This window comes from Pseudomonas sp. microsymbiont 2 (genome assembly GCF_054788395.1).
This window is the reverse complement of sequence record NZ_CM139112.1, coordinates 1,910,734-2,025,394: the sequence shown is the minus strand read 5'-3', so window position 1 is coordinate 2,025,394 and position 114,661 is coordinate 1,910,734. Positions and strand designations below refer to the sequence as shown.

Here is a 114,661-nt window from a genome sequence, read left to right as displayed (position 1 = left end):
ACGCCAGCAGCAGCCCGCATATCGGTCATTTGCCGGAACTAACGGCGTACCAGGGCCTGGCGCAACGCCTCGAGGGTGAGATCGGAGCGGCCCTCGGCGGCGTGCAGTTCATGCTCCCAGGCGACCTTGCAGCCAGCCAGGTCGCTGTGCTCGCGCACCTGCAGCAACCACTGCAACCGATCATGCCAGTCACCCAGGTCGCCCTGGGCCTGCTTGAGCAAGCGCTGCAGCTTCCTGCCGGCATGGTCGAGCTGCGGGTATGCCTCGTCACCATAGCGCACACGCTTGATCAGCAGGCGCAGACGGTGACGGTCATGGGCTGGATCCTCGAGGGCCTTGCCCAGCGTACGCCACTGTTTTTGCAGGCGTCGGTCGATGCGCTTGGCCAGGCCCTGCACCAGCCCTTCGCGATCGGCCGCCCGCAGAAACAGCGGGAAGGCGTCGAGAATCGCCAGCACCCGACCAAGCTGCGGGCTGGCCGCGACACTGGCGAAGGTCCGCGCCCTGCCCTCTCGGCGGCGCTCCCCCGCTTGCAGGTGACCCCGTTTGATCAACTGTGCCGCAAGGACTTCACGGTCGCGCAACGGCGTGGTGAGCGTGCCCAACGAGCCCGCCGCGCCCTCCAGCTGCTCGACGCCCGGCAAACCGCGCAGCGGGCGCAGCAGGCTGCGCAAACGCCGCAGGCTGATGCGCAGGTCATGCAGCGCTTCGCTGTCGGTATCGGCAGCCAGGCGTTCACGACACGCCAGCAACCGCACCTGCAGTGCGAGCACCTGGCGGACCACATGATCGAGCATGGCGGACATGGGTTTCTCCCTGATCAACGCCCGGCGCGGGATTCACGAATATAGAAGCGCGCCTTCTCGGCCTTGCGGGTGCACCCTTCGAAGCCCTCGAACTGCTGCTGGGTCTTGGCACCGGTCAGTAGCGACAATGCCTTGGAATAGCTCACGGTGCCGGCAAAACCTTCGGCCTTGGCCAGGTCCAGTTCCTTCCAGGCGGCATCGAGCTGGGTCGCGCAACTGTCGCGATAGGCCGTCTTGCCCGCACAGCCGGCCAGCGCCAGGGCAATCAGAGGAAGGGTGATCCAGGCTTTCATGGGTAATACCTCGAGGGGTCGATAACTAGGGTGGCCGTTCGACGGCAAAGCAGACGAAAAGTGCCCTGCTCAGCGTAGTCCAGCGCGGACTACATTGAAGCACAGGCGGCAATGGGTGCATTGTTGGACCATGGTTGCACACTTGCAGGGGGAACGGTCATGAGCAAACGCGTGGCATTGGTGCTGGGCTCCGGCGGCGCCCGGGGATACGCGCATATCGGCGTGATCGAGGAAATCGAGCGCCGCGGCTACGAGATCGCCTGCATCGCCGGCTGCTCCATGGGCGCGGTAATCGGCGGCATCTATGCCGCCGGCAAGCTCGACGAGTACCGTCGCTGGATCGAGAGCCTGGACTATCTCGATGTGCTGCGCCTGGTCGATGTCAGCTTTCGCCTGGGCGCCATCCGTGGCGACAAGGTATTCGGGCAGATCCGCAAGATCGTCGGCGAAATCAATATCGAGCAGTTGCGCATCCCCTATACGGCGGTGGCGACCGACCTGACCAACCAGCAGGAAATCTGGTTCCAGGAGGGCTGCCTGCATCAGGCCATGCGCGCCTCGGCGGCGATCCCCAGCCTGTTCACACCGGTGGTGCAGGGCAATCGCATGCTGGTCGACGGCGGCATCCTCAACCCGCTGCCGATCGTTCCGGTGGTGTCCAGCCACTGCGACCTGATCATCGCGGTCAACCTCAACGCCACCAATCAGAAGCAATACCAGCTGCCGGTGATCGAGCGCCCGGCGGCCTTCAAGATGCGCTTCGATGCGCTGATCAGCTCGCTTGGCTCGCGCCTGCCGTTTCGCCGTAAACCGGCTGAGCAGTTGATCCGCCTGGAACAGGAAATCACCGCCGAAGGGCTGGCCAATCCCAACCCCTGGCTCACTGACGGTGCCGCCCCCGAGGGCCAGCAACCGGCCGCCGCGCCGCAGAGCGAGGGAGCACCGAAGTCGGCCACCGGCTCATTCATTGTCGACAACGTCGGCCCTGCGTCGTTGCTCGACCTGATCAACCAGAGCTTCGAGGTGATGCAGACGTCGCTGGCCCAGTACAAGATCGCCGGGTACCCACCGGACGTGCTGATCAACGTGCCCAAGCGCGTGTGCCGATTCTTCGAGTTCTACAAGGCGCCGGAGCTGATCGCCCTGGGGCGGGAGATTGCCCGGGATACGTTGGACAATCATGAAGGGGTTCGGCGCTAGGCCGCGGCTATGCGCGGTCCCTGTAGGAGCGGCCTTGTGTCGCGAAAGGGCTGCGGAGCAGCCCCGGCGATTGCTGCGTCAATGCTGAAACCCTGGGGGCGCTTCGCGCCCCTTTCGCGACACAAGGCCGCTCCTACAGAGAGAGGGAGGCGGCAGCAGAGCGTTCAGATCATCAGAAACGAAACAGGCCGCGTAAGCGGCCTGTTTCGTGATCAGCGCACTACTCAGTAGCGCGTGATGTCGGCACTACCTTCGAGCAGCTTGCGGTACGCCGCAAAGTCCTGCGAGCCAGCACGCGAGGCGAGGTAGCGGCGAATCTGCGCCTTCTCTTCGTCGGTGGCGGCGGCGCCTTCGTTGACGCCCTTGAGCTGCAGCACGACCAGGCTGCCGTCGCCCAGGACCACGCTGCCGTAGACCGGCTTGTCCTTGGACGCAGGCTTGCCCAGGCGGAACACTGCCTGCAGTTCAGCCGGGTCGATGCCGTCCTGGCCACGGGTGGCCGCTTCCTGGACTTTCCAGTGCTGGCTGTCAGCCTTGATTGCCCCTGCACGCAGGTCGGCGATCAACTTGTCGGCCTTGGCCTTGAGTTCGGCAGTCGCCTTCTCCTTGGCCAGGTGCTCGCCAATGTTCTTGGCGACCGCCTCCAGAGGCAACTGCTCCGGCTTGCGATGCTCCTTGACGCGCAAGACCACCACGGTCTCAGGATCGAGCTCGATACCGTTGCTGTTAGCGCCCTCTTCCAGCACCTCTTCGCTGAACGCGGCCTGGATCACGCCACGGTTGGCGGTGATGCCTTCGCCACCCTCGCGGCCGAACGCCGCCGAAGTGTGCACTTTCAGGCCCAGATCCTGTGCCGGCTGCGCCAGGTCGGAAGCCTCGAACGAGGCGTCTTCGAGCTGCTTGGTGGCTTCGACGAAGCGCTGCTCCACCTGCTGGGTCTTCAGCTCGTGGGTCAGCTTGTCTTTCAGGCTGGCGAAGCTAGGTACATCGGGTGCCTCGACGCCCAGCAGCTTGATCAGGTGGTAGCCGTACTCGGTGCGAACCGGGGCGGAAACCTGCTCCTTGCTCAGCTTGTACAGCGCGTCCTCGAAGGCCGGGTCGTACACGCCAGGGCCGGCAAAGCCGAGGTCACCACCCGTGCTGGCAGAGCCAGGATCCTGGGAGAACTCCTTGGCCAGGGCGGCGAAATCCTCACCCTTTTGCAGGCGTTGCTGGATCTCTTCGATGCGGGCCTTGGCCTGAGCGTCGCTGGTCTTGTCGTTGACCTCGATGAGGATGTGGGCAGCATGACGCTGCTCGCCAAGGTTGGCGATTTCCTTCTCGTACAGTGCCTTGAGCGCGTCGTCATCGACCTTGACCTGGTCGAAGAACGCCGACTTCTTCAGCTCGATGTAGTCGATGACCACCTGATCAGGGGTCATGAACTCCTTGGCATGCTGGTCGTAGTGAGCCTTGACTTCCTCATCGCTCACCTTCACCGCGGCCGGATCGGCCTTGAAGGTCAGCGAGGCGAAGTCGCGGGTCTGCTTCTCCAGGCGGGCGAAGGCGTCGACCTGCTTGTCGGTGACGAAGCTGCTGCCGGCAAGGCCGGTGCGCAGCTGGCCGATGAGCATTTCCTGGGCGAGCATTTCGCGGAACTGCATGCGGCCATAGCCCATCTGGCGGATGACCGAGTCGAAGCGCTCGGCGCTGAACTTGCCATCGACCTGGAACTCAGGCGTCTGCAGGATCAGCTGATCCAGCGCGGCCTCGGAAAAAGCGAACTTGGCGTCTTCGGCGCCCTGCAACAACAGCTTGCGGTCGATCAGCCCCTTGAGCGCGGCTTCGCGCAGCATCTTTTCGTCCAGCAGCGCAGGGTCGAAATCCTTGCCCAGCTGTTGCATCAGCTGGCGGCGCTGCATGTCCACGGCCTGACTCAGCTCGTTCTGGCTGATGGTCTGACCGTTCACCTTGGCGGCGTCCTGGCTATGGCTGGCGGCCTGGAAAATAGCCTCGAAGCCGGTCAACGCCATCAACACGACGATAAGGCCGATGATGGTCTTGGCAATCCAACCTTGTGAATTGTCCCTGATATTCTGCAGCATGCGTCCCCCAGAAACGGCTGTACCACTGCATCGACAACCGCGGAGCGTGGGTAGAATCCTGATAGAAGAAAGGCGCATCCAGTGGATGCGCCTTTTCGAAGCGAGCGTGCCAGCGGGAACGTTTGCGACCCGCCGTCACGCGGTCGGCCCAGGCTTGCCCGGACCGGCTGAAAGACGACTTAGTTGACGGCGTCTTTCAGGCCCTTGCCAGCCTTGAAGCCTGGAACCTTGGCGGCAGCGATCTTGATCGCCTTGCCGGTTTGCGGGTTGCGACCGGTGCGCTCGGCGCGCTCCTTGACCGAGAAGGTACCGAAGCCAACCAGTACCACATCGTCACCTTGCTTCAGGGCGCCGGTGACGGATTCGATGACTGCGTCCAGCGCACGGCCGGCTACAGCTTTCGGGATGTCAGCAGATGCGGCGATAGCGTCAATCAGTTCCGACTTGTTCACTCTAAGTCCCCTTATATCTCTATTGAGTTTGTTTCTAAGTATGTAATGAAAAGCTTATGAAACGAGCGCTGGGTGGCCTGTTGACACTGGCGTGCCGCTTTATAGCAAGGGCCGGAAAAAACTGTCAACCAACGCCCCCCAGCGAAATACGTATTAATGCGTGCTGATTCTTTCCTTGGCATCACCGTCGCGCTTTTCATCTTTCGCGACGATCTCCGGAGCCACATCTGGCAAGGGCTCCGGGGCGTATTGCAGCGCAATTTGGAGGACTTCGTCAATCCATTTGACCGGTTTGATCTGAAGATCCTGCTTGATGTTTTCTGGAATCTCCTTGAGATCGCGAACATTCTCTTCGGGAATGATCACCGTCTTGATCCCGCCGCGGTGTGCCGCCAACAGTTTTTCCTTGAGCCCGCCAATGGCCAGTACTTGGCCGCGCAGCGTGATCTCGCCGGTCATCGCCACATCGGCGCGCACCGGGATCTGGGTCAGCGCCGACACCAGCGCGGTGCACATGCCGATGCCCGCGCTAGGGCCATCCTTCGGCGTCGCGCCTTCGGGCATATGGATGTGAACGTCGCGCTTCTCGTGGAAGTCTGCGGCGATCCCCAGACTCTGGGCGCGGCTACGCACGACCGTCTGCGCGGCGGTGATCGACTCGACCATGACGTCACCCAGCGAGCCGGTCTTGATCAACTGGCCCTTGCCAGGGATGACCACGGCTTCGATGGTGAGCAACTCGCCACCCACCTGGGTCCAGGCCAGGCCGGTAACCTGGCCGATCTGATCCTGCTGCTCGGCGAGGCCGTAGCGGAACTTGCGCACGCCAAGCAACTGCTCGAGCTGCTCGCCGCTGACCTTGACCTTCACCTGCTTGGCCCCGGTATGTTCCTTGACCACCTTTCGGCAAACCTTGGCGATCTGGCGCTCCAGACCACGCACACCGGCTTCGCGGGTGTAGTAGCGAATGATGTCGCGGATGGCCGACACCTCGACCTCCAGCTCGTCTTTCTTCAAGCCGTTGGCCTTGACCTGCTTGGGCACCAGGTACTTGACCGCGATGTTGATCTTCTCGTCCTCGGTGTAGCCCGGCAGGCGGATGACTTCCATGCGGTCGAGCAGCGCCGGCGGGATGTTCATCGAGTTCGAGGTGCACAGGAACATCACGTCCGAGAGGTCGTAGTCGACTTCCAGGTAGTGGTCGTTGAAGTTGTGGTTCTGCTCCGGATCGAGCACTTCCAACAGCGCCGAGGCCGGGTCGCCACGCATGTCGCTGCCCATCTTGTCGATCTCGTCGAGCAGGAACAGTGGATTGCGTACGCCAACCTTGGTCATTTTCTGAATCAGACGACCCGGCATCGAGCCGATGTAGGTGCGACGATGGCCACGAATCTCGGCCTCGTCGCGCACGCCACCCAAGGCCATGCGCACGAACTTGCGGTTGGTGGCGGCGGCGATCGACTCGGCCAGCGAGGTCTTGCCCACGCCGGGCGGACCAACCAGGCACAGCACCGGGCCACGGATCTTCTTCACCCGTTTCTGCACGGCGAGGTACTCGAGGATGCGCTCCTTGACCTCTTCCAGGCCGTAGTGATCCGCGTCGAGGATCTCCTCGGCCTTGGCCAGATCCAGGCGCACCTTGCTCTGGGCTTTCCATGGCACCTGCACCAGCCAATCGAGGTACGAGCGTACCACGGTGGCCTCCGCCGACATCGGCGACATCTGCTTGAGCTTGTTCAGCTCGGCCTGGGCCTTGGCCAGGGCATCCTTGGGCAGGCCCGCGGCATCGATACGCTTTTTCAGCTCTTCGACTTCGTTGTGGCCTTCGTCGCCATCACCGAGTTCCTTTTGAATGGCCTTCATCTGCTCATTCAGGTAGTACTCGCGCTGGCTGCGCTCCATCTGTTTCTTCACGCGGCCGCGAATGCGCTTCTCTACCTGCAGCAGGTCGATTTCCGCATCCAGCAGCGCCAGAACGTGCTCGACGCGGGTCTGCAGGTCGATGATCTCGAGGATCTCCTGCTTCTGCTCGATCTTCAGCGCCATGTGCGCGGCCATGGTATCGACCAGGCGGCCAGGCTCTTCGATGCTGTTGAGCGAAGACAGCACTTCGGCCGGCACTTTCTTGCCCAGTTGCACGTACTGCTCGAATTGCGACAGCAGCGTGCGCACGAACACTTCGGACTCGCGCTCGGCGGTCTCGGTTTCGTCGATCAGGCTGACTTCGGCGCGGACATGGCCATCGACTTCGTTGAAGCGCTCGACGGCGCCGCGTTGCTCACCCTCGACCAGCACCTTGACGGTGCCATCGGGCAGCTTGAGCAATTGCAGCACGGTGGCGACAGTGCCCACGCGATACAGGGCGTCTTCGCCCGGATCGTCGTCGGCAGGATTCTTCTGGGCCAGCAGGAGGATCTGCTTCTCGCCCGTCATCGCAGCCTCGAGGGCCTCGATGGACTTCTCACGCCCCACGAACAGTGGGATGACCATATGCGGATAGACGACAACGTCACGCAATGGCAAAAGAGGCAAGTCGAGGGTGGTCTTCATGATTTCGCCTCTACAGCGGCCTTGTGGCCGGAAACCGTTGGAAATGGTGCTTGGGGCTAATGTGGGGGCAGCCCTGCAAAATTACAAGCGCCGGGGCCATGAAATGCAGAAAGGGGCCCTAGGGCCCCTTTCCTTTTGCTGCATCCCACCTGATCAGGCGTCGGGAGCGGCCTTGGCTTGCGGCTCGCTGTTCTCGTAGATCAGCAATGGCTGCGAAGTCCCCTCGATGACGCTCTCGTCGATCACCACCTTGCTGACTTCCTTCTGCGAAGGAATCTCGTACATGGTCTCGAGCAGCACGCCTTCGAGGATCGAACGCAGGCCACGGGCGCCGGTCTTGCGCTCCAGGGCTTTGCGCGCGACGGCCTTGAGCGCATCGCTGCGGAACTCGAGATCGACGTCTTCCATCTCGAACAGCTTGGCGTATTGCTTGGTCAAGGCGTTCTTCGGCTCGGTGAGGATCTGCATCAGCGCAGCCTCGTCCAGCTCGTCCAGCGTCGCCAATACTGGCAGACGACCCACGAACTCCGGGATCAGACCGAACTTGACCAGATCGTCCGGCTCGACCTCACGCAGCGACTCGCCGACTTTCTTGCCTTCTTCCTTGCTGCGCACCTCGGCACTGAAGCCGATGCCACCCTTGGTGGAGCGGTTCTGGATGACCTTTTCCAGCCCCGAGAAGGCGCCACCGCAGATGAACAGGATATTGCGGGTATCGACCTGCAGGAATTCCTGTTGCGGGTGCTTGCGCCCGCCTTGCGGCGGCACGGAGGCAACGGTGCCTTCGATCAGTTTCAGCAACGCCTGCTGCACACCCTCGCCCGATACATCACGGGTGATGGACGGGTTGTCCGACTTGCGCGAGATCTTGTCGATCTCGTCGATGTAGACGATGCCCATCTGGGCTTTTTCCACGTCGTAGTCGCACTTCTGCAGCAGTTTCTGAATGATGTTCTCGACGTCCTCACCGACATAACCGGCTTCGGTCAGGGTGGTGGCGTCGGCAATGGTGAACGGTACGTTCAACAGGCGCGCGAGCGTCTCGGCGAGCAGCGTCTTGCCCGAGCCGGTCGGCCCGATCAGCAGGATGTTGCTTTTGCCCAGTTCGACTTCGTCGCCTTTCTTGTCACGCTGGTTCAGGCGCTTGTAGTGGTTGTACACCGCTACTGCCAGGACCTTTTTCGCGCGTTCCTGACCAATGACGTACTGGTCCAGGATTCCGCTGATTTCTTTCGGCGAGGGTAGCTTGTGCGCGTTGCTCTCGGCCTGGGCTTCCTGCACCTCCTCACGGATGATGTCATTGCACAGGTCGACGCACTCGTCGCAGATAAATACCGAGGGGCCGGCAATCAATTTGCGCACTTCGTGCTGGCTTTTGCCGCAGAAGGAGCAATAGAGCAATTTGCCGTTGTCCTCGCCATTACGGGTGTCAGTCATTCGATCGATCCAATCCGGTAGGCTTGAAACACAAGATGAAGGCAATCGCTGGCTTTTTCAAGTCCGCGGGCGGGCACAATCCGTGCCCGCCCGCTCTGGCGCATTGCTTCAGGATGCCAGTTGCCGCTTGTCGTAGACCGAGTCGATCAGGCCGTACTCGGCCGCGCGCGCGGCGCTCATGAAGTTGTCGCGCTCGGTGTCGCGCTTGATGGTCTCCAGCGACTGGCCGGTGTGGTGGGCCAGCAGCTCGTTCAGGCGCGCCTTGATGTTGAGGATTTCCTGGGCGTGGATCTCGATGTCGGTCGCCTGCCCCTGGAAACCACCCAGCGGCTGGTGAATCATCACCCGCGAGTTGGGCAGGCAGTGGCGCTTGCCAGCGGCACCGGCCGCGAGCAGGAAGGCGCCCATGCTGCAGGCCTGGCCGATGCAGATGGTCGAGACGTCCGGCTTGATGAACTGCATGGTGTCGTAGATCGACATGCCGGCAGTTACCGAGCCGCCCGGGGAGTTGATATAAAGATGGATATCCTTGTCCGGGTTTTCCGCCTCAAGGAACAGCAGCTGCGCCACCACCAGGTTGGCCATGTAGTCTTCTACGGGGCCGACCAGGAAGATCACGCGCTCCTTCAGGAGACGCGAGTAGATGTCGTAGGCACGTTCGCCACGGGCGGACTGCTCGATAACCATCGGGACCAGGCCGCCTGCGGCCTGGATGTCAGAGCTTTGCTGAATATAAGAATTGCGGGACATGTCCTGCACTCGCTCCCAAATAGTCATGGCTTGAATACGCACAAGCCAGCGCGAAGGCTGGCTTGTGGGGGTTTCCTACGAGAGTAGCCTGTTACTCAGCGGCGGCAGGAGCCTGTGCTGGTTTGACGGCTTCTTCGTACGAGACCGACTTGTCGGTCACAGTCGCTTTCTGCAGGACAGTATCTACAACTTGCTCTTCCAGCACAACCGAACGGACTTCGTTCAGTTGCTGGTCGTTCTTGTAGTACCAGGCGATGACCTGCTCAGGCTCCTGGTAGGCCGAGGCCATCTCTTCGATGACTTCACGAACCTTGGCGTCGTCCGGCTTCAGCTCGAACTGCTTGACCACTTCAGCGACGATCAGACCCAGGACCACGCGGCGCTTGGCCTGCTCTTCGAACAGTTCGGCCGGCAGCTGGTCGGGCTTGATGTTGCCACCGAACTGCTGGACGGCCTGCACGCGCAGACGGTTGACTTCGTTTTCCAGCAGGGCTTTCGGCACTTCGATCGGGTTGGCGGCCAGCAGACCGTCCATGACCTGGTTCTTGACCTTGGTCTTGATGGCCTGGCGCAGTTCGCGCTCCATGTTCTTGCGAACTTCGGCGCGGAAGCCTTCCAGGGTCGATTCCTTGATGCCGAACTGGGCGAAGAAGGCTTCGTTCAGCTCAGGCAGCACAGGCGCCGAGACGCTGTTGACGGTGATGGTGAACTCGGCGGCCTTGCCGGCCAGGTCCAGGTTCTGGTAGTCCTCGGGGAAGGTCACGTTGACCACGCGCTCTTCACCGGCCTTGGCGCCGACCAGGCCTTCTTCGAAGCCCGGGATCATGCGGCCGGAACCCAGCACCAGCTGAGTGCCCTTGGCCGAGCCGCCGGCGAAGGCTTCACCGTCGATCTTGCCGACGAAGTCGATGTTGACCTGGTCGTCGTTGGCTGCAGCGCGCTCGACGGCCTCGAAACGGGTGTTCTGCTTGCGCAGGACTTCCAGCATGTTGTCCAGGTCGGCATCGGCCACTTCGGCGCTCAGGCGCTCGACGGCGATCGAGTCGAAACCGGCAACGGTGAACTCAGGGAAGACTTCGAAGATGGCGACGAACTCGAGATCCTTGCCCTTCTCGAACGACTTGGGCTCGACGGCGGGGGCGCCAGCCGGGTTCAGCTTCTGCTCGACCACGGCTTCATAGAAGGAAGCCTGGACCAGGTCACCGAAGGCCTCTTGACGAGCGGCATCTTCGTAACGCTGGCGGATCACGCTCATCGGCACCTTGCCCGGACGGAAGCCGGCAACCTTGGCGCGCTTGGCAGTCTGCTGCAGACGCTTGTTGACTTCGTTCTCGACGCGCTCGGCCGGAACGGCGATGGTCATGCGGCGCTCGAGAGCGGAAGTGTTTTCAACAGAAACTTGCATGGATATTCCTCGTTGCACAGACGTTAGCCGGCGATAGCCCGACTCCAGAATCAAGGGCAAGCATTCTAGTGACTCGTGCAGCAGAAGTCACCCCACCCGGATTGTCGGCCCGCTATGCCGGTCGATTTCCTTGGAAGGCCCGCCCGCATTGGCGTCGAGCCTGTTTCATTCATGGCCGCGCGACACCTTGTGGCGCGCGCGGCTGTAAAACCTTGTCAAACAAACAGCGGCCAGTTGAGATATGGCTTTTTGTCGGTGATTTCAAGGGAGCCTGCGTGAGGGCCTACAAGTGCTCGTCTCATCACAGCACAACCGGAAAACCCCGACCTACTCCAGATCAATCCCATTGAACTGACAATACTCTTCCCACGCCAACCCCAGCGCCTCGGCCACCTCGCGGTGGGTCTCCAGGCGCATGGCCTGCAACTGCTCAGGCGACTCGGCGATCAGCTGCAGCGCATACTCCCAAGGTTCGACGCCCTGTTCCTGCGCAGCGTCCTCGAATGCCCACTCGATCTGCTGGGCCTGCTCGCGGGCGTCCAGCTCGTGGATTTCCTCGAGCAGTTGCGGATTGGCCTCGGCGAAACGTTGCAGCGCCAGGGCCTGGCGCGCCTCTTTTGCGATCATCTGCGCTATTCCTCTGCCGACCGTTCGGCCTACCATTCAACCGACTGAAATCTATCAGCTTTTGCAGCAAGGCCACCATAGGCCGCCAATACCAGAAACGACAAAGGCGCCCGGTCATACGACCAAGGCGCCTTCGGAAATATGGGGTGGACGATGGGAATCGAACCCACGACAACTGGAATCACAATCCAGCGCTCTACCAACTGAGCTACGCCCACCATATAGCAGTGTTGCGGTACAGCCTTACAGAAACATGGTGCGGACGAAGAGACTCGAACTCTTACAGCTTGCGCCGCTGGAACCTAAATCCAGTGTGTCTACCAATTTCACCACGTCCGCATGAAACTCAAAAACAAAGGCGCCGGATCATCAAATCGAGGCGCCTCTGCAGAATCTGGGGTGGACGATGGGAATCGAACCCACGACAACTGGAATCACAATCCAGCGCTCTACCAACTGAGCTACGCCCACCATATTGCGGTGTTGCTTGCCACTTGCCCAGGCCTTATGGCGCACCCGGCAGGACTCGAACCTGCGACCATCCGCTTAGAAGGCGGATGCTCTATCCAGCTGAGCTACGGGCGCTTAAGCTTTCAGTCCAACCGAACAAACGAACCGCTTATTCTGCCCGACTTTGCCAACCCGTGCCAGGCAGTGCCCGACAAGTGCGGCGAATCTTATAGTCGGCCCTGCGGGTCGTCAACACCTTTCTCTAAAAAATTTAAATTATTGAAGGGGTTAGGGGATTTGCCCGACCACGCGCCTTTGCCCTTGCGCCGTGTCGTGCGAGAATACGCGCTTCTTATATGTTCCCTTCTCGATGGTTAATCACGCGTCTATGACTGCACACCTTATCGATGGCAAGGCGATCGCCGCCAACCTGCGCCAGCAGATCGCCCAACGTGTCGCGGAGCGCCGCCAGCAGGGCCTGCGCACTCCAGGCCTGGCGGTGATCCTGGTCGGCACCGACCCCGCCTCCCAAGTCTATGTCTCGCACAAGCGCAAGGACTGCGAAGAGGTCGGCTTCATCTCCCAGGCTTTCGACCTGCCCAGCGATACCACGCAGCAAGCCCTGACCGACCTGATCGATCGCCTCAACGATGACCCGGCCGTCGACGGCATCCTGCTGCAGCTGCCGCTGCCCGAGCACCTGGATGCCTCGCTGCTGCTCGAGCGCATTCGCCCGGACAAGGACGTCGATGGTTTCCACCCGTACAACATCGGCCGCCTCGCGCAACGCATCCCGCTGCTGCGCCCATGCACGCCCAAAGGCATCATGACCTTGCTGGAAAGCACCGGTCAGGATCTGTACGGCATGAATGCCGTCATCGTCGGCGCCTCCAATATCGTTGGCCGGCCCATGGCCATGGAACTGCTGCTGGCCGGCTGCACCGTCACCGTCTGCCACCGCTTCACCAAGGACCTGGCCGGACACGTCGGGCGCGCCGACCTGGTGGTGGTGGCCGCCGGCAAGCCGGGCCTGGTCAAAGGTGAATGGATCAAGGAAGGCGCCATCGTCATCGACGTCGGCATCAACCGCCAGGAAGACGGCAAGCTGGTCGGCGACGTGGTCTACGAGACCGCCCTGCCCCGCGCCGGCTGGATCACCCCGGTGCCGGGCGGCGTGGGCCCGATGACGCGCGCCTGCTTGCTGGAGAACACCCTGTATGCGGCTGAAGAGCTGCACAAGTAAGTTGCTCCGGCAATAGACGCAACGGCGCCCTTCGAGGCGCCGTTTTCATTTGCGCTCCCACGAGGATGGCGACCTTTTCTGCGACACCAGCCGATTCCGCTGCCAAGCAAGCCACTTCAGCTGGACCGGCTGCCCACCGCTCACGCTTCAGCCAGGATTGCCCCGCGATCCCTCCGACAATGGTCACACAGCCCACCCGTGGATGCGTGCCCAATGCAAACAACAAATACCGTCCTCATGATTCGTCCGGCGCGGTTCGCCTTCAACCCGGACACCGCCGCCAACAACCGTTTCCAGCAAGCGCCGCTGGACCCTGAAGCCGCCAGCGAAAAGGCCCTGGAAGAGTTCGACGGCTACGTCGATGCCCTGCGCCAGCAAGGCGTGGACGTGCTGGTGGTGCAGGACACGCCCGAACCCCATACCCCCGACTCGATCTTCCCCAACAACTGGTGGAGCAGCCACGCCGACGGCAGCCTGGTGCTGTACCCGATGGAAGGCGAGAACCGCCGCCTGGAACGCAGCAAGGGCGTACTCGGCGTGCTGCAGGAACGCTTTGCCATCCGCCGCACCATCGACCTGAGTCCGCTGGAACAGCAGAATCTGTTTCTCGAAGGCACCGGCAGCATGGTCCTGGACCGCGAGCACCGCATCAGCTACGCCTGCCACTCCGGGCGCACCCACGAACGCGCCCTGCGCCAGTTCGCCGAGCGCCTGGACTACCGCCTGTGCCTGTTCCACGCCGTGGACCGCCGCCAGGCGCCGATATACCACAGCAACGTGATGATGAACGTCGGCCGCCAGCTCGCCGTGGCCTGCCTCGACGCCCTGCCCCACCTGGATGAACGCCGCGCCCTGGAGCAATCGCTGCGCGACACCGACAAACAGGTGCTGGCGCTGAACTTCGACCAGCTGGAGAACTTCGCCGGCAACATGCTCGAAGTCCACGACCGTGACGGCCGCTCCCTGCTGGTCATGTCGCGCAGCGCCTGGAATGCGCTCGACGCCGACCAGCGCCGCCAGGTCGAGCGGCACAGTCATCCGCTGGTGGTGAACATCGACCATATCGAACGCATCGGCGGCGGCAGCGCGCGCTGCATGCTCGCCGAAATCCACCTGCCCTCGCGCCACTGACTCGACAAGGAGAATCATCATGACCCGCTACATCGACGTGCACGACCTCGCCCACCTGGTCAACCGCAAGGGCCTGCCGACCTGCCTGGCCGAGATGGCCGAATACATTCGCCAGGACTACCTGCGCTGGCACGACTTCGAGAAGTGCGCCCGCCTGGCCAACCATTCGCCAGACGGCGTGATCGAACTGATGCCGGTGTCCGACGCCAACCTGTATGCCTTCAAGTACGTCAACGGCCACCCGAAGAATACCCATGACGGCTTGCTCACGGTGATGGCCTTCGGCGCCCTGGGCGACGTGGATACCGGCGCGCCGGTGCTGCTCAGCGAAATGACCCTGACCACCGCGATCCGCACCGCCGCCACCTCGGCCCTGGCCGCCCGCTACCTGGCGCGCCCCGACAGCCGGAGCATGGCGCTGATCGGCAACGGCTCGCAGAGCGAATTCCAGGCCATCGCCTTCCACACCTTGCTCGGCATCGGCGAGATCCGCCTGTTCGACATCGACCGTGCGGCGAGCCAGAAGCTGGCGGCCAACCTCGCCGGCTATCCGCAACTGAAGCTGATCCTCGCTGGCAGTGTGGCCGAGGCGGTGCGCGGTGCCGATATCGTCACCACGGTCACCGCCGACAAGGCCTACGCCACCATCCTCACCCCGGAGATGATCGAACCCGGCATGCACCTCAACGCGGTCGGTGGTGATTGCCCGGGCAAGACCGAGCTGCACCGCGACATCGTCGAGCGTGCCCGGGTGGTCGTCGAGTACGAGCCACAGAGCCGTATCGAAGGCGAGATCCAGCAGATGCCGGCGGACTCGCCGACCACCGAATTCTGGCAGGTGGTCGAGGGAAACGCCGCCGGACGCGAGAGCGCCGCGCAGGTGACGCTGTTCGACTCGGTCGGTTTCGCCCTGGAGGACTACTCGGCCCTGCGCTATGTGCTGGATGTGGCCAGGGCGCTGGACATCGGGCGCGATATCGCGCTGGTGCCGACGCTTGAGAATCCGAAGGACCTGTTCGCCCTGCTGCAGCCGAACGTGGCGGCACGTAAGGTCAACGCCGCCTGACCGGCCTGGCACGCCCCCCCTGTAGGAGCGGCCTTGCCGAGGCGTCGGACCGGTCGGAAAGGGCTGCGCAGCAGCCCCAGGGGTTCAGCTATGCAGCCGATATTGCCGGGGCCGCTCTGCGGCCCTTTCGCGACACAAGGCCGCTCCTACAGGGGACCGCGTACACCGCGACCGACAAGCATGGCGGTCGCTCGACCAATGACCGAAACCGCTGTCGCACTTGCATAAATCTTTGTCGAAACAGCCGATTCGGCTGCGCAGGGAATCCTAACAGCCGAATTCGACACGCCACACGCTGGCAAACGACACAAAAAACCTGTCTATCTCGCGCATCCTGAGCCCGACCCATGAGTCAGCGACGGACCTGCACGCGCTAACCGTCCTACTACCAATAACAACACCCAGGGACCCAAGACCATGCCCTCCATGCGAAAACGCCTCGGCGTGCTGCTGTTCTCGTTGTGCGCTACCACCGTTACCCAGGCCAAGGAGTGGACCGAGATCCGCTTCGGCGTCTTCCCCGAATACCCACCGTTCGAATCCGTCGCCGCCGATGGCAGCCTGCAAGGCTTCGACATCGACCTGGGCAATGCCATCTGCGCCAAGCTGCAGGTCAAGTGCACCTGGGTGCACAACGAATTCGACGGCATGATTCCCGCCCTGCGCGCCCGCAAGTTCGACGCCATCATGTCGTCGATGGCCGTCACCCCGGCGCGGCTGAAGCAGATCGACTTCACCGACCGCCTGTTCCTCAGCCCTACCTCGGTGATCGTGCGCAAGTCGGCCGACTTCGGCGACACCGCCGAGTCGCTCAAGGGCAAGCAGGTCGGCGTGCTCCAGGGATCGCTGCAGGAGGTGTACGCCCGCGCCGTACTGGCGCCGCTGGGCGCCCAGGTCAAGGCGTACCAGGGCCAGGACCAGAACTACGCCGACCTGATGAATGGCCGCCTCGACGCCACCGTCACCGACAAGCTCGAAGCCCAGCTGAACTTCCTCTCCAAGCCCGAGGGCGCCGACTTCAGGAGCGGTCCGGCGATCAAGGACCCGACCCTGCCGCTGGATATCGCCATGGGTCTGCGCAAGACCGACCCGGAGCTCAAGGCCCTGCTCGACAAGGGCATCGCCATGATCCACGCCGATGGCACCTATGCCGAGATCCAGAAAAAGTACGTCGGCGACCTGGACATCTATAACGAGTGAGCCCCCACCGGCCTCTTCGCGGGTAAACCCGCTCCCACAGGTAACCCACCAGCCTTCGGCCTGCACATATCCTGTGGGAGCGGGTTCACCCGCGAAGCGCCCACCGCGAGATTCCCGTCATGCACGACTTCCTCACAAGCGGCCTGCAAGGCTTCGGCCCGCTGCTGGCCCAGGGCACCTGGATGACCGTCAAGCTGGCCCTGCTGTCGCTGGCGCTGAGCCTCGCGCTCGGCCTGATCGGCGCCAGCGCCAAACTGTCGCGATCCCGACTGCTGCGCCTCCCGGCCACCCTCTACACCACGCTGATCCGCAGCGTCCCGGACCTGGTGCTGATCCTGCTGATCTTCTACAGCATGCAGATATGGCTCAACGACCTGACCGAGGCGCTGGGCTGGGACTACGTCGAGATCGACCCGTTCGGCGCCGGGGTCATCACCCTGGGCTTCATCTACGGCGCGTACTTCACCGAGAACTTCCGCGGCGCCATCCTCAGCGTGCCCGCCGGCCAGCTGGAGGCCGCCACCGCCTACGGCCTGAGCCGGGCACAGCGGTTTCGGCTGGTGCTGTTCCCGCAACTGATGCGCTTCGCCCTGCCGGGGCTGGGCAACAACTGGCTGGTGCTGCTCAAGTCCACCGCGCTGGTGTCGATCATCGGCCTGGCCGACCTGGTCAAGGCCGCGCAGAACGCCGGCAAGACCACCAACGACGTGTTGTTCTTCCTGTGCCTGGCGGGCCTGGTGTACCTGCTCATCACCACCCTGTCCAACCGTCTGCTCAAGCACCTGGAGCGGCGCTACAACATCGGTATCAAGGAGCTGGCGCGATGATCGAACTCCTTCAGGAATATGGCCTGGCCTACCTGTACCACGACGGCGCCGGACTCTCGGGCCTGGCCATGACCCTCTGGCTGTTCCTGGCGAGCATGGTGCTGGGCTTCGCCTTGTCGCTGCCGCTGGCCCTGGCACGTACCTCGCGCCACGCCTGGCTGCGCCTGCCGGTGCAGCTGTACACCTTCGTGTTCCGCGGCACGCCGCTCTATATCCAGCTGCTGATCTGCTACACCGGGCTCTACAGCCTGCAAATGGTGCGCGACCATGCCCTGCTCGATCAGTTTTTCCGCAACGCGCTCAACTGCACCCTGCTGGCGTTCGTGCTCAACACCTGCGCCTACACCGTGGAGATCTTCGCCGGGGCCATCCGCAACCTGCCCGCCGGCGAGCTGGAGGCGGCCCAGGCCTACGGCCTGCGCGGCTGGAGGCTCAACCTGTTCCTGGTGTTGCCAGCGGCCCTGCGCCGTTCGCTGCCGGCCTACAGCAACGAGCTGATCCTGATGCTGCACGCCACCTCGCTGGCCTTCACCGCCACCGTCGCCGACATCCTCAAGGTGGCCCGCGACGCCAACGCCGCGACCTTCCTGACCTTCCAGGCCTTCGGCGTGGCCGCCCTGCTGTACATGCTGCTGTCCTTCGCCCTGGTCGGCCTGTTCCGTGTGGCCGAACGTCGCTGGATGCGCTTCCTTGACCCTGTACGAGGCTGACCAAATGACCGCTACCGCACTGCCACTCAACACCTTCGAACAGGCCCCCGCGGCACACGCCCATGCCAGCGCCATCAAGCTCAGCGTCGAGGGGCTGCACAAGCACTACGGCGAGCACCAGGTGCTCAAGGGCGTCTCGCTGCAGGCGCGCAAGGGCGACGTGATCAGCCTGATCGGCGCCAGCGGCTCGGGCAAGAGCACCTTCCTGCGCTGCATCAACTTCCTCGAGCAGCCCAACGCCGGCAGCATCACCCTCGACGGCCAGACCCTGGAGATCCACCCCGGCACCCGCACCCCGCCGCCGGCCCAGTTGCAGAACCTGCGCACGCGCCTGGCCATGGTGTTCCAGCACTTCAACCTGTGGAGCCACCTGACGGTACTGGAGAACATCTGCCTGGCGCCGCGCAAGGTGCTGGGCATCAGCGCCGGCGAAGCCGAGGCGCGGGCACGCCAGTACCTGGACAAGGTCGGCCTGCCGGCCCGCGCCGCCGACCAGTACCCGGCGTTTCTTTCCGGCGGCCAGCAACAGCGCGTGGCCATCGCCCGGGCGCTGGCCATGGAGCCGGAAATCATCCTGTTCGACGAGCCCACCTCGGCGCTGGACCCCGAGCTGGTCGGCGAAGTGCTCAAGGTGATACAGACGCTCGCCGAGGAAGGACGTACCATGCTCATGGTCACCCATGAAATGGGGTTCGCCCGCCAGGTGTCGAGCCAGGTGCTGTTCCTGCACCAGGGCCTGGTCGAGGAAAGCGGCAGCGCCGAGATCCTCGACCGGCCACAGAGCGAGCGCCTGCGGCAGTTCCTCTCCAATCGTCTGAAGTGAAGTCACGCCGCATATGGATACCAAGGCCATCACCCGCGCCGCCGCACCGCTGGATCGCATCGACGAAGCGATCATCGACGTGCTGCGCCACCATGGAAGGATCACCTACGAGAAGCTCTCCACCCTCGTGCACCTGACCCCCAGGCCCTGCCTGGAACGGGTGCGCAAGCTGGAGCGGCGCGGGGTGATCCGAGGGTACGGGGCAATCATCGACCTGCAGCAGGTCTCCCCCGGATTGTCGTTGCTGGTGCTGGTGGCCTTGTCCAACCAGAGCGGACGCTCGGCGCAGAAGGCGTTCGAGGCCACGGTGCGCGCCTGCCCGCAGGTCTACGAGTGTCAGCTGATCAGTGGCCACTTCGACTACAGCCTGCGCATGCGCTGTCGTGACATGGAGCATTACCGGGTCCTGACCGAGACCTGGATGAACAACGACGAGCTGCACATCGACAAGCTGGTGGCGCATCCGGAACTGGCCGCGGTGAAGAGCACGCCCCCACAGGCCTGACCCATTCCAGCGGGCGCCGGGTGGCAATTATGCAACTCGGCAGCACGCCACGCGGACATTAGCCTCGCTGCTCCTTTTCACAGAGCAGCCATCATGACCATCGTCTCGCCCCCTCCGCACCTGGCCTTCGTGCATAAACGGCTGCCCATCTGGCTGGCCAAAGCGACACCTGGCCAGCGCAACAGACTCAAGAAACTCATCCTGCGCAGCCATGCCGCCTCCCGCCGCGTCGCCGACGCGCTGGCACCGGTCCAGGATATCGAAGCCTACTGCCGCCCCTTGCTCGAACAGGCGCTGAAGCGCTGGTACCCGGATACGGCACTGCCGCGCGTCGACCAAGGGCGGGTGCGCCAGCAGCAGCGGGACATGTCCTGGCTCGAGGCGGCCATGCAGAACTTCGCCGCCAACGCCACACCCAGGCTTTTCGAGCGCCCTGGCAGTGCCCAGCCCTGCAGCCTGGACGTTCACACCTTCGTCAGCGGTGTGCGCAACCTCGACCTTGGCCGGCTCTACCGCTATCACCTGGGCGATCACATCGACACGGACCGCTTCCGCGAGCTGCTGCGCGAGCAGGACCGCGCCGCGTTCGCCGCCACACTGGCCACCGCAGCCTTGCAGGGCCATGTCGACAGCCATGGACTGGCCATGGGCGAAACCGTGGCCTCGGGCTTGGCACCCTCGGCCAGGCGCACGCTGCGCTGTCACTTCCTGAGCCTGTTCAATCTGCCGCTCAATGGCCCGCTGCTGATTCACCTGGATGAAGCGCACGGCTCAGGCAACTGCTTGCTGTACCTGCCGGGTCACCCCACCCAGCCACTGCGCCAGTACGCCAGCGAACAGGCCGCCGGCAGTGCCCTGACCCAACTGCTGTGGACGCAAGACGGGCGAACGTTCTTCACGCGGTTCGTCAACCTCGCGGACCAGCCGACCTTCGCCGCCCGACTGCGCGCGACCCTCTATCCGCGCTACCCCTACGCCACCTTGCACCCCGTACCACCGACCCTGGAAAAGGGCCAGTCCTTCAACTGGATCAAGCGCGTGTTTCCCGCTCCGACCGACATCTGGCAGGAAACCCTCGACAAGAACGCCCGCCTGCCCCTGGTCGCCACTCGCTGGAAGCAGGATGTTTTCGCCGAACGCGCCCGTACCCACGTCGAGCGCAAGCTGCAAGACGCTGCGACCCTGGCGGTGCCCGTGTCGCAGCGCGACGCCGCCGCGCAATTGGCACGCCTCGAGCACTGGCTCGGCATTGGTCTGAACCTGCTCAACGTCGCCGGCCTGTTCGTGCCCGGCCTGGGCGAGATGATGATGGTGATCGGCGGCGGGCAGCTGGTCGATGAGTTTCTCGACGGCGTGCACAGTGCCAACGAAGGCGATGGCGCCGCCGCGATCGGCGCGCTGTTCGATGTGTTCGGCAACCTGGCGCTGATGGCCGCCCTCGGGACGGCTTCGCACTTCAGCGAGACACCCGGCACCCTGGAGCAATGGCACCAGGTCGGCGAGCCGGGCAACGAGCGCTGGTGGCACGGCGAGCTTGCAGCGTTTTCACGCCCGCGCCCCTGGCCAAGCACACACAAGATCGATGCCCAGGGCCTGTTCCAGTGGCACGGGCAGAGCTGGCTCGAGCGCGACGGCCTGGCCCTGCCCTTGGAGCATGCCGCCGAGGGCACGCAACGCCTGGCGCCAGCCCGGGGCGTACGTCACCAACCCCGGCTGGTGGGCAATGGCCAAGGCACCTGGTTGCTCGAACACGATCGACCATTGGCCTGGGAGCAGACCCAACTGCTCGAGCACCTGGGCGCGGCCGCCAGCGGGCTGGACCTGCCATCGCTCGAACGCGCCCTGCGCTGCAGCGGTTACGATGCCAACGTGCTGCGCAAGGTATTGCAAGACCATCGACCACTGCCTGCGCTGCTGCTCGACTGTCTCGAACTGTCTGGCGCCACCCCGCGCACCACGCTATCCGAGCCCACTGAGGCAGCCGCCCTGGCGCGGGCATTTCCCTCGCTCAGCCCTGCGGCGCGCCTGGAAATCCTGACGCAGGCCAGGCCACCCGACATCCTGCAGTTACGGCGAACGGGTCGGTTGCCATTGCGCATGGCCGAAACGGCTCGCCTGTACATTCGCGAAAGCCGGATCAGCAAGGCCCTGGCGCGCTTCCATTCGGCGGGCGCGGGTGCGAACGACCGTGATGCGCTGGCGCTCGGCGCACTGCGGCGGCTGCCTGGCTGGTCCGGCAACGTGCGTATCGCGCTGAGGGAGGGGCGCCTCGCTGGCCACCTGCTCGGCGAAGCCGGCAACAGCGGCATGCCCGGCAAGACCCTGGTGCGCGTCGCCGACACCTACCAACCCTTCGATGAACACGGTAACTCGCTGGCCAACGCAAGCGATCTGTTCGATGCCATTTTGCAAGCACTGCCCGACAGCGAACGCAGGGCCATGAGCCTGAACATCGGCGAGGCGCCGGCACTGCGCGAGAAGCTCTTCGAGAAGGCCGCCGGCAATCGTCGCCAGGCAGCCAGAGACTTGGGCATGGCGCCGGTGCGCCCGATGTACCGACTGCCCTCCCGCCTGCCTGGCGACAGCCGCATCGGTTACCGCCTCAGCGGCAACGCCCAAGGCTGGCTTAGCGAGGACCAGATGTTCGACCAGCTGTATCCGGCCACGCCAACCGACGATCGGCAAATGCTGCGCCTGCGCCTGCGCTTCCAGGCAGGTCAGCAGCCCGGTGCCTTCCGTCGCCTGTTGACCCGTTTGTGGGAAGAGTACCTGCGCCTCGACTTTGCCCTGCAACGCTGGGTGCATGACCCGCAAGGCATCGCCGTCGGCGGCCTCGAGCTGCGCAGCGCCAACCGCGAGGCGCTGGCCCAGCGGATTCGCGCGGCCTGGCGCCGCGAGCCCGGCGAAGACCCGGCCGCCAGCATCGACCATGTGCCTCTGTTGCTCGAGGCGCACCAAGCCGACTCGCTGCCCAGGCTACCGGTCAACATGCCCTACGTGCGGCGAGTGACCATCAATGGCCTGACCGACCCGCACGCCAGCAACCTGAATGAAGTGCTCGGCGCGTTTCCAGGCGTGCGCCACCTGGACATCGCCGGCAACGCACTGAACCGTCTGCCGCCAGTGCTGGGCCAGTTGAGCGAGCTGCAGTCGCTGGACCTGGCGGAAAACAACATCGACTTGCTCGACGAGGCCAGCCTCGCGGTGTTCGACCAGCTTCCTCACCTGTTAAACCTGAACCTGACCGAGGCGCTACAGACACTACCGGTGGAGGCCCTCGATCGCCTGGCACGCTTGCCGGCGCTGCAATGGCTCCAGGCCGACCTGAACGAGCTGTCACTGACCGCAGAGCACTTCCTGGCCCTGCAACGCTGGCCTTCCCTGCGCGGCCTGAGTCTGGGCCGCAATGCGATCGTGCTGGATGAGTCGAGCCGGGCGGCCCTGGCCGGCCTGAACCGACTGGAACTGCTGATCCTGTACGAAAACCCGTTGACCTTGGCGCCGGACCTCTCTGGCTGGAACGCCCTGCAAAACCTCGATCTGCAAGACTGCGGCATCAGCCAGTGGCCCGACGGGCTGCTGGACCTGATGAATAGACAACCGCTCACCCTGCGCCAGATCGACCTGAGCGACAATGCGCTGACACAAGTACCCGAACTGCGCGATCTGGCCTACACCCAGGCGATACGCGAGCATCAGGCGCAATTCGCCTACTCGTTCGACAACAACCCACTCGACGACATTGCCCGAGCTCGCCTGAGCGAAGCCGGCCTCCAGGTGCACGACTCGGCGCGCTCATCCGGTGACTGGGCCATCGGCGATTCGCCGGAGCTGTTGGCGCAATTGGCCGGCACCGCGCAAGACCCGCAATGGCGCGCCTTGCACGATCTATTCTTGCGCCTCTCGGGCAGCGCCGACTACCAGCGAAACCCCGAGGCCATGCTGCAGCGCATGCGCCACGTGCTGCGCGTGCTGGTAGTCGGAGAGCAGGAAGAGGCCGCGTCCGGCTGGGGACGAGCGCAGCTCAAGCAACAGATCGACGACCTGCTGGAAGATGCCGGGCAACAATGCGTCGACCAGGCCAGCCTGCTGTTCCAGCAAGTCGAGACCGATGTGCAGGTCTGGCAGGCGGTAAACCACGCCAGCCCCGACATGGCCGACCAGCAGGTCGCGGCCAGCGTCGTGGGTTGCCTTTTCCGCCAACGCCTGCTCGATGCGCAAATCGGTGAACTGTACAACGCCCGTGTCAGCCGGCGCCGCGCGCTGGCCGCCGCGCGCGACGAAACCGAGCGCCAGGCGGCGCCGCCGACCGATGGCGATGACGACATCAGCGATGGAGCGCTGACAGAACCCGACTATCTGCTCGACGAGCTGGAAATGGCCCTGTACGCGCGCCTGCGCCTGCGCACGCAACTGAATCTGCCGCCGCAACCCCAGGAGATCCGTTTCGGCTACCTGGCGCGGCTGAGCGACGCCACGCTGCATCGCCTGGGTGCGCGAGTGAACGCCGGCGCCACCGCGACCAACCTGGCCGATTGGGCCGCCGGCCAATCATTCTGGCAAGCCTGGGTGCGACGGCTGACCCCTCAGCCTTTCGCCGCGCTCGCCCGCGCATGGGAGGGCGCATCGGAGTACTACGATGCGCTGTCCACCATCGGCGGCACGCTGGGGGACTATACCGGCCCACCGGTGCCTGAAGCGTTCATCCAGGCCCTGGAGAGCGAAACCCGCGATGTGCCCGGCCTGACCTGGCGTCGCAACGGCAAGCTCCAGCGTTTCGATCTCCAGGCCCCGCGCTTCGCCGCCTTGCAACCCAGCCTGCATGATCGCGTCGGCGGTATCCTGCTGCACGCCAGGCAGGCCGCCGAAACGCATCTGTCGCGCACGCAGACCGACCAGCTGATCAACGCGCACCTCCCCCCCGCTAACACTACACGTTAAACGGGATCATCCCATTTGCCATTCGGGTGGCTGGGCATAGCCCGCCACCCAACCCGCCACCTCATCCGCCGGCATCGGCCGCGCGATGCCATACCCCTGGGCCAGCTCACAACCCAGCCCCATCAGCACCCGCCCATGCTCGATGGTCTCCACGCCTTCAGCCACCACTTCCCGCCCGAACGCCCGCGCAAGGCCGATCACCGCGCCGGTCAACGCCAGATCGTCATGGTCATGGAGGATGTCGCGCACGAAGGATTTGTCGACCTTGATGGTCTGCGCCGGCAGGCGCTTGAGGTAGCTCAACGAGGAGTAGCCGGTCCCGAAGTCGTCCAACGAGAAGCGCACACCGAGTGCGCGGCAGGCATCCAGGCACTGCCCGACACGTGCCAGGTTGTCGATGGCGACCGACTCGACGATCTCCAGGTCCAGCCGGGCCGGCTCGACCCCGGGGTATTGCCCGAGCAACCGCGCCAGTCGCTCGGCGAAGTCGCCCCGTTGCAGCTGGCGCGCGGCGATGTTCACGCTCAGCGACCAGTCCCGCCCCGACAGCTGCCATTGCCACAGCTGGTCCAAGGCCTGGTCGATGACCCATTCGCCAAGCTCGACGATCAGGTCGGTCTGCTCGACCAGTGGCAGGAACTCTCCGGGCGGTACCGGCCCTTTCGACGGGTGCATCCAGCGCAGCAGCGCCTCGAAACCGATCACCTGGCCACTGCGCATGTTCACCTTGGGCTGGTAGTGCAGGCACAGCTCGTCATGGCGTAGCGCCTGGCGCACCCGGGCCACGGTCTGGTGCGTGGCCTTGAGCTCGAGCTCCTGGGACACGTCGAACAAGTGATAGCGGTTGCGCCCGCGCTGCTTGGCCACGTACATCGCCTGGTCGGCGTGGCGCACCAGGGTATCGGCATCCTCGTCGTCCTGCGGGAACAGGGTCACGCCAATGCTGGCGCTGAGCGCCAAGGCATGCTCGCGGATCAGATAAGGGGCCGCAAGGCCCCGCAGGATGCGCATCAGCGCCGCGTGCAACTGCTGCGGGCCCTCGATATGGCGCAGGATCAGCACGAACTCGTCGCCCGACAACCGCGCCACCGTGTCGCCACCACGCAGGATGCCCTGCAGGCGCTGGGCGACCTCCACCAGCAGCAGGTCGCCGGTGGCATGGCCATAGCCGTCGTTGACCGCCTTGAAACCATCCAGGTCGAGCATGCACACCGCCAGCGGGATGCGCTCGCGCCGGGAGAACGCCAAGGCCTGGTTGAGCAGGTCGCTGAGGTAGGCGCGGTTGGGCAGGCCGGTCAGCACGTCGTGCCCCACGCGCCACTGCAAGGTATGCAGCAACTGGCGCTTCTCGGTGACGTCGAAGCGGATCGACACGTACTTGCGCACCTTGCCGGTGTGCGGGTCGATCAGCGGCACCATGGTGCTGTCCACCCAGTACAGCGAGCCGTCCTTGGCACGGTTGCAGATCTCGCCCTTCCACACCTGGCCCGCGGCCAGGGCGTGCCACATCTCGAGGAAGAAGGCCGGCTCGTGCAGTCCGGAATTGAGAATACGGTGGTTGGCCCCGAGCAGTTCCTCGCGGCTGTAGCCGGAGATGCTGCAGAACTGCTGGTTGACGTAGGTGATACGACCGCGCAGATCGGTTTCGGAAAAGATCGCGGCCGCATCCACGGCCGCGCGGTAGTTGTCGTCCATAGCCCTCGCAACCTAGCGGTCGAAACGCTCCACCAGGGCGCGCAAGCCGGCGCACACCTGCTCAAGTTCAGCGCCACGCACGGCGGCGGCATTGGCGCGGCGAGCGCTCTGCTGGACCGTGCCGGCCACGCCGTTGATCTGCCGCGAGACATCCTCGGCCACGCAGGATTGCTCCTGCGAGGCCGCCGCCATCTGCTGGCTCATGTCGCTGATGCGTTGCACCGCGTGGCGAATGCCCAGCAGGGCTTCCTGGGTCAAGGCGACCTGATTCACCCCCTCCCGCGCGCCCTCGAGCCCCCGGCTGGCGATGCTTACCGCCTGTTCGGCGCCGCCGCGCAAGCCATCGATGATCGACTGGATGTGCAGGGTGGACTGGCGAGTCTTGTCGGCCAGGGCGCGTACCTCGTCGGCGACCACGGCGAAGCCGCGACCCTGCTCGCCGGCGCGGGCCGCCTCGATGGCGGCATTGAGCGCCAGCAGGTTGGTCTGCTCGGCGATGGCGCGGATCATGCCGGCCGCCTCGGCGATGGCACCGGTCTGACCGGCCAGGTCGTTGACCGCCTGGTTGATCTGCCCGACCGTGCCGGCCAGGTTGTGGATCGCCGCCCCCGTGGCGTCGGCCACCTGGCTGCCCTGCCCAGCCAGCAGGTGGGCGGTGTGCGCCTGTTCGGCGGTCAGCTGCACGTGGCCGGAGACCTCGCCGATGGAGGCGGCCATCTCGGTCATGGCGGTGGCGGTCAGATCGGTCTCGGCACGCTGTTCGAGCAGCGCCGACTCGGTGCCGCGCGACAGCCGCCCGGCATCCTGGGCGGCATCGGCCATCTGCGTGGCGAGGTCGCTGAGGCGGGTGAGCGCGGTCTTCAGGCGTGCCTCTTCGCTGATCAGGATCAGCTCCAGCTGCCCGGCGGCACCCGGCAGGTCACTGTAGGTGAGTGCCGCGACCGGGTCGCTGAAGGTGTTGTCGGCCACCTGGACGATCCGCCGCAGGTAACGCCCCATGCGGCTTTGCGCCCACAGGCCGACGCCGCCGAACAGCACCAGGGTCAAGGCCTGCGCCGGCAGGCCCGGCCACAGCCCGTTGACCCCAGCGGCCAGGCCGCCGGCCAGCAACGGCAGGGTCATGGCCCGGGCCAGCAAGGCCAGGCGCCGAGAGGCGGTCAGTGCCGAGCGGCCTTCGCGCAACCGTGCATACAACGCCTCGGCGCGGGCCACCTGCTCGCGGGTCGGGCGTACGCGCACCGACTCGTAGCCGATCACCTGGCCGTTCTCGAGCATGGGCGTGACGTAGGCATTGACCCAGTAGAAATTGCCGTTGCGGCAACGGTTCTTGACGATGCCCATCCAGCTGCGACCGGTCTTGAGGTACTGCCACATCAGCTCGAACACCGCTTCAGGCATGTCCGGATGACGCACCAGGTTATGCGGGCTGCCGACCAGCTCTTGCTGGCTGTAGCCGCTGATGGCGGCGAACTCGGCGTTGCAGTAGGTGATGAGGCTGGCCGTGTCGGTCGCCGAAATGAGCCGCTGGTGCTCGGGGAAGCTTTGCTCGACCGGATTGACCGGCAGGTTCAGACGCACGATGAGACTCCATTCCTACCCGGGCCGACGAGCGGCCTGGCAAGGGCCAGGGGCGTCGGAACCGTTCGTCCAGGATCAGCTCCAATGCCCGACAACGCTTGCACGCGGGCCGGCGAATGGCCGGATCGCCCTGGACGATGACTTGAATGGCTGATCAATCAAAGCGCCGGATTCTACGAACTCCATCACATTTTGCAAATAAATGTGATGGATCATGGCGTTGCGCCATGTCGAAAGATATCGTTAAGTGCTTGATTCTAAATGGGAATTGAGCGATGACGAGAACAGGTCTAGGCCCAGCCCTGCGCCGCTACCGCAAACTGGCCGGCCTCACCCAGGCGCAACTGGGCGAGCGAACCGGCTTCGACCCCAAGACCATCAGCCGCTTCGAAACCGGCACTTATACCCCCAGTGTCGAGACCCTGGTCACGTTCGCCAGAACACTGGGGGTCAAGCCCAAGGTCTTCTTCGCCGAGCCCGACGATGAAGAAGAACAGCGCGCCTACCTTTTCGGTGTCATCCACAACGCCCCGCCCAAGGACTTGGTCAAGCTGATCGCTGCCGTCGATCAGGTGCTCGCCAAGCCCTGAAATCCCCCGCGCACCACGCTAGAGCAGCTTCGCTGCGATTGCACCACAACTGGTCAGACCGGTCAGGCCAAAAAGCCTTGCAATGTGGGAAATTTCGGAGTTCCATGGTCCGGCAGTGAACAAACCGGTAAGACCACAATAATTAAGTCCTGCACTCTTTCGCTCCGTGTGGCTGGGGGGCAAGGACACCGACCCGAGATCCCTCCCATGCTCAAATGGTGTTCGCGTTCGATCTTCCTCCAGGTTGTGCTCGGCCTTGCCCTCGGCATCGTCTGCGGCTTGAGCTTCCCCGACCTGTCCCTGCAACTCAAACCCCTGGGTGACGGCTTCATCAAGCTGATCAAGATGCTCATCGGCCTGATCGTGTTCTGCGTGGTGGTCAGCGGCATCTCCGGCGCGGGCGACCTGAAGAAGGTCGGACGCATCGGCCTGAAGTCGGTGATCTACTTCGAAGTGCTGACCACCCTGGCCCTGGTGATCGGCCTGGTGTTCGCCTTCTCCACCGGCATCGGCAGCGGCGCCAACATCCACCTCGACCAGCTGTCCAGCGCCGACGCCGGCGCCCTGGCCGAACGTGGCCAGCACATTCATGGCACCACGACCTTCCTGATGGACCTGATTCCCACCTCGGTGGTCGGCGCCTTCGCCGACAACAACATTCTCCAGGTCCTGCTGTTCTCGGTGCTGTTCGGCAGCGCGCTGAACCTGGTCGGCGAATCGGCCTCGGGCATCTCGCGCCTGATCAACGAACTGAGCCACGTGATCTTCCGCATCATGGGCATGATCGTGCGCCTGGCGCCGATCGGCGTGTTCGGCGCCATCGCCTTCACCACCAGCAAGTACGGCCTGAGCTCGCTGCAGCACCTGGGCGGGCTGGTCGCCCTGTTCTACCTGACCTGTGCCGGCTTCGTGCTGATCGTGCTGGGCACGGTGATGCGCCTGTCCGGCCTGCGCCTGCTGCCCCTGATCAAGTACCTGCGCGAAGAGCTGTCCATCGTTCTGGGCACCGCGTCCTCCGACGCCGTGCTGCCGCAGGTGATGCGCAAGCTCGAGCACCTCGGCATCGGCAGCTCCACCGTCGGCCTGGTGATCCCCACCGGCTATTCGTTCAACCTCGATGGCTTCTCCATCTACCTGACCCTGGCCATCGTGTTCATCGCCAACGCCACCGGCACGCCATTGGCCATGACCGACCTGCTGACCATTCTCCTGGTGTCGCTGGTGACCTCCAAGGGTGCCCACGGCATCCCAGGCTCGGCGCTGGTGATCCTGGCCGCTACACTCACCGCGGTCCCGGCCATCCCGGTGGTGGGCCTGGTGCTGGTGCTGGCGGTGGACTGGTTCATGGGCATCGGCCGAGCGCTGACCAACCTGATCGGCAACTGCGTCGCCACCGTGGCCATCGCCCACTGGGAAAAGGACATCGACCTGGAGCGCGCGCACAACGTGCTGGCCAACAAACCCGGCTTCACCCCGATACCCCGCAAGCAGGGCCAACCCCATCAACAGGAATTCTAAGCCTCAGGCGGCCGGCGCCCAGCGCCGGCCGGTCAACGGCACGGATGCAGCGTCAACCAAGGAGCGAACCGTGATCAGCTCTTCTACCGTAGTCGATTCAGTGGTGGAAAAACTCCGCCAGGCCCTGGCCCGTGGCCAGTGGCGCAGCGGCGACATGCTGCCCGGCCAGCGCGAGCTGGCCGAGCAGCTTGGCATCAGCCGGCCCAGTTTGCGCGAAGCGGTGACCGTGCTGGAAACCCTTGGCCTGGTGCGCTCGATGCCCGGCAAGGGCGTGCTGGTGCTCGACAGCGACGCCGGCCAAGCCCAGGAACAGACGCAGGAAGCCATCGCCCAGGCCAGCCTGGCCGATGTGCTCGAGCTGCGCTACACCCTCGAACCCTTCATCGCCGGCCTGGTGGCGCAATCGGCCGGCAGCCAGGACATCGGCCAGTTGCGCCTGACCCTGATGGACATGCGCGAGGCCCTGGAGGCCGGCGATAGCGAGGCGGGCTTCGATGCCTACATCGCCTTCCACGAAGCGCTGTTCGCGCTGACCACCAACCCGATCTTCCAGAGCGTGGTGCAGCAGACCGGCAACGCCCTCAAGCAGAGCGCCGAGATGCTGCGCAACTCCCCCGAGCACCTGGCCGCGCGACTGAGCGAAAACGAAGCAGTGGTCCGCGCCATTCGCGAACGCAACAGCGCCCATGCCAGCCTGCAGATGCGCCGACACATCCTCGCCGAAGGCCAGCGCATGGGCATCGCCCTGAACATTCCCGACCAGGTCCCTGAATAAAGAAGGAGAGCGACCATGACCGCCTGCGCCCCAGCCGCCCCCCGCCTGCCTGCCCTGCTCGGCGCTGGCGAAACCCGCCTGTCGGCGGAGCAGATCTACCCCCGGCTGTTCGATGCCATCCTCGAGCAGCGCCTGCCACCCGGCAGCGCCCTGCCCGAACAGGCGCTGGGCAACGTCTTCGGCGTGAGCCGCACGGTGATCCGTCGGGTGCTCGGGCGCCTGTCCGACCAGCAGGTGGTGGTGCAACGCCCCAGCCACACCGCGCACCTGGCCGCCCCCGACCCACGACAGGCGCGCCAGGTGCTCAGCGCCCGGCGCCTGGCCGAGACCACGCTGATCAGCCTGGCCACCCAACGCGCGCGCCCGGCGCAGATCCGCCAATTGCGCCAGCTGGTCGAGCGCGAGCGCCAGCATCATGAGCGTGGCGAACGCTGCACGGCGATCCGCCTGGGCGGCGAGTTCCACATGAAACTGGCGCAGATGGCGGCCAATGCGCCTTTGGCACGCTTTCTCGACGGCCTGGTGCCGATGACCTCGCTGATCATCGCCCGCTACGAGTCGCCCTGCTGCGAACACTGCGCCTGGCAGGAACACGCGGCGATCATCGATGCGGTGGAGCGCGGCGACGGCAGCGAGGCCTTGGCGCTGATGCACGAGCATCTGGACCGCCTCGAAGCCAAGCTCGACCTCGATCGGCCCTGCTGAGTCAATCGAACGTCAGCGCATCGACGCCTGGCAGAATCCGCACTTCATCACCCAGCGACCACTCCGCCGCCCGCGCCGCCAGGGCGGCGGGCACGCCAGGCGAACCGCCCGGCCCCGGCGGCACGTCGTAGGTGGCGTGGGCATCGTGGGGCAGCAGTACCTCGAAGCCTCGTTGCAGGGCGGCGCGGGCGGTGGCGGCCAGGCACATCTCCGAGAGCAGGCCGCACAGGGCCAGGCGCCGCACGCCCAAAACCTGCAGTAACGCTTGCAGCCCAGTCTCGACGAAACCGTCGTCCTCGGTCTTGAACAACACGTGCTCGCCAGGCGCCGCCGGGAAGTACAGCGGCCAGCCCGCCGAGTGTGGAGCGTCGGGGCTGCCGGGCGCGCCGTCGTTCTGCAGGAAGATCACCGGCACCCCGGCCTGCCGGGCCCGTGCCAGCAAACGGGCGATGCTCACTTGCAGCGCAAGGTGCCCCGGCACGGCCTCGGCGCCCTCCATGAATGCACATTGCACATCCACCAACAGCAAGGCGTCGGCCTGAGGGACGGGGTCGAGGGTCATCGCGTGCTCCAGCGTGCGCAGTGAACGGAACGCCGAGCATAGCGCAGGTATCGGGCGTGTCTTACCATGCCCGACGATTCATCACACAGCCTTGGAGGCAAACATGAAGCACAGTATCGCGCCGGTGGGCGCGGAGCACTTCGACCGGCTCGCCGATCTTTGGGAAGCCTCGGTGCGGGCGACCCACGACTTTCTTCCCGAGGGCTACATCGAGCGTCTGCGCCCCCTGGTGCGCGAGCAGTACCTGGGTTTCGTCCAGCTGCGCGCCTGGCGTGACAGCGATGGCCGGATCCAAGGGTTTGCCGGGGTGCATGACGGCAAGCTGGAAATGCTGTTCGTCGACCCGGCCTGCCGTGGCCAGGGTATCGGCAAGGCGCTGCTGGCCCAGGTGGTCGAGGAACTGGGCGTGGGCGAGGTCGACGTCAACGAGCAGAACCCGCAGGCGGTGGGGTTCTACCTGAAGCACGGGTTCGTCCAGGTCGGGCGGTCCGAGGTGGATGGACAGGGAGATCCGTATCCATTGCTGCACCTGAAGCGGGAGCACTGAACAATGTCATTCAAACCTGCAAAGGGGGCCGCTGCGCGGCCCATCGCAGGCAAGCCCGCTCCCACAGCGACTTCGAGCACGGTCGCTGTGGAAGCGGGCTTGCCTGCGAAAAGGCAGTGAAGACGAACCTATACTCCAATAGACATTCCGGCCTCTTTCAAGGGGGCACTTCGCGTGAAATCCCTTTTTGTGATTTTCCCGCTCTGCCTGCTGCTGGCCCTCGCCGGCTGCGCCGGCAAACGCCCCCCGCCCCCAGCGCAAAACCTCCCGCCCGCCGTCTGGCAACGCATCGACCAGGAGATTCTCGACGCCTCCGTGGCCGCCGCAGGTTCGGCCAACGACTATGCCCGCCGCTCCATGCGCGTGTGGAAGGAGCAGGTGCAGCAGCGCACCGAGAACAATTTCATCCCCTGGTTCACCGGCTACTGGACCCAGCAATGGCTCACGCTCAAGGTGGCCTGGTACAAGATGAACAGCGGCAACGGCAGCGAGACCCCGGAAAAGCGCCTGGGCCTGTACCTGCAAGAGCAGTACCACGAACGGGTCATCGAGCCGGTGGCCGAGCAGATCGACCCCGAGGGCATCCGCGACCGTGCCAGCGAGCTGTACCTGCAACTGCTCGCCCAGCAACTGCCGGCGATCATCCAGCGCTACAACGCCCCGCCCGAGCAGTTCAGCCAGCGCCTGAACCGCATCCCGGTCATCGCCCTGGGACCACCGGATGCACGCAACGCCTCGCTCTACCTGCTGCTGCGGGCCAAGTCGCTCGATCAGCAGCCGGCCTGGCAGTCGCTGCGCGAGCACCTGCACCAGCAAGCCAAGGCCCCCGGCCAGACCGAGGCAGGGCTATCGTCGGTGGCCACCCAGGCCAGCGAGAAGCTCGGTGCCAGCCTGGCACCGCGCGGCGCGGCCAGCGCCATCGCCGCGGCGGTGGGCAAGGCAGCCGGGGCGATGATCTCGGTGGCGGTGACCGGCTACGGCATGATCACCCACGACCGTGAACAGCCGCAGATGGTCGAGCAGCTGCGGGTGATCCTCAATGTCGCGCTGAACCAGGAATGGCAGGAACTGATGGAGAACCGCCAGAGCGGGGCCATGTCCGGGGTGTACTACCTGTCGGGGCAGGTGGAGGACAGTTTGCTGGGCTATCGGGCGCCGTGATCTGCAGGCAACGCGCTCCTACAAAAGAACTCAGGCTGGCGCCAGCGCCGAGGCCGGCAAGCCGAAAATCCGGTCGAACGCCCAGTTGTAAATGAACGTGTAGCACGGCACCAGGAGGATGAACGCCAGGTCCACCACGAACGCCTCCAGCAGGGTCATGTCCAGCCACCAGGCAATCAGCGGGATCAGGTACACCACCAGGGTCAGCTGGAAACCGATGGCGTGCGCCACCCGCCGTCCGACACTGCGCCCGCGCCTGGCCTGGCGGCTCTCCCACCACTCGAACAGGCTGTTGTAGATGAAGTTCCAGGCCATGGCGATGGTGGTGATCATCACCGCCAGGGGGCCAGTATGCGAAGCCTGGGTGTCGGACAGATAGGCCAGGCCCAGCGTCGACATGCACAGGCCGATCAGTTCATAGAAGGTCACGTAGACCAGTTTGCGTTTGAGTCCTTGCACCGGCTTTACCTTGTTGCGGGTTTCACGAAGGCGGCAAGAATGCATCAACGCTATTGACAGAAAAAGTCGGCAGCTTTCAGATTTACTGAAAGGAGACTGCCATGAACTTTTCCAGCGACACCATCCTGCTGTTCCTCGCCGTGCTTGACCGTGGCTCGTTCTCTGCGGCCGCCCGGGCGCTGGGACGAGTGCCTTCGGCGGTCAGCATGGCCATCGGCAACCTCGAAGCCGAGCTGGGCTATGCGCTATTCGAACGGGGGGCGCGCGAGGCGCGACCTACCGCCCAGGCCCAAGCCCTGGAGCCCCATGCGCGACTGATCGCCGAGCAACTGGGATTGCTGGAAGTGCATGCGCTGGAGCTGTCGAGCGGCCTGGAAAGCAGCCTGGCCATCGCCGTGGTCCCCGATATCGACCAGCGTCCGTTGCTCGAGGCTATCGCCCGCCTGGGCGAGCGCTACCCCCTGCTCGATATCGAATTGCTCGCCGCCCCGCAGGAGGACGCCCTGCAGCTGCTCGACAGCGGCCGAGTCGGCCTGTGCCTGGCCTTCGCCGGCCTGCAGGTGGATCCACGCCGCAGCTTCCAGCAGATCGCCATGGAGTCGCTGGTGGCCACGCTGTCGCCGCATCACCCGGCCTTGCGCGCGGGGCGCATCCGTCATCTCGAAGACCTGGTCAACCTGCGCCAGATCCTGGTGCGCAGCCGCGACCTGCCGCTGTCCGATCCGCGCTCGCTGATCGGCACCTCGCACTGGCGCACCGACAGCCTCGACCTGGCCGTGCAAATGGTCGAGGCCGGCCTGGGCTGGGGCGACCTGCCGCTGTCGCGGGTCGCGCCCTTGATCGCCAGCGGTCGCCTGGTACGCCTCGAGTTCCTGAACACTCGCAACGAACTGCAACTGCCGGTGAACGCCTTCTGGCTCAAGCAACAGCCCCTCGGGCAGGCAGCAAGATCACTGGTAAGCCTGCTTGCACCCAAATAGCTGGCAACAAATTCAGGGCAAATCTGCCAGGCGCTGCGACATTTAGTCTTTCAACATTTTTCAGATCTGGCCGATAGCGTTGCAACAGGCTCCGCCCTTCGTGCCACAAGCACGCGGCGCCCTTCCTTCACTGGCTCAAGGTCTCGAAACATGAACCTGAAATTCCGCCACAAGATCCTGCTCAGTGCCTGCGCCGTCGTGGTCCTGGCCTTTGCGCTGTTCACCCTCTACAACGACTACCTGCAGCGCAACACCATCCGCCAGAGCATCGAGGCGTCGGTGCGCCAGGCCGGCGCGCAGACCGCCAGCAGCGTGCAGAACTGGATGAGCGGGCGCATCCTGGTGCTGGAAAACCTGGCCCAGGACATCGCCCAGCAAGGCGCCGGCGACAACGTGCCGGGCCTGGTCGACCAGCCGTCGTACACCAGCAACTTCCAGTTCACCTACTTCGGCCAGAACACCGGCCTGTTCACCCAGCGCCCCGACGCCAAGATGCCCGACGGCTACGACCCACGCCAGCGCCCCTGGTACACCCAGGCCGTGACCGCCAACCAGACCATGCTCACCCCGCCCTACATGGCCGCGGTCGGCGGCCTGGTGGTGACCATCGCCATGCCGGTCAAGGCCAAGGGCAGCGGCGAGCTGCTCGGCGTGGTCGGCGGCGACCTGAGCCTGAACACCCTGGTGGACATCATCAACGCCGTGGACTTCGGCGGCATCGGCCACGCCTTCCTGGTCGATCGCAGCGGCATGGTCATCGTCAGCCCGGACAAGGACCGGGTGATGAAGAACCTCAAGGACATCTACCCAGGCTCGCCGCTGCGGGTCGAACCCGGCATCCAGGAAGTCAGCCTCGACGGCAAGGACCGCATCATCTCCTTCGCCCCGGTGGAAGGCCTGCCGTCGGCGCAGTGGTACATCGGCCTGTCCATCGACAAGGACAAAGCCTACGCACCACTCAGCCAGTTCCGTACCTCGGCGATCATCGCCATGCTCATCGCCGTGGCCGTCATCGCCGGCCTGCTGGGCCTGCTGATCCCGGTACTGATGCGCCCGTTGACCACCATGGGCCGCGCCATGCAAGACATCGCCGAAGGCGAAGGCGACCTGACCCGCCGCCTGACCGTGGAGCAGAAGGACGAATTCGGCGAGCTGGCCACCTCGTTCAACCGCTTCGTCGAGCGTATCCACGCCTCGATCAGCGAAGTGTCCTCGGCCACCCGCCTGGTGCATGACCTGTCGGAGAAAGTGGTGGTTGCCTCCAACGCCTCGCTCACCGGCTCCGAAGAGCAGAGCATGCGCACCAACAGCGTCGCCGCGGCGATCAACGAGCTGGGCGCCGCCACCCAGGAAATCGCGCGCAACGCCGCCGACGCCTCGCAGCACGCCAGCGGCGCCAGCGAGCAGGCCAACGGTGGCCGCCAGGTGGTGGAAGAAGCCATCAGCGCCATGACCGCGTTGTCCGAGCGCATCAGCGAATCCTGCGAGCAGATCGAGACCCTCAACGCCAGCACCGACGAGATCGGCAAGATCCTCGACGTGATCAAGGGCATCTCCCAGCAGACCAACCTGCTGGCGCTCAACGCCGCCATCGAAGCCGCCCGTGCCGGTGAAGCCGGCCGTGGCTTCGCCGTGGTCGCCGACGAAGTACGCAACCTGGCCCACCGTACCCAAGAGTCGGCCGAAGAGATCCACCGCATGATCACCAGCCTGCAGGTGGGCTCGCGCGAGGCGGTGCACACCATGAACACCAGCCAGGTGTCGAGCGAGGAGACCGTGCAGGTGGCCAACCAGGCCGGCGAGCGCCTGGCCAGCGTCACCCAGCGCATCGGCGAGATCGACGGCATGAACCAGTCGGTGGCCACCGCCACCGAGGAGCAGACCGCCGTGGTCGAGAGCCTGAACCTGGACATCACCCAGATCAACGCGCTGAATCAGCAAGGGGTGGAGAACCTCAACGACACCCTGCGCCACTGCGACGCCCTGAGCCAGCAGGCCGGGCGCCTGAAGCAACTGGTGGGCAGCTTCCGCATCTGACCTGCCCCCGCTCCCACAGGCTTTTGTGGGAGCGGGCTTGCCCCGCGATAGCGGCCCTCAGGCCGCAACCACCTTGCCTCCCCGCCCGCGCCTCAACCACCCCACCAGCACCGCCGCCATCAGCACCAGCCCCAGGTAGCCGAACAACGGATACACCAGCCCCACCAGGCTGATGAACCCCACCAGGCTGCAAATGAACCCCACCCCGCCGGCCACCACCGCGCCCCAGCGGAACCTGGCCGTGCCCGCCGGCAGCAACCGCGACAGGAACGAGAACAGCGTGCCCACCGCCGTGTTGACGATCATCCCGAAGATGATCAGGCACATCACCAGCCCCAGCAGCGGCGACACCTCGCTGGCGATCGACAGCATCGGCATCGGCAAGGCCGCGACAGTGTCCAGGCGCGCGAGCAGGCCCGCGCTCATCACCAGCATCAGCCCACCCAGGGCCGCGCCACCGAGCAAGCCGCCGACCACCGCGACCCTTCCATTGCGCGCCGAGCCGCCGAGGATCGCCAGGATCGGCGCACCGGCCACGATGTTGTAGGACACATACAAGAACGCCCCGAGCAACCAGTGGTGAGTACCGGCCTCCTGCTGGCTGGCCACCTGGTCGAGCGCCGCGAAACTCAGGCTGCGGGTACACACCGCATACAGGGCGATGGCCGAGGCCACCAGGATCAGCAGCGGGGTGATCGCGCCGATGGCCACCATCACCTTCTGCACATCCAGGCAAACGATCGCCACCACCAGCACGGTGACCAGCACGCTACCGGTCAACGCCGGGATACCGAACTGCTGTTCGAGCAGCGCGCCGCCACCGGCGAGCATGACCACCATCACGCCGAACATGAAGAAGGTGATGAGCCAATCGACCAGCACGCCCAGGTGCCGACCGCAAATGGCCTGGATCACCTCTTTGTGCGAAGTGGCCTTGAGGCGATTTCCCAGCCCCGCCAGGGCCATGCCGAGAAAGGTGAACAGCGCGGCGCTGACCAGCGCGCCGACCAGCCCCCACACGCCGAAATCGACGAAGAACAACAGCAGTTCCCGCCCGGACGCGAAGCCCGCCCCCACGATCACGCCGACGAAAGCGCCGGCGATCTTCAGTTGCTCTTGCATGTGCACCTCTGGTTTTTATTGTTGTGTCGGGTCGTTGCAAGTCGTCGTGGGAGCGGGCTTGCCCCGCGATAACGCCATCGCGGGGCAAGCCCGCTCCCACGACACCGATCTCAGTCGTCCTGACCGAGGTAGGCTTGCACCTCGATCTCTACATCCACGCCCAGCGCCAGGGCCGAAGCCACCGTCGAGCGCACCGGCAGCGCCGCGCCGAAGAACTCCTTGTACACCTCGTTGAAACCGGCGAAATGATCCATGGCCGACAGCCACACGGTGCACTTCACCACCTGGTCGAAGCGCGCGCCGCACGCCTCCAGGCTCTCGGCGATGCGCTCGCAGGCCGCCCGGGTCTGTGCCTGGATATCGCCGCGTACCACCTCACCAGCCGGGCTCATCGGCACCTGGCCGGAAAGGAACAGGAAGCCACCAGCCTTCACCGCACGGGAAAACGGGAATGGCAGGCTGCTGGGGAAACGCTGGATGTCATTGCTCATGGGAAAGCTCCACATTGGATTGATTGAAACGTGCCGGGGACAGCCGTGCCGGCTCGACCCCTTGGTGGATAAGGCTGGAACACAACGGCTGGCCCAGCAACAGGTCGGCCGCCAGGCGCGAGGCCCCAGCGGCGGACTGGATTCCGTAGCCACCCTGGGCGGCCAGCCAGAAGAACGCGGGTGAAACCGGATCGAAGCCGATCACCAGGTCGCCATCGGCGACGAACGAGCGCAGCCCCGCCCAGCTGTGGCTGGGGCGGCGGATCTCGAGGGTGGTCATGGCCTCGATGTTGTAGATCCCCAGGGCCAGGTCCAGTTCGTCCGGCGCGGCGTCCTGGGGCTCGACCGGGTCGGCATTGGCCGGCGAGCCGAGCAACTGCCCGGCGTCGGGCTTGAAGTAGAAGCTCTCGTCGACGCCGATCACCGCCGGCCAGCCGGCGAAGTCGTGTTGCGCAGGGCCGGGGAAAGTGAACGCGCTACGTCGGCAGGGTTGCAGACCGACCGTGTCGACCCCGCACTGCGCGGCCACCCGGTCGGCCCAGGCGCCGGCGGCATTGACCAGCTGCCGCGCGCGCAGGCGGCTGCCGTCGGCCAACTCGATATGCCACAGGTCATCCAGATAGTGCGCCTTCACCAGCTCGGCATTGCAGCGCAGCTCGCCACCGGCCTGGCGAAAGCCGCGCAGGAAGCCTTGGTGCAGGGCATGCACGTCCAGGTCCATCGCCCCGGTCTCGTGCACGGCACCGGCCAGCAGCTCGCCACGCAGGCTCGGCACCAGCGCGAGCGCCGCCGCGCTGTCAAGCAGGCTGACGGCAGTGCCGTTGGCCAGGTTCTGGGCGTAGGTGGTTTCCAGCAGGTGACGCTGTTCATGGCTGGCGACATACAGGCAGCCACGGGGTTCGAGCAATGGGTGTTCGGCAAAGCCCGCTGGCGGTTGTTCGTAGAACGCCCGGCTGGCACGGGTCAGGGCCTGGATCTGCGGCGTGCCGTAGGCCTCCATGAACATCGCCGCCGAACGCCCGGTCGAGTGGTAGCCCGGCTGCGCCTCGCGCTCGAGCATCAGCACCTGGCGCTGGCCGGCCAGGCGATAGCCCAGGGAGGCGCCGGCGATGCCGGCACCGATGATCAGAATGTCGTGAACCTGTCCCATGCACGCTCCTGCGCCGATAATTATCATTTGTGAGAATTCTAATATATGAGAATTTCGGATTGCGCAAGCCGACAAGGTAAGATGCCCGACCAAAGACCCGCCTGAGAGCCCCGATGTCCGACGCGCCTACCGCCCGCCCCTCACTCGACCGCAGCGAAGTCGGCGCGCGCCTGCGCCAGGTGCGCAAGGCCCGGCACATGACGCTCAAGCAATTGTCGGCACTCAGCGGCGTGCCGGTGTCCACCCTGTCGAAGATGGAGCTGGCGCAGGTCTCGGTGAGCTACGAGAAACTGGCCGCCGCCGCCCGCGCCCTGAACCTGGACATCGCCCAGCTGTTTCGCGCCAGCGGTGCGGCCAGCACACCGCAACCGGCCACCGTGGTGGTCGATTCACTGACCGAGGTGGCGGGCTATTCCACCGGCACCTACGACTACTACCCGATCGCCGGCGCCTTCCCCGAACGGCGCATGACCCCGGCCTATGCCCGCATCATTGCCCGCGAACGCGGCCAGTTCGACGACTTCATCCGCCACCCCGGCCAGGAGTTCGCCATGGTCATCAGCGGGCGCGTGCGCATCGAATTCGAGACAGGCGAGTCGGTCAGCATCGGACCGCAGGAGACGGCCTATTTCGACAGCCAGGTGGGGCATATCTACCTGTCGGAAAGCGAGGATGGCGGCGATGCGCAGGTGATGGTGGTGATGACCGATCGCTGAAAGGCCTGGGGTTACCCATCCCCTGCAGGAGATCACACAGCCTTCCGGGCTGCGCTGTCGCGCAGGGAACAAGGTTCCAGCGTGGGAGCGGGCTTGCCCCGCGATCACCGGCGAAGCCGGTGCCAAACGCCGCATCGCGGGGCAAGCCCGCTCCCACGCTGCCCCAGTCAAATCAAAGAATTATGTTTTGTTCCATGAGAGCGGCCTTGTGTCGCGAAAGGGCTGCGTAGCGGCCCCAGGATTTCAGCGTTGACGCGAAGTTTGCCGGGGCCGCTTCGCGCCCCTTTCCGACCGGTCCGACGCCTCGGCAAGGCCGCTCCTGCACAAAGCCCGCGGACACAGCGGAGCGGTTATAACCTAATAACGAACAAGTCTATTTGGCTATAAAAAAATCTATATGCTGGCATCCATCCGATCACGGGCAAGCTGGGCGTCGAGTAGCGTATGGATGTAGGTTCTTTCGGTTTCACCATTGCGGGACTGGTTGTGGGCTTCATCGTCGGCATGACCGGCGTCGGCGGCGGTTCGCTGATGACCCCGATCCTGCTGTGGTTCGGCATCAACCCGGCCACCGCCGTGGGCACCGACCTGCTCTACGCCGCCATCACCAAGGCCAGCGGCGTCTGGGTGCATGGCCGCAACAAGAACATCGACTGGAAGATCACCGGCTGGCTGAGCCTGGGCAGCGTCCCGGCGGCCGCGCTGACCCTGTGGTTTCTCAGCACCTTGCACGCCGACACCTCGGCGCTCAACGCCATCATCAAGCAGGGCCTGGCGGTGGTGCTGATCCTCACCGCCCTGGCGATCCTGTTCAAGTCGCGCCTGCAGGCCTTCGCCAGCAAGCACGCCGGCGATCACTACCACCTCAGCGACCGCAGCCTGAATCTTCTCACCGTCATCACCGGCGTGGTGCTGGGCGTGATGGTCACCCTGACCTCCATCGGCGCCGGCGCCCTGGGCACCGTGGCGCTGTTCCTGCTCTACCCGTTCCTGGTCACCCGTCGCCTGGTCGGCACCGAGATCGCCCACGCCGTGCCGCTGACCCTGGTGGCCGGCCTGGGCCACGCCGGCATGGGCAACATGGACTGGTCGCTGCTGGGCTACCTGCTGCTCGGCTCGCTGCCGGGGATCTACCTGGGCAGCCACCTCACCGGGCGCGTGTCCGACCGCGTGCTGCGCCCCTGCCTGGCGACCATGCTGTTGCTGATCGGGTACAAACTGGCGTTCTAAGCAGCCCTTGTGGGAGCGGGCTTGCCCGCGAAGAAGCCCGCGCGATGCATGGCACCGGCTCTACCGGTGCTCACGGGCGAGCTGCCTCGACAAGGAAAAACTGGCACTATCGACCCTCGAACCGCCAGAACCCCGCCCATGCCCGAAAACACCAGCCCGCTCCTGCTCGCCCTGCGCGAAGGCACCCGCCCCCGCCACCAGCAACTGGAAGCACGCCTGCCGTTCTTCAGCCCTGGGTTCGACCTGACGGCCTACGGCCACCTGCTCGCGGCCTACCATGGCTTTTACGCCCCACTGGACCGCGCCCTGGCCGACCACCAGCCAGCCGAACGCAACAAGGCCCCGGCCCTGGCACGGGACCTGCGCGCCCTTGCCGTGCCGATCGACACCCTGCCCCAATGCCAAGTGCTGCCGACCATCGAAGATCCAGCCAGCGCGCTCGGCGTGATGTACGTGCTGGAAGGCTCCACCCTCGGCGGCCAGGTGCTCAAGCGCGCCATGGCCGAGCGCCTCGGTATCGATGGCGACACGGGCGCTGCCTTTCTCGATGTCTACGGCCCGCTCACCGGCGCGCATTGGCGCGGCTTTCTCGCTCGACTGGCCGCTGCTCCGCCCTCCGAGCATGCCCAGACCCGCGCGGTGCAGGCCGCAGTCGCAACCTTCGCCTGTTTCGAGCAATGGCTCGATGAGCGACGCGTGCTGCGCCCCTAGCGGCAGCTAGTCATGGCCGCGACCTGCAACCGCTAGAAACAGCCTTGCGCTTTTGAAACTCGACAGTTCATAGCAAAATCTCTACGTCATAGACGTAAGGATGCGCTATGCTGACGATCATTGAATCTCCACTCTTCACCAAACTGTGGCCGGACTATTGGACCGAGGACGAACACGGTGAATTCATGCAGTACCTTGCAAACGATCCAGGGAGCGGGTCCGTGATTCCTGGCTCAGGTGGATGTCGCAAAGTGCGCTGGAGCGTGGAAGGCCAAGGCAAGCGAGGGGCTGTCCGGGTGATCTATATCGCCCAATCGACCCACGGAGCCCTGATGGCACTGCTGATCTACGGCAAGACCGCCAACGAGAACATACCCACGCACATACTGCGCAAGATCGCCAAGGAAATGACCTCATGCCCATGAATGAAAAAGAACTGCTGCAGCGCGACGCCGGCCGTAACATCGGCGAAGAATTGCTGCAGTCCCTTCGCGATGTCAAAGCCGGACGGCATGGCGCGGTACGCCAGGTCGAACTGACCGAAGCGGCGGCGGCCCGCAGTAAAACCGGGCTTTCCCAGTCGAGGTTCGCCCAACTGCTGGGCGTCTCGGTTCGCACGCTGCAGGAGTGGGAGCAAGGCCGTCGCACACCGTCGGGCGCGGCAAGGTCGCTGCTCCATATCGCCGCCGCGCGCCCCGATGTATTTCGTGAAGTTCTGCAAGACCGCCCCGTGTGACCAGGGCATTGGATAGCCTGAAAGCGAGCCCCGACATGAATGTCATTGCCTGTGAACTGTAACACCTCGACGCCGCCGCACACCTCTTCAACCAGTACCGCCTGTTCTACCACGAGGCGGATGACCTGCCCGCCGCCCGCGCCTTCCTGCAGGCCAACCTCGAAACCGGCAACTCGCGCATCTACCTGCTGCTGGACGACAACGACCAGGCCATCGCGTTCGCCCAGTTGTACCCGGCGACCTGCTCGCTGGCGATGAAGCGTTTCTACTGGCTGTACGACCTGTTCGTCGCGCCGCATGCGCGCAGAGGCGGACATGCCCGCTACCTGATGCAGCGGCTGAGCGAGATCTTCCGCGCCGAGGGCGCGCAGCGGTTGAGCCTGGATACCGCCAGGACCAACCTGGCGGCCCAGGCGCTTTACGAATCGCTGGGCTATGAAGCGGAGCGCGACTTCGTGACCTATCACAAGATGCTCGATCACTGATCGACCGCCACAGGATCGGGCCGCACCGGCGGCCCTTGTGGCATGTTCCCTAGCCCCGCTCTATCCCCTCCAGCACCGCCGAAGCCAGCGCCAGCCCCTTTTCCAACGAGTTCTCCGTGGCCACCAGCAGGCTGCGCAGCGGTTCGCTGGCTTTCTCCAGGGCCGTGGCATTGGTTTCATAGGCCGCCTGCAGCGCCGCCACGGCGCATACCAGCGCGTCCTCGCCATCGATGCCAGCGTGGACCGAGAACATGGGGGGATGGGCGTCGTGGCAGGTGCCGAAATGGGCGTGGGCCGTGGAGGGGCGGGAGGTTCGGGCGGTGGGCGTCTCGAGGGTCATGGGCGAACCTCCCGAGCGAAGGCGTGGGGTGGATCGGGCACTATTTTCAGCATGGTTCAGCACTCCTACATTGCGATGGGAGCTGCCGATATCCGCTTGCACTCGGAACGATGGAGGCAGCTGTACGCAGGTGTGCAAGACCGTGGATGTAGGAACCCGGCAGGCCCGAAGGCCTCCCACGTACAGCCGCCATTGAGCGACTCGAGCCACATCCTCGGGCTTGCACACCCGGTCGTTGAATTGGCAACGACCGGGCGAGACTAAGGAGTGCGACAGGCAAGGACAACCTTTTGCAGGCCGCGAAATCATGTTTGGGAAATGGCCTACGTGGTATAGGGAAAGTCTTAAGATCTTTCCCGCAAATCAGCGCCGACTAAAGGCAAGCCGTGCGGCAAAGAGGACGAAGACCAGCCCAGTGGCGCGATCCATCCACCTGATCACCTTTTCACGGCGCAGCAGGCCCGCCATTGGACGCGTCGCGTTGATCAGTATCACTGACCAGAGCAGGCCCAGCACCACGTGAATGCTCACCAGACCGAAGGTCCAGGCCACCAGCGGCTGGCCTGGCGGTATGAATTGCGGCAAGAACGAGACATAGAAGATCCCGACCTTGGGATTCAACAGGTTGCCCAGCATCCCCTTGAGAAACCAATTGGCTTGCGGTTGCGCGTCTTCGCCTGCCGCCGCCACGGAGTGCCGCGGACGCAGCAGCATGTTCACGCCCAGCCAAGTGAGGTAGGCGGCCCCCGAATACTTGAGAATGTCGTAGGCCAACTCGGACACGGCAATCAATGCACCCAAGCCAAAAGCAACAGCCGCGCCCCATAGCAGGCAACCGGCATTGATACCCAACGCTGCGCGGAACCCCTGGCGACGGCCTTCCATTGTCGCGGTGCGCAGGATCAAGGCCGTGTCGAGGCCCGGTGTCAGGGTCAGCAGCGTAGCCGCGAGGGTAAAGGCAATCAGGTTGTCGGCAATGGACATGGGAATGGGCGCCTTAATGAACTTGGGCGCAGGTTAGCATGGGCAGAACGGGATACGAATGAGGGAAAATCGATCTGTCACCTTTTCGGTTTGACAGCTAAATCCCTTCACCTCAGGAGCCGGATTTAGAGTAGGAAAATTAAATCCGTCCCCTTTTCACTTTTCATCCGACATCCGAAGCATGTTAAGTAAGTGCCATTCAAATCCGCCCCCCTTTTCTGGCTCTTTTTCTGGCTGTTCCGTTTCCGATTTTTTGCCGTCACTTTTTGCCATATATCTATCGCCCCACTTCATGATCAAGAATTTCTATATGCATGGATTCAGCATGGATCTCCAACGACATCCAACCTGGGCCTGGCGAGCAATTAATCACACCTTCGAGAAAATACTTCTCGCCCTGCTTTCCAGACATGGAGCCATCTCCAAATTCCTCTGGGAATCGGTTGCCTGAGAACGCTTTCTTGTCCAAAGTGTACTCGCAAACAAGCCTTCTCACGAACGTCACCCCCGAAAATACAAACCAACAGCCTCCAACATACTCATGCATCGCGTGCAAGCTTTCAGCCTTACTCCCATACTTTACATACTCCCCTTTGTCAGTACGCGCACTTAAATAACCTTCGACAATTTCCCACTGCACATACTCCACCTCTCTTGCGGGATCATATATGTAGTGAACTGGGAAAATATCCTCTACCCCTTTACCCCCCTTGCATTCAATGATTTCCCCTCCAGCATCTCCCAAAACAAATCTCGACTCTTTTAAAGCCAAGCCCTTCTCAACAAAAACCTTTATAACTCCTTGGCCAACATCCCACTCACCAAACGTACAATCAAACGTAACCAGGCAATCAAAGTCAACTGAGATTTTCATTTTGTTTTCTCCAAGGTCACTGTTCTCATGTTCGAAACATCAATAGGACTTCCGTCAGTCCGCAAGAAGTTCACCCCTGAAAATCTAGAGTCCAAAGGTCCATTGTGCAAAACCCGGAGCCCTAGGCATTGTACGAAAAGTACTATCATCCATCGTTGTGGAAGCGACGGTGCGCCGATGCGACTTGCCCCGCGATCTGCCGCAACGCGGCAGCAAAGCCTGAGTTCGCGGCGTCTTTGACAGTATTTGATATCGGGTGCAGGTACAAAAAGGGGACAGATTTATTTCTCCTACTCTAATCTCGGTCGACCCTGCTTCCTTCGCTCGATGCGTTTCCCTGTAATTAGTTCGACCTCATCCACAAACCGATTGTTACCCGTCAGGAAAAATAAATCCGTCCCCTTTTCGGTCCGTCCCCTTTTCGGTCCCTTTCACTCCTCATCCCAAAAATCCCCTGGAGGCGCATACTCGCCACCCCGTATAACAGCACACCAACCATAGCTTCTATAAAACATCTCAAGATCGATGATCTTGTAACTGCTCTCGCTAATTTTTTCCAGAAGGCGAAAAGGGGACAGATTTATTTCCCCTACTCTAATTTCGGTCTACCCTGTGTCCTTCGCTCGATGCGTTTTCCTGTAATTAGTTCGATCTCATCCACAAACCGATTGTTACCCGTCAGTTGCCCCCGCTGGAGGGCTTCTCGAATCACGCTTAGTTCTCCGGTCGATACCGCCTGGCTAATAAACTCGGCATAGCACTGGCGTCTGAGCGCCTCTGGAAAAAGGGGACGGATTTATTTCCCCTACTCTAATTTCGGTCTACCCTGCGTCCTTCGCTCGATGCGTTTTCCTGTAATTAGTTCGATCTCATCCACAAACCGATTGTTACCCGTCAGTTGCCCCCGCTGGAGCGAATCACGCTTAGTTCTCCGGTCGATGCCGCCTGGCTAATAAACTCGGCATAGCACTGGCGTCGGAGCGCCTCCGTCTCCCCCAATGCCTCAAAGCAGGGATTGTTGTCCAGCCAGCTCTGCCCTTGCACGACCCCCACCCGGACGGCGTAGCTCGACCAAGGATAGTCCCCCGCGTTAGCTACAAGCCTTGCTCGGACAGGGTTTAACTCTATATAGCGGCAACACGCCAAAAGATCGACAAAAAAGGGACAAATTTATTTCCCCTACTCTAATCTCAGCCTACCTACATGACGGCTAGTCCCCTTCGCCGCCAGAAACCGAAATTAGAGCAGCGAAAATAAATCTGTCTCTTTTTTCTTACTTTTTCTTTTCTTTTTTCCTTTTTTGATTAACCTTCCAACGAGTACGCCTTAAGAAAATCACCATAGACCTCTTGAAGATCATAAAAGCTGGCGTCAGGTTCATTTCCTAATACTCGATAGCGAGCCACCAACTTATCGAACAGGCCACTCGGCACGGGATGCGCTTCCGCATCACGACTTGCACAATAAAAATAGAAAACGGCCTTCTCCAACATTTTAGCAGTTAAAATCCCACTATTCTCTTGCAAAAATGAAAACGCAAATCTCCACTCATCCTCGGACAACAGCAGACAATCCAAACATGCAGGCTTCAGAAAATCAGCAAACTGCACCTCCCCCTCCAGTATCAACTTACAATATTCAACCCCTTTTTTTCTGTCCATAGAAATCAGTGCACTTAAATAATCAAACGCATCGTCCTCCGGATCTTCAATCGAGAGCTCATCAACGTAGCCATACACTAGATAATCATCCAGACCACGAACCAATTCATCAAGAGATCGCTTTTTCCCACCCGTCACTTGAACGACCCTACCTGTACGGTGGACAACCGCTTCGTACCATCTTGCAGAACTGTCCAAGTTGCATAGACTCTTACATCGAAAAAGGGGACCATCGAAAAAGGGGACGGATTTATTTCCCCTAATCTAATTTCGGTCTACCCTGCTTCCTTCGCTCGATGCGTTTCCCTGTAATTATTTCGATCTCATCCACAAACCGATTGTTACCCGTCAGTTGCCCCCGCTGGAGGGCTTCTCGAATCACGCTTAGTTCTCCGGTCGATACCGCCTGGCTAATAAACTCGGCATAGCACTGGCGTCGGAGCGCCTCCGTCTCCCCCAATGCCTCAAAGCAGGGATTGTTGTCCAGCCAGCTCTGCCCTTGCACGATCCCCACCCGGACGGCGTAGCTCGACCAAGGATAGTCCCCCGCGTTAGCTACAAGCCTTGCTCGGACAGGGTTTAACTCTATATAGCGGCAACACGCCAAAAGATAGGTGTCGGACTGCACAATACTGGATTTATAACGACTCTCCCAAAGGGTACCAGAACGCCCCTCCAATCGGTTGCGGTAGCGCGTCATCCGAGCCGCCAACGTCTTCATCAATTGGCTAAGCCCCGCACAAGAATCGCCAGGGGCCAGCAACAGGTGTACATGATTGGTCATCAAGCAGTACGCATACACCTTAACATCAAAGGCATCTTTCAAATCTCTAAGATCGGTCAAATAGCGTTGAAAATCTGTGTCTTCCGCAAATACAACCTGTCGGTTGTGGCCACGCTGCACGATGTGGTGCGGATAGTGTGGCAGCAGCACTCGACCCATCCTGGGCATGAAGGCATCCTCCCGAGTCATATCAACAGTTGATGATGCTGGAGACTGACACAACTACTCGCGTCTATTCGATCCCGCAAAAGCCGAAATTAGAGTAGGAAAAATAGATCTGTCACCTTTTCCGGTCACCTTTTCCGTCCCTTTTCCGTCAGTCACCTTTTCCGTCACCTTTTCCTGCTGTCACCTTTTCCTGCTCACCTTTTCCTGCCTTTTCCTGATATTTTTACCGCAGAGACCAATCATGTATTGATATAAACCTGACAACTTGCTCTGGCGCATCTTCCAAAGAAGCTCTGTAGTCCGTAACAAAGCTAATTCCGGTCAATATGCTTTCACCTTTCTTCAGAAGAAAGTCATCATCGGCGTCATTAAATAAAACCTCAAACTCTTTTTCTAAATCTCGAAGATTACCCCCCACACCAACGCCATTAAAACTTCCGCAATAGCCTTCACCCACGGCAACCCTATAAAGTCGCCTACTACTTTCGAAGTACAGTGAGACCGCCTCATTCATAAATCGATACGACAATAAGAACTCATTGCCAAAACCGATCTTTCTCTCAACTCCGATCCAAGCATGGTTTCTAAGGAGAATATCACGGACAGGTACTTCCGGACCGTACCAGTCAACCACCCCTACCTTTTCACTAATATCGGAAAACGATTCACCTAAAGAGAATCCTGCTGCCGATGTACCTGGGACGAGGTCAGAGCTCAAATCAGGGAATAAGCTTTTCATAGATCACTTCCAATCCTTCCACTCACCGCCCTCATACTTCAGACGATTTCCTTGGATATCATAGTATTGTTGGTAACGCGTAATAGTGCCCGGACTAAAATCAGGCGAAGGATCAATTACCCGTATCTCTATATTTTTCGTACCAATCTTCTCAGTAGTAACAATTTTATAATAGGGACTATCGCCATGGGTCCCACCGCCCGGATGAAACTCTACCTCTTTTATTTTCGGGTGTCCTTCAACGTTAAAGACCTGTGCTTTACCTGAAGTACCAGCCAATGGTGCTTTCGGCGTAAGACTCGCACCATCAAGCATCAGCGACTGCTTGATGTCATCAATCGATTTACCCCACATGCTCGACGGCGATTCAGCAATATTTCGAGGAATCCCTGCTTGAGCGGCGAGATCGTCTCTCAGCCCAACACGCGCAATTGCAGAAGTAGCCGGCACTTCAGCTGCACCTGCCGCTTTTGCCCCACCTACAGCTTTACCAAACGCAACAGCCGCACCAAATTTTAAAATCTCCTCCCGAGTAGCGCCATTGTCAACAAGATTGACAATTCCAGGAACGTCCACTGGTGCCAGCGTCGAACCAAGCAATCCATCCTGATGCGCCAGGGTGCTGATTTTTTCCTCGCTTAGCCCTTGCCGCCTCCACTCGGCGATCATCTCACTCGCCCTGATCGCACCAAGGTATGGATTGGCGATTCCACCTAGCGGAGTCCAGTCGGCACCCGACAGCGAATAGATATTGAGGTAATCACCACCCTCGCCATTGCGCTGCCCTTGCTTCACCCCTTCCAGCATGGCGATGGCGTAGTCCGCCACCAGGATGTTGTAGTCCTCCCGGCTCAGCCTGCCGCTCTGGTACAGATCTGCAAGCTTCTCCCCGGCCTCCTTTTCCTGCTGCCGGTATTCATTGCGTATTCCACGCTGACATTCACCATTACCAGCACAAGCCTGGTACCGCTCCTGCAGCTCATCGATGCTTCCAATACCAGCAGTCTTGAGCTTCTCGTAAAGCGCCCGACTTGTCGCATCCAACCGCTCGATACCGTACTTGTTCGCCAACAAGTTGTTCTCAACGGCATTGCGACCTGCCCCCGCCCCCGCGACAGCACCCGTGCTGTTGCCCTCCACCAGCCCACCTGAAAGCCCAGCCGCCAACGTCGACAGTGCCGAGATCGTCTGCTTCTGCTCTTCACTCAGGGCATTGCCATCGGTCGTTCCATACAACTGCTGGGCAATCAACCGTGCAGCCAGCTCGCCACCAGCCGCCCCGGCCGCACCCGCCGCCGCCGAATTGCCTTGCGCCTGGGCCACCACGGCCCCGAGCACGGCGTGGGCCATGACATTCAGCGCCGCGTTGTCTCCAGTGGACTTCTTGATCAACTGCGCCAGGTACGGCGCCGAGGCGCCAGCCAGTGCCGAACCGATATCCCCGCCGGCCAGCCCCTGCAGAGCCGCCGTCACCGCCTGGGTAACGCGCTGGTAATCACCGCTGGTACCGTACTTGCCCATGATCTTCTGGTAAGCATCGGTAGCCGCCAGCTGCTTCTGATAATCCTCGACGACTTTCTGGTCAGCCCCTTTCTCAGGCTCGTGAACCCCCTGCTTCTCAAGCTCGACCTTTGCATCTTCCTTGGCCTTGCGCAGCCCCTCGGTCCGCACGATGTCCGACACCTGCGTCCCGATCTCACCGATCAACTGCACCTGCCTCAGGCGCCGTTGCTCTTTCTCCTTGTCGAAGATCGGGCTGATGCTGTCGTTGGCATGCTCGACGTCATGGCTCAGGGTCGCGACGTCCTGCTTCTGCTGGCCCGGATCACGAATCTCCAGGGTGCCCTCGGAAATCGCCGATGAGGTGGTGCCACTGGCGCTGCCGCTGTGGTTGTAGGCAATCAGCGTGCCGCTGGGCATGTTGCTGGTGAAGCCCGTCGAGCCGCTGTTGCCACCGCTGACGCTGGCGCTGGCCATCTGGCTCTTGAACTCGGCCTTGTTCTCGATATCGCTCCAGCCCAGGGTGCCGGTGCTCAGGCGGTTCTTGTCGGCCTCGGCGGTGCTGGCGATGACGCTGCCGTCGAGCTGGGTGTGCTTGCCCACATCGATCTGGTAGCCACCCTTGCCGGCGAACAGCCCGGTCTGCTCCTGCACGCTCTGGTACTTGGAGTCGAGCTTGTTCTGGCTGACGCTGAGGCTGCCGCTCGCGCCCGCGCCAATGATGGCGACGCTCACCCCGCCGCTGACATTGGTCTGCTTGGACTTGTAGTTGTCGGTGTCCTGCAGGCTCTGCAGCGTCAGGTCGCGCCCAACGTCGGCGACGACCTTGTCGGCGTTGACCTGTGCGCCCTTGAGCGTGGTATCCCGCCCGCTGAGCAAGCTGGCCTGGTTCCCGGCATCGAGGGTGGTTTCCGTCCAGGTGGTGCCGTTGCCCTTCTCGTTGCCCGTGCCTTTGTTGGCATTGGCAAAGATGCTCAGGCCGCCGCCGTTCGAGCCGAAACCGATACTGGCGCCGATGGCGCCGCCACTGCTGTTGTTCTTGCCATCCAGCTTCTGCGTGTTGGCCGCCGCTTCCAGCACGATGTCGCGCTCGGCTTGCAGCGACAGGTCGTTGCCAGCCTTGAGCTTGCTACCCTGCACACGGATATCGCCGCCGTTGGCGTCACTGCCGTTGCCCTTGGCGACGATGGTCAGGTCGTTGCCGCTGGTCAGGCTGCTGCCCTGGCTGACGGTCTGCTCCTGGGTCTGGCGCGAGCTGGACTTCTGCCCGCCGAGCGAAATGGCGATGCCGACGAACTCGCCGGCGTTCTGCGCGTTCATGCCGCCATTTTCCTGGGCGGCCTGCCAGGCCTGGACACCGGTCAGGCCGGCCTTGATGCCTTGCAGGGCCGAGAGCCGGCTGTCTTCTTCCTTGGTGGCCTGCTTGGTCGTCTGGTAGGCGGTGTCGACAGCACTGCCTACCGTGCCGGACAAGGCCAGGGTCAGGCCGCTGCTCTTGCTCTTGGCGGTCTGCTCGCTGGTGTTGTGGCTTTCGGCCGCGACGATCTCGACGTTCTGCCCGACCAGGGTGATGTCCTTGCCGGCGATAACCTCGGAGCCTTTGACACCCAGGTTCTTGCCCGCCTCGATGGAGACGTCGCCGAGCACGCTGCCGATCGTGCTGGCCTTGGCGTTCTCGCTCTTGCTGGTGGAGCTGTTTTCCAGGCTGGTCGAACCCAGGGTGAAGCCGATCCCGCCGCTGCTGAGCAGGCCGGACTTTTTCTTCGAGCTCGAGTGGCTCTGCTCGAAGGTTTCCGTGGCGCTGTCGATCTGGATGTTGCCCCCGGCCAGCAGGCTCGTGTCATGGGTGGACACGATGTTGCTGCCCGACACGCCGATATCCTGCCCGGCGCGGACCACCACCGTATCGCCGCTGACCGACGATCCCTCCTGGGTGACGGAGCGCGAGCTGTCGATACGGGTCTTCTGGCTGCTCGACAGCCCGGAGCTGCTGGTCTTGGTCTTGCGGTAGTAGCTGTAGTCGCTGTTCTGCTCGGCGACCAGGTTCACATCGCCGCCGGCATAGAGATAAGCCTCATTGCCCGCCGTCACCCGGCTGGCGCTCAGGGTCAGGTCATCGCCGGCCTTCAACGCCACGTTGCCGCCCGCCGCCACGCTGCTGGACACCTGCTGGACGTGATCTTCCTGGCTGGTGACCTTCTTGGTCTTGCTCGCCGAATGCTGTTCATTGGCGGCGGACATCAGGTCCAGGTCCCGGGTCGCGGTCATCGCCACGTCACGCTTGGCCTCGATCGCGCTGGCCACCGCGCTGATGTCGCGCCCGGCGCTGACGGTCAGGTCGCGTCCGGCCTGCAGGCTGGCGCCGTGCTGGGTGACGCTGTAGTCGTTGTAGCGCACGCCGCGATCATTGCTGACCACCTGCTCCACCGAGGTCAGCTTGACGTCGCGCCCGGCCTTGAGGCTGGTGTCGGCGCCGCTCTCGAGCACGCCGCCGCTGTTGGCCAGATCACGCCCGGCGTTGATCGCCAGGTTGTTGGCCGCCTCCACCCGTGCGGCGTTGTCGACGAAGTCGCGTTGCTGGGCGTAGCTGCCGTTGCTGCTCTGGTGCGAGGTGACGGTGCGTTCGTTGATCACATCGCGGCCGGCGCCGAGGCTCACGTCGCGCCCGGCGATGATGCCACCGGCCTTGTTCACCAGGTCGTTGCCTGCCAACAGGTCGAGGCGCTCGCCGGCTTGCACCAGGCCGCTGTTGACCAGGTTGTTGCCGGCCTGGGCCGACAGGTTGCGGGTGGCGCGCAGGGTGCCGACGTTGTCGAGGTTCTGCCCGGCGATCAGGTTGACGTCGCTGCCGGCGATCAACGCGCCGTTGGGCGCCAGGCGGTTGTTGGAGTGGGCCAGGTAGAGCACCGGCACCAGCACCTGCTCGCCGTTCACCTCGGCGTTTTCCAGCCAGACGATGTCGTGGGTCAGGGCCGCCACCTGCTCGGATGTCAGGCTCACGCCCACCGCCAAGTTGAGCTGTTGCTTGCTCTTGATGGCGTTGTCCATCAGGTACTTGAACAGCTTCTCGTCGGTGTCCTGGCCGTCGATCAAGCGCTGGCCGGTGCGGGCGACCACGGCCTGCTGCACCAGCTTCTGCTCGTAGAAACCATCGCCCAGGCGCTTGGCGCTCTGGTCGGGGTCATAGCCGAGGTTGGCCAGCAGGTAGTCCGAGCTCATGAACTGCTTGAGGTCGGTGAGCACCGGATTGGTTTCGACCAGGTACTTGTGCGGGTTGCTGCGCACGCTGCTGTCGGGCAGGCCTTGCACGCGCTCGATCGTGATCGGCATTGAGCCTTGGGCGTTGAGCGCCGAGGCCTGGTTGATGCCGTCGTTCACCGCCGTGCGGCCGGGCAGCAGCGGGCCGTTGCCGGTGCCCGGCAGGGACGTGTCGATCGCGCTGGCGTTGCTGGCGTTGCCCGCCTGGGTACGCTCGACGGTGCTCAGCGCGGTGCCGCGGGCACCAGCCTGGGCGGCGTCGACGCTGTCGATGGCGCGGACCGCGACTTGCGGCAGCGGCTGCTGGCGCTGGGCGACGCTCAGGCTGGCGCCGCCCATGGTCCAGCTTTGCGGACCGTTGTTGGCGGGCGCGCTGCCCCCCTCGGTGCTCAGGCGGAACAGGCCGTGCTGCCCAGCGGGCAGGCTGAAGCCAGGCAGCGCCAGCGGGTTGACCTGCTGCTGGGCCAGCTCCGGCGGCAGCTGCTGGTTCAGCGTGACACGGGTGGAGAAGGCCGTGCCGGGCGCGCTGGTGTCGGTGCGCGCGCCACTGCCGATGTAGGCATAGCCCGGTCGCACCACGCTGTTGGTGATGCCATTGCCGGCGGTGACGCTCACCGCGCCGCCGGCCTGCATCACGCCGGCGTAGCTCTGGTCGCCAGCCGCCAGTTGCCTGGTACTGCCCAGCTGTACCCATTCGCGCTCGGTCATGCCGATGAAGCCGGCCAGCGCGGCTTGCAGGCCGCCCAGGTCGTTGGGGTTGTAGCCAGGGCTATCGATCCAGTACTTGTTGGTGACGTTGTTGGCGGCGTTGTACCAGCCGCCCGCGTTGCGGGTGCGCGCCGACATGAAGATACGGGTGGTCTCGGTCTCGCCGGTCTCCAAGCCGCTGTTGGTCAGGTTGTTGACCGTGGCCACCAGGCTGCCGGCCGCGGCGATGGTGCTGCTGCTGTTGAGCAGGTCGCCACCGTTGAGCGTGAGGTTACCGCCTGTGGTGATGCTCGACGCGGCGCTGGCTTGCGTGACCTCGAACTTGTCACGCTGGACGATCTCCCAGACGTGGTTGCGCTTGCCGCCACAGTCGCCGGCGTTGTAGCCCTCGATACAGGCGACTTCGCCGATACGGGCGGTGTACACGCCCTTGTTGTCGGTCTTGAGGATCGCCCGCACGTTCTGGATGGTGCTGGCGGCCAGGCTCATCGAACCGTCGCTCTGCAGCGAAGCGGAGCGGTTGACGATGCTGCTGGCCAGGCTGCCTTGGCCGTCACGGTCGATGGTCAGCTTGCCAAGGCTGTACACGTCGGCATAGCTGTTGGTCAGGCTGTCGACGCGCAGGCCCATGTCGGCGCCGCTGAACAGCAGGCCACGGTCGTTGACCAGGGCGCCGGTGGTCAGGGTCAGGTTCTGCGCGGCGCCCAGGGTGCCCTGGTTGTTGACGCTGCCGGCGCCGACGCTGAGCCCGGCCGCGGAGGTCAGGCGGCCGGCGTTGTTCAGCAGGCCGGCCACCGACACGCTGCTGGCGGCGCCACCGGCGATGCTGCCGGTGCCGCTGAGGTTGAGTTGCCCGGCGTTCAGGCCGAGGGTGCCGCGACTGCTCAGGCGGCCGTTGCCGTTGTAGCTGCCACCCAGGTCGAGGCTGAGGCTGCCGTCACTGGCGATCAGGCCGTCGTTGCTCCAATTGCCGCCGCTGCCGACCAGTGCTTCGCCGGCCAGCAACTGGCCGCTGGCGGTCTGGCTGAAGTCGCCGACATTGACCGTCAGGCGCCCGGCCTGGATGACGTTGCTGTTGTGCCAGCTGCCGGCGTTGAGGGTCAGGCCGCCGCGGGTGACGATGCTGCCACCGGCGCCGGTGACGTTGGCGGTGGAGATGTCGAAGGTGCCACGGCCAACATGCAGCAGGCTGCCGCCGCCATTGAGGAAGCTGCCGACGCCCAGGCCGAGGTCGGTGTTGGCGGTTTCCAGGGTGCCGTTGCGGTTGTCGAACTGGCCGGCGATCTGCAGGCGGGTGGCGCCGCTGCTGCCGAGTGCGCGAATCTGGCCGGTCTGGTTGTCGAGGCTGGCTGCCGTGATCGCCAGGGTGCTGTCGCTCTCGATGATACCCAGGCGGTTGTTCAGCGCGCCGCTCAGGCCGAGGTCGATGCGCTGGCCGGCGATCTGGCCGTCGTTGTCGCCGCTGTTGTCGAAGTTGCCGCCACGGACCTGCACCAGCCCCTTGGCGTACAGGCCGCCGTTGCGGTTGTCGAAGTCGGCGGTGGTGACCAGGGCGTCGCCGGCCTGGGCAGCGATGCGCCCACCGTAGTTGTCGATGCCGCCCAGGGCCTTGAGCACCAGGGACTGGCCCTGGGTGATGCCGCCCTGGCGGTTGTTGTCGAGGTCGTAGCCGTTCTTCAGCACGCCGCGCAGGTCGGCGTCGAGCGCGCCCTTGAGGCTCGACAGCACGCCGCCGCGGTTGTCCAGGTTGCCAGCGGTGACGACGAGGTTGCCGCCGTCGGCGATGATGCGGCCACTCTGGTTGTCGATATCGCCGCTCACCAGCTTCAGCGCGCCCTGCCCCTGCAAGGTGCCCTTGGCGTTGCTCACGGTGGCGGCAGCGACGTCGAGGTCGCCGTTCTGGCTGTAGATCAGGCCATCGGCGTTGTTCTGCAGGGTGCCGTCGATGGCCAGGGTCAGACCTTGCTTGGCCGCCACGGTGCCACGGTTGCTGTTGTCCAGGCTGCCGGCCAGCAGGGTCAGCAGGCCCTGGCTGGCGATCTGGCCACCTTGGTTGCTGACCTGGGTGGCGTGGTCGAGACGCAACGGGCCGGCACTGGCCAGCTTGCCATTGGTGTTGCTCAGCGCGCCGAGCAGGTTCAGCGTCACCGCGCCATTGCCGACCAGGCTGCCGCTGCTGTTGTCCAGGGTGGTGGCATCGAGGTCGATGGCCTGCTGGGCGTTAATGCTGCCCGCGGCATTGCCCAGGGTCATGGCCTCGAGGGTCAGGGCCGCGCCGCTGTCGATCAGACCACCCTGGGCGTTGTTCAACAGGCCGGTGACGGTCAGGTGCTGGCCGGCAGCGCTGGACAGAATGCCACCGGCACTGTTGTCCAGGTTGGCCGCCGTCACGTTCAGTACCTTGCGGCTGACCAGGGCGCCGCCTGCATTGTTCTGCAGGTCGCCACTGACCCGCGCCTGCAGCGCGCCGTCGCGGCTGGACAAGGTGCCTTGGTTGCGGTTGTCCAGGCTGCCCAGTTCCACATCCAGGCCCTGCCAGCCCGACACCAGGCCGCCCTGGTTGATCAGCCGCTGGGCTTTGACGCCCAGCTGGTCATTGCCGATCAGTTTGCCGGCGCTGTTGTCCAGGGTACGGGCCGTCAGGTCCAGGCGCTGGCCGCTGGCGATCTCACCGCCGCGGTTGCTCAGATCACGCAGGTGGCGGATGGTCAGTGGGCCGGCGGTGCTGATCAGGCCGGCGTCGTTGTTCAGGTCGCCGCTGGCGCTGCCCAGGTCCAGGGCGATGGCGCCACCCAGCAGCGAACCACCCTGGTTGACGATGGCGCGGCTGGCGAGGGTCAGGGTGCCGTTGGCATTGATCAGGCCTTGCTGGCTGTTGTTCAGATTGTCGGCCAGTTGCAGGTCGAGATCGCCACGGCTGGTCAGGGTGCCGCCGCTGTTGTCCAGGCTGGCGGCGTGGCTGTCGAGGCGCGCGGCGGCGACCAGGCCCTTGATGTTGTTCAGCGCCTGGTCGATGCGCAGGGTCAGGGCCTGGTTGCTCAGCAGCTTGCCGTTGCTGTTGTCCAGGCTGCGCGCGGCCAGGGTGAAGGCCTGGGCCGAGGAAATCTCACCGCCCTGGTTGTTCACCTCGCCGAGTTGCTTGAGCATCAGCAGCGGTGCGTTGATCAAACCCTTGCGGTTGTCCAGCTGCCCATGGTTGAGGTCCAGGGTGAGCGTGCCGTTGCTGAATAGCTGGCCACCTTGCTGGTCGAGGCCGGTGACACTGGCGTCGAGCGCGCCTGCGCTGGCGATGCGGCCACCGTCGCGATTGGTCAGCTGGCCGCTGCTCAGGGTCAGGTTGGCGCCACTGCCCAGGCGTCCCTTCTGGCTATTGTCCAGGCTGGCGGCGGTCACCTCGGCCACGCCCTTGGCACTGATCACGCCTTCACTGCTGTTGTCGATATGGCCGCCGCGCAGCTTGAGCGCGCCATCGGTGACCAGTTCGCCACCCTGGTTGCGTACTGCGCCGCCGTGCTCAAGGATCAGCGCTCCGGCGCTGGAGACGCTGCCGGCACGGTTGTCCAGCTCGCCACTGGCCAGGCTCAGGGTGCCTTCGGCGCTGATCTGGCCCTGATGGTTGTCCAGTTTGCCCTGCAAGTCGACCACCAGGGCCTGACGGGTTTGCAGCAGGCCGCTGGTGTTGTCCAGGCTGCCACCGCTCAGGGTCAGGCCGGTCTTGCCCGACAGCAGGCCCTTACTGTGGTTGATCACCTCGGCGACGGTCAGTCGCAGGTTGCCGTCCGCCAGCACCTTGCCTGCACCGCTGTTGTCCAGGCGCTGGCCTTCGACGGTCACGTTGGCCTGGCTCGACAGCTCGCCGCCGCTGTTGCTCACAGCGCCGACGTTCAGTTGCAGGCCGTGGGTCGCGCTCACCAGGCCGCCCTGACGGTTGTCGAGGCTGGCGCCGGTCAGGCTCAGGGTGTCAGCGCCGACCAGCTGGCCGGCGCGGTTGTCCAGCTTGCCGACCTTGGCCACCACGGCAGTCTTGCCGGACACCAGCCCGCGCTGGTTGTCCAGTTCACCGGCCTGCAAGTCCAGGCGTTGGTCGGCGATCAGTGCGCCGTCCTGGTTGAGCAGTTCGCTATCGACGACGATCTGCTGCGTGCCCCGGCTGCTGAGCATGCCCTGGCTGTTGTCCAGGCTGCGGCTGCGCAAGTCGAGGCCGTTGGCCGAAACCAGGCCTTTGAGGTTGTCAAGCGCTTGCTCGACGCGCAGGGTCAGGCCCTGCTGGCCGATCAGCTTGCCGTTGCGGTTGTCCAGATTGCGCGCAGCCAGGGTGAAGGCCTGGGCGCTGGAGATCTCGCCCTGCTGGTTGTCGACATCGGCCAGTTGCTTGAGCACCAGCAGCGGCGCCGTGATCAAGCCCTTGTGGTTGGTGAGCTGGCCGTGGTTCAGGTCGAGGGTCAGCGCGCTTTTGCTGAACAGCTCGCCCCCTTGCTGGTCGAGCCCGCCGATGCTGGCGACCAGTGCCCGCTCGCTGGCGATCCGGCTGCCCTGGCCGTTGTTGACCTGGCCTGCGCTGAGGTCTAGGCGGTCGCCGCTGACCAGCCGCGCGCCCTGGCCGTTATTGAAACTACCGGTGTCGACCTTGGCCGCGCCCTTGCTGCTGAGCACGCCACCCTGGTCGTTGTCCAGGCGCTGGCTGGCGATGACCAGCCCGGCGTCGGTGGTGACTGAGCCGCCGCGATTGAGCAGTGCGCCGGCGCTGGTCAGGCTCAGGGTGCCGGCACTGGATAGCTTGCCGGTGCTGTTGTCCAGGCTGCCGACCTTGGCGGTCAGCCGCCCTTCGGCGCTGATCAGCCCTTGCAGGTTGTCCAGGGCGTTTTGCAGATCGATGTCCAGCGCATGGCCTGCGACCAGGCGCCCCTGGCCGTTGTCCAGGTGCTTGCCGACCAGGTTCAGCGTGCCCTTGCCGGACAGCTCGCCCTGGTTGCGGTTGAGCACCTCGGCGACCTGCAGGTCGAGGTCGCTGCCGGCGATCAGCTTGCCGCTGTCGCTGTTGTCGAGCTGGGTACCTTTGACGTTCAGCCCCGCGCCACTGGAGAGTTCCCCGCCACGGTTGTCGACATCGTCCACTTGCACGGTGAGCTGGTGCTTGGCGCCGACCAGGCCGCCCTTGCGGTTATCCAGGCTGGCGCCTTGCAGGGTCAGGTCACCCTCGGCGACGAGCTCGCCTTTCTGGTTGACCATCTGGGTCACCTGGGCCACCAGCGCCCGCTGGCTGGAGATGCGCCCGCCGCTGTTGTCCAGGCGAGTGCCGTCCAGGCGCACGGGGCCCACGGCGTTGAGCAGGCCGCCACGGTTGTCCAGTGCGCTGCCATTGAAGCTCAGCGCCGCGAGGCTGTTCAGCAGGCCCCTGTCACGGTTGTCCAGCTGGTCGACGGTGAGCAGCGCCTGCTGGTCCGCGCGCAGTTTGCCGGCGCGGTTGTCCAGTTTGTCGGCGAGCAGGTCGATGGCGCCCTTGGCCGTGATCGCGCCTTGCTGGTTGTCCAGCAGGCCATGGATGCGGGCGTCCAGGCCGGCATCGGTCACCAGGTTGCCACCCTCGCGGTTGTCGAGGCTGGCGGCCTCCAGGTCCACCTTGCCGGCGGAACCGAGGGTGCCGGCGCGGTTGTCCAGGGCGGCGCCGAGGGCGATGTTCAGCGCGCCGTCGCCGGTAACCTGGCCCTTGCGGTTGTCCAGGCCGGCGCCCTTGAGGGTGGTGCCACCGACGCTGGAAATCTCGCCGTTCTGGTTGTCGGTCGCGCCAGCCAGGGTCAGAGAGAGGTCGGCGCGGCTGGTGACGGTGCCGTCATGGTTGTCCAGGCTCGCGGCGCTCACACTGACGCCATTGGCGGAAACCAGGCCGCCGGCGTTGTTCAGCGCCTGATCCAGGTGGACGCTCAGGCCCTGATTGCCGAGCAGCTTGCCGAGGCTGTTGTCCAGGCTGCGCGCCACCAGGGCGAAGGCCTGGGCGCTGGAGATCTCGCCCTGGTGGTTATCCACGCTGTCGAGGTTGTTCAGGGTCAGGCGCGGAGCGTTGATCAGGCCGCCCTGGTTGTTCAGGTGGCCCTTGTTGAGGTCCAGGCTCAGCTCGCTGACGCTGGTCAGCCGGCCGCCATCGCGCTGATCCAACCCGGTGACACTGGCGGTCAGCGCCTGGTTGCTGGCGATGCGCCCCGCCGCGCTGTTGTTCACCTGCCCGGCCTTGAGGTCGAGGGTCCGCAGGCTGGTGATCTGGCCACCACGGTTGTCCACCGCGCCGCTGGCGGTCAGGGCCAGGTGCTGGTCGGCGGTGAGGGTGCCGGCCACGTTGTCCAGACGGGTGACCTGCGCGGTCACCTTGCCCTGGCTGGAAAGTTCGCCGCCGCTGTTGTCCAGCTGGGCGACGCGGGCATCGACCGCCGTGTCTCCCTTGATCAGGCCTCCCTGACCATTGCGCGCCTGGCCAGCCTGCAGCTCGATCTGGCCGGCGCTGAGCACGCGGCCCTTGGCGCGGTTGTCCAGGGTGTCGGCATTGGCCGTCAGCTGGCGCTGCGCGCTCAGGGTGCCGCCCTGGTTGTCCAGGGTCTGGCTGGCGGTGACACTGAGATCGCGGCTGGCCACCACGCTCTGGCCACGGTTGTCGACCTGCCGCGCGCTCAGGCGCACATCGCCATTGCCGTTGCGGCTGTTGTCGGCGTTGACCCCGGCTTCGACGATGCCGTGGTTGGTCAGGCGGCCACCGCTGTCGAGGCTGATGCGCTCGGCGGCGACAAGGTTCTTGCGGTTGTCCAGGTCGCCCTGGGTCTTCACCTCCAGCCGCGTGCCGGCGTATACCGCGCCCTGGGCATCGAGCTGGCCGGCATTGATCACCACCGCGCCCTTGGCGGCGGTGGCGTCGGCCATGCGCAGCTGGCCGTTGGCGTCGAGCTGGATATCGCCGCCGCTGGCGATCATCTGGCCGTCGAGCTTGACCCCGACCCCAGCCTCGGTGCCCACCAAGGTGATGGCGCCCGCGTACATGCCGCCCAGCGCCGAGGAATCGATGGCCAGCTGCGGCGCATCCGCCGGGTTGGCGGCTCGCGCGCTGGCCTTGAGGGTCTGGGCATCGACATCATTGGCGCCGGTGACCATCGTCAGATGGCGGGCCTGGATCTGCGCGTTGATCTTGGCGCTGCGGGTGATGATCTCGAACTGGTCGATGTTGCTGGCGTTGAGCCCCGCGCCTTCGATGGCGACACTGCCCTGCTCCACCTGGTAACGCTGCAGCTGGCCGTTCTCGACCACCGGTTTGCCGGTGGTCAGGGTCGCCCGTGGCGTGTTGATGAAGCCGCAACCATTGCAGGTAACGCCATACGGGTTGGCGACGATGACATGCGCCGAGCGCCCCGCGACCTCGGTATAGCCCTTGAGCTGGCTGGGGTTGGCGCCGTTGACCTCGTTGAGGATGACATTGGCCGAGCGCCCGCCCAGGTTGCTGTTGCCCAGGATGATCCCGCCCAGCTGGGTGGACTGGGTGCGGTCGGTGGCGTTGTTGAGGATCAGGCCCTGCTGGCCGACGTTGTAGTCGCTGAACTTGTTATGCGACAGCCCCGCGTCGCTGGGCGTGGCGATGTTGACGATAGGCACGCCGTTGCCGGCCTGGCCGAGGCCGGTGTTGCTGCCGTTGACGACGATGCCGTCGGCCATCGCCACCAGCGGCTGCCAGAACATCATGTTGGCCAGCATGAACGCCAGTCCGCGCTTGGACAGGCCCCAGAAGGACTCACGGGATTGCAGGGCAGCCGAAGGCTGGCGAGCCAGGAAGGCGAACTGACGAACATCCATGTCGGGCATCTCGGGTTGAAAGCGGTATTAAAGGAAAAAGTCCAGGCGGAAGTAGACCGGCGTCTCGCGCTCGGTCAGCGCGTCGGGGCGCTCCAGGGAATGGGCGAAGGTCACGCTGGCGGACAGGTTGCGCCCACGGGCGAACAGCTCGGCCGAGTGACTGGACACCCGCCCGTGCTGCTCGCCGCTGTAGCGGTCGTGGCGAATGGCGCCGACGTCATAGCCCAGGCCCAGGCCGTACTCGGCGAGCACCGGCCGCAGCCAGTCCCAGGCCACCTGGCGGCTCCAGCGCAGGTCGTTGCGCCAGTAGTAGCCGCTGTCGCCGTTCAGGCTCTGGTCCTTGTAGCCACGGATCGAGGACTGGCTGCCCAGGCTCATGCGCTGGGGACTGAACAGCCGGTCTTCGCTGCGCTGGCCGGTGACCAGGCTGCTGAACACCAGCGACTCGCCCAGCACCTTGAACGGCTGCAGATAGCTGACGGTGGCGGTGTACTTGCGGTAGCGGGCGTTGGGCAGGCGGTTGCCGAAGGCATCGCGCTCCTGCTCGCGCTGGGCATCGAAGGCACCGATGCCGTCCTGCAGGCCGAGGTCGACGTTGACGAAGGCGCCGCCGATACGCCGGCCATGGTTGATGCCGAACTGGGCTTCGCTGAGGCGGTTGCTGCTGTTGCTCAGCTTGCTGTCTTCGATGTAGTTGTTGGTGCGCAGGTAGCTCATGCCGGCGTTGAGCGAGGTCTTGCTGACCGAGTCGCGGTGGACCACGCGCTCGAGCCGTAACTGATGATTCTGGCTATCGCCGTTCTGCTTGAAGCTGTAGTCCGCCGCCTCGGCCAGGGAGCGGTATTCGCTCTGGCTGTAGCTGTAGCTGAGGTTCCACCAGCCAAACGGCAGGTTGTAGTAGAGCGCGGCATTGCGCGAGGTCTTCTGGTGGTCGCTGATGGCGTCATGGCCGCCGCGCAGCACCAGTTGGTCGGCCAGGCCCAGCGGGCTGTCCCATTCCAGCGAGCTGCCCCACTGCTGCTCGCCGGTGCTTTTCTGGCCGTCGTTGCTGCGCGACAAACCCACTCGCCAGGGCTTTTGCGGGGCGTTGGCGACCACCACCTCGCTGCCGCCCACGGCCTTGCCCGGGGTCAGCTGCATGCGCGCCTGGTTGGAGGGCAGCCGGTTGAGCTGGTCGACCATCTGCTCGATCTCGCGCAGGTCGAGCAGGTCGCCCGCACGCCCAGGGAACGCCATGTCCAGTTCGCGGGCGCTGAGCTTGCTGCCTTCGCCGGCCTTGAGGCCTTCGAGACGGCCCTCGACCACCAGCACCTGCAGGTGGCCGCTGGACAGGTCCTGTTGCGGCAGGTAGGCGCGGCTGGTGACCAGGCCCTTCTGGATGTAGCGATCGGTAATGGTCTTGAGCAGCTCATTGAGCTGGGCGACCCCCAGGCACTGCCCGATATAGGGGGCGAGCAGGCTTTGACGTTCAGCAGCCGACAGCGCGTCGGCGCCCTTGAGCTCGATGTCCTTGATCGGGAAGCAACGGCTATCGGTCGGGGCCTCGGGGGCCGCGGGGGTGGCGCGCTCGCCGGGCAGGTCCTTGAGCTCCTGCAGGCGCCGCTGCTGCTCTTCGAGCAGGCGATTCTGACGATCGCGGATCAGGTCCTGATCGCCGGGATTGTTGAAGGGCGCGGCGATCGCCGAGTCCAGCGCAACAGCCAGGCAAAGGCCTGTCAGCACGGCACGCAAGCGGGTGCCGAGAGAGGAGAGATACATGTTCGATCCTTCGAAATCGCAGGGCAGCGGGGAGCGCGCGCGATGCTAAGTAGCCACTATCCTTGCAGTCAATCAAACACCGACCAACGAACATGAAACTTTGTATCCACTTGCATGCAAGCGCCAAGTTTGCGTTTCGCAGGTGGTGGGTTGCAGAGGGAAATACTGCATCAGGTAATGAGGGCGCCGCCGTTCGACCCGCTTTGTCTAAAGTGAAGCCGAGCGACGATCCGAGGCGACCATGACCCGTGCCCTCCCCACCATCCCCCGCAGTGTCTGGGCCTTGGGCTTCGTCTCGCTGCTCATGGACATCTCCTCGGAGATGATCCACGCCCTGCTGCCCCTGTACATGGTCGGCGTGCTCGGCACCTCGGTCCTGGCCGTGGGCCTGATCGAGGGCATCGCCGAGGCGACGGCGGCAATCACCAAGGCGTTCTCCGGCGCGCTCAGCGACCGCCTGGGCAAGCGCAAGCTGCTGACCGTGATAGGTTATGGCCTGGCTGCGTTGACCAAGCCGGTATTTCCCCTGGCCCCGGGGTTGGAGTGGCTGACCACGGCGCGCTTCGTCGACCGTCTCGGCAAGGGTATTCGCGGCGCGCCACGGGATGCGCTGATCGCCGACATCACCCCGGCCGAACTGCGCGGCGCCGCCTTTGGCCTGCGCCAGGCGCTGGACACGGTCGGCGCCTTTCTCGGGCCGTTGCTGGCGATCCTGTTGATGTGGCTGACGGCCAGCCATTTCCAGACGGTGTTCTGGGTGGCGGTGGTTCCGGCATTCATGGCGCTCTACGTGCTGGTCGCCTGCGTTCGCGAGCCCGAAAAACCTGCTGCGCTCAGCGCAGTGGCTGCACCTTTGGCATTTCGCGAGCTGGCCCGGCTGGGCAACCGCTACTGGCGCCTGCTCATGCTCGCCACGCTGTTCACCCTGGCGCGGTTCAGCGAAGCCTTCTTGTTACTGCGCGGCCAGGCACTGGGCCTTCCTGCCATGTGGGCGCCCGCGGTGCTGGTGCTGATGTCGCTGACCTATGCCCTGTCGGCCTACCCCGCCGGGGCGCTGTCCGACCGGATCGGTCGGCGCGGCGTGCTGACGGCCGGCCTGGCCTTGCTGGTGCTGGCCGACCTGACGCTCGCCTGGCTGCCCGGTAACGTCGGGCTGGCACTTGGCGTGGGACTGTGGGGGCTGCACCTGGGTTTTACCCAGGGTGTATTCAGCGCATTGATCGCCGACTGCACGCCCTCCGATCGGCGGGGGACGGCGTTCGGGCTGTTCAACCTGGTGACCGGGGTGGCGCTGCTGGCGGCCAGTGTGCTGGCCGGTGGCCTGTGGGACTGGGTGGGGTACCAGGCGACGTTTCTGGTGGGGGCCGCTTTCGCGTTCGTCACGCTGGCAGGGCTGTGGCTGACCCGGCGCTCATGATTCAGCTCGCCCCTGTGGGAGCGGGTTCACCCGCGAATGCGGCGGTGCATTCATTGATGCATTCGCGAGTAAACCCGCTCCCACAGCGTCGAAGACGACGTCAGGCCGGTGTCTCTACCGCCGGCTGCTGCTCCAACAGCGACCATCCGCCCTGCCCGTCCACTTCCAGGCGATGGGAGTGGAACCCCGCCAGGGTGCTGCGATGCCCGACACTGACCAGCAAGGTCGTCGGCAGCCCCGTGCGCAGCAGCGAATACAGCGCATGCTCCAGCCCTTCGTCCATGGCCGAGGTGGACTCGTCGAGGAACACCACCTGCGGCCGATTGAACAGCACCCGGGCGAAGGCCAGACGCTGCTGTTCGCCCAGTGACAGGATCCGCGACCAGTCGCGCGGCTCGTCCAGGCGCTCGGCCAGATGCGCCAGGTTGACCTGACGCAAGGCCTGCTGCATGCGTGCGGCATCGGCTGGCTCGCCCTGCGCCGGATAGGCGATGGCGGTGCGCAGGTCGCCCAGTGGCAGGTACGGGCGTTGCGAGAGGAACAGCGCCTGCGTGCCCAATGGCCGCCGGACTTCACCCTCGGCATACGGCCACAGGCCCGCCAGGGCACGCAACAAGGTGGTCTTGCCGCTGCCCGAAGGCCCTCTGATCAACAGCGCCTGGCCGCTGTGCAGGTTCAGTTCCAGATCCTTGATCAGCGCATGGCCGTCGGGACGCAATACCTGCAATCCCTCGATCGCCAGTGCATGGGCCTGTTCCACGCTGGCCACCCGGGGCAGCGTGCTGGCCTGCTGATTGGCATCGAGAAAGCCAGTCAGACGATCGAGGGTGGCGCGGTACTGGGCGAAGGTGTCATAGGACTCGCGAAAGAACGACAGCGAATCCTGCACCTGGCCGAACGCCTGGGCCGTCTGCATCACATCACCGAGCTTGATCGCGCCACTGAAGAAGCGCGGCGCCTGGAGAATGAACGGAAACACCACCGCTACCTGGCTGACCCCGAGGTTGAAGCCACTGAACTTCAGGTTCCGGAACACCAGCGCCCAGGCGTTGCCGATCAGCGCGAAGAAGCGCCCGAGCAAGGTACCGCGCTCCACCTGCGCGCCCTGGTAGAACGCGATGTTCTCGGCGTTCTCGCGCAGACGCATCAGGGCGTAGCGGAAGTTGGCGGTGAGTTTTTCGTTGAGAAAGTTCAGGCGGATCAACGGTTGCCCGAGGCGGAAGGCGATCCAGGTGGCGACCAGCACGTAGATGTAGACAGCGAACACCATCGCCCGTGGGACTTCGATACCCGCCACCTCCAGCGGCGCCGACAGCCCCCAGAGTATGCCGGTGAACGCCACCAGCGACACCACCGCGCTCACGGCGCCCAGTGCCAGGGACACGGAGCCGGTGACGAAGGCGTTCACGTCCAGCTCGATACGCTGGTCGGGGTTGTCCACCGGCTCGGCGAGGAACTGCCCGCGGTAGTAGGCATCGCCGCGCATCCAGTCGGCAGTCAGGCGCTCGGTGAGCCAGACCCGCCAGTGGATGTTGAAGGCCTGGGTCACGTAGAAGGCGAACAGCGAGCGCAGCACATGAATGCTCGCCAGCACCGCGAACACCCCGAGCAGGTACCAGAACGCCGTCTGGTCCAGGCCCTGCAGGGCGCTGTAGAAGCCGTTGTACCAGAACGAGAACAGCACGTTCAGGCGCACCGCGAACAGCGTCAGCACCAGCAGCAGAGCGAAGACCAACACCGGGCGCCAACTGCGCCGCCAATTGAAGTAGGGCCCGGCCAGCTGCCAGAACTGCGCCCCCCAGCGGGTACAGCGCACCGCCAGCACGGCAATGGCGGTGAAGCAGACGAGGGTGATCAGCGAGGCGATTGCCAGCCAGCTCAGGCTCTCTTGCAGGGCCTGGTGCCAGTTCATGTCCATGGTGGGATTCCGTGACAGTGTTTTCGCGAGCGTAGCATCGGCTTGTGAATAGCCTCACGACTATGACGGACATTTCATCTTCGGTTTGTGCCGCCCTGTTCGCGGGTAAACCCGCTCCCACAGGCTGCGGTATCGATCAACCTGCAGGAGCGGGCTTGCCCGCGAAAGGGCCGGCACGGGCGATCTAGGTCAACGCCTCCCGTACCTTCGAATCCAGCCCCTCTCCCCCATGGGCCTCGACCCACTCCCCCAGTTGCCGGCGCATGGCCGGCGTCCAGAAGTTCTGCAGATGCAGGCGCACCCCCTGCACCGCCTTTTCCCGATCCGGCTCACTGTCGAAGTAGTGGGCGATCTGGTTGGCCATCTTGACCAGGTTGTCGTTGCTCATCGATGCACCTGCGCCTTTTCCGCCTGACGACGCTCGCTGAGCAGCCGCTGTTGTTCATCACTGAAGCGCTGGTAGCGCCGCTGCCACTCCGACGGCTGGAACACCTTCACCACCTCCACCGCGGTGACCTTGTATTCCGGGCAGTTGGTGGCCCAGTCGGAGTTGTCGGTGGTGATCACGTTGGCTCCCGACTCGGGGAAGTGGAAGGTGGTGTACACCACCCCCGGCGCCACCCGGCCACTGACCTTGGCGCGCAGCACGCTCTGCCCGGAGCGACTGCCGATGCCGACCCAGTCGCCGTCGACGATGCCCCGTCCTTCGGCATCGCTGGGGTGGATCTCCAGGCGGTCCTCGTCATGCCAGGCGACGTTGCCGGTGCGCCGGGTCTGGGCGCCGACGTTGTACTGGCTGAGGGTGCGCCCGGTGGTCAGCAGCAGCGGATAGCGGCTGTTGACCTTCTCGTCGGTGGGCACGTAGCCGGTGAGCATGAAGCGCCCCTTGCCGCGCACGAACTGGTCGATGTGCATGGTCGGCGTGCCATCGGGCGCGCTGTCGTTGCACGGCCACTGCAGGCTGCCATGGCGGTCGAGCTCGGCATAGCTGACCCGACGGAAGCTCGGGGTCAGGCGGGCGATCTCATCCATGATCTGCGAGGGATGCTGATAGTCCATGGGGTAGCCCAATGCCTTGGCCAGCGCCACGGTGGCCTCCCAGTCGGCCTTGCCGGCCAGCGGCTCCATGACCTTGCGTACCCGCGAGATGCGCCGCTCGGCGTTGGTGAAGGTGCCGTCCTTCTCCAGGAACGAGCTGCCCGGCAGGAACACATGGGCGAACTTGGCCGTCTCGTTGAGGAAGATGTCCTGCACCACCACGCATTCCATCGCCAGCAAGGCGGCGGTGACGTGCTGGGTGTTGGGGTCGCTCTGGGCGATGTCCTCGCCCTGGCAGTACAGCGCCTTGAAACTGCCGTCCAGCGCGGCTTCGAACATGTTGGGGATGCGCAAGCCCGGGTCGGGTTGCAGGGTCACGCCCCAGGCCTGTTCGAACTCGGCGCGCACGCTTTCGTTGGAGATATGCCGGTAGCCGGGCAACTCGTGGGGGAAAGAGCCCATGTCGCAGGAGCCCTGCACGTTGTTCTGCCCGCGCAGCGGGTTCACCCCCACGCCTTCACGACCGATGTTGCCGGTGGCCATGGCCAGGTTGGCGATACCCATCACCGCCGTGCTGCCCTGGCTGTGCTCGGTGACGCCCAGGCCGTAGTAGATCGCCGCGTTGCCGCCGGTGGCGTACAGCCGGGCGGCGGCGCGGATCTGTTCGGCAGGCACACCGCACACCGGGCCTAGCACCTCGGGCGCGTTGTCGGGCTGGGCGACGAAATCGCGCCAGCGGGCGAAATCCTCGGGCTCGCAGCGGGCGTCGACGAAGTGCTGGTCGAGCAGGCCCTCGGTGACGATCACATGGGCCAGGGCGTTGAGCATCGCCACGTTGGTCCCTGGACGCAGTTGCAGGTGCAGCTCGGCGCGGGCATGGGGCGAATCGACCAGGTCGATGCGCCGTGGGTCGATGACGATCAGCCGGGCGCCCTGGCGCAGGCGGCGCTTGAGCTGCGAACCGAACACCGGGTGCGCATCGGTGGGGTTGGCGCCGATCACCAGGACCACGTCGGCCTGCATCACCGAGTCGAAGCTCTGGGTGCCGGCTGACTCGCCCAAGGTCTGCTTGAGGCCATAGCCGGTCGGTGAGTGACAGACCCGCGCACAGGTGTCGACGTTGTTGTTGCCAAACGCTGTGCGCACCAGCTTCTGTACCAGGTACGCCTCTTCGTTGGTGCAGCGGCTGGAGGTGATGCCACCGATCGAATCACGCCCGTACTTGAGCTGGATACGCCGGAACTCGCTGGCGGCATGGGTGACAGCCTCGTCCCAGCTGACCTCTTGCCATGGGTCGTCGAGGCGCTTGCGGATCATCGGCCTGGTGATGCGGTCCGGGTGCGTCGCATAACCCCACGCGAACCGGCCCTTGACGCAGGCATGGCCATGGTTGGCGCCGCCCTGCTTGTCCGGGACCATGCGCACCAGCTGATCGCCCTTCATTTCGGCACGGAACGAACAGCCCACGCCACAGTAGGCGCAGGTCGTGATCACCGCCCGTTCGGGCTGACCGAGCTGGACCAGGCTCTTCTCGCTCAAGGTGGCGGTGGGACAGGCCTGCACGCAGGCGCCGCAAGACACGCATTCGGAGCTGAGGAAGTCGTCGCCCCCGGCCGCCGCCACCCGCGAATCGAAACCGCGCCCAGTGATGGTCAGGGCGAAGGTACCTTGAATCTCTTCGCACGCCCGGACGCAGCGGCTGCAGACGATGCACTTGCTCGGTTCGTAGTCGAAGTACGGGTTGGAGACGTCCTTGGTTTCGCCCAGGTGGTTGGCACCCTCGTAGCCATAGCGCACCTCACGCAGGCCGACCTGGCCGGCGACGGTCTGCAGCTCGCAGTTGCCATTGGCCGAGCAGGTCAGGCAGTCCAGTGGGTGGTCGGAGATGTAAAGCTCCATCACGTTGCGCCGCAGGTCGGCCAGGCGCGGCGTCTGCGTGCGCACCACCATGCCCTCGCTGACCGGCGTGGTGCATGAAGCCGGGTAGCCGCGCATGCCATCGATCTCGACCATGCACATGCGGCAGGAGCCGAAGGCTTCGAGACTGTCAGTGGCGCACAGTTTGGGAATGCTGGTGCCGAGCAAGGCGGCGGCGCGCATCACCGAGGTGCCAGCCGGCACGCTGATCGAGCGGCCATCGATGAGCAGGCTCACCTGCACATCGCCGACTCGCTCAGGCGTGCCCAGGTCGATATCGCTACGGGGGTCGAAATAGTTGATCATTGCGCGGCCTCCAGGCCGAAATCGGCGGGGAAGTGCTTGAGGGCGCTGACCACGGGGTACGGGGTCATCCCGCCCATGGCGCACAACGAGCCGTACTGCATGGTGTCGCACAAATCGCGCAGCAGGCCGGCCTGGCTTTCGCGGTAGGCCGGGTCGGTGCTGGCGATCAGCCGGTCGACCACCTCCACGCCACGGGTCGAACCGATTCGGCACGGGGTGCACTTGCCGCAGGACTCCTCGGCACAGAACTGCAGGGCGAAGCGGGCCATGCCGGCCATGTTCAGGGTGTCGTCAGCCAATACCACGCCGCCGTGGCCAAGCATCGCGCCCAGGGCGGCGAAGGCCTCGTAGTCCAGCGGTGTATCGAATTGCTCGGGCGGTACCCAGGCCCCCAGAGGGCCACCAACCTGCGCCGCCTTGATCGGCCGGCCGCTGGCGGTGCCGCCCCCGTAGCCTTCCACCAGCTCGCGCAGGGTCAGGCCGAAGGCCCGCTCCACCAGCCCGCCATGGCGGACATTGCCGGCCAGCTGGAACGGCAAGGTGCCCAGCGAGCGGCCCATGCCGAAGTCGCGGTAGAACGCCGCGCCCTTGGCCAGGATGATCGGCACCGACGCCAGGGTGAGCACGTTGTGCACCAGGGTCGGCTGGCCGAACAGGCCTTCGAGCGCGGGCAACGGCGGCTTGGCGCGGACGATTCCACGCTTGCCCTCGAGCGATTCGAGCAACGCGGTTTCCTCGCCGCAGATATAGGCCCCGGCGCCCACCCGCACCTGCAGATCGAAAGCCACGCCGCTGCCGGCGACATCCAGGTAACCCGCCTCGCGGGCCAGCAGGATGGCTTCGTTCAAGGTACGAACGGCGTCCGGGTACTCCGAGCGCACATAGATGTAGCCCTTGCTGGCCCCCACCGCGAGGCCGGCGATGATCATGCCTTCGATCAGCAGGAACGGGTCGCCCTCCATCAGCATGCGATCGGCGAAAGTGCCGGAGTCGCCTTCGTCGGCATTGCACACCACGTATTTCTGCCCGGCCTGTGCCTGGCGTACGGTGCGCCACTTGATGCCCGCCGGGAAGGCCGCGCCGCCACGACCGCGCAGGCCGGAATCGAGCACGGCGGCGACCACCTCGTCGCCATCGAGCAATGTGGCTTGGCGCAGGCCCTCGAAGCCGCCGTGGGCGTGGTAGTCATCCAGCGACAGTGGCCGGGTGAGGCCCGCGCGGGCGAACAGCAGGCGCTGCTGGGTCTTCAGGTAGGGAATCTGCTCTACCGGCCCCAGCGCCAGGGGGTGGGCACCCGGCTCGGCCACCAGGGCATCGAGCAAGCCGGGCACGTCCTCGGGCATCACCGGCCCAAAGCCCAGGCGGCCCTGCGCGGTTTCCAGCTCCAGCAACGGCTCCAGCCAGTACAGGCCGCGGGCACTGGTGCGCTTGATGCGCAGCGGCAAGCGCCGCTGCTCGGCTTCCCGGGCCAACGCCTCGGCCACCTGATCGGCGCCGACCGCGCGGGCCAGCGAATCGCAGGAAATGCACAGGTTCAGCATGCCTTGGCCTCCGTGCGGCAGCCGGCCACCAGCGCTCGCAGGCGTTCGGGGGTGATCCGGGCGTACAGTTGGCCATCGAGTTCGAGTGCCGGCGAGCAGGCGCAGGCGCCCAGGCAATAGACCGGGCGCACATCGAGCGCACCGTCTTCGGTGCTACCGTGATCGCTCAACCCCAGCTCTTCGCGCAGCTGCGCAGCCAACGCCTCGGCGCCACGGCTCTGGCAGGATTCAGCGCGACACAGGCGCAGGCTGTGGCGGGCCGGTGGCGTGGTACGAAAATCGTGGTAGAAGCTGATCACCCCACGCACCTCGGCCAGGCTGAGGTTCAGGGCATGGGCAATTTCGGCGACGGCCATCTCGGGAATGTAGCCGGCGCCGGCCTGGATGGCGTGAAGGATCGGCAACAGGGCACCGGGAGTGTCCTGCTCACGGGCAAGGACGCGCTGGATCAACGGCAGGTGGTTCAAGTCATCAGGCATACAGCGGACCTCGGCATCCCGGGGCGGCCCGAATCGCGGGCGGCTGTCCGGCGGTGTTCAGCTGCGGTGCCCCGGCCCGGTCACGGTGGCGGCAGGCCAGGCACCCTCCTTGTCCGTGGCCATGCGTCTAGCTGCGCTCGGTCCACGGGCATCCTCAGAGCATGGCAGCTATTGCGCGAGAGGGTTGCGCACGGACGACCCGGCGCGTCCTGAAACCGACCATCGCCGACCGGGACAATGAGCGCCTAGACCGCCAACGCGCGCTGCTCGACAAGCGCCCCCGGCATCATCCGCGCCAGGTCTTCGGCCAAACGCCCACCCGCCTCCTGCAAAGCCGCTGGCGGCATCGCCGGCAGGCTCTCGAGCACGAACCACATTTGCCGCGCCTGGGCATCCAGCCGCGTACGCGCACCCTGGCGCCAGTTCCAGCGCCGGCAGGTGACGCCCACCTCATCACGCCACACCACCTCCCCGGCCAGCGGTGCCTCATGGATCAACGCGCCATCCTTGAAGGTATCGAACTGCTCGCTACCTTCGGCGACCACCAACCGCGGCGCACCCACGTAGGCCTCCAGGTTCTCGCCTCCGACCGGGATCGCGTACGCCAGGCTGATGGCGTTGTACAGGTCCACCACCGGGTCGATGGCCGGCAACAGGCCATCGCGCAACACCCGCTTGCGCAAGGCTTGCGCGGAGCAAGGCGTGCGCTGGGGCTTGGCGCCAAAGCCGCTGAATACGTCGGCCCAGGCCTGCAGATGGGCTGGCGCCCAGGCCGGCTGCCCGGCCAGCACCGCCTGGCAAGCACTGGCCAGGGCCTGACTGGCGACTTCAGGATGACGGATCGGCGCGGCCTGCACCGTGATGCTCAGTGCCCGAAAACCAGGGGCTAGAGCTTTGATCGCAGGGTCGATGGAAGGCATTGCAAGTAGCATCGGACATCTCGCACAAGCGGAAAAGGCCCCCATGCTGACTGCCGCGCCCGTTGAGGAAAAGTGATATCTCCTTACGCTACATAAGCTCAACTGATGCCGATCCACCGAAGCATGCGCCGCTCAATCCTCTATCCCGCCACCCGCGCCAACCGCTGCAACGCGTCGATCACCTGCGGGTCGCGTGCCTCGAGCACATCCGCCTGGATCCGAGCGATCACCGCCTTGAGCAGCTCGGTCTGGCTCATGTGGGTTTGCCGCAGCAATGCCAGGAAGTCCTCGGCCATGTGCGGGTTGACCTTCATCGACAGTCGCCGGGTCGCCGCCGATGCCGGCAGGCCCCGCTGGCTCCGCTGCGTCTCGAGGGCCCGCATGAAGGATTCGTGGGCCGGCTGCAGTCCCTCGCCTTGGCGGGCCTGCACCAGCCATTGGAAGTAATGGGCAAGGAACAGCTTGCGCAGGTGCGCCCCCGCCTCGCTGCTGACCGCATGCATCGCGGCGTCCAGCACGTCGAGATAGACCGCCGGCAGCCGGGCTTCGATGGACTTGAGCTGCTGCTTGCGCGCCTCGCGGATCGCCGGCGTGGATTGCGGCGGAATGGCCACCACGGTGTCGCAGCCGTCGCACACCCCCACCAGGATGTCTCGCGCCACGCCCTGGCCGTCGCTGAACGGCACGTCGCGCCGGGTGTAGTGCATGGCGACCAGCGCCTGGCAGTGTTCGCACAGGGCCTGGTCGGTATCGCCTTCGAACAGGATCTTCATGGTCAAGGTACTCACTGGTGAACGCTGAGGAACCACGTCCGTGGCTCGATGAAATAGAACTTGATGTACCAGCCGTGGCGCTTGAGCACGTGGACCTCGATGGCCGGCACGGCATGATGCGGGCTGCTGCTGTAATGACTGCCGTTGCAGACGCGGACGATGTCGATGACCTCGTCCGCGCTCACCGCCCCGAGGGCCAGCAGGTTCTTGACTTCGATATCACCCCGCGACACGTGCAGGTAGCTCCCGGATTCGAGCGCGGCGATGACCGCGCGGCTGACTGCCTTGAAGCCCTTTGGCATGATTCCTCCCTGGAATTACGAAAATCATCGTACATATCTCCAGCCAAATCTACCCTCGCATTCGACTCAGCCGACCAGCGGCGTCGTCCTCGCTTGGAAGAACGGATAACCGCTGGAAATGAACTATGGCTGGGTGGTTGAAGACACGTCGGGTGGGTGTGTAACCGGTGCTTTCGAGGCTTTGCCGGGTGTGACGGGAACCGGCGACCCGTCACGCCAGCGCGATACAGGGTTGCCAATACATATGAAAATACATATATTCGAATATACATATATTTAGGATGCCGTCATGCTCACGCCTCCCGAGCTCTTCAAGAGCCTGTCCGACGAGACCCGCGCCCGCTCCACGCTGCTGATCGCGAGCCTGGGCGAGCTGTGTGTCTGTGAACTGATGTGCGCCCTGGACGACAGCCAGCCGAAGATCAGCCGCCACCTGGCGCAATTGCGCAGCAGTGGCCTGCTACTCGATCGGCGCCAGGGCCAGTGGGTGTATTACCGCCTCAATCCGCAGTTGCCCGCCTGGGTGCACGAGATGCTGCAGCTGACCTTGCAAGCCAACACCGAGTGGCTACAGGACAATGTCACCCGCCTGCAGCGCATGAATGACCGTCCCGTGCGCGCAGCCGCCTGCTGCTGACCGTCCAACGAGCGAGCCCCCCGATGCTAGTCTCCGCCGCTGTCTTCTTCTTCACGCTGATCCTGGTCATCTGGCAGCCCAGGGGCCTGGGCGTCGGCTGGAGCGCTTCGCTAGGTGCGATCATCGCCCTGGCGGTGGGCGCGGTTTCCCTGGGCGATATCCCCACCGTATGGGCCATCGTGTGGAACGCCACCGCCACCTTCATCGCCGTCATCATCATCAGCCTGCTGCTGGACGAGGCCGGCTTCTTCGAATGGTGCGCCCTGCACGTGGCGCGCTGGGCCAAGGGTAGCGGCTACCGCCTGTTCGCCTTCACCGTGCTGCTGGGCGCCGCCGTCTCGGCACTGTTCGCCAACGATGGCGCGGCGCTGATCCTCACTCCTATCGTCATGTCGATGCTGATCGCCTTGCGCTTCTCGCCCGCGACGACGCTGGCATTCGTCATGGCCGCAGGCTTCATCGCCGACACCGCCAGCTTGCCGTTGGTGGTTTCCAACCTGGTGAACATCGTTTCGGCCGACTACTTCAAGCTGGGGTTCGCCGAGTACGCCGTGGTGATGGTGCCGGTCAACCTGGCCAGCGTCGCCGCGACCCTGCTGGTGCTGTTCCTGTTCTTTCGCCGCGACCTGCCACGGCGCTACGACCTCGCGGCGCTGAAGGCGCCGAAAGCGGCGATCCACGACCACGCGACCTTCGTCGTTGGCTGGTGGACCTTGCTGGTTCTGCTGGTCGGCCTGTTCCTGCTGGAGCCGCTGGGCGTGCCGATCAGCGTGGTGGCGGCGGTGTGTGCGGCCATGCTCTTCGCAGTCGCGGCACGCGGCCACCGGATCTCCACCCGCCGCGTGCTGCGCGAGGCGCCCTGGCAGATCGTGATCTTTTCCCTGGGCATGTACCTGGTGGTGTACGGCCTGAAGAACGCCGGGCTCACCGATTTGCTCAGCCAATTGCTCGACCGGCTGGCCGACCACGGCCTGTGGAGCGCCACGCTTGGCACCGGGCTGCTCTCGGCGCTGCTGTCGTCGGTGATGAACAACCTGCCCAGCGTGCTGGTGGGCGCGCTGTCGATCCAGGCTAGCGGCGCCGAGGGGTTGATTCGCGAAGCGATGATCTATGCCAACGTCATCGGCTGCGACCTCGGCCCGAAGATAACCCCGATCGGCAGCCTGGCCACCCTGCTCTGGCTGCACGTCCTGGAACGCAAGGGCGTACGAATCACCTGGGGGTACTACTTCAAGGTCGGCATCGTCCTGACCCTGCCCGTGCTGCTGATCACCCTTTCGGCGCTGGCGCTACGCCTGAGCCTGTGAAACCGCCCCGACGCGAGGAGCCTTCCATGCGAGTCCTGTTCATGTGCACGGCCAACAGTTGCCGCAGCATTCTCAGCGAAGCCCTGTTCAACCACATGGCGCCCCCAGGGTTCGAGGGCGTCAGCGCCGGCAGCTTCCCCAAGGGGCAGGTGTTGCCGCGCAGCCTCGTCACCTTGCAACGGGCCGGGATCGCCACCGACGGCCTGAGCAGCAAAGGCAACGACGCCTTCGAGGACAACCCGCCGGACATCGTCATCACTGTCTGTGACAAGGCTGCCGGCGAGGCCTGCCCGGTCTATTTCGGCCCGGCGCTGAAGGCACATTGGGGGCTGGCGGATCCTTCCGCTGTCGAGGGGGATGAAGCAGCGATCGACGCGGCGTTCCGCGCGACGCTGGCACGAATCGAAAAGCGCTTCGACGCCTTCTTTGCCCTGCCCTTCGGTACGCTCGATCGCGACCAGCTCAAGCATGAGCTGGAGCGGATCGGCACGCTCTGAGCAAAAGCAGGGTGGGTGTAGTGACTACTCAATCTCGATCTTTCACGGCGAGCCGCTCCATCCGCTGGCTATCAGCAATCAGAACAGCCCGCCCACGGTCAACGCCAAACCGCCCCCAGCCTGCACCCCGATGTTCAACCCGGCGGAGAGGATCACACCCTTGGCCGAGCGCAACAGCGGCACCAAGGAGTGCTGGGGCGAGATGCCACCGCCCGCCCCGACCGCGGCAGTGCTCAGGAGCAGCAGCTTGGGGTCCAGGCCGAACAGCACGCCCGAGCCGGCGGCACCGCCGACCAGGCCCAGCCCGCCGTCGAGAAACAGACAGCCACCTTTGAAGTCATCGCGGTCCAGGCCACGGCCGGCAACCGAGTCGGCCACCAGCACCGTGCCGATCGCCGGGAAGTCTTCGTTGGTGCCCACCGCGCCGACGCTCTTGCCGCGCACCAGCAGATTGATCTTGCCAACGCGCGGCAGGTGCGCGCCAGCACCTACGCCGACCCCGAGCGAGCCGTAGCGAAACTGCTGTTCGGCCTTGTTGGGATCGGTCAAGGTCAGCATGCCGCCGCTGGCGGCGGCGAACATCACCGCCAGCCCGCCACCGCTGGCCGACTTGTATTTCCAGTCGCTGACACTCAGGGGTAATGTGATTTGCATGTGAACCTCCTTGTATTGGCAACGCCATCCGGCGCTGGCGAATCCCTATGTCCAGACCGCAGGCAGCATAGCAAGTCGCTTATTGCCGAGCCTACGGCCATTGATCAGGACTGCGAAGTGGAGACAATTCCAGAACTTTTCTCTTGAGCCGACGAACTCCGAAAGGCAGCAACAATCAGATTTGCCCACTTCCCTGTAGTCCATTTCCCAAAGATACTTTTGCCGCATTTTTCCCGTTGCGGGCGCTGCGGCACGACCCTAGTCTCGGCGAGTCGCTGGTGTTCAGCGACCGGCTTTGACAGGCCGCAACGGTAATCACGCATACGGTTCGCCTTATATGGCGGCTGTACGTGTGGGCACGCCCGCGTGCGCCGGAGCTTTGTGATTCCGCCGGTCTGTCAACCCGCGTACAGCTGCCACCCGACTGTTTGACAGCAGGCAGGAGGCGGCCTTTAAAAGGAATCATACGATGCTCAAGATCGTCCCCGACCCACCCCACAACCACCACTCCCTCGAAGACACCCTTATCCAGGCCACGGAGTACGCCCTGTGCGCGCAGACCATGGCGCATTAGGCATCGACAGCTTCAGGGAGACAGAGCAATGAGCAGCAACGACACCACGCCTCACACCACCGTGGGCAAGACCAAGTTCTACCAGGGCGAAGGGCATACCGACGCGCTGTTCTGCATCGAACCCGGCATCCCGTGCCAGCATGCGCGGGACCAGGCTTCGGAACTCATGGGCTGCGTGCGCGACCTGACCATCACCGGGATCATGGAGGAGAAACCACAGATGCTCTGGGCAGTGTATTACCTGAGCGCGCCGGCCAAAGCGCTGATGGATGATGCGGAGTTAGGGATGGGCCGTTGAGGGCAAGGCAGCCTAAACGGTCGATTGGCCGGTGCCAGGCCCTCTGCTGTGGGGCAGCGGCTTCGTCGGCGATGGCTGGTAGCGCATGCTCAAGCCTGCCCGCCGCTATCGAGCGCCGAGGCTGCAAGCTTCGCTACCTCTAGCCGACCACTCGGCTCGGCACAGTCTTCGAGCATCCAGGTGGCCGACAACCCCGCCCAGGCCAGCGCCCACTGCAACAGCCTTCGCCGATCGATGCCGGCAACACCTGAGATCAGTGCTATCCGGCCGGCGAAGCATCCCGGCGCAAGGGCGCTGGCATCGTCCGGGTTGCAAAGGATATTGGCATAATCGAAGCCGCGCTCACCGTACAACCCCTTGGGGTCGATGGCGAGCCAGCCACACGGGCCGAAATCGAGCACATTGCCGTGATGGATGTCGCCGTGCAGCACCCCGACATCGCACGGCGCAGCCAACAGCGCCCTCGCCGCCCTTGCACTGTGTTCAAGCACCCCGCCGTGGGTCGCCGCGGCGCTCCATAGCGCTTCAAACCACTGCCCGAGCGGAACCAACGCCGGCATCGGTTTGGGCCGCGGGGCATGCAGGCGGGCGGCTACCGCACAGAGAATGCGGGTGGCCGCGTCATCGTGGCCATCCCTGACCATTTGCACGAGCGATACCGGCCCTTGAGCGCGCGGCATCAGCAACGCGTCGCCCTCGTGGGCCAGCACAGGAACCGCACCGTCGCCCTCCCACCAGATCAGGAGCTGGCTGCCCGCCTGCTCCTCCGGCGCTTGCGATACCTTCAGCATGGCCGGCGTATCGCCTTGGCGCACAGGCAGAAGATGAGCACTCAACGAAGCGAAAGCATCCCCGTCGGGAGTCAGCCCCCATCGTTTCAGGTATTGATCGAACATCAACCTACCGATATTCACGTCCTGGCGCCTCTACCCTGCGAAAACGGAGATTGTCGGCAAGCGACGATCCGCCTGCAACACATCATCGGGCATAGAGAGCATCAACTTTCCGAGGAAAACCGGGGCTTGCCAAGAGCGACTGGCCTGGCGCTACGGATTGCTGCCTTATCCGCGAGACGAAGGATAAAAACCATGCAGAAGTTTCACCATGTCAACCTCGAATGTTGAGCACTACCCCCGTATACGCCTATCACCCGATGAACAATCGCCAACTTGTTGGCGTCAATTTAACAAACTGCAGCGAATGTGCCTCGCCAAGAGTGAAAGTCAAACTCCACGACTGAAAGGCCGCGAGCGACGAGTGCAACTAGTCATGAATTCCTGCCAAAAGAAACCAAAATGACCTGTCGTTTGTCATAAACGCAACAGACCCATACGGGGGACGCTCTGTTCCATAAATGGAAATATGTTTGGGCAAAATTTTCCTAGATTGTTTTCCCCCGTCATTTACTATCCTGACAGGGACTGTAAGGTCTAGCGGCTTTTGGGACTCCGCATCCCGTGGATGGAACGATCAGAGTTCGAAATATGATAGATCTTAACGAGTTGTACGTTTATCTAAGGGTGGTGGAACAGGGCGGATTTGCAGCCGCAGGACGTATTCTGGGCATGCCCAAATCCACCGTCAGCCGTAAGATCAGCAATCTCGAGGAACGACTGGGATTTCGATTGATTCAGCGCTCAACTCGTCACTTCCAAGTAACAGAAATCGGACAGAACTATTACCGGCATTGCCAAGCCATGATGGCGGAGGTCGAAGCTGCGGAAAACATCATTCAGCTCAACCATGGAGAGCCGAGCGGCACCATTCGCATGGGCTGCAGCACGTTTCTCCTTGGTTTCGGGGTAGCACCGATGCTGGCAAGTTTCATGCAGAAACACCCCAAGGTGGATCTCTACGTCAAATCGTTCAATCGCAAGGTGGACGTGATCAGTGAGGGATACGACCTTTTCCTGGACTTGAACTTTCTTCCTCTGGACACGCGCAATCTTGTCGTCAAGCAACTTACAGTTTGCTCGCAAGTACTGGCGGGGAGCCCCCAGTTACTGTCCAGATATGGAGCGCTTGATCAGGCAATACAGGCAGGGGAACTTCCAGGTTTGGAGTGGGAACGTCCGTTGACCGCCAGTGCGTGGCAATTGAGCGACGAACGTGGCAACAAGGTAGAGATCGAGTACAAGCCAAGGTTGGTAAGCGATGATCTTTCAACGCTGAAACAAGCGTTGCTCGATGGTGTCGGCATCGCCTGTCTGCCTGAGTATCTGATCACCGACGAACTGGCACGGGGGAGCCTGGTGGTTGTACTTCCGCAATGGCAGCCGACAGAGGCGGTGATTACCGTGATGTTTCCTTCTCGGCGAGGGCTGCTACCTTCCGTCCGGGCTTTTGTCGACTTCATCAGTGAGGAGTTCCGATCGCCCTGGTACTGAGAAATCGCGGCCACGCCAGCCACTCACCCTTCGAGCGGGCAAGTGCCTGGCATGGCCGTGAGCGGTCAGGAGCGCTGGAGCTCGCTGGCGAGCGTATCCAGGCGTCTACACAGCTCGGAGCTCTGGGCAATCGAGAAAACACCGATCCTGGCGAGGTAGTTTATTTCGGACTTTATGGACTGTCGTGCCGACAGGGCTTGATTCCAATTACTACTTGCCAGAATGAGCAGGTTTTCCAGCAGTTTTTTCTGTGGCTCATCGTGCTGATCAGTGTCGCTGCTCTTGAACTGCGAAAGCAGCAGCTCCGCGTAGCTGGAGACGATGGAGGAGCGCTCGCGAAGCTCCAGCAAGGCGAGTTGGTGTCGTTTCAATGGATCGTTCGACATTAGATAGGCTTAATTGTCGTCAGGTGAAAAAAATCGGCAATTCGTTAAGCTCGCCTATCCGTTTCAGGCGCAAAACACAATTACAGAGTGGCAACAGTAGATGCTAACTTCCCTCTACCAAAGGAATCAGCGACCTTGCACGCTCGACACCCCATGACGTCACATCCTCAAGAGAGTGTTCTTGACGGTGCTCATGGTATTCTTCGACGGCTCGGCCCCCGCTTTTTGAATAGATGCCTATGAAAAGTTGATTGACGCCTCCTCTTGACCTGCTTGCTTTTACATCAATTATCCACCCACTGCAGATAAGTTCTTCATGACTATCGTGAATCAACTGCGCGTCGGCCCAACGCCAGTATTGGGAGCCTCGGTCTCTCATTGCTGTGCATTGGCTCCGTCATGAGTGCGCGACAATGGTGGCGTAACATTATGAAAATAATGAAATTTATCTGACGAACGGTGATTTTTCCGGGGGCTGCCGGCCTCTGGAGGGCAGCAAAGAGAAAGGACTTGCCTCATGAACGGCTTATTGTTCCACTCCTTGGACTCTCCATCCCGGAAATGCAACTATGCAGCGGCCGATCGTCATCTAGACTGATTTTTTTAGCGGCCGTTAAGTCGAGGGAAACATGGCGAGTCAAGAGGAAATAAAAAAGGCCGATGAGTTGATGAAAATGGCGGTCAAGGCGGTTCGCCTATATCACGAGGCGAAAGGAATCAAATCAGCCGATGAACTGCGAAAACTTAAGGCTGAAGTTGAACATTTATTAATGTCTGCAGAGCACTTCAAACGACTGCACTGCACCATCTGCGCCAATGACGATTACACGGATGCACGTTGATTACTCATCCCTGCGACTTCAAGTGCTCATATCAAAGTAACCACGCGCTCCTGACAGGGCGCGCGCCTGCTCGATAGCATCAGGGCTCCGCCAACCCAGTCTCCCGTCGCCTCGCTCAGGCCTGAGGGCCTGTTGACGGGCGAAGGCCTGGCGCTCTTGGTAGACTATCCACTCTTGTCGCGATCGATACGGATCTGGACGGTGCTGCTGGTTGCGCCATCGGCCTTGTTGCGTGCTCCGATCGTTGCCGTGAGCGTTGGTACATTGCGCCAGCTACTGGGTAGAACGCCCCAAAACGCCTGAATTGGTAAGAAACCCGTTGAACGAAAACACCGCGAAATCGAACTCGAAGCCTGGCACCCAACGCCCTGAGCCCTCCCGCCGCTTCTCCGTGGCGCCGATGATGGATTGGACCGACAGGCACTGCCGCTTCTTCCTGCGCCTGCTCTCCAAGCACGCCCTGCTCTACACCGAAATGGTCACCACCGGCGCCTTGCTGCACAACGACGCCCAGCGCTTCCTGCGCCACGACGAATCCGAGCACCCGCTGGCCCTGCAACTGGGCGGCAGCGTGCCGGCGGACCTGGCCGCCTGCGCGCGCCTGGCCGAGGACGCTGGCTACGATGAGGTCAACCTCAACGTCGGCTGCCCCAGCGACCGGGTGCAGAACAACATGATCGGCGCCTGCCTGATGGGCCACCCGGCGCTGGTGGCCGATTGCGTCAAGGCCATGCAGGACGCCGTGGGCATCCCGGTGACGGTCAAGCACCGCATCGGCATCAATGGCCGCGACAGCTACGCCGAGCTGTGCGACTTCGTCGGCCAGGTTCGCGACGCCGGCTGTCGCAGCTTCACCGTGCATGCGCGCATCGCCATCCTCGAAGGCCTGTCCCCCAAGGAGAACCGCGAGATCCCGCCGCTGCGCTATGACGTGGCCGCGCAGCTCAAGGCCGACTTCCCCGACCTGGAGCTGGTGCTCAACGGCGGCATCAAGACCCTCGACGAATGCCGCGCCCACCTGCTGACCTTCGATGGCGTGATGCTGGGGCGTGAGGCTTACCACAATCCGTACCTGCTGGCCGAGGTCGACCAGCAGCTGTTCGCCAGCGCGGCGCCGGTGGTCAGCCGGGCCGAGGCGCTGGAGCAGTTGCGACCTTACATCGTCGCGCATATGCAAAGCGGCGGCGCGATGCATCACGTCACCCGGCATATCCTCGGTCTGGGCCAGGGGTTCCCGGGGGCGCGGCGATTCCGCCAGCTGCTGTCGGCGGACATTCACAAGACCAGCGAACCGCTGAAGGTACTGGACCAGGCCGCCGAGCTGTTGCAGGGGCGTTGAGGGAACCAGCGACGGGGTTGGGACTCGAAGGGTTAGCTTTTTACCGCAGCCCTGGCGTTGGCCGGGGCTGCTTTGCAGCCCATCGCGGGGCAAGCCCGCTCCTACACTGGGAGCGGGTATCCCGAGACGCCTGCGACGGGCCTTGAGTGGCCGTCGGGGCTCGGGTAATGTCGAGCCATCGCACAGGACAGAGCACGCCCATGACCTCCAAGCTGGAACAACTCAAGCAGTTCACCACAGTGGTCGCCGACACCGGCGACCTGGACGCGATCACCCGCCTCAAGCCGGTCGACGCCACCACCAACCCTTCGCTGCTGCTCAAGGCCGCCGCCATCCCGGGTTACGCCGACCTGCTCAAGCAGGTCAAGGCCGATGCCAAGGGCAATGTCGACCTGGCCTGCGACAAGTTCGCCGTGGCGGTGGGCTCGGGCATTCTCAAAGTCATTCCGGGGCGTATCTCCACCGAGGTGGACGCGCGCCTGTCGTTCGACGAGCCGGCGCTGCTGAACAAGGCCCGCCAGCTGATCGCGCTGTATGAAGCCGCCGGCGTGCCGAAGGACCGCGTGCTGATCAAGCTGGCCTCCACCTGGGAGGGCATCCGCGCCGCCGAGAAGCTGGAGAAGGAAGGCGTCCAGACCAACCTCACCCTGCTGTTCTCCTTCGCCCAGGCCCAGGCCTGCGCCGATGCCGGGGTGTTCCTGATCTCGCCGTTCGTGGGCCGCATCTACGACTGGTACAAGAAGAGCACCGGCAAGGAATACGTCGGCGCCGAGGATCCGGGCGTGCAGTCGGTCACCCGCATCTACGACTACTACAAGACCAACGGCTACGACACCGTGGTCATGGGCGCGAGCTTCCGCAACATCGGCCAGATCGAACAGCTGGCCGGCTGTGACCGCCTGACCATCAGCCCCGAGCTGCTGCAGCAGCTGTCGGACGACCAGGGCGAGCTGCCGCGCCTGCTCAAGCCGGGCAATACCGGCGAGGCCAAGCAGCAGCTCAATGAGAGCCAGTTCCGCTGGGCGATGAACGAAGACGCCATGGCCACCGAGAAGCTGGCCGAAGGTATCCGCCAGTTCGCCCGGGATCAGGAAAAGCTGGAAGCGCTGATGGCTGGCTGACAAAGCCAGATACATCTTCGGCTTGATCGACGGGCGGTTAATGCAGAGCATTTGCCGCCCGTTTTCGTATCGGGCCCGCTGCCATACAGAGCAGCATGCAGCACGCGCACTCTGTGGAAGCGGGTATACCCGCGAGGTGCCCACCACCGCGATGCCTTCTTCGCGGATAAACCCGCTCCCACAGGGCCTGAGCCAGACCACCCTCTCATGTTTCGCTCAAGATAGATGACACCTACCCCGTCGCTCCCTCTAGTCCTCGCTGGCCCGGTACTGCGCCGCCTGGAACCCCAGCGCCTGGCCATCTGGCTGGTCGGCTCGCAGCCGCTGCAACCCGAGTTCCTCCTCGACCAGGCCGGTATCAGCGCCACCCCGCGCTGCGAGGTGATCCCGGTCGGCAAGCACGCCTTCATCCATTTGCTGGAGGTCCACTTCGACCGTCCGCTGCCGTGCAATACCACGCTGGGGTATGACCTGCGCCTGGCCAACGGCCAGGGGATCGCCGACTGGGCCCCGCACCTGCTCTACCCCGGCGCCAGCCGCCCGAGCTTCGTGCTGCGCGAGCGTCTGGACCAAGTGCTCCACGGGTCCTGCCGCAAACCCCATTACCCCTCGGCGGACGGCCTGCTCTGCGCCGACCGCCTGCTCGCCGCCAGCCCGCCCCCCGAAGGGCGCCCGGCGGTGCTGATGATGACTGGCGATCAGGTCTATGCCGATGATGTCGCCGGCCCGATGCTGCGCGCCATCCATGAGCTGATCGAGCGCCTGGGGCTGTTCGACGAGGCGCTCGATGGCGCGCTGGTCGACAGCGGTGCCGAGCTCTATCGCCACCCGGCCTGCTACTACCATCGCGCCGACCTGCTGCCGGCACAGGAAGGCAACGAAACCCTGCGCGAGCGCTTCTTCGGCGGCAAGCGCAAGCCGATCTTCTCGTCCAGCAACGCCGACAACCACCTGGTGACCTTTGCCGAGGTCATGGCGATGTACCTGCTGGTCTGGTCGCCAGCGCCCTGGACGCTGGTGGCGCTGACCATGCCAACGGGGCTGAGCGACGAGCGCCAGGCTCGCTACCAGCAGGAACTGCCGCTGATCAAGGCGTTTCGCGACGACCTTGGCCAGGTGGCGCGGGTCATGGCCCATCTGCCCTGCCTGATGATCTTCGACGACCACGACATCACCGATGACTGGAACCTGTCGGCACAGTGGGAACAGACCGCCTACGGTCATCCGTTTTCCCGGCGCATCATCGGCAATGCCCTGCTCGGCTACCTGTTGTGCCAGGGCTGGGGCAACGACCCGGATGGCTGCGCGACACTGATCAGGCAGTGCCTGCGGATGGACGAAGGGCGGGACGCGCTGATCGATGAACTGCTGCGCTTCCAGGGCTGGCAGTACACCCTGCCCAGCGACCCGCCGCTGCTGGTGCTGGATACCCGCACCCGCCGCTGGCGCAGTGAAAGCAGCCTGGCCAAGCCTTCCGGCCTGCTCGACTGGGAGGCCCTGAGCGAGCTGCAGCAGGCGCTGCTCGATCATCCGTCGGCGATCATCGTGTCGCCGGCACCGGTCTTCGGGGTCAAGCTGATCGAGGCCGTGCAACGGGTGTTCAGTGCCCTGGGCCACCCGTTGCTGGTGGACGCGGAAAACTGGATGGCCCACCGCGGCGCGGCGCAGGTGATCCTCAACATCTTCCGCCACTCGCGCACGCCGGGGCACTACGTGGTGTTGTCAGGCGATGTGCATTACTCGTTCGTCTACGAAGTGCTGATCCGCCACCGCCAGCGCAGCCCGCACTTGTGGCAGGTGACCAGCAGCGGAATCAAGAACGAATTCCCCCGGCGCTTGCTCGATGTGCTCGATCGGCTCAATCGCTGGCTGTACTCGCCGCGCTCGCCACTCAACTGGTTCACCAAACGCCGGGAAATGGAAGTGGTACCGCGCACGCCGAGTCGCAGCAAGGCTGGGGAGCGCTTGTGGAATGGCGCGGGCCTGGGGCAGGTGTTTTTCGATGAACAGGGGCGACCGGCACGCGTGTTTCAGCTAAGTGCCGACGGAAGTGAGGCGACCGAGTTCGTGTCGAAAGATGATTAAGCGGGTGTGATGTGTGGGGCTGGTTGGCCTCTTCGCGGGAAACCCGCTCCCACAGGAGTCGCGCGTGCCTTTATGTGGGAACGGGTTTACCCGCGAAGAGGCCGGGGCAGGCGCAGGATCAGGTGCGTTCCAGCGCGCTCACCAGATCATGGAACGCCTCGCGGTTGGAGTCGTTCAGCCCCATGAGGATCTTGTGCGCCTCCAGCACCTTGGAGCGCACCACGCTCTCGTCCTGGTCCTGGGACGGCAGGTCGGTCAGGCATTCCGGGCACGGCACCGGACGATCGACGATGTTGAACACCTGGTCGAAACCCATCGATTGCAACAGGCGGGAAATATCCGGGTTGGTGGTGACCACGGTCGGCAACAGGCCGACTTTCTGCCGCGACAGGATCGACAACTTGGCCAAAAGGCCCAGCGTGGTGCTGTCGATGCTTTCGGTTTCGGTCAGGTCGATGACGATGGCCGAGAAGTTCAGCGCGGTGAAAATCTTCTCGATCGTCGCATCCAGCGCCGAACACAGGGTCAGGCGCACTTCACCGACGAATTTCAGAACGAAGGTTCCGCTCTGCTCGGCGAACTGGATTCTACCGGTACTCATTCAAGGTTCCTGCTCAACACCAATAGGGCGATATCATCCGGCATCTCCCCAAGCGTAGCCAATTCGAATCGTTGGCGCAGCCCCTCCAGGCTGCCCCCCGCTTCCTTGACGATTTCCGGCAAGGTCGCTTCCTTATCTTTGAGTGTGTCACCCGGCAAAAGATCCAGAATGCCATCGGACATCAGGGTGAGGCTGAACTGCGGCGGCAGTTCCAGCACCTCGTCCTGATAGCTGGCCTCGTCGAACAGCCCCACCGGCAGGCCTCGGCCTTCCAGGTAACGGGCCTGGCCCGGGGTGTACAGCACAGGCAGCGGCAAGTGGCCACCGACGCTGTAGGTCAGCAGCCCGGTTTCCTCGTCGATGACGCCACCGACCATGGTCACATGCTTGCCGAGCTTGCAGTTGATCAGCCCGCGATTGATATGGCTGAGCACCTGCGAAGGCATGAACTCGCGCATCTTGTTGCCGCCGCGCTTGAATTCGAACAGCAAGCGCGTGGTCATGAACTTGAGCAGCACCGTGACGAACGCCGACGAGGCACCGTGGCCGGAGACATCCGCCAGGTAAAAGGCGATGCGCCGGTCGTCCACGCGGAAGTAGTCGGCGAAATCGCCCGACAGGTACAGCGATGGGATGATCTGGTGCTCGAAGGCAAACTCGCCGGCCACCCAGGGGTTTTCCGGCAGCATGTTCATCTGCACCTGGCGTCCTGCTGTCTGGTCCTCCTGCAGCAGGTGCAGGCTGGCCTCCAGCTCGCGGTTGGCCGCTTCGAGCTTGTCGCGATAGCGCTGGTTTTCCAGCACCAGCCGCGATCGATCCAGCGCGCGACGCACCGAGTGCTCGAGCACGGCGAGGTCTTCCAGGGGCTTGATCAGGTAATCCGCCGCACCCAGGCGCAGCGCCTCGACCGCATCGCTCATCACACCGGCACCGGACACCACGATCACCGGCAGCTGCGGGGCGCGCTCGCTGACACGGCGAATCAGCTCGAGGCCGCCCATCTGCGGCATGCGCAGATCGCAGATCACGAGGTCGGGCTGGTGTTCTTCGAAGACCTGGAGGCCCTGCTGGCCATTGCTGGCCTGGAGGACACTGAAGCCGCTGTCTTCCAGATAGGCGGCGAGGCTGGCACGAACCACGTCGTCGTCATCGATGATCAGCAGCGTTGCACTGGTTTTCTGCATGTGGGCGAACGGCGCCAGATTCTGGGGTTGGCGTAGCGACCGTGAACGACGGACAGCTACTGGAAGAATGCACTCTAGCCACTCTCTATTTGAGTTGTAGGACAAGAAAACTGGTCCGGCAAATAGCAGAGGTGCCCTGTAAGGCGCAGACGGTACTCCCATCCGCCTGGCGTTTCAAGCATGGGAAGGTAGACTTCCCTGCACTTTACAGGGCAAATCACCCGGCGTTATAAGAAAGCCGACCAGCGCAACCTGATGAAAGGATGCAAGCATGTCCCAGCCCCCCGTGGATTACAGCGAAAAACGCGATTTCATTCGCATGCGCATCGATACCGAGGTCACGCTGCTGCACGCAGGCCAGGTGATCAGCGCGGTGTGCCTGGACCTCTCCAGCAGCGGCATGCAGGTCCAGGCGCCGCAGCGGTTCCAGGTTGGCGACCGACTCGAAGTGCGCATCGACTCCGACCACCCGGCCCTCAAGGGCCTGCACGCCAGCACCGAGGTGGTGTGGATCGCCGATCAGCCAGGCGGCGCGCAGAAGTTCGGTTTGCGCATCCTGGCCATGCATTGATCTGTTACGAAAAAGGCGACCCGAAGGTCGCCTTGTTCACAGCCATGCCAATCAGAAGTCGTCTTCGACCTGCCCGTCCTTGACCTTGAACTCGCGGTTCTGCAGGTAGGCGTTGCGCAGGAAGATGTACTTGTCGCCCTGAATCAGTTTTTCCGCCGACAGCAAGCTGGCACGAGTGTCGATCACGTCCAGGGCGAAGATCGAATTGCGCGTCGGCACATGATCGATGTAGCGGTAGGGTTCGGTGTAGGTGTCCGGGTACTTGGCCAGGCCATCGCGCACGGTGCTTGGGCCAAGGAACGGGATGACCACGTACGGCCCGCTGGGCACGCCCCAGTAGCCGAGGGTCTGGCCGAAGTCTTCGTCGTTGCGCTGCAGGCCCATCTTGGTGCCGACGTCGAAGAAGCCGCCCAGGCCGAAGGTGGTGTTGACGATCAGCCGCGCTGTGTCGACACCTGCCGCACGGGGCTTGAGCTGCAGCACGTTGTTGGCCAGGTTGGTGACGTCGCCCAGGTTGCGGAAGACGTTGTGGATGCCATCCTCGAGGAACTGCGGGGTGACGAACTGGTAACCCTGGGCCAGCGGCTTGAGGGCATAGGTGTCGAGGACATCGTTGAACTTGAAGATCGGCCGGTTCACCGACTCCCAGGGATCCTCCTCGGTGGCCGCCTGGGTGGCCGCCACGGGCGCCAGCAGCAAGCTGGCGCAGACACAGGCCTGGGTGACTCGCTCGATCACTCCGGCACCGATCCTACGCATAGATGTTTCTCCATCGGATTTCACGGTGGCAACGGCCTTTGGCACGTTGCTCTATAGGGCGCAAGTATACTGGCTTGCTGACTGACGAACAGTCTTACACATCTTGATCAAGATTATGTGAACAACTGTCACTGTCATCTGCAGGTAACAATCGCTGGATAGCCTGCGGACTATTTCAGGGAAGTCGCCATGCAAGATGCACCCGCCTTCACCGCCGTGCTCTTCGGTTTGCGCGGCTGCCTGATCCAGGCCGCGAACGGCAGCCCCCTGCCCACCCCTGGCGCCCTGGATTCCCTCGATCGCCTGCGCAGTCAGCATGTGCCATGCATATGGCTCGATGAGATCAGCGCCGCCCAGGGCAAGCACTTGACCCGCGCGCTGCCGCAATGGCTACCGGGCCACCTGTCCAACGGCTGCAAGTGGCCGGCACCGAATGCCTGCTGGCAGGCGCTCATGGCCCTCGAGAGCGAACGCCTGGACGGTTGCGTGCTGGTGAGCGGTGAGCCACTGCTGCTGCAGTCGGGCCTCAATGCCGGCCTGTGGACCGTGGGGCTGGCAGCCTGCAGCCCCTCCTGCGACCTCACTTCCAGCCAATGGCAAGCCATGACCCGGCAAGAGCAGGACCTGGCGCGCGGCAAGGCGACAATGGAGCTGTTCGGCCTGGGCGTGCACTCGGTGATCGATCACCTGGAGTCCCTCGACACGTGCCTGGCGGACATCGCCCAGCGCCGTCACAAGGGAGAGAAACCCTGACACATCCCGGTTGATGCGGGTCATGCAAAGCGACGGCAAGTGGATTACCCTTGAGGACAGGCAAGAACCTTTCCCGCTTCGCCGAGGTCCATGCCTTGCCAAGTCATTGATGGAGAACGAACAATGCCTGCCCGCGAACTGCAAGAGCGTCTCAATAGCCTGCGCGAGCAACTGGATCGCAATGTGCCGCTTTCAGAAGAGGAACTGGCCAGCCTGCATGAAGAGGCCAGGCAGATCGAGGCCCAGCTCAAGCTCGAGGAAGCCACGCCAGACAACAACCTGGTCGATGGCGTGAACCTCGCCATCGAACGCTTCGAAGCCGATCACCCCGACCTCACCGCCACCCTGCGCAGCATCGCCAATTCACTGCACAGCATGGGCATCTGACCAGGCTGCGTCCCACAGGATCCTCACCGCCTCAGGCACTGCGCAATACCTGTGGGAGTGGGCTTGCCCGCGAAAATGACACCTCGGTGTATGGCACGGGCTACGCCCGTGTTCGCGGGACAAGCCCGCTCCTACAGGAACCACGCAGGATTGAGGAATCAGAGCAAGGCAGTTGCTCCCACATGCCACACGTTACTGGCGTACCAACCGCAGGTTCTGCGGATTGATCGCCCCAGTACTGCGGTAGGGGTTGATGTCCAGCCCGCCACGGCGCACATACCGCGCATACACCGTCAGGTGCTCAGGCTTGAGCAGGTTCTTCAGGTCCAGGTAGATCCGCTCCACGCACTGCTCGTGGAAGTCGGCATGCTGGCGGAAGCTGATCAGGTAGGTCAGCAGGCTGGCATGATCCAGCGCCCGCCCCTTGTATTCCACCACCACACTCCCCCAGTCCGGCTGACCGGTGACCGGGCAGTTGGACTTGAGCAGGTGACTGTGCACGGTCTCTTCCACCACGCGCTCCGACGAGCAACGCAGCAGTTCCGGTTGCGGCTGCTCGTAGTTGCTGATGCTCACATCCAGCGCATCGATGCACTGGCCCGGCAACGCCGTCACGCCCTGCCCCTCGACCTCGGCCAGGGTGCTGACCTTGACCGCCACCGGCTTGCCAGCCGCGGCGGACAGGTCCTTGACCAGACAAGCCTGCAGCGCGTCCAGCGACTCGAACACCGTCTGGTTCAACGAGTTGAGGTACAGCTTGAAGGACTTGGACTCGATGATGTTCGGCGAATCGCAGGGGATGGCGAACTCGCCGATGGCCACCACCGGCTTGCCCGAGGGCAGCAGCCAGGACAGCTCGAAGCAGTTCCAGAAATCCACGCCCTGCCACGGCAGCGCGTCGCCGCTCACGCCCAGCTCGGCCCATTTGGCCAGGCGGGGAATCGGGAACAGCAGCGAGGGGGTGTAGGTGGCGATGTATTCGCTGGACTTGCCCAGCGGGGAATGTTCGGCGGCGGGATGCATGGAAACTGACCTGAAGGTTCGAAATTGCCCCTAGTCTACCGGTTTTGCACCCCGCCTTGGAGCCGATGTCACTCGATGGTCAGTGGCCCGACCATGCCTGCCTGGTAGTGCCCCGGCACGTTGCAGGCGAATTCGATGGGCGCGGACTTGCGGAAGGTCCAGGTCAGCTCGGCACGCTGGCCGGGCTGCAACAGCACGGTATTGCCGCCCGAATGGCCATGGCCACCGCCCATCTGGCCGTGATCCATCTGGCCATGATCCATGCCTTCGTGGTTCATGCCGGCGGTGAACATCTTGCCTTGCATGGCGATCATTTCCTTCTGGTGCTCGGTGTGCATGGCCTTGTCGCCCAGGTTGAACTCGTGGGGCAGCTTGCCCTCGTTGATCAGCACGAAGCGCACGGTCTCCCCCGCCTTGACCTTGATGCTCTTGGGTTCGAAGGCGATGTCCTTGAGCACCACCTCGACGGTGCGGGTAGCCTTGGCCGCCTCGGCCGGCTCGCCGAAGGCGAAGGGTTTGCCGCTGTCGGCGAAGCTCGGCAGGCTGACCAGTGCGAGGGCGGCGGCGATGAACAGGTGCTTCATGGGTGACTCCGGGTCGTTCTGGGAGAATGAGGCCATTCTCGAAAAGGCTGGCTGGCAGCTGGCTGACAGGAAGATTACAACTTTGTCAGCTTGGGCAGGCCGCCAGATCGTCACGTATCATTTCGGCATCACGTTGGCCCGAACCGTTGGTAAACACATGAAACTGCTGATCGTCGAAGACCAGGCCAAGACCGGCCAGTACCTGAGCCAGGGCTTGAGCGAGGCCGGCTTCGCCACCGAACTGGCCGGCGACGGCGACACCGGCCAGCACCTGGCCCTGACCGGCGATCACGACCTGCTGATCCTCGATGTGATGCTGCCGGGGCGCAATGGCTGGCAGATCCTCCAGGCCGTGCGCCAGGCCGGGCTGGACACCCCCGTGCTGTTCCTCACCGCCCGCGATGCCATCGAGGACCGCGTGCACGGCCTGGAGCTGGGCGCCGACGACTATCTGGTCAAGCCCTTCGCCTTCTCCGAACTGCTGGCTCGGGTGCGCAGCCTGCTGCGCCGAGGCGCCAACGCCAGCCAAGACACCTGCCTGACCCTGGCCGACCTGCGCCTGGACCTGATTCGCCGCCGCGCCGAGCGCGCCGGCCAGCGTGTCGACCTGACCGCCAAGGAGTTCGCCCTGCTCGAGCTGCTGCTGCGCCGCCAGGGCGAGGTGCTGCCCAAGTCGCTGATCGCCTCACAGGTGTGGGACATGAACTTCGACAGTGACACCAATGTCATCGAAGTCGCCATCCGCCGCCTGCGCCTGAAGATCGACGACCACCACACCACCAAGCTTATCCATACCGTGCGCGGCATGGGCTACGTGCTCGAGGAGCGCCAGGACTGATGCGCCGCCTGTCCCTCGGTGGGCGCCTGGCCTTGCTGTTCGCCGCCTGCACCGCCAGTGTCTCGCTAGGCGCCGGCCTGCTGTTCAGCCGCGCCAGCGAGCAGCATTTCGTCGAGCTCGACCAGCAACTGCTCAGCGGCCGCCTGTCGCTGATACGCAGCCTGCTCGATGGCGTCACCACCCAGGAGCAACTGACCACGCGCCTGCCTGGGCTGCTCAACGAGCTGAGCCATCAGTCCGACCTGGCCTTGCGCGTGCGCGCCGCCGACGGCACGCCCTGGTTCGCCAGTCGCGGCGACTTGCCGAACGCACCGCCACAGTCGGGCCTGGCCACCTTGCACAACCAGGGTATCGACTACCGCGGCCTGAGCATCCCGCTCGACGAAACCCAACCCGCCTCGCCAGGGTTGACCCTGTTCCTCGACATCACCCATCACCAGCACTTCCTGCAGGGCATGCAACGGCTGATCTGGCTGACGGTCGGGCTCAGCGCGCTGGCCACCGCGCTGCTCGGCGCCTGGGCTGCGCGCCGTGGCCTGAAGCCGCTGCGGCAGATGGGCAAGGTCGCCGCCAGCGTCAACGCCCGCTCGCTGACCACCCGCCTGCCGGTCGCCGAAATGCCCGAGGAGCTGGCCGAACTGGCCACCACGGTCAATGCCATGCTGCAACGCCTGGACGACGCCTTCCAGCGCCTGTCGGCGTTCTCCGCCGATATCGCCCACGAATTGCGCACGCCGCTGTCCAACCTGCTGACCCACACCCAGGTCACCCTCACCCGTCCACGCAGCCTCGAGGACTATCGCGAAGCCCTGCACGGCAACCTCGAGGAACTGCAATGGATGGCCCAGCTGGTCAACGACATGCTGTACCTGGCCAAGGCCGATCATGGCCTGCTGATGCTCAACCGCCAGGCCCTGGACCTGGCGGTGGAAATCGATGCGCTGCTGGAGTACTACGCGCCGCTCGCCGAGGAGGCCGAGGTCAAACTGTCACGCGAGGGTCAGGCACATACCGAAGGCGACCGGCACATGCTGCGCCGGGCCTTGTCGAACCTGCTGGACAATGCCCTGCGCTTCACCCCGGCGGGCGGCGAAATCCGTGTGAGCCTTGTGCCGGGATTAAGTATCGAGGTGGCTAACAGCGGGCCAGCAATCGCCCCGCAACTGCTGGAGCGACTGTTCGACCGCTTCTATCGGGCAGACCCGGCGCGCCAGGAAGGCAGCAGCGAGCATGCGGGGCTGGGGTTGGCTATCACCCGTTCGATCGTGCAAGCCCACGGCGGGACGATTCGGGCGCAATGCGAAGGTGGGTGGACGCGGTTCGTGATCGAGTTGCCTGAGTAGCCCTCATCGCGGGGCAAGCCCCTCCCACGCCAAGTTCCGATGTGAGGGTGGGCGTGGGAGCGGGCTTGCCCCGCGATAAGGGCTAGACCCAGATAGCATCCCAATGAGGATAATCCCCAAGCCGCCTGACCAAACCTGCCCTCAAGGGATTGGCCACCACATACCTGGCGAATTCGCGAAGATCTTCCTCACGCCTCAGCGCCCTGTCGTGATACCCCGGTTGCCACAACTGTCCTTTCAGTTTTCCAAGTTTGAACAGCGAACAGCGACTGCGTGATTTGAATCGCCGCATGATCGTCGCGAGCGTGTCGTCTCCCAACTTGATCAGCCAGTGAAAGTGATCAGGCATGACCACCCATGCCAGACTGCACAAGGATCCCTCCTGCTCAGCCTGATTGAAATGAACAGGCAGGCAACGAGCAGCCTGGAAATCCTCGAAAAATGGGAAGCGGTCTCTGGTCGTGCTGGTCAGCAAGTAGACCCGGCCAGGCTCGGAACACCTACCGCGGCGCAGACGGTGGGAAGCGGGACGATCCATGTCGATCTCCTTGAGGTAAAACCTCAACGTAGATGACAGCTGCAATCGAAGGCCAAGTGAAGCAGTACCGCATGTTTCATGGGTTACGCACAAGCATCGCGGGGCCAGTCGCAGCGGCGAACTGGCCCCGCGATAGCGCTTACTCGTAGCGCAACGCCATCGCCGGTTCGATCTGCGAGGCGCGGTACGCAGGATAAATGGTCGCCAGGAAGCTCATCACCAGCCCGGCCACGCAAATGATCGCCACATCGCCCCACTGCAGCTCCGACGGCAGGCTGCTGATGAAGTAGATGTCGGAGGTGAAGATGTGCTGGCCGCTGATCCGCTCGACCCAGCCGACCACCGCGCTGACGTTCAACGCCAGGATCACCCCGAGCACGCCGCCGATCAAGGTGCCGACGATACCGATCAGGCTGCCCTGGACCATGAAGGTACCCATGATCTGCGCCGGCGTCGCGCCGATGGTGCGCAGGATGGCGATATCCGCGCCCTTGTCGTTCACCACCATCACCAGGGTGGCGATGATGTTGAACGCGGCCACGGCGATGATCATCATCAGCAGCAGGCCGATCATGGTCTTTTCCATCTTCATGGCGCTGAACAGGCTGCCCTGGGTGTGCGACCAATCATCGGCGCGGTAACCGTCGCCCAGGCTTGCGGCGATGGCCTTGGACACCTGCGGCGCGGCGTACAGGTCGTGCAGCTTCAGGCGCACGCCCTGCACCTGGCCCGGCGCCCAGCGCTGCATCTCGCCGGCGTCGGCGACATGGATATAAGCTTGCGATCCATCCAGCTCGGCACCGACCTTGAAGATACCGACCACGGTCAGACGCTGCATGCGCGGGGTGATACCGCCCGGCTCCTTGCTGATTTCCGGGACGATCAGCGTCAGCTTGTCGCCGGTGTTCAGGCGAAAACGCCGGGCGGTCAATTCACCGATGACCACGCCGTACTCGCCCGGCACCAGGTCCTGCAGGCTGCCCTGGACGATATGCTGGGTGACGATGGAGACCTTGCCCTCCTCGGCCGGATCGATGCCGGCGACCTGGATCGGCTGCATCGCCCCCTTGTACGAGAGCATGCCTTCCATCTCGGTGATCGGCGCCGCGGCCATCACCGCGGGGTTGCCTTCGGCGGCGCTGGCGACCTTGCGCCAGTCGTCCAGCGGCTGCGCGCCAAGAATCGCGGCATGGGGCACCAGGCCCAGCACGCGCGAACTCATTTCGCGCTGGAAACCGTTCATCACCGACAGCACCGTGATCATCGCCAGCACACCGAGCGACAGGCCGATCATCGAAGTCATCGAGATGAACGAGATGAAGTGGTTGCGGCGCTTGGCACGGGTGTAGCGGGCACCGATGAACAACGACAAGGGTCTGAACATGAACGAGGACACCCAAGTGAAAAATGAATCGGGGCTGCCTCAGGCCGCCCCATGCAGGCGACTCAGATCGCCACCAGCTGCCCGTCTTCCAGGCGCAGCACACGGTCCATCTGCCGCGCCAGGTTGAGGTCGTGGGTTACCACCAGGAAGGCGGTCTGCGAGTGGTTCGACAGCTCCTGCATCAATTCCTGGATACCCTGGGCGGTATGGTGGTCGAGGTTGCCGGTAGGCTCGTCGAGCATCACCAGGCCCGGACGGTTGACCAGGGCGCGGGCGATCGCCACGCGCTGGCGCTCGCCGCCGGACAGCTCGGCCGGCTTGTGATTCAGCCGATGGCCCAGGCCGACGCGCTTGAGCAGCGCCTCGGCGCGCTCGCGGGCCTCGGCGATCGGCGTCTTGCCAATCAGCAACGGCATGCAGGCGTTCTCAAGGGCGGTGAACTCCGCCAGCAGGTGGTGGAACTGGTAGACGAAGCCCAGGGCACGGTTACGCAGCAGGCCACGGGCCCGCTCGCCCAGCGCCGACAGCTCCTCGCCGGCCAGCCAGACGCTGCCACTGGTAGGCGTGTCGAGGCCGCCGAGCAGGTTGAGCAAGGTACTCTTGCCCGAGCCCGAGCTACCGACGATGGCCACCCGCTCGCCCGGGTGCAGCTCCAGGTTCAACCCCGACAAGACCTGAACCGACTCCGGGCCTTCCTCGTAGCTCTTGCCCAGGTTGCGGCAACTCAACACGGCTTTATCACTCATGCGCGACTCACTCATAACGTAGCGCCTCCGCCGGCTGGGTGCGCGAGGCGCGCCAGGCCGGGTACAGGGTGGCGAAGAAACTCAGGACCAGCGCCGCACCGCAGACCATGTACACGTCCTGGGCCTGGATCTGCGACGGCAGGTAATCGATGAAGTACACGTCGGCATTGAGGAACTTGTGCCCGATCAGGGTCTCGATGCCGGCGATGGCCGCGCTCACATTGAGCGCGCCGAGAATGCCCAGCACCGCGCCGATCAGCGTGCCGACCACGCCGATCACCGTGCCCTGGACCATGAAGATGGCCATGATCTGCCCGGGCGTGGCGCCCAGGGTACGCAGGATGGCGATGTCGCCGCGCTTGTCGTTGACCACCATCACCAGGGTGGAAATGATGTTGAACGCCGCCACCGCCACGATCAGCAGCAGCAGCAGGCCAATCATGGATTTTTCCATGCGGATGGCCTGGTACAGGTTGCCGTGGGTGCGGGTCCAGTCACGTGGGTAGTACTCCTGTTCGCCCAGCTGCTGGGCAAGGGTCCATGCGACGCGCGGAGCCTGGAACAGGTCGTCGAACTTCAGGCGCACGCCCTGAACCTGGTCGGCCTTCCAGCGGTGCAGGCGCGACAGGTCGGAAATGTTGGTCAGGCCCAGGTAGCCGTCGATTTCGCCGGCGCCGACGTGGAAGGTGCCGACCACGGTGAAGCGTTTCATGCGCGGGAACATGCCCGCCGGGGTGATGCTCACCTCGGGCGCGACGAAGGTCAGCTTGTCGCCGATGCCCACGCCCAGCTTCTGCGCGGCCTTGTCGCCGATCATGATGCCCCACTCGCCCGGCGCGAGCTTGTCGAGGCTGCCTTCGAGCACGAACCGGTCGATGATCGACACCTCGCGCTCACGGGCCGGATCGACCCCGTTGAGCAGCACTTTCTGCACCTTGCCTTCGTGGGTCAGCAAGCCTTGCATCTGGGTGAACGGCGCAACCGCCAGCACCTGCGGATTCTGCTTTACTTTGGAAGCGAGGGCCTGCCAGTCATCGATCGGCTGGCCGGATTCCAGCGTGGCGTGAGGGATCATGCCCAGCACGCGGGTACGCATCTCGTGGTCGAACCCGTTCATCACCGACAGCACCACGATCATCACCACCACGCCCAGGGCGAGGCCGATCATCGAAGTGAGCGAAATGAACGAGACGAAGTGATTGCGACGCTTGGCACGGGTGTAACGCGTACCGATGAATACGAATAGAGGTCTGAACATGTCGGGGCTTGTTCGGATGAAAGGGAACGTCCTTGTGGCGAGGCGCCTACGGCGGCTTTACACTCGGACCACCGCCGTAACCTTGGGTTCGCCATGACGACATTAGACGAAGAAGATCGCCGCGAATACTACCGCATCGAAGATCGGATCGCACTGCAAATCAGCCCCCTCAGCGCGGGCGAAGCCCTTGAAACAGAACTGTTGCAGGATGATTCCGAGCTATTCAACCTGCTCAGTGAGCTGCACTTGTCCGACTTCGAGTCACAGCACCTGTTGCGGCAACTGAGCGAGAAGGACCGCACCCTGGCAGCCCTCCTGCGCGCCCAGAACAAGCGCCTCGACCTGCTCAGCGCCGTGGTCGCGCAGAGCCTCATCGGCGAGATCGGCCACCCCCTGCCGGTGATCATTTCCGAAGGTGGCATCGAGTTCGCCCAGGCGCACAAGATCGCCCCCGGCACCCGCGTGAAAGTGAAGATGGTGCTGATGCCTCGCGCGCACGGCCTGCTGTTGCGGGGCAGGGTCACCCATTGCGACCCGCGCCCGGATGGCGATTACGAAGTGGGCACCGAGTTCATCGACATGACCGACGCCCAGCGCCAGCTGCTGGCCCGCTATATCCTGCAGCGCCAGCAACAGCAACGACGCCAGGCGCTGGAACAGAACGACTCCGCGTCCTGAAGCCCTTTCCCCCTGATTTGAAGGAACGAACGTGACCTTGATCTATGGCCACCGCGGCGCCAAGGGCGAAGCGCCCGAGAATACCCTGCACAGCTTCCGCCAGTGCCTGTCCCATGGCGTGACCCGCTGCGAACTCGACCTGCACCTGTCGGCCGACAACGAGCTGATGGTGATCCACGACCCCACCCTCAAGCGCACCACCGGCCGGCGCGGCAAAGTGGTCGAGCACACCGCCGCCGACCTGGTCACCTACGACGCGCGCAAGGGCGGCCCAGGCCATGTGCAGCCCTGCCCCATCCCGCGGCTCGAGGAACTGTTCGAGAAATGCCCGTTCGAGCACTGGCAGCTGGAGGTCAAGAGTGCCTCGCGCACCCGCGCCGCCACGACCGTGCTGGCGATTCGCGAACTCGCCCAGCAGCACGGCCTGCTGGACAAGGTGACGATCACCTCGAGCTCACGGGAAGTGCTGGGCGCCGCCCAGGAACTGGTGCCCGACGTGAAGCGCGGACTGGTTGCCGAGTACGCCTGGCTCGACCCGCTGAAGGTCGCGCAGAACTACGGCTGCGAGATGCTGGCGCTGAACTGGACGCTGTGCACCCCCGAGCGCCTGATCAAGGCACAGCGCCAGGGCTTGCACGTGTCGGTGTGGACGGTCAACGAACCGGCGCTGATGCGCCGGCTCGCCGACTTTGGCGTGGACAGCCTGATTACAGACTTTCCCGGTTTGGCCAAGACCACCCTCGGGTAGGGCTGAAATCGGTCTCCCCGACCGGCTCAGGCCACCGGCCGGAGCCGCTCAAAAAAGCCGGTTCAGACCGTCGTAGGCAGCGACCCGATAGGCTTCGGCCATGGTCGGGTAGTTGAAGGTGGTGTTGACGAAGTACTTGAGGTTGTTCAATTCGCCCGGCTGGTTCATCACTGCCTGACCGATGTGGACGATCTCCGAGGCCTGGTAGCCGAAGCAGTGCACGCCGAGGACTTCCAGGGTCTCGCGGTGGAACAGGATCTTCAGCATGCCTTGTGGCTCGCCGGCAATCTGCGCGCGCGCCATGCTCTTGAAGAAGGCCTTGCCGACCTCGTACGGCACCTTGGCCTGGGTCAGCTCCTGCTCGTTCTTGCCGATCGAGCTGATCTCCGGAATGGTGTAGATGCCGGTCGGCACGTCGTTGACGAAGCGCCAGCTGCCGTTGTCGACGATGCTGCCGGCAGCCGAGCGACCCTGGTCGTGGGCGGCACTGGCCAGGCTCGGCCAACCGATCACGTCACCGGCGCCGTAGATGTTCGGCACGCTTGTGCGGTAGTTCTCGTCGACCTCGATCTGGCCACGGCTGTTGACCTTGATGCCGATGTTCTCCAGGCCCAGCTTGTCGGTGTTGCCGGTACGACCGTTGCACCACAGCAAGGCGTCGGCCTTGATCTTCTTGCCCGACTTCAGGTGCAGGATCACCCCGTTGTCCAGGCCCTCGACCCGCTCGTACTCCTCGTTGTGGCGCACGGTGATGTTGTTGTTGCTGAAGTGGTAGCTCAGCGCCTGCGAGATTTCCGAGTCAAGGAAGCTCAGCAGCTGGCCACGGTTGTCCACCAACTCCACCAGCACACCCAGGCCGCTGAAGATCGAGGCGTACTCGCAACCGATCACCCCGGCGCCGTAGACGATCAGTTTGCGCGGAGTGTGGCTGAGGCTGAGGATGGTGTCGCTGTCGTAGACGCGCGGGTGGTGGAAGTCGATATCGGCCGGGCGATACGGGCGCGAGCCGGTGGCGATGATGATGTGCTTGGCGTTGAGCTTCTCGACCACACCGTTGGGGCACACCACTTCGATGGTCTGCTCGTCGGCGAAGCTGCCGGTACCGAAGAACACGTCGACGCGGTTGCGCGCGTAGTAACCGGTGCGCGAGGCGACCTGCTTGCTGATGACCTTCTCGGCGCTCTTGAGCACGTCGGGGAAGGAGAACCAGCGCGGCTCGCCGATGGCGCGGAACATCGGGTTGGTGTTGAACTGCATGATCTGCCGCACGGAGTGACGCAGCGCCTTGGACGGGATGGTGCCCAGGTGGGTGCAGTTGCCGCCGACCTGGCGACGGCTGTCGACCATGGCCACCTTGCGCCCTGCTTTGGCGGCGTTCATTGCCGCGCCTTCTCCGGCCGGGCCGGAACCCAGCACCACTACGTCGTAGTTGTAGACAGCCATGCGTACTCCTTCAGAACTGGCCCGCCGGCCGGATGGCCGCGGGGCGCGATCATGTCGCCGGGGCGCCATGAGAAAATTCGGGTGCAGTCTAATCAAGCGTGAACGCCGCGCACATTAACCCTTGGTCGCGTCGTAGGCCACTGTTGCCTGCACTACATGTGGTTCCACCGACTCCATGGCGGCGATCATCCGTGGCTTGCCTTTCACTCGCCTTTCAGCGCCCGCTCGAACGCTGGGGTAGACCGGGAGACGAAGCCACCCTCGACCCGGGTCACCAGCACCGCGGCGATGTCATTGGCCAGGGCGAAGTCCCAGCCTCGCCGCGGGCCCAGGATCAGCAGCAAGGTGGAATAGCCATCAGCCAGCAACGCTGAAGCGTCGAGCACGGTCACCGACGCCAGGTCATGCTCGACCGGGCGCCCGAGGCGGGCGTCGAAGGTGTGCGAATAGCGCCGGCCATTGTCCTCGAAATAATGACGATAGTCACCCGAGGTGGACACGGCGAGGCCCTGCACGTCGATGACCTGGCGGGCGATCTGGCGGTCCTCTCGTGGCAACTCCAGGGCTATCCGCCAGGCACTGCCGTCGGGTTTGCGCCCAACGGCCTTCAGCTCGCCGGTAGCTTCGGCGACAAAACTGTCGATGCCCATGCCATGCAGGCGCTCGGCAATCAGGTCGACTGCGTGGCCGGCGGCGATGCCGTTGAAGTCCAGTTCGATGACGGCGTCCTTGCATAGGCTGCCGCCCTCAAGATGCAGGTGACGGTAGCCCACGTGCTGACGAGCGATGGCCAGGGCCTGAGGATCCGGCACGTGCATCTCACGGGCCTGGGGGCCGAAGCCCCAGAGGTCGAGCAGCGGTTCCACGGTAAGGTCGAAAGCGCCCTGGCTCTGTTCGGCCAGGTGCTGACCGAAGCTGGCCAGCTCGAACAGATCGGCGTCGACCGCCAGGCACTGGCCGGCCGGGAGCTGGTTGAAACGACTGACGGTTGAATCGCCGCGGTAGGTGGAGTAGCGGGCGTCGATGGACTGGAGGATGGCCTCGACCTCGGCCTGGACCTGCGCTGGCGCCGGGCCGCCAGGTTGGCGCACGTACTGGATGCTGTAGCTGCTGCCCATGGTCGGGCCGCCGAAGCGCTCGAGGGTGGGGCCTTGGTTGCAGGCTGACAGCAACAACAGGCAGAGCAGAAGAACTGTGCGCAACTTAGATCTCTCGGTTGACCTGCCCACGCGGTCGGTGTAGGAGCGGCCTTGTGTCGCGAAAGGGCTGCGCAGCAGCCCCGGCAATTGTGGCAGTGACGCTGAATACCTGGGGCCGCTTTGCGGCCCGTTCGCGACACAAGGCCGCTCCTACAACGATCGCACTGATGCGAGGAGCAAAAAAAACGGGAACCCGAAGGTTCCCGTTTTTTCAACGCATTACAAGCGGATCAGCGTGGAAACGCTGGCGGGTTCACACCGGCCATGTCTTCCATCACGCGGACCACCTGGCAGCTGTAACCGAACTCGTTGTCGTACCAGACGTACAGGACAACGCGGTTGTCGTTGCAGATGGTCGCCTCGGCGTCGACCACACCGGCGTGGCGCGAGCCAACGAAGTCGGTGGACACCACTTCCTGGGAGCTGACGTAGTCGATCTGCTTGTGCAGGTCCGAGTGCATGGCGGTCTGGCGCAGGTACTCGTTCAGCTCTTCGCGGTTGGTGGCCTTCTCCAGGTTCAGGTTGAGAATGGCCATCGACACGTTCGGCGTCGGTACACGGATCGCGTTGCCGGTCAGCTTGCCCTTGAGCACCGGCAGTGCCTTGGCGGCGGCGGTGGCGGCACCGGTCTCGGTGATGACCATGTTCAGCGGCGCGGCACGGCCACGACGGCTGCCCTTGTGGAAGTTGTCGATCAGGTTCTGGTCGTTGGTGAACGAGTGAACGGTCTCGACGTGGCCGTTGACGATGCCGTACTGGTCGTTGATGGCCTTGAGCACCGGCACGATGGCGTTGGTGGTGCAGGACGCCGCCGAGATGATCTTGTCGTCGGCGCTGATGTCGCCGTGGTTGATGCCATGCACGATGTTCTTCAGCGCGCCCTTGCCCGGCGCGGTGAGGATCACGCGGGCGGCGCCCGGGCAGGCCAGGTGCTGGCCGAGGCCGTCGGCGTCGCGCCATACACCGGTGTTGTCGACGATCAGCGCATCGTGGATGCCGTACTGGGTGTAGTCGACTTCGCTCGGGCTCTTGGCGTAGATCACCTGGATCAGGTTGCCGTTGGCGGTGATGGTGTTGTTGGCTTCGTCGATGACGATGGTGCCATCGAACGGACCGTGCACCGAGTCACGGCGCAGCAGGCTGGCGCGTTTGACCAGGTCGTTCTCGGCGCCCTTGCGCACGACGATGGCGCGCAGGCGCAGGCCGTCGCCGCCACCGGTCTTCTCGATGAGGATGCGCGCCAGCAGGCGGCCGATGCGACCGAAGCCGTACAGGACGACGTCGGTGCCCTTGCGTGCGGAAGCGTTCTGCTGACCCACGACGTCGGCCAGTTCGTCACGCACGAACTGCTCGGCGCTGCGGCCATTGCCTTCGACCTTGAACTTGTTGGCCAGCTTGCCCAGGTCCACCGAAGCGGCGCCCAGCTTCAGCTCGCTCATGGCCTTGAGCAGGGGGAATGTCTCGTGGACGGACAGCTCGGTCTCGTCGGTCTGACGGTGACGGGCAAAGCGGTGGGCTTTGAGGATCGAGATAACCGAACGGTTGATCAGGCTGCGGCCATAGATCGAGCTCACCACGTTGTTGTTGCGGTAGAGCTGACCGATAAGCGGGATCATCGCTTCAGCCAGGGCTTCACGATCGATCCACTCACCAAGACACTGGTCGGGCTTCTGAGTCACGGTAACCTTCCACATGTAGGGGAACAAAAAAGGGGCTACATTATGACGCCCCGCGGCGTATCGGGCAATGAGCGCCTGTCGCCGGCGCCAGACCCCGTCGCAATGCCCTTTCGAGCCTGACAGCGCGCCCCGTCACCGGTACAATCGACCTCTTTGCCGCAACGCTTGGAGTCCAATCTCCCGTGTCAGTTCTGCGCCTACCGAAACTGTCGGCCACGGCCGGCAAACAAACCTGGGGCAACCTGCCCGGCGCGGCCTTGAGCCTGGCCGTCGCCGAGGCGGCCAGCACCGCTGGTCGCTTCACCCTGTTGCTGACCGCCGACAGCCAGGCCGCCGATCGCCTGGAGCAGGAGCTGCGCTTCTTCGCCCCGGACCTGCCGGTGCTGCCGTTCCCCGACTGGGAAACCCTGCCCTACGACCTGTTCTCGCCGCACCAGGACATCATCTCCCAGCGCATCGCCAGCCTGTACCGGTTGCCGGAGCTGGACCACGGCATCCTCGTCGTGCCCATCACCACCGCCCTGCATCGCCTTGCCCCCACGCGCTTCCTGCTGGGCAGCAGCCTGGTGCTGGACGTGGGCCAGAAGATCGACGTCGAGCAGATGCGCACGCGCCTGGAGGCCAGCGGCTACCGCTGCGTCGACACGGTCTACGAGCATGGCGAGTTCGCCGTGCGCGGCGCGCTGATCGACCTGTTCCCCATGGGCAGCAAGACGCCGTACCGCATCGACCTGTTCGACGACGAGATCGAAACCCTGCGCACCTTCGACCCGGAGTCGCAGCGTTCGATCGACAAGGTCGACTCGATCCGCCTCCTGCCAGCGCGCGAGTTCCCCATGCAGAAGGACGAAGTGACGCGTTTCAAGGCGCGCTTTCGCGAACGCTTCGACGTGGACTTCCGCCGCAGCGCGATCTTCCAGGACCTCACCAGCGGCATCATCCCCGCCGGCATCGAGTACTACCTGCCGCTGTTCTTCGAAGAAACCGCCACCCTGTTCGACTACCTGCCAGCCGACACCCAGGTGTTCTCCCTGCCGGGCGTGGAGCAAGCCGCCGAGCACTTCTGGAACGACGTGCGCGGGCGCTATGAAGAACGTCGCGGCGACCTCAGTCGCCCGCTGCTGCCGCCAGCAGAACTGTTCCTCCCGGTCGAGGACTGCTTCGCCCGCCTCAAGCAATGGCCGCGCGTGGTGATCGGCGCCGATGACGTCGAGCCTGGCGCCGGCCGCGAACGCTTCCCGGCCCGCGCCCTGCCCAACCTGGCCATCGAGGCCAAGGCCAACCAGCCGCTGGCGGAGCTGTCGAACTTCCTCGACCAGTTCCCTGGCCGCGTGCTGTTCACGGCCGAATCGGCGGGCCGACGCGAAGTGCTGCTGGAGCTGCTCGAGCGCTTGAAGCTGCGCCCGCAGACCGTCGACGGCTGGGCCGACTTCGTCACCGGCAACGAGCGTCTGGCGATCACCATCGCCCCGCTTGACGATGGCCTGTTGCTGGACGACCCAGGCCTGGCCCTGGTGGCCGAGAGCCCACTGTTCGGCCAGCGCGTGATGCAGCGAAGGCGTCGCGAGAAACGCGGCGAGGCGGCCAACGACGCGGTGATCAAGAACCTCACCGAGCTGCGCGAAGGCGCGCCGGTGGTGCACATCGACCACGGCGTGGGCCGCTACCTGGGCCTGGCCACCCTGGAAATCGACGGCCAGGCCGCCGAATTCCTCACCCTCGAGTACGCCGAGGGCGCCAAGCTCTATGTGCCGGTGGCCAACCTGCACCTCATCGCCCGCTACACCGGCAGCGACGATGCCCTGGCGCCGCTGCACCGACTGGGCTCCGAAGCCTGGCAGAAAGCCAAGCGCAAGGCCGCCGAACAGGTGCGCGATGTTGCCGCCGAACTGCTCGACATCTACGCCCGCCGCGCCGCGCGCAAAGGCTATGCCTTCGCCGATCCGGCCGCCGACTACGCCACTTTCAGCGCCGGCTTCCCGTTCGAGGAAACCCCCGACCAACAGGCGGCCATCGAGGCGGTACGCGCCGACATGCTCGCCGGCCAGCCCATGGACCGCCTGGTGTGTGGCGACGTCGGCTTCGGCAAGACCGAAGTGGCCATGCGCGCCGCCTTCATCGCCGTACACGGCGGGCGCCAGGTCGCATTGCTGGTGCCCACCACCCTGCTCGCCCAGCAGCACTACAACAGCTTCCGCGACCGCTTCGCCGACTGGCCGGTGAAGGTCGAGGTGATGAGCCGCTTCAAGTCGGCCAAGGAAGTGGCCAGCGCCGCAGCGGAACTGGCCGAAGGCAAGATCGACATCCTCATCGGCACCCACAAGCTGCTGCAGGACGATGTGCGCTTCAAGGACCTGGGCCTGGCCATCATCGACGAAGAGCACCGTTTCGGCGTGCGCCAGAAGGAACAGCTCAAGGCCCTGCGCAGCGAGGTGGACATCCTCACCCTGACCGCAACGCCCATTCCGCGCACGCTGAACATGGCGGTGTCGGGCATGCGCGACCTGTCGATCATCGCCACCCCGCCAGCGCGGCGCCTGTCGGTGCGCACCTTCGTCATGGAGCAGAACAAGAGCACGGTCAAGGAAGCGCTGCTGCGCGAACTGCTGCGCGGCGGTCAGGTGTACTACCTGCACAACGACGTCAAGACCATCGAGAAGTGCGCCGCAGAACTGGCCGAACTGGTACCCGAGGCGCGCATCGGCATCGGTCACGGGCAGATGCGCGAGCGCGAACTCGAACAGGTGATGAGCGACTTCTATCACAAGCGCTTCAACGTGCTGATCGCCTCGACCATCATCGAGACCGGCATCGACGTGCCCAGCGCCAACACCATCGTCATCGAGCGCGCCGACAAGTTCGGCCTGGCCCAGCTGCACCAGCTGCGCGGCCGGGTCGGCCGTAGCCACCACCAGGCCTACGCCTACCTGCTGACGCCACCGCGCCAACAGATCAGCGCCGACGCCGAAAAGCGCCTGGAGGCCATCGCCAACACCCAGGACCTGGGCGCAGGCTTCGTCCTGGCCACCAACGACCTGGAAATCCGTGGTGCCGGCGAGCTGCTCGGCGAAGGCCAGAGCGGGCAGATCCAGGCGGTCGGCTTCACCCTGTACATGGAAATGCTCGAGCGCGCGGTCAAGGCCATCCGCAAGGGCACCCAGCCCAACCTCGAGCAGCCGCTGGGCGGCGGTCCGGAAATCAACCTGCGCCTGCCGGCGCTGATCCCCGAGGACTACCTGCCCGACGTGCATGCGCGCCTGATCCTCTACAAGCGCATCGCCTCGGCGGCCGACGAAGAGGGCCTCAAGGACCTGCAGGTAGAGATGATCGACCGCTTCGGCCTGCTGCCCGAGCCGACCAAGAACCTGATGCGCCTGACCCTGCTCAAGCTGCAGGCGGAAAAGCTCGGCATCAAGAAAGTCGACGCCGGCCCCAACGGCGGCAAGCTCGAGTTCGAGGCCGAGACCCCGGTCGACCCGCTGACCCTGATCAAGCTGATCCAGGGCCAGCCCAAACGCTACAAGTTCGAAGGCGCGACCCAGTTCCGCTTCCTGGTACCGATGGAACGCCCCGAAGAACGTTTCAACACCCTGGAAGCGCTGTTCGAGCGCCTCACTCCACAAAATTCATAAGGAAGCTTCATGCGTGCCATCCGTTGCCTGACCCTGCTGCTGACGCTGTTCGCGCCGCCAGCCTTCGCCGCAGGCCCCTATCAGGTGGAAATGATCCTGGTGCGGCAGAACGCCGTGGCGGCGTTCACCAGTCCGTTCGCCCCGGAGGACTGGAGCGCCGGCGCGCCGCGCCTGGACAAAGGCGCCGAGCGCCCGACCGCGCTGGGTGACGAAGTCACCCGCCTGCAGGCCACCGCCGACTACACGGTACTGCTGCACAAGGCCTGGCAACAGGACGCCAGCACGGTCGCCGTGGGCGTCGGCGACGAACAGTTCGGCCACTTCCCGATCGAAGGCAACCTGCGCATCAGCGAAGATCGCTTCATCGCCGTCGACGCCAACTTCTGGGTCAACCAGCTCGACGCCAACGGCGGCGTGCTGCGCAGCGAGCAGTTCAAGCAGAGCAACAGCAACATGAAAGCCGGCCAGCTGACCTTCCTCGATGGCGGGCACCTGGCACTGCTGCTCAAGGTCTCGCCAGCCGGCATGCGCAAGATCCCGTTGCCGGATCCGGAAATGATGGAGCAGTGAAATCGTGAACGCCGATGTGCAGAAACTGGCAGCCGAGAACCCGAGCTGGAAGCACGACTTTTCCGCAGCCACCCTGCAACGCGGCGAACGCTACGCCGAACAGGGGCTGGTGAACATCCAGTTCCACGGCGACTCGCGCATCGAGGCTACCTGCCTCGGCAGCGGCGGCAACGTCTATCGCCAGCGGATCATCATTACTGCCGGACCATCCGGACAATGCCATGTTCGCGGCGACTGCTCCTGCCCGGTCGGCACCAACTGCAAGCACTGCGCCGCCGTGCTGTTCACCCTGGCCAATACCTACCAGGGCGGCACGACGCCGAGCGATCAGCTACCCCATCACCTGCAACACTGGCTGCAGAGCCTGGCCCAGTCGCCCCCGGCCCAGGAAGCCGTTGAAGACAAGCGCGGACGCATGGTCTGCTACCAGCTGCTGCTCAACGGTGGCGAGAACTGCGCCCTGCGCGTGCGCAAAGGCACCCGCGACGAGCACGGCATTCGCTACAGCCGCATCCAGTCCCTGTATGAACTGCTCTACGAGCCCCCCAAGTTCGTCAAGGAAGCAGACCTGCGCATCCTGCGCCAGCTCTCGGCGCAGACCGTGCCCTACGGCCATGAGCGCGGCTACGCGCTAAAGGGCCACGAGGGCGGCGAGCTGCTGCAGCGGGCACTGGATACCGGGCGCCTGCTGTTCATCGAAGAACTGCCCCTGCTGGTGCAGGGCGCGCCGCGCCAGGCGGACTTCCGCTGGGTACGCCTGGACAACGGCGACTACCGCGGCATGTGGTACAACGGCGAAGAGCGCCTGAACTGCGTGCTGCCACTGGTCCCGCTGTACTACTTCGATGTCGACAGCAAGGAGGTCGGCATCGTGACCCACGACCTCGAGCCGCACACCGCCCTGCAGCTGTCCCTTGCTCCTGATGTACCGGAACACCTCATCGTGCCCCTCAGCCACAAGCTCAACGCCCTCAATCATCACCTGCCCACACCCACCACCGTGCAACAGGAGCTGCTCGACGACCTCGAGCCGACCCCGCACCTGACCCTCGGCAGCCTCGAGTTCAGCGCCTACATGCCCAAGACCGGGCGCATGCAACGGCAGATGCAGCATCGCGCCGCGCTGGCGTTCGACTATGACGGCCTGCGCGCCAGCGGCAACGACGACAAGCCGCTGAGTCGCCTGGTGGGCAGCACCAGCCAACGCATCCGTCGCCACCCCCAGGCCGAGCAGGCCCTGCGCAAGGTGTTGCGCGAGCATGGCTTCAGGCCCGCCACCCGCCAGAGCAAAGCCCTGCCCGACAGCGCTGGCGAGATGTACCAGCTGACCGACGACGAAGCCTGGCTGCGCTTCGCCCGCGAGGGCCTGCCACGCCTGCGCGAGGCCGGCTGGACCATCGATGTGCTCCGCGACTTCGCCTTCAACCTGCACGAGGTCGACGACTGGTACGCCACCATCGACGAAGCACCAGGCCACGAGTGGTTCGACCTGGAACTGGGCATCGTCGTCGATGGCCAACGCCACAGCCTGCTGCCCATCGTCCTGCAGTTGCTGCGCGCCAGCCCCGAACTGTTGCGCCCCAGCGAACTGGCGCGACGCAGTGACGACGAGCACCTGCTGCTCGACCTCAACCGCGCCCGCCACGACAGTCCGGCGCTGCGCGTCGCCCTGCCCTACGGGCGGATCAAGGCCGTGATGGGCACCCTTGGCGAGCTGTACCTGCACGAACACGCCGTCGGCCCAAGCCTGCGCCTGGAGCGCGCCGATGCCGCCCGCCTGAACGAGATCGACCACCTGCCACTGCAATGGCAAGGCGGCAGCGAGGTTCGCGACCTGGGCCGGCGCCTGCGCGATGCCCGCGACCTGCAGGTGGCGCCACCCAAGGGCCTGAACGCCACATTGCGCCCCTACCAGCAGCAAGGCCTGAACTGGTTGCAGGCCCTGCGCGAAATGGGTACCGGCGGCATCCTCGGCGACGACATGGGCCTGGGCAAGACCCTGCAGACCCTCGCCCATCTGCTGCTGGAGAAAGAGGCCGGGCGCCTCGCCTCTCCGGCGCTGGCGGTGATGCCCACCAGCCTGGTCCCGAACTGGCTCGACGAAGCCCGGCGCTTCGCCCCCGACCTGCGCGTCCTGGCCCTGCACGGCCCTGGCCGCAACAAGCACTTCGCCAACCTTGCCGACTACGACCTGGTACTGACCACCTATGCCCTCGTCCCCCGCGACCTGGAGCACCTCAAGGGTCAGCCATGGCACCTGCTGGTGCTGGACGAGGCGCAGAACATCAAGAGCAGCACCAGCAAGGCCGCCCAGGCCGTGCGCGAACTGCAGGCCGACCAACGCCTGTGCCTGACCGGCACGCCGATGGAGAACAACCTCGGCGAGCTGTGGTCGATCTTCCACTTCCTGATGCCCGGCTGGCTTGGCGACAGCAAGCGCTTCACCCAGGACTACCGCACCCCGATCGAGCGTCATGGCGACGGCGAGCGCATGGCCCACCTGGCCAGCCGCATCCGCCCGTTCCTGCTGCGCCGCACCAAGGAGCAGGTGGCCACCGAGCTGCCAGCCAAGACCGAGATGATCCACTGGGTCGAGCTCAGCGACGCCCAGCGCGACACCTACGAAGCGGTGCGGGTGGCGATGGACAAGAAGGTCCGCGACGAAATCGCCCGCAACGGCGCCGCCCGCAGCCAGATCGTCATCCTCGACGCGCTGCTCAAGCTGCGCCAGGTGTGCTGCGACCTGCGCCTGGTCAAGGGCACCGAGACCAAGGGCACGTTCGCCGACAAGGGCAAGCTGGGCAGCCTGCTGGAGATGCTCGAGGAGTTGCTCAGCGAGGGACGCAAGGTCCTGCTGTTCTCGCAGTTCACCTCGATGCTCGCGCTGATCGAGTTCGAACTGGAGAAGCGCGGCATCCGCTACAGCCTGCTGACCGGCGACACCCGTGACCGCCGCGCGCCGGTCCAGCAGTTCCAGAACGGCGACAGCGAGGTGTTCCTGATCAGCCTCAAGGCTGGTGGCACCGGGTTGAATCTGACCGCCGCCGACACCGTGATCCACTATGACCCATGGTGGAACCCGGCCAGCGAGAACCAGGCCACCGACCGCGCCTACCGCATTGGCCAGGACAAGCCGGTGTTCGTGTTCAAGCTGATCACCCGGGGCACGGTGGAGGAAAAGATCCAGCAGCTGCAGCAGGAGAAGGCGGCACTGGCGGCCGGGCTGCTCGATGGCGGGCAAGCCGGGCAATGGCGGCTGGGAGATGACGAGATCGACGCGCTGTTCGCGCCGCTGCCGGGCAAGCGCAATCGGTAAGCGCTCAATCGCGGGGCAAGCCCGCTCCCACGAGATCTCAGCGCTTCGTGGGAGCGGGCTTGCCCCGCGATGAGGCCGGCAGGGTCAATCGACCAGCTGGGCGTCCTTCAACGCCCCCAACGCCTCCAACCAACGCGGCTGCTGGCGGTAGTCGGTACGCGCGAAGCCCTGCCCACGCATCCGCGCGATCCGTGGCGACGGCTTGACCTTCATCCGCTGCGCCGCGCTCAACGCCAGCTCCGCCGCCGCCCGGTCGTTGCACACCAGGCCCATGTCGCAACCGGCGCTCAGGGCCGCCTCGATGCGACTGGCGGCATCGCCCACCACGTGGGCACCGGCCATGGATAGGTCATCGCTGAAGATCACTCCGTCGAAGCCCAGCTCGCCGCGCAGGATGTCCTGCAACCAGCGCCGGGAGAAGCCGGCCGGTTGGTTGTCGACCTGCGGATAGATGACATGTGCCGGCATCACCGCCGCCAGCTGCCCGCTCAGGCGGCTGAACGGCACCAGGTCGGCGGCGCGCAGCTGCTCCAGGCTGCGCTCGTCGACCGGGATCGCCACATGCGAGTCGGCCTCGGCCCAGCCATGCCCCGGGAAATGCTTGCCACAGGCCGCCATGCCGGCGGCATTCATGCCGCGAATGAAAGCTCCCGCCAACCGGGTGGCGCGCTCGGGGTCCCCCTCGAAGGCACGACTGCCGACCACCGCGCTGCGCTGGTGGTCGAGGTCCAGCACCGGCGCGAAGCTCAGGTCCAGCCCCACTGCCAGCACTTCGGTCGCCATCAGCCAGCCGCACTGCTCGGCCAGGTAATCGGCGTTGGCGTTATCGGCGATGGCACGCATGGCCGGCAAGCGCACGAAGCCCTGGCGCAGGCGCTGCACCCGGCCACCTTCCTGGTCGACGGCGAGAATGAGGTCGGGACGAATCGCACGAATCGACGCGCACAGCTCGCGCACCTGGCGCGGGCTGTCGATATTGCGAGCGAAGATGATCAGGCCGGCCACTTCGGGCTGGCGCAGCAGATGGCGGTCTTCGGCGTTCAGCCAATGGCCGGCGATATCCACCATCAGGGAGCCTTTGAGGCTGACGGTCATAGCGAGTCCTTACATTGCAGATCCAGGAGAGCCCGACAGGCACACACTCTCATGGGACAGCCAGCGGCCCATAGGTTCAGTGTGCAAGGGAAAGCGCCGCAATCGCAGCGGCTCAAGGCGAGGTCGAGCATGGGGCGCTAGCTTAGCCGAAGCGCCCCGTTGCGCCCAGTGTTCAGGCCTTGACGGTCGTACCGGACTTGCTGCGTGGGCGCAGCTGGGCGGCGGCCATGGCTTGGTCGGTGACGCCGCTGTCGGCGCGCATGCCGGCGGCCAGGAACGGCACCATCAGGCGCATCACCTGCTCGATCGAGGTGTTGATGCCGAAATCGGTTTCGGCAATGGCGCGCAGCGCCTTGATCCCCGACATGCTGAACGCGGCGGCCCCCAGCATGAAGTGCACACGCCAGAACAGCTCGAGCGGAGGAATGTTGGGGGCGGCTTCGTTGACCAGGAGCATGTAGCGACGGAACACCTTGCCGTACATGTCTTCAAGGTAACGGCGCAGGTGACCCTGGCTCTGGCTGAACGCCAGCCCCAGTAAGCGCATGAAGATGGACAGGTCGTTGTTGCTGCGCGGCTGCACCGCGAGCGCCTGCTCGACCAGCATCTCCAGCAATTCCTCGAGGCTGGCCTTCTGCTCGGGGCGTGCCTGGCGACGTTCGAGCTCACGCTCGAGGCTGGCGCAGAAAGGGCCGAGGAAACGCGAGAATACCGCCTGGATCAGGGCTTTCTTGGAGCCGAAATGGTAGTTCACCGCCGCCAGGTTGACCCCGGCCTTGCTGGTGATCAGCCTCAATGAGGTTTCCGCGAAACCGCGCTCCGCGAACAGCTGTTCCGCCGCATCGAGGATGCGTTCAACGGTTTCCGATTGAGCCATGACTACTCCGCCTGACAAACAGTTGTTTGAAACATACGTTTCAGGCCTGTCGATGTCAAGGCTGGGTGACCGGTCGGTCGCCATTTAAAAGCGCCAAGCTGCAAGCTGCAAGCGACAAGAGGTGCCCGGCGCTCGCTATTTCTTGCAGCTTGCAGCTTGCGGCTGGCCTCTTACTGTATATAATCCCAGTCACTGTATAAAAAGACAGAGCCCTCGCCCATGCTGAAACTGACGCCACGCCAAGCCGAGATTCTGGCTTTCATCAAACGCTGCCTCGAAGACAACGGCTTCCCACCGACCCGTGCCGAGATCGCGCAGGAACTGGGCTTCAAATCGCCCAATGCCGCCGAGGAGCACCTCAAGGCCCT

94 protein-coding genes, 4 tRNA genes and 3 pseudogenes (1 of these 101 cut by a window edge) are annotated in these 114,661 nt (G+C 64.1%); 46 read left to right on the top strand and 55 right to left on the bottom strand.

Annotation, left to right across the window (positions count from 1 at the left end; all coding sequences use genetic code 11):
* Positions 1-38: 38 nt before the first annotated feature.
* The gene (locus ACYUME_RS09175) at positions 39-806 is read right to left on the bottom strand and encodes a CHAD domain-containing protein (protein ID WP_460418637.1); all 768 of its coding nucleotides are present in this window, start codon (positions 804-806) and stop codon (positions 39-41) included.
* A gap of 14 nt (positions 807-820) precedes the next feature.
* Positions 821-1,099, bottom strand: a complete 279-nt coding sequence (locus tag ACYUME_RS09170) for a hypothetical protein (protein WP_046854892.1) — start codon at positions 1,097-1,099, stop codon at positions 821-823.
* A gap of 159 nt (positions 1,100-1,258) precedes the next feature.
* Here ACYUME_RS09170 and ACYUME_RS09165 point away from each other — a divergent pair, with 159 nt between their 5' ends.
* A complete protein-coding gene (locus ACYUME_RS09165) occupies positions 1,259-2,299 on the top strand; it encodes a patatin-like phospholipase family protein (RefSeq protein WP_460418636.1) in 1,041 nt (346 codons plus the stop codon).
* A gap of 224 nt (positions 2,300-2,523) precedes the next feature.
* Here the strand turns inward: ACYUME_RS09165 and ACYUME_RS09160 are convergent, their stop codons facing one another.
* The 11 genes from ACYUME_RS09160 to ACYUME_RS09110 form a co-directional block, all read right to left on the bottom strand.
* Entirely contained in the window at positions 2,524-4,383 is a 1,860-nt protein-coding gene (locus tag ACYUME_RS09160; protein WP_460418635.1) for a SurA N-terminal domain-containing protein, read from the bottom strand.
* Between the two features lie 179 nt (positions 4,384-4,562).
* A complete protein-coding gene (gene hupB / locus ACYUME_RS09155; RefSeq protein WP_011533117.1) occupies positions 4,563-4,835 on the bottom strand; it encodes a nucleoid-associated protein HU-beta in 273 nt (90 codons plus the stop codon).
* Positions 4,836-4,988: 153 nt separating this feature from the next.
* Entirely contained in the window at positions 4,989-7,385 is a 2,397-nt protein-coding gene (gene lon / locus ACYUME_RS09150) for an endopeptidase La (protein WP_460418634.1), read from the bottom strand.
* Between the two features lie 153 nt (positions 7,386-7,538).
* Positions 7,539-8,822: an ATP-dependent Clp protease ATP-binding subunit ClpX gene (gene clpX / locus ACYUME_RS09145; RefSeq protein WP_279884292.1), complete on the bottom strand. Its 1,284-nt coding sequence runs from the start codon at positions 8,820-8,822 to the stop codon at positions 7,539-7,541.
* Between the two features lie 108 nt (positions 8,823-8,930).
* Positions 8,931-9,572: an ATP-dependent Clp endopeptidase proteolytic subunit ClpP gene (clpP, locus tag ACYUME_RS09140; protein WP_011533114.1), complete on the bottom strand. Its 642-nt coding sequence runs from the start codon at positions 9,570-9,572 to the stop codon at positions 8,931-8,933.
* 91 nt (positions 9,573-9,663) lie between these two features.
* Positions 9,664-10,977 (bottom strand): trigger factor, encoded by a 1,314-nt coding sequence (gene tig / locus ACYUME_RS09135; protein ID WP_279884296.1) that lies wholly within the window; start codon positions 10,975-10,977, stop codon positions 9,664-9,666.
* Positions 10,978-11,304: 327 nt separating this feature from the next.
* Positions 11,305-11,604 (bottom strand): DUF6388 family protein, encoded by a 300-nt coding sequence (locus tag ACYUME_RS09130; RefSeq protein WP_460418633.1) that lies wholly within the window; start codon positions 11,602-11,604, stop codon positions 11,305-11,307.
* Between the two features lie 142 nt (positions 11,605-11,746).
* Positions 11,747-11,822: transfer RNA gene (locus ACYUME_RS09125), tRNA-His, on the bottom strand.
* A gap of 36 nt (positions 11,823-11,858) precedes the next feature.
* Positions 11,859-11,943, bottom strand: a tRNA-Leu gene (locus ACYUME_RS09120).
* Between the two features lie 56 nt (positions 11,944-11,999).
* Positions 12,000-12,075: transfer RNA gene (locus tag ACYUME_RS09115), tRNA-His, on the bottom strand.
* Positions 12,076-12,112: 37 nt separating this feature from the next.
* Positions 12,113-12,189: transfer RNA gene (locus tag ACYUME_RS09110), tRNA-Arg, on the bottom strand.
* 253 nt (positions 12,190-12,442) lie between these two features.
* On the opposite strand from ACYUME_RS09110, the gene folD reads away from it, so the two are divergent.
* The 9 genes from folD to ACYUME_RS09065 all read left to right on the top strand — a co-directional run bounded on the left by folD (position 12,443) and on the right by ACYUME_RS09065 (position 24,500).
* Positions 12,443-13,297 carry a bifunctional methylenetetrahydrofolate dehydrogenase/methenyltetrahydrofolate cyclohydrolase FolD gene (gene folD, locus ACYUME_RS09105; RefSeq protein ID WP_279884299.1) on the top strand — a complete coding sequence of 285 codons (855 nt, stop codon included), beginning with the start codon at positions 12,443-12,445 and terminating at the stop codon, positions 13,295-13,297.
* Positions 13,298-13,510: 213 nt separating this feature from the next.
* Positions 13,511-14,428 carry a citrulline utilization hydrolase CtlX gene (gene ctlX, locus ACYUME_RS09100; protein ID WP_460418632.1) on the top strand — a complete coding sequence of 306 codons (918 nt, stop codon included), beginning with the start codon at positions 13,511-13,513 and terminating at the stop codon, positions 14,426-14,428.
* Positions 14,429-14,447: 19 nt separating this feature from the next.
* Positions 14,448-15,494: an ornithine cyclodeaminase gene (locus ACYUME_RS09095; protein WP_460418631.1), complete on the top strand. Its 1,047-nt coding sequence runs from the start codon at positions 14,448-14,450 to the stop codon at positions 15,492-15,494.
* Positions 15,495-15,911: 417 nt separating this feature from the next.
* Complete coding sequence (locus tag ACYUME_RS09090) at positions 15,912-16,694, top strand: ABC transporter substrate-binding protein (protein WP_460418630.1); 783 nt, start codon at positions 15,912-15,914, stop codon at positions 16,692-16,694.
* Positions 16,695-16,813: 119 nt separating this feature from the next.
* A complete protein-coding gene (locus tag ACYUME_RS09085; RefSeq protein ID WP_279884306.1) occupies positions 16,814-17,521 on the top strand; it encodes an ABC transporter permease in 708 nt (235 codons plus the stop codon).
* Positions 17,518-18,231 (top strand): ABC transporter permease, encoded by a 714-nt coding sequence (locus ACYUME_RS09080; RefSeq protein WP_279884308.1) that lies wholly within the window; start codon positions 17,518-17,520, stop codon positions 18,229-18,231. Before ACYUME_RS09085 ends, ACYUME_RS09080 begins: the two co-directional genes overlap by 4 nt.
* A 4-nt stretch (positions 18,232-18,235) precedes the next feature.
* The gene (locus tag ACYUME_RS09075) at positions 18,236-19,054 is read left to right on the top strand and encodes an ABC transporter ATP-binding protein (protein ID WP_279884310.1); all 819 of its coding nucleotides are present in this window, start codon (positions 18,236-18,238) and stop codon (positions 19,052-19,054) included.
* Positions 19,055-19,067: 13 nt separating this feature from the next.
* Positions 19,068-19,559, top strand: a complete 492-nt coding sequence (locus tag ACYUME_RS09070) for an Lrp/AsnC family transcriptional regulator (RefSeq protein WP_279884312.1) — start codon at positions 19,068-19,070, stop codon at positions 19,557-19,559.
* A 93-nt stretch (positions 19,560-19,652) separates the two neighbouring features.
* On the top strand, positions 19,653-24,500 hold the full coding sequence (locus ACYUME_RS09065; RefSeq protein WP_460418629.1) for a dermonecrotic toxin domain-containing protein: 4,848 nt from the start codon (positions 19,653-19,655) through the stop codon (positions 24,498-24,500).
* A 6-nt stretch (positions 24,501-24,506) separates the two neighbouring features.
* Here ACYUME_RS09065 and ACYUME_RS09060 read toward each other — a convergent pair whose 3' ends face one another.
* The 3 genes and pseudogenes from ACYUME_RS09060 to ACYUME_RS09050 form a co-directional block, all read right to left on the bottom strand.
* Positions 24,507-26,195, bottom strand: coding sequence for a putative bifunctional diguanylate cyclase/phosphodiesterase (locus ACYUME_RS09060; RefSeq protein WP_460418628.1), 1,689 nt, complete (start codon positions 26,193-26,195; stop codon positions 24,507-24,509).
* Positions 26,196-26,207: 12 nt separating this feature from the next.
* Entirely contained in the window at positions 26,208-27,317 is a 1,110-nt protein-coding gene (locus tag ACYUME_RS09055; protein ID WP_460419320.1) for a methyl-accepting chemotaxis protein, read from the bottom strand.
* 174 nt (positions 27,318-27,491) lie between these two features.
* Positions 27,492-27,773 (bottom strand): annotated as a pseudogene (locus ACYUME_RS09050) (PAS domain-containing protein); the annotation flags it as partial.
* Positions 27,774-28,048: 275 nt separating this feature from the next.
* Between ACYUME_RS09050 and ACYUME_RS09045 the strand changes: the two are divergent.
* From ACYUME_RS09045 to ACYUME_RS09030, 4 genes are all read left to right on the top strand, one after another.
* Positions 28,049-28,363 (top strand): helix-turn-helix domain-containing protein, encoded by a 315-nt coding sequence (locus tag ACYUME_RS09045; protein WP_279884319.1) that lies wholly within the window; start codon positions 28,049-28,051, stop codon positions 28,361-28,363.
* A gap of 207 nt (positions 28,364-28,570) precedes the next feature.
* Positions 28,571-29,881: a C4-dicarboxylate transporter DctA gene (locus ACYUME_RS09040; RefSeq protein WP_460418627.1), complete on the top strand. Its 1,311-nt coding sequence runs from the start codon at positions 28,571-28,573 to the stop codon at positions 29,879-29,881.
* 70 nt (positions 29,882-29,951) lie between these two features.
* Positions 29,952-30,656 carry a FadR/GntR family transcriptional regulator gene (locus ACYUME_RS09035; protein ID WP_279884323.1) on the top strand — a complete coding sequence of 235 codons (705 nt, stop codon included), beginning with the start codon at positions 29,952-29,954 and terminating at the stop codon, positions 30,654-30,656.
* Positions 30,657-30,671: 15 nt separating this feature from the next.
* Entirely contained in the window at positions 30,672-31,361 is a 690-nt protein-coding gene (locus ACYUME_RS09030; protein ID WP_460418626.1) for a GntR family transcriptional regulator, read from the top strand.
* Position 31,362: 1 nt separating this feature from the next.
* On the opposite strand, the gene ACYUME_RS09025 is transcribed toward ACYUME_RS09030, so the two are convergent.
* Positions 31,363-31,923: an isochorismatase family protein gene (locus ACYUME_RS09025; protein WP_460418625.1), complete on the bottom strand. Its 561-nt coding sequence runs from the start codon at positions 31,921-31,923 to the stop codon at positions 31,363-31,365.
* Between the two features lie 103 nt (positions 31,924-32,026).
* On the opposite strand from ACYUME_RS09025, the gene ACYUME_RS09020 reads away from it, so the two are divergent.
* Both ACYUME_RS09020 and ACYUME_RS09015 read left to right on the top strand, forming a co-directional pair.
* Positions 32,027-32,470: a GNAT family N-acetyltransferase gene (locus ACYUME_RS09020; RefSeq protein WP_460418624.1), complete on the top strand. Its 444-nt coding sequence runs from the start codon at positions 32,027-32,029 to the stop codon at positions 32,468-32,470.
* Positions 32,471-32,644: 174 nt separating this feature from the next.
* Positions 32,645-33,631: a hypothetical protein gene (locus tag ACYUME_RS09015; protein WP_460418623.1), complete on the top strand. Its 987-nt coding sequence runs from the start codon at positions 32,645-32,647 to the stop codon at positions 33,629-33,631.
* 30 nt (positions 33,632-33,661) lie between these two features.
* On the opposite strand, the gene ACYUME_RS09010 is transcribed toward ACYUME_RS09015, so the two are convergent.
* A complete protein-coding gene (locus ACYUME_RS09010; protein WP_460418622.1) occupies positions 33,662-34,090 on the bottom strand; it encodes a PACE efflux transporter in 429 nt (142 codons plus the stop codon).
* 101 nt (positions 34,091-34,191) lie between these two features.
* On the opposite strand from ACYUME_RS09010, the gene ACYUME_RS09005 reads away from it, so the two are divergent.
* From ACYUME_RS09005 to ACYUME_RS08995, 3 genes and pseudogenes are all read left to right on the top strand, one after another.
* Positions 34,192-35,070, top strand: a complete 879-nt coding sequence (locus ACYUME_RS09005; protein WP_460418621.1) for a LysR family transcriptional regulator — start codon at positions 34,192-34,194, stop codon at positions 35,068-35,070.
* Between the two features lie 150 nt (positions 35,071-35,220).
* A pseudogene (locus ACYUME_RS09000) lies at positions 35,221-36,204 on the top strand (cache domain-containing protein); the annotation flags it as partial.
* Positions 36,205-36,366: 162 nt separating this feature from the next.
* Positions 36,367-37,107: a methyl-accepting chemotaxis protein gene (locus tag ACYUME_RS08995; protein ID WP_460419319.1), complete on the top strand. Its 741-nt coding sequence runs from the start codon at positions 36,367-36,369 to the stop codon at positions 37,105-37,107.
* Between the two features lie 57 nt (positions 37,108-37,164).
* Here ACYUME_RS08995 and ACYUME_RS08990 read toward each other — a convergent pair whose 3' ends face one another.
* The 3 genes from ACYUME_RS08990 to ACYUME_RS08980 form a co-directional block, all read right to left on the bottom strand.
* Positions 37,165-38,229, bottom strand: coding sequence for a YkvI family membrane protein (locus ACYUME_RS08990; RefSeq protein ID WP_460418620.1), 1,065 nt, complete (start codon positions 38,227-38,229; stop codon positions 37,165-37,167).
* Between the two features lie 110 nt (positions 38,230-38,339).
* The gene (locus ACYUME_RS08985; RefSeq protein WP_460418619.1) at positions 38,340-38,720 is read right to left on the bottom strand and encodes a RidA family protein; all 381 of its coding nucleotides are present in this window, start codon (positions 38,718-38,720) and stop codon (positions 38,340-38,342) included.
* On the bottom strand, positions 38,710-39,870 hold the full coding sequence (locus tag ACYUME_RS08980; RefSeq protein WP_460418618.1) for an NAD(P)/FAD-dependent oxidoreductase: 1,161 nt from the start codon (positions 39,868-39,870) through the stop codon (positions 38,710-38,712). The genes ACYUME_RS08985 and ACYUME_RS08980 overlap by 11 nt, the downstream gene beginning before the upstream one ends.
* Before the next feature lie 113 nt (positions 39,871-39,983).
* Here ACYUME_RS08980 and ACYUME_RS08975 point away from each other — a divergent pair, with 113 nt between their 5' ends.
* From ACYUME_RS08975 to ACYUME_RS08950, 6 genes are all read left to right on the top strand, one after another.
* Positions 39,984-40,586 carry a helix-turn-helix domain-containing protein gene (locus tag ACYUME_RS08975; protein WP_460418617.1) on the top strand — a complete coding sequence of 201 codons (603 nt, stop codon included), beginning with the start codon at positions 39,984-39,986 and terminating at the stop codon, positions 40,584-40,586.
* A 444-nt stretch (positions 40,587-41,030) separates the two neighbouring features.
* Positions 41,031-41,816, top strand: a complete 786-nt coding sequence (locus ACYUME_RS08970; RefSeq protein WP_279884348.1) for a sulfite exporter TauE/SafE family protein — start codon at positions 41,031-41,033, stop codon at positions 41,814-41,816.
* 138 nt (positions 41,817-41,954) lie between these two features.
* Positions 41,955-42,527, top strand: coding sequence for a biliverdin-producing heme oxygenase (locus ACYUME_RS08965; RefSeq protein ID WP_279884349.1), 573 nt, complete (start codon positions 41,955-41,957; stop codon positions 42,525-42,527).
* Positions 42,528-42,634: 107 nt separating this feature from the next.
* The gene (locus ACYUME_RS08960) at positions 42,635-42,952 is read left to right on the top strand and encodes a transcriptional regulator (RefSeq protein WP_460418616.1); all 318 of its coding nucleotides are present in this window, start codon (positions 42,635-42,637) and stop codon (positions 42,950-42,952) included.
* Positions 42,943-43,263, top strand: a complete 321-nt coding sequence (locus ACYUME_RS08955) for a helix-turn-helix domain-containing protein (RefSeq protein WP_460418615.1) — start codon at positions 42,943-42,945, stop codon at positions 43,261-43,263. Before ACYUME_RS08960 ends, ACYUME_RS08955 begins: the two co-directional genes overlap by 10 nt.
* 101 nt (positions 43,264-43,364) lie before the next feature.
* Entirely contained in the window at positions 43,365-43,748 is a 384-nt protein-coding gene (locus ACYUME_RS08950; protein ID WP_460419317.1) for a GNAT family N-acetyltransferase, read from the top strand.
* 49 nt (positions 43,749-43,797) lie between these two features.
* Here the strand turns inward: ACYUME_RS08950 and ACYUME_RS08945 are convergent, their stop codons facing one another.
* The 9 genes and pseudogenes from ACYUME_RS08945 to ACYUME_RS08905 all read right to left on the bottom strand — a co-directional run bounded on the left by ACYUME_RS08945 (position 43,798) and on the right by ACYUME_RS08905 (position 64,349).
* The gene (locus tag ACYUME_RS08945) at positions 43,798-44,088 is read right to left on the bottom strand and encodes a type III secretion system chaperone family protein (protein WP_279884355.1); all 291 of its coding nucleotides are present in this window, start codon (positions 44,086-44,088) and stop codon (positions 43,798-43,800) included.
* A gap of 363 nt (positions 44,089-44,451) precedes the next feature.
* Positions 44,452-45,072 carry a LysE family translocator gene (locus ACYUME_RS08940; RefSeq protein WP_460418614.1) on the bottom strand — a complete coding sequence of 207 codons (621 nt, stop codon included), beginning with the start codon at positions 45,070-45,072 and terminating at the stop codon, positions 44,452-44,454.
* A 277-nt stretch (positions 45,073-45,349) separates the two neighbouring features.
* Positions 45,350-45,946: a hypothetical protein gene (locus tag ACYUME_RS08935; protein ID WP_460418613.1), complete on the bottom strand. Its 597-nt coding sequence runs from the start codon at positions 45,944-45,946 to the stop codon at positions 45,350-45,352.
* Between the two features lie 589 nt (positions 45,947-46,535).
* Positions 46,536-46,667 (bottom strand): annotated as a pseudogene (locus ACYUME_RS08930) (transposase); the annotation flags it as partial.
* 583 nt (positions 46,668-47,250) lie between these two features.
* On the bottom strand, positions 47,251-47,805 hold the full coding sequence (locus ACYUME_RS08925; protein ID WP_460418612.1) for a hypothetical protein: 555 nt from the start codon (positions 47,803-47,805) through the stop codon (positions 47,251-47,253).
* A gap of 61 nt (positions 47,806-47,866) precedes the next feature.
* Complete coding sequence (locus tag ACYUME_RS08920) at positions 47,867-48,559, bottom strand: transposase (RefSeq protein ID WP_460418611.1); 693 nt, start codon at positions 48,557-48,559, stop codon at positions 47,867-47,869.
* A 223-nt stretch (positions 48,560-48,782) separates the two neighbouring features.
* A complete protein-coding gene (locus tag ACYUME_RS08915; RefSeq protein WP_460418610.1) occupies positions 48,783-49,298 on the bottom strand; it encodes a hypothetical protein in 516 nt (171 codons plus the stop codon).
* Between the two features lie 3 nt (positions 49,299-49,301).
* Positions 49,302-62,591, bottom strand: coding sequence for a hemagglutinin repeat-containing protein (locus ACYUME_RS08910; RefSeq protein ID WP_460418609.1), 13,290 nt, complete (start codon positions 62,589-62,591; stop codon positions 49,302-49,304).
* A 27-nt stretch (positions 62,592-62,618) separates the two neighbouring features.
* Positions 62,619-64,349, bottom strand: a complete 1,731-nt coding sequence (locus tag ACYUME_RS08905) for a ShlB/FhaC/HecB family hemolysin secretion/activation protein (protein ID WP_460418608.1) — start codon at positions 64,347-64,349, stop codon at positions 62,619-62,621.
* 241 nt (positions 64,350-64,590) lie between these two features.
* On the opposite strand from ACYUME_RS08905, the gene ACYUME_RS08900 reads away from it, so the two are divergent.
* Entirely contained in the window at positions 64,591-65,766 is a 1,176-nt protein-coding gene (locus tag ACYUME_RS08900) for an MFS transporter (RefSeq protein ID WP_460418607.1), read from the top strand.
* 100 nt (positions 65,767-65,866) lie between these two features.
* Here the strand turns inward: ACYUME_RS08900 and ACYUME_RS08895 are convergent, their stop codons facing one another.
* The 8 genes from ACYUME_RS08895 to ACYUME_RS08860 form a co-directional block, all read right to left on the bottom strand.
* Entirely contained in the window at positions 65,867-67,684 is a 1,818-nt protein-coding gene (locus tag ACYUME_RS08895; protein WP_460418606.1) for an ABC transporter ATP-binding protein/permease, read from the bottom strand.
* Between the two features lie 184 nt (positions 67,685-67,868).
* Positions 67,869-68,072, bottom strand: coding sequence for a formate dehydrogenase subunit delta (locus ACYUME_RS08890; RefSeq protein WP_460418605.1), 204 nt, complete (start codon positions 68,070-68,072; stop codon positions 67,869-67,871).
* Positions 68,069-70,945, bottom strand: a complete 2,877-nt coding sequence (gene fdhF, locus ACYUME_RS08885) for a formate dehydrogenase subunit alpha (RefSeq protein WP_460418604.1) — start codon at positions 70,943-70,945, stop codon at positions 68,069-68,071. Before fdhF ends, ACYUME_RS08890 begins: the two co-directional genes overlap by 4 nt.
* On the bottom strand, positions 70,942-72,486 hold the full coding sequence (locus ACYUME_RS08880; RefSeq protein WP_460418603.1) for a formate dehydrogenase beta subunit: 1,545 nt from the start codon (positions 72,484-72,486) through the stop codon (positions 70,942-70,944). Before ACYUME_RS08880 ends, fdhF begins: the two co-directional genes overlap by 4 nt.
* Positions 72,480-72,965 carry a formate dehydrogenase subunit gamma gene (locus ACYUME_RS08875; protein ID WP_460418602.1) on the bottom strand — a complete coding sequence of 162 codons (486 nt, stop codon included), beginning with the start codon at positions 72,963-72,965 and terminating at the stop codon, positions 72,480-72,482. Before ACYUME_RS08875 ends, ACYUME_RS08880 begins: the two co-directional genes overlap by 7 nt.
* Before the next feature lie 245 nt (positions 72,966-73,210).
* Positions 73,211-73,897 (bottom strand): B3/B4 domain-containing protein, encoded by a 687-nt coding sequence (locus ACYUME_RS08870; protein ID WP_460418601.1) that lies wholly within the window; start codon positions 73,895-73,897, stop codon positions 73,211-73,213.
* A gap of 128 nt (positions 73,898-74,025) precedes the next feature.
* Positions 74,026-74,658: a hypothetical protein gene (locus tag ACYUME_RS08865; RefSeq protein WP_279881190.1), complete on the bottom strand. Its 633-nt coding sequence runs from the start codon at positions 74,656-74,658 to the stop codon at positions 74,026-74,028.
* Positions 74,659-74,669: 11 nt separating this feature from the next.
* Entirely contained in the window at positions 74,670-74,960 is a 291-nt protein-coding gene (locus ACYUME_RS08860; protein WP_460418600.1) for a hypothetical protein, read from the bottom strand.
* A gap of 289 nt (positions 74,961-75,249) precedes the next feature.
* Here ACYUME_RS08860 and ACYUME_RS08855 point away from each other — a divergent pair, with 289 nt between their 5' ends.
* Genes ACYUME_RS08855 through ACYUME_RS08845 form a run of 3 tightly spaced genes read left to right on the top strand, consistent with a single transcriptional unit; the run spans position 75,250 to position 77,401 of the window.
* Positions 75,250-75,597: a metalloregulator ArsR/SmtB family transcription factor gene (locus ACYUME_RS08855; protein WP_460418599.1), complete on the top strand. Its 348-nt coding sequence runs from the start codon at positions 75,250-75,252 to the stop codon at positions 75,595-75,597.
* Between the two features lie 23 nt (positions 75,598-75,620).
* Positions 75,621-76,904 carry an arsenic transporter gene (locus tag ACYUME_RS08850; RefSeq protein ID WP_460418598.1) on the top strand — a complete coding sequence of 428 codons (1,284 nt, stop codon included), beginning with the start codon at positions 75,621-75,623 and terminating at the stop codon, positions 76,902-76,904.
* Between the two features lie 26 nt (positions 76,905-76,930).
* Positions 76,931-77,401 carry an arsenate reductase ArsC gene (locus tag ACYUME_RS08845; RefSeq protein WP_460418597.1) on the top strand — a complete coding sequence of 157 codons (471 nt, stop codon included), beginning with the start codon at positions 76,931-76,933 and terminating at the stop codon, positions 77,399-77,401.
* Positions 77,402-77,479: 78 nt separating this feature from the next.
* On the opposite strand, the gene ACYUME_RS08840 is transcribed toward ACYUME_RS08845, so the two are convergent.
* Positions 77,480-78,055 carry a hypothetical protein gene (locus ACYUME_RS08840; protein WP_460418596.1) on the bottom strand — a complete coding sequence of 192 codons (576 nt, stop codon included), beginning with the start codon at positions 78,053-78,055 and terminating at the stop codon, positions 77,480-77,482.
* A gap of 602 nt (positions 78,056-78,657) precedes the next feature.
* On the opposite strand from ACYUME_RS08840, the gene ACYUME_RS08835 reads away from it, so the two are divergent.
* Positions 78,658-78,927 (top strand): DUF3077 domain-containing protein, encoded by a 270-nt coding sequence (locus ACYUME_RS08835; RefSeq protein WP_460418595.1) that lies wholly within the window; start codon positions 78,658-78,660, stop codon positions 78,925-78,927.
* Positions 78,928-79,016: 89 nt separating this feature from the next.
* Here ACYUME_RS08835 and ACYUME_RS08830 read toward each other — a convergent pair whose 3' ends face one another.
* Positions 79,017-79,823: an aminoglycoside phosphotransferase family protein gene (locus tag ACYUME_RS08830; RefSeq protein WP_460418594.1), complete on the bottom strand. Its 807-nt coding sequence runs from the start codon at positions 79,821-79,823 to the stop codon at positions 79,017-79,019.
* 588 nt (positions 79,824-80,411) lie between these two features.
* Between ACYUME_RS08830 and ACYUME_RS08825 the strand changes: the two genes are divergently transcribed.
* On the top strand, positions 80,412-81,314 hold the full coding sequence (locus ACYUME_RS08825) for a LysR substrate-binding domain-containing protein (protein WP_460418593.1): 903 nt from the start codon (positions 80,412-80,414) through the stop codon (positions 81,312-81,314).
* Between the two features lie 65 nt (positions 81,315-81,379).
* On the opposite strand, the gene ACYUME_RS08820 is transcribed toward ACYUME_RS08825, so the two are convergent.
* Entirely contained in the window at positions 81,380-81,700 is a 321-nt protein-coding gene (locus tag ACYUME_RS08820; RefSeq protein WP_460418592.1) for a hypothetical protein, read from the bottom strand.
* Positions 81,701-82,329: 629 nt separating this feature from the next.
* Here ACYUME_RS08820 and ACYUME_RS08815 point away from each other — a divergent pair.
* The 4 genes from ACYUME_RS08815 to ACYUME_RS08800 all read left to right on the top strand — a co-directional run bounded on the left by ACYUME_RS08815 (position 82,330) and on the right by ACYUME_RS08800 (position 87,087).
* Complete coding sequence (locus ACYUME_RS08815; RefSeq protein WP_460418591.1) at positions 82,330-82,542, top strand: hypothetical protein; 213 nt, start codon at positions 82,330-82,332, stop codon at positions 82,540-82,542.
* Between the two features lie 319 nt (positions 82,543-82,861).
* A complete protein-coding gene (dusA, locus tag ACYUME_RS08810; RefSeq protein WP_460418590.1) occupies positions 82,862-83,881 on the top strand; it encodes a tRNA dihydrouridine(20/20a) synthase DusA in 1,020 nt (339 codons plus the stop codon).
* Positions 83,882-84,081: 200 nt separating this feature from the next.
* Positions 84,082-85,002 carry a transaldolase gene (tal, locus tag ACYUME_RS08805; RefSeq protein ID WP_279881161.1) on the top strand — a complete coding sequence of 307 codons (921 nt, stop codon included), beginning with the start codon at positions 84,082-84,084 and terminating at the stop codon, positions 85,000-85,002.
* Between the two features lie 225 nt (positions 85,003-85,227).
* On the top strand, positions 85,228-87,087 hold the full coding sequence (locus tag ACYUME_RS08800; protein ID WP_460418589.1) for an alkaline phosphatase D family protein: 1,860 nt from the start codon (positions 85,228-85,230) through the stop codon (positions 87,085-87,087).
* A 118-nt stretch (positions 87,088-87,205) separates the two neighbouring features.
* Here the strand turns inward: ACYUME_RS08800 and rssC are convergent, their stop codons facing one another.
* Entirely contained in the window at positions 87,206-87,688 is a 483-nt protein-coding gene (gene rssC / locus ACYUME_RS08795; RefSeq protein WP_279881157.1) for an anti-sigma factor antagonist RssC, read from the bottom strand.
* Positions 87,685-88,872, bottom strand: coding sequence for a two-component system response regulator RssB (gene rssB / locus ACYUME_RS08790; RefSeq protein ID WP_460418588.1), 1,188 nt, complete (start codon positions 88,870-88,872; stop codon positions 87,685-87,687). The genes rssC and rssB overlap by 4 nt, the downstream gene beginning before the upstream one ends.
* Positions 88,873-89,143: 271 nt before the next feature.
* Here rssB and ACYUME_RS08785 point away from each other — a divergent pair, with 271 nt between their 5' ends.
* Positions 89,144-89,443, top strand: coding sequence for a PilZ domain-containing protein (locus tag ACYUME_RS08785; protein ID WP_279881152.1), 300 nt, complete (start codon positions 89,144-89,146; stop codon positions 89,441-89,443).
* A gap of 51 nt (positions 89,444-89,494) precedes the next feature.
* Here ACYUME_RS08785 and ACYUME_RS08780 read toward each other — a convergent pair whose 3' ends face one another.
* Positions 89,495-90,202 carry an MlaA family lipoprotein gene (locus tag ACYUME_RS08780; protein WP_279881149.1) on the bottom strand — a complete coding sequence of 236 codons (708 nt, stop codon included), beginning with the start codon at positions 90,200-90,202 and terminating at the stop codon, positions 89,495-89,497.
* A gap of 189 nt (positions 90,203-90,391) precedes the next feature.
* Between ACYUME_RS08780 and ACYUME_RS08775 the strand changes: the two genes are divergently transcribed.
* Positions 90,392-90,955 (top strand): phosphonoacetaldehyde phosphonohydrolase-related protein, encoded by a 564-nt coding sequence (locus ACYUME_RS08775; RefSeq protein WP_460418587.1) that lies wholly within the window; start codon positions 90,392-90,394, stop codon positions 90,953-90,955.
* A 123-nt stretch (positions 90,956-91,078) separates the two neighbouring features.
* A complete protein-coding gene (locus tag ACYUME_RS08770; protein WP_063545619.1) occupies positions 91,079-91,342 on the top strand; it encodes a DUF4404 family protein in 264 nt (87 codons plus the stop codon).
* Positions 91,343-91,534: 192 nt separating this feature from the next.
* On the opposite strand, the gene queF is transcribed toward ACYUME_RS08770, so the two are convergent.
* A complete protein-coding gene (gene queF / locus ACYUME_RS08765) occupies positions 91,535-92,365 on the bottom strand; it encodes an NADPH-dependent 7-cyano-7-deazaguanine reductase QueF (protein ID WP_460418586.1) in 831 nt (276 codons plus the stop codon).
* Between the two features lie 68 nt (positions 92,366-92,433).
* Positions 92,434-92,949 carry a cupredoxin domain-containing protein gene (locus tag ACYUME_RS08760; RefSeq protein WP_460418585.1) on the bottom strand — a complete coding sequence of 172 codons (516 nt, stop codon included), beginning with the start codon at positions 92,947-92,949 and terminating at the stop codon, positions 92,434-92,436.
* A gap of 157 nt (positions 92,950-93,106) precedes the next feature.
* On the opposite strand from ACYUME_RS08760, the gene ACYUME_RS08755 reads away from it, so the two are divergent.
* Both ACYUME_RS08755 and ACYUME_RS08750 read left to right on the top strand, forming a co-directional pair.
* Positions 93,107-93,787 (top strand): heavy metal response regulator transcription factor, encoded by a 681-nt coding sequence (locus ACYUME_RS08755; protein ID WP_460418584.1) that lies wholly within the window; start codon positions 93,107-93,109, stop codon positions 93,785-93,787.
* Positions 93,787-95,130, top strand: coding sequence for a heavy metal sensor histidine kinase (locus tag ACYUME_RS08750; RefSeq protein ID WP_460418583.1), 1,344 nt, complete (start codon positions 93,787-93,789; stop codon positions 95,128-95,130). Before ACYUME_RS08755 ends, ACYUME_RS08750 begins: the two co-directional genes overlap by 1 nt.
* A gap of 82 nt (positions 95,131-95,212) precedes the next feature.
* On the opposite strand, the gene ACYUME_RS08745 is transcribed toward ACYUME_RS08750, so the two are convergent.
* The 4 genes from ACYUME_RS08745 to ACYUME_RS08730 form a co-directional block, all read right to left on the bottom strand.
* On the bottom strand, positions 95,213-95,668 hold the full coding sequence (locus tag ACYUME_RS08745) for an REP-associated tyrosine transposase (RefSeq protein ID WP_460418582.1): 456 nt from the start codon (positions 95,666-95,668) through the stop codon (positions 95,213-95,215).
* 139 nt (positions 95,669-95,807) lie between these two features.
* Positions 95,808-97,052 carry a lipoprotein-releasing ABC transporter permease subunit gene (locus ACYUME_RS08740; RefSeq protein ID WP_460418581.1) on the bottom strand — a complete coding sequence of 415 codons (1,245 nt, stop codon included), beginning with the start codon at positions 97,050-97,052 and terminating at the stop codon, positions 95,808-95,810.
* A 62-nt stretch (positions 97,053-97,114) separates the two neighbouring features.
* The gene (lolD, locus tag ACYUME_RS08735) at positions 97,115-97,798 is read right to left on the bottom strand and encodes a lipoprotein-releasing ABC transporter ATP-binding protein LolD (protein WP_279881131.1); all 684 of its coding nucleotides are present in this window, start codon (positions 97,796-97,798) and stop codon (positions 97,115-97,117) included.
* A gap of 7 nt (positions 97,799-97,805) precedes the next feature.
* The gene (locus tag ACYUME_RS08730; RefSeq protein WP_460418580.1) at positions 97,806-99,056 is read right to left on the bottom strand and encodes a lipoprotein-releasing ABC transporter permease subunit; all 1,251 of its coding nucleotides are present in this window, start codon (positions 99,054-99,056) and stop codon (positions 97,806-97,808) included.
* A 93-nt stretch (positions 99,057-99,149) separates the two neighbouring features.
* On the opposite strand from ACYUME_RS08730, the gene ACYUME_RS08725 reads away from it, so the two are divergent.
* A complete protein-coding gene (locus tag ACYUME_RS08725; protein WP_460418579.1) occupies positions 99,150-99,734 on the top strand; it encodes a PilZ domain-containing protein in 585 nt (194 codons plus the stop codon).
* 31 nt (positions 99,735-99,765) lie between these two features.
* Complete coding sequence (locus ACYUME_RS08720; protein ID WP_279881125.1) at positions 99,766-100,482, top strand: glycerophosphodiester phosphodiesterase; 717 nt, start codon at positions 99,766-99,768, stop codon at positions 100,480-100,482.
* Positions 100,483-100,530: 48 nt separating this feature from the next.
* On the opposite strand, the gene sthA is transcribed toward ACYUME_RS08720, so the two are convergent.
* The 3 genes from sthA to ACYUME_RS08705 all read right to left on the bottom strand — a co-directional run bounded on the left by sthA (position 100,531) and on the right by ACYUME_RS08705 (position 104,818).
* Positions 100,531-101,925 carry a Si-specific NAD(P)(+) transhydrogenase gene (gene sthA, locus ACYUME_RS08715; RefSeq protein ID WP_279881123.1) on the bottom strand — a complete coding sequence of 465 codons (1,395 nt, stop codon included), beginning with the start codon at positions 101,923-101,925 and terminating at the stop codon, positions 100,531-100,533.
* Positions 101,926-102,128: 203 nt separating this feature from the next.
* Positions 102,129-103,127, bottom strand: a complete 999-nt coding sequence (locus ACYUME_RS08710) for an FAD:protein FMN transferase (RefSeq protein WP_460418578.1) — start codon at positions 103,125-103,127, stop codon at positions 102,129-102,131.
* A gap of 227 nt (positions 103,128-103,354) precedes the next feature.
* Positions 103,355-104,818: a glyceraldehyde-3-phosphate dehydrogenase gene (locus ACYUME_RS08705; RefSeq protein WP_279881119.1), complete on the bottom strand. Its 1,464-nt coding sequence runs from the start codon at positions 104,816-104,818 to the stop codon at positions 103,355-103,357.
* 167 nt (positions 104,819-104,985) lie between these two features.
* Between ACYUME_RS08705 and mfd the strand changes: the two genes are divergently transcribed.
* The 3 genes from mfd (at position 104,986) to ACYUME_RS08690 (ending at position 112,321) form a co-directional block, all read left to right on the top strand.
* Complete coding sequence (mfd, locus tag ACYUME_RS08700) at positions 104,986-108,435, top strand: transcription-repair coupling factor (protein WP_279881117.1); 3,450 nt, start codon at positions 104,986-104,988, stop codon at positions 108,433-108,435.
* Between the two features lie 9 nt (positions 108,436-108,444).
* Complete coding sequence (locus ACYUME_RS08695) at positions 108,445-109,005, top strand: CsiV family protein (protein ID WP_279881115.1); 561 nt, start codon at positions 108,445-108,447, stop codon at positions 109,003-109,005.
* A gap of 415 nt (positions 109,006-109,420) precedes the next feature.
* Positions 109,421-112,321, top strand: coding sequence for a DEAD/DEAH box helicase (locus ACYUME_RS08690; RefSeq protein WP_460419315.1), 2,901 nt, complete (start codon positions 109,421-109,423; stop codon positions 112,319-112,321).
* 84 nt (positions 112,322-112,405) lie between these two features.
* On the opposite strand, the gene nagZ is transcribed toward ACYUME_RS08690, so the two are convergent.
* Positions 112,406-113,416: a beta-N-acetylhexosaminidase gene (nagZ, locus tag ACYUME_RS08685; RefSeq protein ID WP_460418577.1), complete on the bottom strand. Its 1,011-nt coding sequence runs from the start codon at positions 113,414-113,416 to the stop codon at positions 112,406-112,408.
* Positions 113,417-113,588: 172 nt separating this feature from the next.
* Complete coding sequence (locus ACYUME_RS08680; RefSeq protein WP_279881108.1) at positions 113,589-114,293, bottom strand: TetR/AcrR family transcriptional regulator; 705 nt, start codon at positions 114,291-114,293, stop codon at positions 113,589-113,591.
* A 219-nt stretch (positions 114,294-114,512) separates the two neighbouring features.
* Between ACYUME_RS08680 and lexA the strand changes: the two genes are divergently transcribed.
* Positions 114,513-114,661 carry the 5' portion of a transcriptional repressor LexA gene (gene lexA, locus ACYUME_RS08675; protein ID WP_279881106.1) on the top strand. Its footprint extends 460 nt past the window's final position, so only the first 149 of its 609 coding nucleotides appear in the window; it begins with the start codon at positions 114,513-114,515; its stop codon lies off the right edge, out of view.

Bases quoted from the DNA above. Each gene is read 5' to 3' on its own strand.
- ACYUME_RS09175 (WP_460418637.1), bottom strand. From the start codon at position 806: ATGTCCGCCATGCTCGATCATGTGGTCCGCCAGGTGCTCGCACTGCAG.
- ACYUME_RS09170 (WP_046854892.1), bottom strand. From the start codon at position 1,099: ATGAAAGCCTGGATCACCCTTCCTCTGATTGCCCTGGCGCTGGCCGGC.
- ACYUME_RS09165 (WP_460418636.1), top strand. From the start codon at position 1,259: ATGAGCAAACGCGTGGCATTGGTGCTGGGCTCCGGCGGCGCCCGGGGA.
- ACYUME_RS09160 (WP_460418635.1), bottom strand. From the start codon at position 4,383: ATGCTGCAGAATATCAGGGACAATTCACAAGGTTGGATTGCCAAGACC.
- lon (WP_460418634.1), bottom strand. From the start codon at position 7,385: ATGAAGACCACCCTCGACTTGCCTCTTTTGCCATTGCGTGACGTTGTC.
- clpX (WP_279884292.1), bottom strand. From the start codon at position 8,822: ATGACTGACACCCGTAATGGCGAGGACAACGGCAAATTGCTCTATTGC.
- clpP (WP_011533114.1), bottom strand. From the start codon at position 9,572: ATGTCCCGCAATTCTTATATTCAGCAAAGCTCTGACATCCAGGCCGCA.
- tig (WP_279884296.1), bottom strand. From the start codon at position 10,977: ATGCAAGTTTCTGTTGAAAACACTTCCGCTCTCGAGCGCCGCATGACC.
- ACYUME_RS09130 (WP_460418633.1), bottom strand. From the start codon at position 11,604: ATGATCGCAAAAGAGGCGCGCCAGGCCCTGGCGCTGCAACGTTTCGCC.
- folD (WP_279884299.1), top strand. From the start codon at position 12,443: ATGACTGCACACCTTATCGATGGCAAGGCGATCGCCGCCAACCTGCGC.
- ctlX (WP_460418632.1), top strand. From the start codon at position 13,511: ATGCAAACAACAAATACCGTCCTCATGATTCGTCCGGCGCGGTTCGCC.
- ACYUME_RS09095 (WP_460418631.1), top strand. From the start codon at position 14,448: ATGACCCGCTACATCGACGTGCACGACCTCGCCCACCTGGTCAACCGC.
- ACYUME_RS09090 (WP_460418630.1), top strand. From the start codon at position 15,912: ATGCCCTCCATGCGAAAACGCCTCGGCGTGCTGCTGTTCTCGTTGTGC.
- ACYUME_RS09085 (WP_279884306.1), top strand. From the start codon at position 16,814: ATGCACGACTTCCTCACAAGCGGCCTGCAAGGCTTCGGCCCGCTGCTG.
- ACYUME_RS09080 (WP_279884308.1), top strand. From the start codon at position 17,518: ATGATCGAACTCCTTCAGGAATATGGCCTGGCCTACCTGTACCACGAC.
- ACYUME_RS09075 (WP_279884310.1), top strand. From the start codon at position 18,236: ATGACCGCTACCGCACTGCCACTCAACACCTTCGAACAGGCCCCCGCG.
- ACYUME_RS09070 (WP_279884312.1), top strand. From the start codon at position 19,068: ATGGATACCAAGGCCATCACCCGCGCCGCCGCACCGCTGGATCGCATC.
- ACYUME_RS09065 (WP_460418629.1), top strand. From the start codon at position 19,653: ATGACCATCGTCTCGCCCCCTCCGCACCTGGCCTTCGTGCATAAACGG.
- ACYUME_RS09060 (WP_460418628.1), bottom strand. From the start codon at position 26,195: ATGGACGACAACTACCGCGCGGCCGTGGATGCGGCCGCGATCTTTTCC.
- ACYUME_RS09055 (WP_460419320.1), bottom strand. From the start codon at position 27,317: ATGACCCTGCCGTTGCTGGCCGGCGGCCTGGCCGCTGGGGTCAACGGG.
- ACYUME_RS09045 (WP_279884319.1), top strand. From the start codon at position 28,049: ATGACGAGAACAGGTCTAGGCCCAGCCCTGCGCCGCTACCGCAAACTG.
- ACYUME_RS09040 (WP_460418627.1), top strand. From the start codon at position 28,571: ATGCTCAAATGGTGTTCGCGTTCGATCTTCCTCCAGGTTGTGCTCGGC.
- ACYUME_RS09030 (WP_460418626.1), top strand. From the start codon at position 30,672: ATGACCGCCTGCGCCCCAGCCGCCCCCCGCCTGCCTGCCCTGCTCGGC.
- ACYUME_RS09025 (WP_460418625.1), bottom strand. From the start codon at position 31,923: ATGACCCTCGACCCCGTCCCTCAGGCCGACGCCTTGCTGTTGGTGGAT.
- ACYUME_RS09020 (WP_460418624.1), top strand. From the start codon at position 32,027: ATGAAGCACAGTATCGCGCCGGTGGGCGCGGAGCACTTCGACCGGCTC.
- ACYUME_RS09005 (WP_460418621.1), top strand. From the start codon at position 34,192: ATGAACTTTTCCAGCGACACCATCCTGCTGTTCCTCGCCGTGCTTGAC.
- ACYUME_RS08995 (WP_460419319.1), top strand. From the start codon at position 36,367: ATGCGCACCAACAGCGTCGCCGCGGCGATCAACGAGCTGGGCGCCGCC.
- ACYUME_RS08990 (WP_460418620.1), bottom strand. From the start codon at position 38,229: ATGCAAGAGCAACTGAAGATCGCCGGCGCTTTCGTCGGCGTGATCGTG.
- ACYUME_RS08985 (WP_460418619.1), bottom strand. From the start codon at position 38,720: ATGAGCAATGACATCCAGCGTTTCCCCAGCAGCCTGCCATTCCCGTTT.
- ACYUME_RS08980 (WP_460418618.1), bottom strand. From the start codon at position 39,870: ATGGGACAGGTTCACGACATTCTGATCATCGGTGCCGGCATCGCCGGC.
- ACYUME_RS08975 (WP_460418617.1), top strand. From the start codon at position 39,984: ATGTCCGACGCGCCTACCGCCCGCCCCTCACTCGACCGCAGCGAAGTC.
- ACYUME_RS08970 (WP_279884348.1), top strand. From the start codon at position 41,031: ATGGATGTAGGTTCTTTCGGTTTCACCATTGCGGGACTGGTTGTGGGC.
- ACYUME_RS08965 (WP_279884349.1), top strand. From the start codon at position 41,955: ATGCCCGAAAACACCAGCCCGCTCCTGCTCGCCCTGCGCGAAGGCACC.
- ACYUME_RS08960 (WP_460418616.1), top strand. From the start codon at position 42,635: ATGCTGACGATCATTGAATCTCCACTCTTCACCAAACTGTGGCCGGAC.
- ACYUME_RS08955 (WP_460418615.1), top strand. From the start codon at position 42,943: ATGCCCATGAATGAAAAAGAACTGCTGCAGCGCGACGCCGGCCGTAAC.
- ACYUME_RS08945 (WP_279884355.1), bottom strand. From the start codon at position 44,088: ATGACCCTCGAGACGCCCACCGCCCGAACCTCCCGCCCCTCCACGGCC.
- ACYUME_RS08940 (WP_460418614.1), bottom strand. From the start codon at position 45,072: ATGTCCATTGCCGACAACCTGATTGCCTTTACCCTCGCGGCTACGCTG.
- ACYUME_RS08935 (WP_460418613.1), bottom strand. From the start codon at position 45,946: ATGAAAATCTCAGTTGACTTTGATTGCCTGGTTACGTTTGATTGTACG.
- ACYUME_RS08920 (WP_460418611.1), bottom strand. From the start codon at position 48,559: ATGCCCAGGATGGGTCGAGTGCTGCTGCCACACTATCCGCACCACATC.
- ACYUME_RS08915 (WP_460418610.1), bottom strand. From the start codon at position 49,298: ATGAAAAGCTTATTCCCTGATTTGAGCTCTGACCTCGTCCCAGGTACA.
- ACYUME_RS08910 (WP_460418609.1), bottom strand. From the start codon at position 62,591: ATGGATGTTCGTCAGTTCGCCTTCCTGGCTCGCCAGCCTTCGGCTGCC.
- ACYUME_RS08905 (WP_460418608.1), bottom strand. From the start codon at position 64,349: ATGTATCTCTCCTCTCTCGGCACCCGCTTGCGTGCCGTGCTGACAGGC.
- ACYUME_RS08900 (WP_460418607.1), top strand. From the start codon at position 64,591: ATGACCCGTGCCCTCCCCACCATCCCCCGCAGTGTCTGGGCCTTGGGC.
- ACYUME_RS08895 (WP_460418606.1), bottom strand. From the start codon at position 67,684: ATGGACATGAACTGGCACCAGGCCCTGCAAGAGAGCCTGAGCTGGCTG.
- ACYUME_RS08890 (WP_460418605.1), bottom strand. From the start codon at position 68,072: ATGAGCAACGACAACCTGGTCAAGATGGCCAACCAGATCGCCCACTAC.
- fdhF (WP_460418604.1), bottom strand. From the start codon at position 70,945: ATGATCAACTATTTCGACCCCCGTAGCGATATCGACCTGGGCACGCCT.
- ACYUME_RS08880 (WP_460418603.1), bottom strand. From the start codon at position 72,486: ATGCTGAACCTGTGCATTTCCTGCGATTCGCTGGCCCGCGCGGTCGGC.
- ACYUME_RS08875 (WP_460418602.1), bottom strand. From the start codon at position 72,965: ATGCCTGATGACTTGAACCACCTGCCGTTGATCCAGCGCGTCCTTGCC.
- ACYUME_RS08870 (WP_460418601.1), bottom strand. From the start codon at position 73,897: ATGCTACTTGCAATGCCTTCCATCGACCCTGCGATCAAAGCTCTAGCC.
- ACYUME_RS08865 (WP_279881190.1), bottom strand. From the start codon at position 74,658: ATGAAGATCCTGTTCGAAGGCGATACCGACCAGGCCCTGTGCGAACAC.
- ACYUME_RS08860 (WP_460418600.1), bottom strand. From the start codon at position 74,960: ATGCCAAAGGGCTTCAAGGCAGTCAGCCGCGCGGTCATCGCCGCGCTC.
- ACYUME_RS08855 (WP_460418599.1), top strand. From the start codon at position 75,250: ATGCTCACGCCTCCCGAGCTCTTCAAGAGCCTGTCCGACGAGACCCGC.
- ACYUME_RS08850 (WP_460418598.1), top strand. From the start codon at position 75,621: ATGCTAGTCTCCGCCGCTGTCTTCTTCTTCACGCTGATCCTGGTCATC.
- ACYUME_RS08845 (WP_460418597.1), top strand. From the start codon at position 76,931: ATGCGAGTCCTGTTCATGTGCACGGCCAACAGTTGCCGCAGCATTCTC.
- ACYUME_RS08840 (WP_460418596.1), bottom strand. From the start codon at position 78,055: ATGCAAATCACATTACCCCTGAGTGTCAGCGACTGGAAATACAAGTCG.
- ACYUME_RS08835 (WP_460418595.1), top strand. From the start codon at position 78,658: ATGAGCAGCAACGACACCACGCCTCACACCACCGTGGGCAAGACCAAG.
- ACYUME_RS08830 (WP_460418594.1), bottom strand. From the start codon at position 79,823: ATGTTCGATCAATACCTGAAACGATGGGGGCTGACTCCCGACGGGGAT.
- ACYUME_RS08825 (WP_460418593.1), top strand. From the start codon at position 80,412: ATGATAGATCTTAACGAGTTGTACGTTTATCTAAGGGTGGTGGAACAG.
- ACYUME_RS08820 (WP_460418592.1), bottom strand. From the start codon at position 81,700: ATGTCGAACGATCCATTGAAACGACACCAACTCGCCTTGCTGGAGCTT.
- ACYUME_RS08815 (WP_460418591.1), top strand. From the start codon at position 82,330: ATGGCGAGTCAAGAGGAAATAAAAAAGGCCGATGAGTTGATGAAAATG.
- tal (WP_279881161.1), top strand. From the start codon at position 84,082: ATGACCTCCAAGCTGGAACAACTCAAGCAGTTCACCACAGTGGTCGCC.
- ACYUME_RS08800 (WP_460418589.1), top strand. From the start codon at position 85,228: ATGACACCTACCCCGTCGCTCCCTCTAGTCCTCGCTGGCCCGGTACTG.
- rssC (WP_279881157.1), bottom strand. From the start codon at position 87,688: ATGAGTACCGGTAGAATCCAGTTCGCCGAGCAGAGCGGAACCTTCGTT.
- rssB (WP_460418588.1), bottom strand. From the start codon at position 88,872: ATGCAGAAAACCAGTGCAACGCTGCTGATCATCGATGACGACGACGTG.
- ACYUME_RS08785 (WP_279881152.1), top strand. From the start codon at position 89,144: ATGTCCCAGCCCCCCGTGGATTACAGCGAAAAACGCGATTTCATTCGC.
- ACYUME_RS08780 (WP_279881149.1), bottom strand. From the start codon at position 90,202: ATGCGTAGGATCGGTGCCGGAGTGATCGAGCGAGTCACCCAGGCCTGT.
- ACYUME_RS08775 (WP_460418587.1), top strand. From the start codon at position 90,392: ATGCAAGATGCACCCGCCTTCACCGCCGTGCTCTTCGGTTTGCGCGGC.
- ACYUME_RS08770 (WP_063545619.1), top strand. From the start codon at position 91,079: ATGCCTGCCCGCGAACTGCAAGAGCGTCTCAATAGCCTGCGCGAGCAA.
- queF (WP_460418586.1), bottom strand. From the start codon at position 92,365: ATGCATCCCGCCGCCGAACATTCCCCGCTGGGCAAGTCCAGCGAATAC.
- ACYUME_RS08760 (WP_460418585.1), bottom strand. From the start codon at position 92,949: ATGAAGCACCTGTTCATCGCCGCCGCCCTCGCACTGGTCAGCCTGCCG.
- ACYUME_RS08755 (WP_460418584.1), top strand. From the start codon at position 93,107: ATGAAACTGCTGATCGTCGAAGACCAGGCCAAGACCGGCCAGTACCTG.
- ACYUME_RS08750 (WP_460418583.1), top strand. From the start codon at position 93,787: ATGCGCCGCCTGTCCCTCGGTGGGCGCCTGGCCTTGCTGTTCGCCGCC.
- ACYUME_RS08745 (WP_460418582.1), bottom strand. From the start codon at position 95,668: ATGGATCGTCCCGCTTCCCACCGTCTGCGCCGCGGTAGGTGTTCCGAG.
- ACYUME_RS08740 (WP_460418581.1), bottom strand. From the start codon at position 97,052: ATGTTCAGACCCTTGTCGTTGTTCATCGGTGCCCGCTACACCCGTGCC.
- lolD (WP_279881131.1), bottom strand. From the start codon at position 97,798: ATGAGTGATAAAGCCGTGTTGAGTTGCCGCAACCTGGGCAAGAGCTAC.
- ACYUME_RS08730 (WP_460418580.1), bottom strand. From the start codon at position 99,056: ATGTTCAGACCTCTATTCGTATTCATCGGTACGCGTTACACCCGTGCC.
- ACYUME_RS08725 (WP_460418579.1), top strand. From the start codon at position 99,150: ATGACGACATTAGACGAAGAAGATCGCCGCGAATACTACCGCATCGAA.
- sthA (WP_279881123.1), bottom strand. From the start codon at position 101,925: ATGGCTGTCTACAACTACGACGTAGTGGTGCTGGGTTCCGGCCCGGCC.
- ACYUME_RS08705 (WP_279881119.1), bottom strand. From the start codon at position 104,818: ATGTGGAAGGTTACCGTGACTCAGAAGCCCGACCAGTGTCTTGGTGAG.
- ACYUME_RS08695 (WP_279881115.1), top strand. From the start codon at position 108,445: ATGCGTGCCATCCGTTGCCTGACCCTGCTGCTGACGCTGTTCGCGCCG.
- ACYUME_RS08690 (WP_460419315.1), top strand. From the start codon at position 109,421: ATGGTCTGCTACCAGCTGCTGCTCAACGGTGGCGAGAACTGCGCCCTG.
- nagZ (WP_460418577.1), bottom strand. From the start codon at position 113,416: ATGACCGTCAGCCTCAAAGGCTCCCTGATGGTGGATATCGCCGGCCAT.
- ACYUME_RS08680 (WP_279881108.1), bottom strand. From the start codon at position 114,293: ATGGCTCAATCGGAAACCGTTGAACGCATCCTCGATGCGGCGGAACAG.